We start from the raw sequence: 110,581 nt of genomic DNA on the forward strand, positions 1-110,581 counted from the left end.
CGCGCCCCGGTGCTGATCCACATGCGCGCACGGGGCGGGCAGGACTACGGCGCGCAGGACGCGCGGCTGTTTCTCGACGAAATCGTCCCGGCAGCGCCGAATGTAGACATTATCGTTGCGCATCTCGCCTATGCCGGCCCCGGCTACTCGCCCGAAGATAGTGCGATGGCCGAATTCGCCCAGCGCCTGGCAACGGCGCGGCCGGCCTGGCGCCGCGTCTGGTTCGATGTCGCAACCGATGTGGTGGGCGATACGACGCCCGAGGTGGCCGGCCAGATCGCGGACCGGCTGCGCGCGGTCGGGCTTGGCCGCATCCTTTACGGCTCCGACCTCACGGCGCCGGGCGGCTCGATCGGTGAAGGGTGGGCGATCTTCCGCCGCAGGATGCCGCTCACCGAAGCCGAATTCAGGCGCATAACGAGCAACGAACCTCGGTCGCTGCGCTAGGCTTTGCCATGCGCCCTCTTCCGGCCTTGCACCGGGAAACGTGCGGTCGTGGCCTTAGGACTGCAGGATCGGGCCCGAGGGCGGGCGCAGCGCCTGTGACGCTTCGGGCTTGCCGCGGTCGATCCGCACCTCTGCTCCGGCGAATTCGCCCGCCACCGCGCGTGCGCGCAGTTCCTGCCGGGGCACCTTGCCCATCGCATTGCGCGGAAGGGTGGGCAGCGAGACGACCGTGATCGACGGAAACATCGCCAGTTCTTCGGCAATCGCGCCCAGGTCGACTTCACCGTCGGCTACGACGGCAAGCCACAATCTCTCGAACCCGTTGTCCGACGCCGCAAACGCGCAGACGTCGCGGACTCCGGGGCAAGCGCGCACAAGCGCCTCGACATTCTGCGGCAATACCTTGCGCCCGGCGAGATTCATCAAGTCGTCGACCCGTCCGGCGATGGTAAGGAAGCCCATCGTATCGAGCGTGCCAAGATCGCCGGGGTAATACCAGCCACCCTCGGCCGATTTTTCCGGCGCCTGCCCGCGAACGAAATAGCCAGAGACGACCTCTTCTCCGCGAATGCGAACGATGCCCATCGTGCCGGGTGCAAGCGCGCGGCCGGATTCATCGACCGTCTCGACCGTGAACCACGGCAACACACGGCCGGAACTCTCGAGATTCTCGCCCGCCGCCTGGGTATCCAGGCGGGTGACTATGCCGGTCTCGGTGGTTCCGTACCCTTCGATAATCTCTGCATTCAGTCTCGCCCGCACGGCGTGACGTAGCGGTGCCGGAAGTTTCGCCCCACCGCAGAAAACGGTGAGAGGCGTGGTCCTGCGAAAATCGTCGGGAAGCCGGTCGACCAGGGCACGGCAATGCAAAGGGACGACCACGATCGAATCGCTGATGCCCTCCCCAAGGATCTGCTCGGGCGGCTCGTTCGAAGGAAACGCGATACTCCCTTCGGCCTGCCAGGCCTGCAGCGCGGCCAGGAGGCCTCCGATTGAATAGAACGGCATGTAGCAGGCCATCCTGGTGCGTGGCACGGTAAAGCCCGCCTCGATCGCGTGCGCCACCCGCAGATCGATCACCTCGCGCGTCAGAAGCACCGGCTTGGGTTGTCCCGTGGTGCCAGATGAAAGGACGATACATATCGGGTCCTCGCCGACCGGTAGGACGCGCTCGGCCAATGGGGCGGCAGCGCTCATCGCGCGAAGGGCGGCGTCATCCAGGGTGACCCATCCGGCGTCGCTGCTTCCGGCAGGGCCCGCTTCGGTCAGCACCCAGGTGCCTCCCAGTTCCGCCACCATGTCGCTGGTCAAGGTGGCCGCGGGCGGAACGGACAGACTGATCGCGCCGATCCGCTCCAGTGCGAAGAACAGAATCCAGTAAAGCCCGGCATCGGACACATGCAGCACTACGATGTTTTGCCGGGCGATACCCTTGGCGCGCATCCATGCCGCTGTCCGCTCGATCGCACTGACGAGGACTGAATGGGAGTAAGGCCTGCCGTTGACGGTCAGCGCAATGTCGCGACCTGCCGCGGCGCCCCTGTGAAGCAGGGTTTCAAACATGGGAACCTCGATCGAACACGACCTTACCGATAACTCGGGGAACCGTGATTGTCTCGTGTCCGGTGTCCGGCTTCATCCCTTGGCAAAAGGGTTCTTCGCGCTCTTCATCGTCAGCCGCACGGGCACGGCGCCGAAGTCGAGGTCCTGGCGGATCGAATTCAGCAGGTAGCGCTCGTAGCTTCCGGGCAGATCGTCGAGCCGCGTGCCGAAGACCACGAAGCTCGGCGGGCGGGTCTTGATCTGGGTGATGTAACGCAGCTTGATGCGGCGGCCGCCGGGGGCTGGGGGCGGATTGGCTTCCAGCGCGTGGTCGAACCAGCGGTTGAGCGCGGCGGTCGGCACGCGGCGGCTCCACGCCTCGCGCACCTGGAAGGCGGCCGAGAGCATCTGGTCCAGCCCCTTGCCGGTCATCGCGCTGACGGCGAGCAGCGGGACGCCCTTCAACTGCGCCAGCCCTTCGTCGAGCGCGGCGCGAATCCCGTTGAACAGGCCGCTGGCGTTTTCCGCCACGTCCCACTTGTTGATCGCCACGATCAGCGCGCGGCCTTCCTCCAATACGAGGTTGGCGATCTTGAGGTCCTGCACTTCCAGCCCGCGGGTGGCGTCGAGCAGCAGGACGACGACCTCGGCGAAGTCGATCGCGTGGCGCGCGTCGGCCACCGACATGCGCTCCAGCTTGTCCTGCACCTTGGCCTTCTTGCGCATGCCCGCGGTGTCGACGAGCTTGATCTTGCGCACCTCGCCCGATGTCGGATCGGTCCATTCCCAGTCGACGGCGATGGAATCGCGGGTGATCCCGGCCTCCGGCCCGGTCAGCAGGCGATCTTCGCCGAGCATGCGGTTGATCAGCGTGGACTTGCCTGCGTTGGGCCGCCCGACGATGGCGAGCGAGAGCGGGAAGATGTCCACGTCCTCGCCCTCGTTTTCGCCCGGTTCCTCCGGCCACGGCTGATCGTCGTGCCCTTCGGGCTCCAGGATCGGCAGCAGGGCTTCGAACAGATCAGCCACGCCCTCGCCGTGCTCGGCGCTCATGGCGACTGGCTCGCCGAAGCCGAGTTCGTAGCTTTCGAGGATGCCGCTATCGCCCGAACGCCCCTCGGCCTTGTTGGCGATCAGGATGACCGGCACGTCCTGCGCGCGCAGCCAGCGGGCAATCTCGCGGTCGAGCGGCGTCAGGTCGGCGCGCGAATCGATCACGAACAGGGCCACATCGGCGCCCTTGAGTGAGACTTCGGTCTGCGCGCGCATCCGGCCGGGCAGGCTTTCGGGCTCGTCGTCTTCCCAGCCTGCGGTATCGACCAGCTGGAAATCCATGCCCAGCAGGTGCGCGTCGCCGAAGCGCCGGTCGCGCGTCACGCCGGGCTGATCGTCGACCAGCGCCAGCTTCTTGCCGATCAGCCGGTTGAACAGCGTCGACTTGCCGACGTTGGGCCGGCCGATGATGACGACTTGCGGAAGGGTGCGCGCGGGCATGGCGGGCAAGTGGCGGTTCGCGGGACCGTTGGCAAGTTCCAACGGTTGCCGCCGCGTTAACCATACGGCGTGAGCCGGAATTAACCCTGCGACCATAGCCCTTGCCGCATGGACAGGATTTCACGCGTCTCGACTGCCATCGCACTGGCCGTGCTGCCGGTGGCGGCGGCGGCCAATCCGGTGCGGCAGACCGCGCAGGAACTGCCGGCCTACCTGGAATGCGTGCCCTATGCGCGCGCGGTTTCGGGCATCCAGATCTATGGTGATGCCTGGACATGGTGGGACCAGGCCGAAGGCCGCTATGCCCGTGGAACCATGCCCAAGGCGGGCGCGGTCATGGCCTTCGTTCCGCACGGCAACATGCGCCTGGGCCATGTCGCTGCCGTCAGCCGGGTGATCGACAGGCGCACGGTTTTGCTGCGCCATGCCAACTGGTCCCCGATCGACGGGCGCCGCGGCCAGGTGGAGGACGATGTCCGCGCGGTCGACGTGTCCCCGGCCAACGACTGGAGCGCGGTGCGGGTCTGGTACGCGCCGTTGGGCGATGTCGGCACGACGGCCTGGCCGGTCAGCGGTTTCATCTATCCCGCAGGGCAATGGCAGGCGCCGCGTCTCGTCCAGGCGGCCGCGCCAGCTCCACCGCCGCCCGTCAGGCCATCGGGGGATTTCCTCAGCGCTTTTGCGGATCTTGGCGCGAGATCGGTTCCGGCCGCACCTGACAGGCAGCTTGCCAGCGCCCGGATTCCCAGCGCCCAAACACCGGCTTCGCCCGCACCGCTTCGGCAACTCGCCAGCGCCTCCGCGCCGGTCGATCTCCTGTCGCAGGTCCGGCGTTAGGCCTTTGCCACGGGCGCGTCGTCGCCCAGGTCTTCGTACCATGCTTCGACGGGGCCGTTCAGCTTGAGCGTCAGCGGCTGGCCCTTGCGGTCCATCGTCTTGCCGGCCTGAACCCGCACCCAGCCTTCGGAGATGCAGTACTCTTCCACGTTGGTGCGTACCGCGCCCTTGAAGCGGATGCCGATTCCGCGCTGCAGTTTGTCGGCATCGAAATGCTCGCTGCGCGGGTTGATCGCCAGGCGATCGGGCGGGACGTCAGCCCCGCCGGCAGCGGCTGCGGGGGTGGTTTCCATCGGGGTGTTGTCTTCGCTCATCCGCCGCCCCTAGCCGCTGCCTCGGGAAAATCAATCCGGCGGCGGGATCTGGTTCGGGCTGGAGGGGTGCTGGGGCATTTCCTGCGGTACCTCGCCCGGCTGGTCGATGTCGCCCCCGCCGGGTATCTCCTCCTGCGGTGCGCGGCCTGGATTGTCCACGTCGCCCTGATCGGGCACGATCTCGTCAGGGGTCTGTCCCGGGTTGTCCTGGTCGCCACCCTGGCCCTGCTGCTGGGCGTGCTCCTGGATGACCGGCGGGATCTCGTGGCCGAGCGGGCCTTGCTGGTGGTTTTCCATGATTCGCATTCCTTTCGTGCAACAGAAGAACCCTCCAGCACGCCCGCCTGTTCCACGCCGTGGGTACGCTCTGCCGTGACGCTTGCCCTTTTTGGCGCGCGTCTGTAACGGCGCATCCCTGTGCGCAGGCCCCGGCCTGCACGGGATCGTCGGGCCGCGGGCGTGGCGGAACTGGTAGACGCGCTGGATTTAGGTTCCAGTATCGCAAGATGTGGGGGTTCGAGTCCCTTCGCCCGCACCAGTTCCTGGCGCCCGGGAACGGAAGATTTTTGGAAGGCTAGAAATGCAGATCGTCGAGACCACCAACGAAGGCCTCAAGCGCGGCTATACCGTTACCATTCCTGCCAAGGATATCGAAGCGCGCATCGACGCCGAGGTGAAGAAGGTTGCCCCGCAGGTGCGCATGCCCGGCTTCCGCCCGGGCAAGGTGCCGGCCAACCTCATCCGCAAGATGCACGGTGAAGCGCTGCATTCCGATGCATTCCAGGCCGCGATGCGCGAATCGCTCGACAACCTGATGCGCGAGAAGAAGCTTCGCCCCGCGTTGCAGCCCAAGGTCGACCTGGGCGACGGCTACGAACAGGGCAAGGATGCCGAGCTGACGGTCGAGCTGGAGGTCCTGCCCGACATCGCGACGCCGAACGTCGACGGCCTGAAGCTCGAGAAGCTGAACGTTCCGGTGACCGACGAACAGGTCGATCAGGCGCTCGAGCGCCTGGCCGGCAACCAGAAGAGCTGGAAGGACGCGCCCAAGGGCAAGAAGGCGGCCGAAGGCGACCAGCTCGTGATCGACTTCGTCGGCCGCGTCGACGGGACCGAGTTCGAAGGCGGCAAGGCCGAGGGCGCGCCGCTCGTGATCGGCTCGGGCCAGTTCATCCCCGGCTTCGAGGACCAGCTGACCGGCACGAAGGCGGGCGATGCCAAGACCATCACCGTGACCTTCCCCGAGGACTATCCGGCCACGCATCTCGCCGGCAAGGCGGCCGAATTCGACGTGACCGTGCAGAAGCTGCAGGTCGAGGATGCGACCAAGGTCGACGAGGATTTCGCAAAGTCGCTCGGGCTCGAGAGCCTCGACAAGCTCAAGGAGCTCCTGCGGGCGCAGCTCGAGCAGGAGACCGCCGGGCTCACCCGCACGCAGATGAAGCGCCAGCTGCTCGATAAGCTGGCCGCCGATCACGATTTCGACGTGCCGCCGGCGATGGTCGAGGCCGAGTTCGAGCAGATCTGGCAGCAGCTTCAGGCCGAAGCCGCCCGCGAGGACGACCCGGCTGCGGCGATGAAGGAAATCGAGGACGAGAAGGACGACTACCGCAACATCGCGGAGCGCCGCGTGCGTCTCGGCCTGCTCCTGTCGGAAATCGGCCAGGCCAACGGCGTCGAGGTGAGCCAGCAGGAAATGTCGATGCTGTTGCAGCAGGCGGCCCAGCAGTATCGCCCCGAGGACCGCGAGCGGTTCGTGGACTTCGTGCGCAACGACGCGATGGCCCAGGCCCAGCTCCGCGCCCCGCTCTATGAAGACAAGGTCGTCGACTTCCTGTTCGACAAGGCCGAAGTCTCGGAACGGGACGTGACCCGCGAGGAACTGGAAGCCGCAATCGAGGCCGAAGAGCCGGCGCAGGCCGCGAAGCCCGCGAAGAAGGCGGCCGGCAAGAAGGCTCCGGCCAAGAAGCCCGAGGCCAAGGATGCCCCGGAACAGACCGCTGCGAAGGCTCCGGCCAAGAAGGCTGCCGCCGCGAAGGCTGAGAAGCCTGGCGCCGACACGCCCGCCGCGGACAAGCCGGCAGCCAAGAAGCCCGCCGCCAAGAAGCCGGCAGCGAAGAAGTAAGACCTGTCGGCCGGCACGCGCCGGCCGAGGACGAGGGGCGGGTCCATCGCGCGATGGACCCGCCCTTTTTCGCATCTGGCGGCTAGAAGTTACCCTTCACGATGAAGTTCACCACCCGGCCGATTTCCCGCCGGCGGTCTTCCGAGAACAGCAGGGGCGAGCTGCCGCGCGGGCCGACATAGACGAACCGGTTGAGCACGACCGGCCGTTCGAGGAGGTTGTTGACCTTCGCCTGCACGGTCAGCCCGAAGACATTCTTGTGCTCGAGCAGGAATGTGAGCTGCTTGTCGATCGCGTAATCGTATCCGTATTCCGCGACACGGTAGTAAGGATTGAAGCCCTGGTCGCGAAACCCCGTGCCGACCGCCCAGTTGCTGCGCGGGATGTCGTAGCGGAAATCGAACTCGAAGCTGTGCGGCTGGGCGAACTGGACCGGCAGGTAACCCGCATCCACCGGATCGGGATAGCGGGAGTCGCGCATCGACATACGCACGTCGACCTTGCCGCCCGGCAGCCCGATCGGATCGAACTTGAGGGTGCCGTTCACTTCCCCGCCGAAGATGCGCGCCCAGTCGACGTTCCCGCGCGCTTCGCCGCCCGTCGCCGTCGGGACGATCGTGATGAAATCCTCGAACCGGCGGGCAAACCCGCGCGCCGTGATGCTGCCCCAGGCACCCAGGTTGCGGGTGACCTCGATCTCGCCGCCCCAGCTCTGATCGGGCCGCAGTTCGTTGTTGCTGGCGTTCTGGTTGTTCTCGCCGAGATTCACCGCGGCCAGGAAGTCCGAGAAATTGAGCTGGCCCACCCGCCGGTCCACCTTGGCCGATACCGACCAGCCGGGCCCCGGAGTCCAGCCCAGGGTCAACGTACCTTTCGGCCGCTGGAAGCTGCGGGCATTGGCGTCGTTGCCGGTTTGCCGGATCGCCGAATACTCGCCGCCCGCGACCAGCTGCATGGTCAGCCCATCGGCCAGTTGGCGGCTGAACGAGAGCAGCGATTCGTAGCGGTCCTCGCGCACGCCGCCCGTGCCGGACGGAAACGGTATCGGGACAAAATCGCCTGAAGGTGCCAGCACCGCCAGCATTCCGACCTGGTCGAGCTTGTTGAACGCGGCTTCGACCGACCATTGCCAATCGCCGCCCAGCATCGCCCACGAATATTCGCTGCGGCCGATCCGCTCGCCGCGCTTGCTGCCCTGTTCGAACTTTATCCCGGTCGGGTTCGAACCGTTCGCCGGATCGAGGATCGACTGGGTGCGCAGGTTAAGGGTCTGCGCGCTGGTGAGCCCGATCAGCTTCAGGCGGCCCGGCCCCAGGGCGAAATCAACGTCGCCGCTCACTTCGAAATCGTGCCCGCGATTGCGTTGCCGGAAGAAATCGGTGAGCGCAGCGGTGCCCGGCGGGCCTACGACCGTCTCATCCTCGAAACTGCGGAAGCGGCGATGCAGGTAGGAGGCGTTGAGGTTCATCACCGTCCCCCCGGCCGTGCGATAGCGGGCCGCGCCCGAAACGCGCTTGTCGTCTCCCGCCGCCTTGAACAGGCTGAATCGATCGTCGTACGTCCCGTTGCCGAACGTCACCCGGTTGATCCCGGCGTTGCCGTTCCTGACGGGGCGGCCTTCGAGGGCCAGCGTGAAGTTGAAGTTCCCGAACGTTCCGGTGAGCGAGACGATGCCTTCCAGCCAGCGCATGTCGGCGTATTCGGCCGCGAGCTGGGGACGCCACTCGAACTGCCCCTTCATGCCGTCGGTCGAACGGGCGACGACGTTGGCGACGCGGCCCGAGATGCCCGGAATGCCGAGCGTAGCCCCGTCGACCACTTCGATCCGCACGACGCTGCTGGCCGAAATCCGCGTCAGTTCGTCGGTGACCGACCCCGCCTTGGTGACGATGCGCTCGCCATTGAGCAGAACGTTGCCGCTGGCCTGACCTAGTCCGCGCGCATTGGCGTTGAGCGCGCCGGGCCCCTCGATCGCGAACCCGGGCACCTGCTGGAGCATGTCGAGCGCGGAGCGCGGATTGAACCCGGCGAAATCTTCGGGGGTGTAGATCTGCCGTGCGCCGATGGCCGCGTCGGCCGCTGCGGCGGCGCCGAGCTCCTCCTGCCCGCGGGGATCGGCCGGGTAGGTTTCGCCCGCGTTGGTTTGCGCCAGCGCTTCTCCGGTCGCGGTGACCTGACCGGTCGGATCGTCGGAAGTAACGGGCCCAGCCTGCGCGGAGGCGCCCACCGGCCAGCAAAGGGCGGCAAGCGCGCATGCCGTGTGCGGCATCGACCTCGCTGCGTCCCGAACCATTCCCCCCCGATCGTTGACAATGCCCGACCTGCGCCTCGCCTTACCCACCGGCGAGCACAGTGCCAAGGGAGCCTCGCGTATTAATCTGTCGCGGGCGGGGTCCAACGCGTCAACGATGGTGCCGGCAATGGGGCGCTTCGCACAATTTCGTAAGCCGCCCCGGCTTGGAGGATGGCGGCGTCCGCCCACTTGGCGCCCATGAAACTGAGCCCGACGGGCAGGGATTCGACCGCGCCCATCGGCACCGTCAGATGCGGATAACCGGCCACCGCCGCCAGGCTCCCGGCGCCGATCGAGCCGTTATAATGATCGCCGTTGATCAGATCGCTGGTCCAGGCCGGACCGACCGTGGGCGCCACGAGCAGGTCCAGCCGGTTGTCGGCGAGAAGCTTGTCGATCCCCTCCTTCCCGGCGAGGCGCAGGCTGTCTTCCCTGGCCTTGCGATAGGCGGCGGCATCGGTCGTCTTGTCTGCCTGCTCGAACAGCTCCTGCCCGAACCAGCGCAGCTCTTCCTTGTCGGTCCGGTTGAAGGCGATGGCATCGGCGAGGGAGCGGACCGGAATGTCGGCGGGCGATCCGGCAAGATATTCCCCCAGGGTCGCGCGAAGTTCGTAGAGCAGAACGGTGAACTCGGCCGAGCCCATGGCATCGGGCGCCTCGTAATCCAGCTCGACCAGTTCGGCGCCCGCTTTGCGGAGATCGGCCAGGGCCGTCTCGAACAGGCTTGCCACCCGGCCGTCGTTGCCGACCGACTTGCGCAGCACGCCCACCCGCTTTCCGGCCAGCGTCGCGGTGGCGAGGCCGGACGTGAAGTCGCTCTTGCGCCGATCGGCCTCGGCGGTGGCCGCGTCCGCCGGATCGCTGCCGGCGATGGCATTGAGCAACAGGGCAGCGTCGTAGACCGTGCGGGTCATCGGGCCGGCGGTGTCCTGGCTCGAACTGATGGGGACGACGTGCGTGCGGCTGACAAGGCCCACCGTTGGTTTGAAACCGACGATGCCGTTGACCGCGCTGGGGCAGGTGATCGATCCGTCGGTTTCCGTGCCGATGGCGCCCCAGGCCAGCCCCGCGGCGATGGCCGCCCCGCTGCCGGACGAGGAGCCGCAGGTGTTGCGGTCGATCGCGTAGGGGTTGCGGGTCAGGCCGCCCACCGCGCTCCACCCGCTGGTCGAATTGCCCGACCGGATATTGGCCCATTCGGACAGGTTGGTCTTGCCCAGCACGACCCCGCCCGCCGCGCGCAGCCGCGCAACCAGCGGCGCGTCGCGCCCGGTCATGTTGCCGGCCAGCGCCTTGCTTCCCGCCGTCGTCGGCCACTCGCGGGTCTCGACGTTGTCCTTGATCAGGACCGTGCGGCCGGCGAGCGGGGCACCGCTGCTTGCCGCCTCCTTCGCCGCCGCGGCCGCCTCGTCGGCGCCGAGCGAGACGATGACCGCATTGAGCGTCGGCCCCCGGTCGTCCAGCGCGGCGATGCGCTGCGCGAAAATCCGTGCGTCGTCCGCCGGCTCGGCGAGGGCGGGGCAGGCGAATGCGATGGCGGCCGTGGCCGCGAGCAGATGGATCCTCATGCTCGGCACACTGCCACCGCGGTGGCGGGTTTAGAAGCTTCCCTTCACCTGCAGGCGGAAAATCTGCGAAACCCCGATCCGCCGGTCTTCGACCGACACGATGGGGCTGCGGTCGCGCAGGCCGCTGTACACGGTCCGCCGGAAAAAGGCGTGGCCGTCGGTCAGATTGAAAACGTTGAGGTTCACAGTCAGGCCGAGGACATCCTTATGCTCGACGAACCCGAAGGTGTAGACCGGCCCCTCATAATCTTTCGAAGTCTCGCTCAGCCGGACGAACGGCTGCGAATGATTGACGTTCATGCCCACGCCGAAGGCCCAGTCGCTGGCGGGAACGTCCCAGCGCAGGGTCGTGTCGTTGCGGAAGTCGCGGATGCCGCTGAACGGTCTGCCCATCCCGGTAAGGGGATCGTCCAGGCGGCTCGCCTCGTAAGTTGAGGCCGAGGTGATCTTGGCGCCCTTCCAGCCGAGGGGATCGAGGTTGATCGTGGCGTTGGCGAACAGACCCAGGAGCCGTGCATTACCGGCGATGTTCCCGCGCGATTCGCCGCCCGGGACGGGAATGTAATCGATATAATCCTCGATCAGCCGGCCGTAGGCCCGCACATTGAGCGAACCCCAGGCGCCGAGGTTCTTCTTGGCATCGAGTTCGACCGACCAGGCTTGCTGCGGGACCAGCACGACATTGCCTGCAGTCTCGTTGTTCTGCGTGAGATTGACGCTCGCCAGGAAGTCCCCGAACGCAAGTTGACCGACCGTTCGCGCAAGCTTCAGCGAAAGATCGAAGCCGGTCTGGGGTGTCCATGCCAGGGTGAGCGAACCCTTGGGGCGCCAGAATTCGCGAGTGAGGCCGCCCGGCCCGGTCTGCGCAAGCCTGGAATATTCGCCGCCCAGGCCAGCTTGCAGCGTCAGGTTGCCGGCCAGCGAACGGTTGTGGGTGAGGATCGCTTCATACCGGTCCTCCGTCACGCCGCCCGTTGCGCCGGGGAAGGGTACGTCGACGAAGGCCCCGGAGGGATCGAGCGTTTCGAACGTGGAAACCGCGCGGTATCGATTGAAGGCTGCTTCGGCATCGAATTGCCAGCTGCCGTCCAGCATGTTCCAGGCATATTCCGCGCGCGCGATCCGCTCGCCGGTCCGGCGAACCTGGTCGAAGCGCGAGCCGGTCGATGGACTGCCGTCGGCGTAGATCAGCACCGATGTTGCCGGGCCTTCGCCCAGTTCGAATCGCTCCAAGCCGATCAGCTTGAGTCTGCCCGGGCCGAGCGCGAAGTCGGCGTCGGCGCCGAGCTCGTAATTGTATCCGTTGTCGATATTGGTGAAATCGCGGAACCGGTCGACACCGGTGGGCAGGTCGCGCTGTTCGTCGTGCACGAAGCGCGTCCAGGAGCGGCCGTAGATCGCCCGTGCGTTGACGATCGTGCCGCCCGCGCTGGTCCACTTGATCCGCCCCGTTAGCGACGGGAATTCGCCCTTGAAATATAGCAGCGTGTCGCGCGTCTCGAGAATATTGCCGTTTCCGTCGTACAGGTAGGTCCCGAGCCCGCCGGCGCCGCCCCGGCCCACTCCGTGATTGAAGGCTGCGGTCCATTCGACATTACCGCTCGAGCCGGTGAGCGATACTTCGCCGCCGCCGAAACTCGGTCGGGCATACTTCGGGCGAGCGACGGCGCGGTAATCGAAGCGTCCGCTGATATCGCCCGTGCGGGTAATGACGTTCGCAACCTGGCCTGCCAGCCCCGGAATACCGAGCGAAGCACCGTCGACGATCTCGATCCGCACCACGCGGTCGGCGTTGATGCGGGAAAGCTGGGCCGCGATCCCTTCCGACTTGCTGGCCGGGCGCTCGCTGTTCACCAGCACGTTCTGGTTCGCCTGGCCCAGGCCGCGTCCCTGGTCCTGCTGCTGGACAGCGAAGCCGGGGATCTGGTTGACCATGTCGAGCGCGTTGCGCGGTGCGAAGCGGGCGAAATCCGCGGGCAGGTAGACCTCTCCGGCCGAAGCGGTCTCCGTCGCCACCGGGGGCGGGGCATCGCCGCTCCCCTGCGCCCAGGCGGATGCCGGAAACAGCCCCAGCGCCAGGGCGGCAAGCGCGGGCCGGGAAACGACGACAGGTGTTTTCATTCGGCGTGCCTATCGCCGCCGGCCCGGTCCCGCAGGCGCGGTTCGACCGGCGGCCGTCTGGCGACGATATCCGGCCCGCGCGGCGGACGAACCGCCGATTGGCGCGGACGAACGCCGGGCGCGGCCGACGAACCGCGATCCCGCCGTCCCCAGCCGCTTCCCGCAAGCCCCTTGAACATCGCAGTGCAAGGCGCGACATAGGCGCCCTAGCACAGACGAGAGGACTTATGATCGACCTGTTCGGCAGCGGTAACGCACAAGGCAAGTTCAACCACGACCCCGTGACCGGAGCCCTGGTGCCCGTTGTCGTCGAAAGCACAAGCCGCGGCGAGCGCAGCTTCGACATCTTCAGCCGCCTGCTGCGCGAGCGCATCGTCTTCGTGACGGGCGAGGTCGAGGACAACATGGCCTCGCTGATCGTCGCCCAGCTGCTTTATCTCGAGAGCGAGAACAGCCGCGACATCTCGATGTACATCAACAGCCCGGGCGGCGTGGTGACGGCCGGCATGGCGATCCACGACACCATGCAGTACATCAAGCCGCGCGTGTCGACCGTGGTCGTCGGCCAGGCGGCCAGCATGGGCAGCTTCCTGCTCGCGGCGGGCGAGCCGGGCATGCGCATCGCGCTGCCCAACAGCCGGATCATGGTCCACCAGCCGAGCGGCGGCGCCCGCGGCATGGCGAGCGACATCGAGATCCAGGCCAAGGAAATCCTGCGCATTCGCCGGCGGATGAACGATCTTTACGTCAAGTACACCGGCCAGAGCCTGACCGATATCGAGAGGACGCTCGATCGCGACACCTTCCTCGAGGCCGAGGAAGCCAAGGCGTTCGGCATCGTCGACAAGGTTTTCGAGAGCCGTCCGGCGACGGACGAGGTCGGCGACACCAGCGGTTCGGCGGGCGGCGCCCCCGATTAACGGGCCCCGCCGGACTGTAGCATTTTGGCAACCTTGCCCCTTCACGCTGGCGCAAGGCGTGGGGATTAAGGATAGCGCGATTGATTATAGGGTTCCCCGGCCTACATTGCCGGGGACGAATCCCGCGTGATATGATGCGCGGGAACAGGATGACGGAATGACGAAACTCAGCGGGTCGGACAGCAAGAGCACGCTCTACTGCAGCTTCTGCGGCAAGAGTCAGCACGAGGTGAGGAAGCTCATCGCCGGGCCCACGGTATTCATCTGCGACGAATGCGTGGAACTCTGCAACGACATCATTCGTGAAGAAACCAAGGGCGGTCTCACCGGCAAGAAGGACGGCGAGATCGCGACGCCGCAGGAAATCTGCAACACGCTCGCCGATTACGTGATCGGTCAGGAGCGGGCGAAGCGCGTGCTCTCGGTCGCGGTACACAACCACTACAAGCGGCTCAAGCACAGCGGCAAGGCGGGCGACGTCGAGCTGGCGAAGTCGAACATCCTGCTCGTCGGCCCGACCGGCAGCGGCAAGACGCTGCTGGCCCAGACGCTGGCGCGGACTTTCGACGTTCCCTTCACGATGGCCGACGCGACGACGCTGACCGAAGCCGGCTACGTGGGCGAAGATGTCGAAAACATCATCCTCAAGCTGCTGCAGTCGTCCGACTACAACGTCGAAAAGGCGCAGCACGGCATCGTCTACATCGACGAGATCGACAAGATCACCCGCAAGGCGGAAAATCCCTCGATCACCCGCGACGTGTCGGGCGAAGGCGTGCAGCAGGCGCTGCTCAAGCTGATGGAAGGCACGACCGCCTCGGTTCCGCCGCAGGGCGGGCGCAAGCATCCGCAGCAGGAGTTCCTGCAGGTCGACACGACCAACATCCTGTTCATCTGCGGCGGTGCGTTCGCGGGGCTGGAGAAGGTCATCGCCGACCGCCTGCAGAAGCGCAGCATCGGTTTCGGCGCCAACGTCGCCGATCCCGACGCGCGCCGCGTGGGCGAGCTACTCGAGAAGTGCGAGCCGGAAGACCTGCTGAAGTTCGGCCTGATCCCCGAATTCGTCGGCCGCCTGCCGGTGATCGCCACGCTGCACGACCTTGACGTCGAAGCGCTGGTCGAAATCCTCAAGGAGCCGAAGAACGCCCTGGTCAAGCAGTACCAGAAGCTGTTCGAGCTCGAGGATGTCGAGCTGACCTTCACCGACGATGCACTGGTGGCGATCGCCAACAAGGCGATCAAGCGCAAGACCGGCGCGCGCGGATTGCGCTCGATCGTCGAAGCGATCCTGCTCGACACGATGTTCGACCTGCCGGGCATGGACGGGGTCACCGAAGTCGTCGTCGACAAGGACGTGGTCGACGGCCGCAAGGAACCGGTCCGCGTGATGACCAGCAAGAAGGGCAAGGAAGAGGCGGCCTAGCCGCCTTCGCCCGCCTTGCGACGATCCAGCAGGGTCTGCATCCGTGCCACGCGCTCGGGCGGCAGCAGTTCGAACGGGTTGTAGGTGGTCGCGAACGCGGGAATGCCTTCCGGCAAGGCGACCCACGGCATCCTGCTTTCGGTAAAGATCACTGCGTCGGGCGTGAAGGCTCCGTTGTCGTCCAGCGTGCCCACGCGCAGGCCATAGCCGAGATTGCCCAGGCGTGGATAACGGCTCCACACGGCCGTGCCGCACTCGGTGCAGCGACAGATGGTGTGCGGCCCGCCGCTGCCGGCCAAAACGACGCTTTCCCGCAGTTCGCCCTGCACAAGTTCGATCCGCTCGGCCTCGAAGAAGGCGTTGACAACGCTGGTGGAGCCGGTCTGCTGTTGGCACAGCCGGCAATGGCAATTGTTGGCGAAGATCGGCTCGCCGGTGACCCGGTAGCGAACCGAACCGCAGCCGCAGCCGCCTTCGCGCACCGTGTCGTCCATGCCCATCTCCTCAATGATGCGCCGCGTGGCCCAGGCCACATTCTTCGGTGCCGGTTTCGACCTGCAAGGTCACATGGCCGATGCGGTGGTGATGCTCCAGCGCGCCGGCCGCCTCGCGCAGCATCCCGTCGCCGGGATAGCCGCCGGGCATGACGAGGTGCGCGGTCAGCGCGGTTTCGGTCGTGCTCATCGGCCAGATATGCAGATCGTGGACGGCAACGACACCCGGCAGGCCTTCGAGATAGGCCCGCACTTGCGCATCGTCGATATGGTCAGGCACCGCCAGCAGACCCATCTTCACGCTGTCGCGCAGCAGTCCCCAGGTGCCGATGCCGATCACGATCACGATCACGAAGCTCGTCACCGGGTCGATCCACATCGCCCCGGTCAACAGGATCAGCGCCCCGGCGATGACCACGCCCAGGCTCACCAGCGCGTCGTAGGCCATGTGCAGGAAAGCGCCGCGGATGTTGATGTCGTGCTTGCGGCCGCGCGCGAAGAGCAGGGCAGTGGCGGTATTGACCACGATCCCCACGCCGGCGACGGCGACCATCGTCCACCCCTCGACTGACGGCGTGTTGAAGAAGCGGTTGACCGTTTCGAACAGGATCGCGCCGATGGCGATCAGCAGCAGGCCCGCATTGGCCATCGCAGCCAGGATCGAGCTTGCCTTGTAGCCGTAGGTAAAGCGCGAGGTCGCCGGGCGGGTGGCCGCCCAGCTGGCCCCCCAGGCGATCAGCAGGCTCAGCACGTCGGACAGGTTATGCCCGGCATCGGCCAGCAGCGCCATCGAGCCCGACCACAGGCCGAACCCGGCCTCGATCAGGACGAAAGCGGAATTGAGCAGGATCCCGATGGCGAAGGCCCGCCCGAAATCCGCGGGCGCGTGGCTGTGCCCGTGCCCGTGCCCGTGGCCATGCGAATGGTCGTGGCCTTGTGCCTCATGCGAATGGTCATGCCTCGCCCCCATCGCGTCACTCGTAAATGCAGGAGTCGAGCCCGTCACGCCTGACGGAGCCGATGCGAGCGGCGATTGTGTTGCCGTACCGGCGGGTAAAGCCGGTCGGGTTCACCACGGCGCGCTTCTTGGGCAGGGGCAGGGCGGCCGCCATGCGGGCCGCTTCGTCGCGCGACAGGCGGGCGGCGGAATGCTTGAAGTAGCGCTGGCTGCCGGCCTCCACGCCGTAGGTGCCGATGCCGGTCTCCGCGACGTTGAGGTAGACCTCCATGATGCGCCGCTTGCCCCAGCCCTTTTCGATCAGGAAGGTGAACCAGGCTTCCAGCCCCTTGCGGAAATAGCCGCCGCCCTGCCAAAGGAACACGTTCTTGGCGGTCTGCTGGCTGATGGTCGAGCCGCCGCGGATGCGGCCGCCTTCCGCGTTGCGCTCGATCGCTTTCTCGATCGCCTCGCGGTCGAAGCCGTCGTGGCTGCAGAATTTTCCGTCTTCGCCCGCGATGACCGCGGACACCATGTTGCGGTCGATCCGGCTGAGCGGCGTCCAGTCCTTGGAAAGGGAATTGTCGTCCATCAGCATCGTCGCCGTCACCGGGACCGGCACGAAGCGGAACACGAGGACGAGCAGGAGGCTGAGGCCGACGAACAGGGCAAGTGCCCAGATCAGGAAACGCATCGCACGGATCATGGGGACGGACTATAAGCCGCGCACGCCTGGCGCAACTATGCGGCGGATCCGCGCGGGCGTGTGAGCAGCACGAAGGCCCAGAACAGCACCAGCGCGCCGGCCGGAAACAGCAGTTCGCCCAGCAGCATCATGTCCGTCCCGTAGGCATCGTGGATATGCCCGTCGATCTGCGACATGGCCGCGATGGGGATGTTGGACAGCGACGCCATCAGGTTCCAGTTGGTCGCCGGCGATTTCTTGCCGATCGCCTCGAGCACGATGGCCGCATACCCGGTGTAGGCCATGCCGACCATCGCCTGGTAGGCCAGCACGCCGACCACGAAGACTTCGGGCGTGCGGGGAAGCGCGATCAGCGAGACCGACACCAGCCCGACCAGGATGCCGAACATCGAGTAGGCCTTCTTGAGGTCCATCCGGTCGCAGATGTAGCCGGCCACCAGCGCGCCGACGATCGACGCCACGCCGCCGAGGACGCCGTTCACCGTGGCGACGATGTTGGCGCCGGCATCCCACTCCCTGGCGATGGCCGACCACGGAACGCCGCCCGACCCGATCGGAAGGATCATGATGATCAGCGCAAGGTAGCCGAGGCGCGATCGGGCCACTTCCCATACGTTGACGATGACTTCCTTGAGGTGGGCGAGATAGTTGACGCCCTGCAGGCCGACCTTGACCAGTCGCGGCAGGAACAGCGTGGCGCCCCAGCACGCGAAGCACACCAGCGCCAGCACCAGCCCCGAAATCCACGGCTGGGCGAGGTTCTCCGCCAGCAGCAGCCCGACGCCGCCGCCGAGCCCGGCTCCTCCCAGATTCCCCGCCTGCGACCAGCCGCTGGCCCGCCCGCGAAGTTCGGGCGGCACTTGGTTGGCCATGAAGATCTCGGTCGCCATCGAGATGAAGGTCGAGGCGACCGAGGACCCGACAAGAATCGCGATGAGCAGCGGAACGCCCGCCTCGGTCTTGGGCAGCGCGCTCATCAGCAGGATCGAGAGGCCGACGATCGTCGTGCCGAGGCCGTACCAGACCTTGGGATTGCCGATCGTGTCGACAAAGGGCGCCCACAGCATCTTGACCGTCTGCGGCCAGACCGACAGCGCGATGACGGTGCCGATGATCGCGGTCGACAGGCCCGCCTCGCTGAGCAGGAAGGCGAGGGTGACCGAGACGTAGCCGCTCGAGATTCCGAACGGGGCGAACAGGGGCGCGAAGATCGCGGGCTTGGAGATCGTGCCGGAGGAGAGATGATCGGGATCGACGCCGGGCCCCGCTTCGGCGTGAACGGTCGTCATGCGCATCTCCAGGCGCTCAGGCGCCGGGCGCGAGGGTTAGCGGCAAAGAAAAGCCGGGCAAGCCCAAATTGGCTTGCCCGGCTTTGCTGTCTTATTATTGCCGTCAGGCCGGTTGCGGCGCCGGCAGGAGCTTTTCGATGGCGATGCGTTGCATCGCCTTCTGCAGCTTCTCGAACGCGCGAACCTCGATCTGGCGGATGCGCTCGCGGCTGACGTCGTAGACCTGCGACAGCTCTTCCAGCGTCTGCGGGTTCTCGGTCAGGCGGCGCTGGGTCAGGATGTGCTTCTCGCGCTCGTTGAGGCTGTCCATCGCCTCGACCAGCATGTCGTGGCGCACTTCGGCTTCCTCGGCGTCGGCGACCAGCTCGTCCTGCAGCGGGCCGTCATCGGCCAGCCAGTCCTGCCATTCGCCCGAGCCTTCCTCGCCGCCGCGCATCGGCGTGTTCAAAGATCCGTCGCCGCCCATGAGCATGCGCCGGTTCATATTGATCACTTCCTGCTCGGGCACGCCGAGGTCGCGGGCGATCGTCGCCACGTCGTCCGGATGGAGATCGGTGTCCTCGTAGGCGTCGAGGTTCTTCTTCATCCGGCGAAGGTTGAAGAACAGCTTCTTCTGCGCCGCCGTGGTGCCCATCTTCACGAGGCTCCACGACCGCAGGATGAACTCCTGGATCGAGGCCTTGATCCACCACATCGCGTAGGTCGCCAGGCGGAAGCCGCGATCGGCCTCGAACTTCTTGACGCCCTGCATCAGGCCCACGTTGCCTTCGGAAATGAGGTCGCTCACCGGCAGGCCGTAGCCGCGGTAACCCATGGCGATCTTGGCGACCAGCCGCAGGTGCGAGGTCACGAGCTGCGCCGCAGCTTCAGGATCCTCGTGCTCCTCGAACCGCTTGGCGAGCATGTATTCCTGCTCGGCCGTCAGCACGGGGAATTTCTTGATTTCGGCGAGATAGCGGTTGAGGCTCTGCTCTCCGCCCAGTGCCGGCACGCTGAGTGCTTTCGACTTGTTCACGTTACTTCCCATACCTTTCTATCGTCGGCCGGCGATGCACGAGCCCCTGCTGGGCACCCGCACTGTGCGGCCACGTTCCCTCGTTATAACACACAAACCCGCCCGCCAGCGTGCAGTTCATCGATTTGAATGACCGGTTCGTTCGATAAGTTCCGCCATGTCGGCGGGCAGATCGCTCGAAAACGACAGGCGGTGTCCCAAAACGGGGTGAACGAAGCCGAGAACGGCCGCGTGCAGCGCCTGGCGATGAAATGCGAGATCCCTGAGGATCGGCCGGAGAACGGCATTGGCACGTCCATATACAGGATCTCCCACTAGCGCATGACCGATTGACGCAAGGTGAACCCGCACCTGGTGCGTCCGCCCGGTCTCCAGCCGGCATTCGACCAGCGCGCAATTGTCCAACTTTTCCAGCACCTTGTAATGCGTCACTGCATGCTTCCCGCGGCTCGAGGCGTCGGGCAGCGGTGCCATCTTCTTGCGGTCGGTATCGGAACGGCCGATTCGCCCGCGAATCGTGCCCGCAGCGGGCTTTGGATGGCCATTGGTTACGGCCAGATAGGCCCGCTCGATCGAATGGTCGGCGAACTGCCTGGCCAGCCCTTCGTGCGCCTTGTCGCTCTTGGCGACGACGAGCAGGCCGGACGTGTCCTTGTCGATCCGGTGGACGATGCCGGGCCGCGCCACCCCGCCAATGCCCGAAAGCTGCCCAGCGCAGTGATGCAGCAGGGCGTTGACCAGGGTGCCGTCCGGGTTCCCGGCTGCCGGGTGCACGACCAGCCCGGCCGGCTTATCGACCACGATGAGGTGCTCGTCCTCGAACGTCACCGACAGCGGTATGTCCTGGGGTTGCGCGACCGGATCGCCCGCCGGGGGCACGGCAATTTCGAACGGCGTGCCCGCCGCGACCTTTACCGAGGGTTGCCTCGCCGGGTCTCCCGCCAGTCTGACGTTTCCTCCGCCGATCAGCGCCTGGACGCGCGCGCGGGAGAGGCCGGTCGCGTCGGCCAGCGCCTTGTCGAGCCGGCCCGCGGCTGCGACGCACCCCTGCAGGATATCCCCATCCCCCATTGCCCAAATATGGGATCGAGGCCGGCCCGCCACAAGGAGTGTGGCGTGCGGTGGGCGGTTGGGCCGCTCTTCCCTTGATGGCAATCGCTGGCTAGAGCGGCGCCATGTCCTCAAACACGGTCGATCTTGCCTCACTCCTCTGTTCTCGTCTCTGTCACGACCTGCTCAGTCCCGTCGGGGCGCTGAGCAACGGCATCGAACTGCTGCGCGACGAGCGCGACGCCGAGATGCGGGCTCGCTGCATGGAGCTGCTCGAACAGAGCGCCCGGATCAGTGCCGGCAAGCTCAAGTTCTTCCGCCTCGCCTATGGCGCGGCCGGCGGTTTCGGCGACGAAGTGCCCACCGAAGAGCCGCGCGAGCTGGTCCAGGGGCTGGTCGGCGACAACGGGCGCATCGTCCTGCAATGGGCGGTCGGCGAACCGCAGTTGCCCAAGCCCGCGGTCAAGGTGCTGCTCAACCTGGCGGCCATCGGCATCGACGCCCTGCCGCGCGGGGGCCAGCTCGATGTGGGGGCCGAACGGCGCGACGGGGCGACCGAAATCGCCGTGCGCGCAGCGGGCGGCAAGATCGCGTTCGATCCCACGATCGGCCAGGCTCTCGAAGGCACGCTGCCGCTCAACGACCTGTCGGGCCGCACCGCCCCGGCGCACATGATCCGGCTCATCGCCGAAGGCGCCGGCGGCGGATTGCAGTTCGCCCAGAGCCAGGGGTCGCTCGTCATGGGGGCAGTGCTTCCCGACGCCTGACGCGCCGGAGAAGCAGGGCGACATGGCCGACGAACTGGTCCACCGCGAAGCCCCCTCGCCGAACTGGAACGACCGCGGCGAGGACACGATCTCGATGGTCGTGCTGCACTATACCGACATGCTGTCCGCCGACGAGGCGATCGCCCGGATGTGCGATCCCGAGGCGGAGGTCAGCGCGCACTACCTCGTCTCGCGCGAAGGCGAAGTCGTCCGGCTGGTCGACGAAGACAAGCGCGCCTGGCACGCCGGGGTCAGCTTCTGGCGCGGCCACGCCAACGTCAACGGCAAGTCGATCGGCATCGAGCTCGACAATCCGGGGCACACCAACGGCTACGAGCCGTTTCCCGATGCGCAGATCGAGGCGCTGATCCCACTGCTCGCGCGGATCGTCCGTCGATATGACATCCCGCGTGCCAACGTGGTGGGGCATTCCGACATCGCCCCGCAGCGCAAGCTCGATCCGGGCGAGCTGTTCCCCTGGGATCGGCTGGCCGAGGGCCGCCTGTGCCTGCCGCGGCCGGAGAAGCTCGAACTGGGCGATCCGTTCGACAACGACGGAGCATTCTACCTCGCGCTCGAACGCTTCGGCTACGACGTGTCGGACGGGCATGCCGCGGTCAGCGCCTTCCAGCGCCGCTGGCGCCCTGAACGGATCGACGGCGAGATCGACGGCCAGGTTCGCGCGATCCTGTTCCAGTTGCTCCTAGATCGCGACCAGGGACGGACCAGATAGCGGCTCCCATTCGGCAAGTGGCGTGCTATGCACGGCGGGCCAGGGGGCCGGGCAGCCGCGTCACTTAAGTGTCGAGGAAAGTCCGGGCTCCACGAAGCAAGGGTGGCGGGTAACGCCCGCCGTGGGCGACCATAGGGAAAGTGCCACAGAGAGCAGACCGCCGATGGCCCGCGGCTCCTTCGGGGGTTCGGGGGCACAGGCAAGGGTGAAAGGGTGCGGTAACGGCGCACCGGGGGCCTGGTGACAGGACTCGCATGGCAAACCCCACCCGGAGCAAGGCCGAATAGGGGCGGCGTCCCCGGATTCGTTCCGGGGAGGGATGTTTCGTCCCAGTCGCCCGGGTTGGCTGCTTGAGCGGCGCGGCAACGCGTCGCCGAGATGAATGGCTGCCCCCGCGGCGCTGGTCTCTATGATACCGGCCGCGGGACAGAACCCGGCTTACAGGCCCCCTGGCACCTTAAGCGGCAAGCTCGTGCGCCGCATGGGCCGCTTCGCCCGGATCGTCGCACGCTTCCAGGTAGCGCCGCGTCGCGCCTTCGAGGACGAGGGCGGTAAGCCGCCCGCTGAGGTAGGCGCCGGTATCGATTCCGATGCGGTTGCCCTTGTCCACCGGCGCATCGGTGATCGTATGCCCGTGCACCACCGTGGCCCCATGCGGCCGCCCGTGCGACAGAAAGGGCTCGCGGATCCACCGCAGGTCCTTGGGCGATTGCTCCTCGAAAGGGGCCCCGGGCCGTATGCCCGCGTGGACAAAGACATAGTCGCCGATCACGATCAGGTCCTCCAGCGCCGCCAGGAAGGTGCGGTCCGCCATCGGAACCGCCGCGCTCATCAGCGCCTGCGCCTCGTCGATGTCGGCATAGCGGAAGGCCTCGGGATCGACGCCGTAGCTCAGGATGGTTTCCTGCCCGCCGAAGCGCAGGAAGTGGCGCAGCACGTCGGTATCCTCGAAGCTGTCGAGGAACATTTCCTCGTGGTTTCCGCCTAGGATTCGGACCGTGCGCCCGCGCTGCCAGTCGCGCGCCCTGGCAACCACCCCGGCGCTGTCGGGGCCCCGGTCCACCAGGTCGCCCAGCAGGATCACGGTCGTATTTGCTGGAGGAAGGGCCGCATCGTCGGCCTCGATGATCGCGATCATCTTCTCGAACAGATCGAGCCGGCCGTGAATGTCGCCGATCGCGTAGATCCGCTCCCCCGCGGGCACGGCGGCTGGCGGCGGCGCGCTCTCGCGGGCCAGCAGGCGTTGAAAGGCTTGCAGCATTCCTTTCAGGTGGCAATTGGTCTCCCGCAGCGCAAGACCGCGCCCGATGCGCGTTGCCGGCGCGGCGCAGGTGATGCGCGAAAGGCACACATCGCTATCGGTCATATCCATTTTTGCAACTGGCATCTTGTGCATTGCAGCAAACGCGTCCACCTTCGCATCGAACTCGCGTGAAGTCCGATCCCGCAAAACGAGGACGGCCATGCGGGATCGCAGGTAGGGACGAAGCACAGTTTCACTTCAGCATTTGAGGGAATTGCCCATGCTTACGTCCATCCGCAGCTTGTCTGCTGCCACCGCTCTGGCCGGTGCGGCTTTCGTTTCGACCTCCGCTGCCGCGCAAGACGCCGAATCGGACATTTCGGTGTCTGCCAACGTCGCACTGACCACCGACTACCGCTTCCGGGGCGTATCGCTCTCGGGCGGCGATCCGGCCATCCAGGGCGGCGTCGACGTTACCTTGCCCGCCGGTTTCTATGTCGGCACCTGGGCCTCCTCGATCGACGGCGGCGCGTACGGCACGATGGAACTGGACGTCTACGGCGGCTGGACGGGCGAAGTCGCCTCTGGCGTGACCTTCGACGTCGGCCTGCTCAAGTACATCTATCCCAACGGTGCCCCGGGGGTCGATCTCGACTACTGGGAACCCTATGCCTCGGTCGGCTTCGGCCTCGGACCGGCATCGTTGACGGTCGGCGCGGCCTACGCCTGGGAACAGGATTCGCTCGGCGGCGGCGACAACACCTACATCTATACGGACCTCGAATTCGGCGTGCCGACCACCCCGGTGACGCTCACGGCCCACGTCGGCTATACCGACGGCGCGCTCGCGCCGCCGCTCCTCTCGGGGCTTTCGGCGGACGACAGCGGCTTCGACTACTCGATCGGCGCCAGCGCCACCGTCCTCGGCAGCCTGTCGCTGGGCGTGTCGTACATCGGCGTGGACGGCCCGTCGGTCGACGGTCTGACCGACGATGCCATCGTGGCGACCCTGTCGGCCGAATTCTGACCGGGGTCATCGACGACTAAGCAAGGGGGCCCGTGCCGCTTCGGCGGCGCGGGCCCTTTTGCTTTTCAGGTCCGGGGCGTATTGCCGAACGCGAGCCTATTCCGCAGGGCAGGGATGCAGAGGCAGCCTCCGGACAGGCGAATTGAGCGCTTGATTGAAAGCCTCCCACCGCTTTAGGCACCCCTTCGACGCGATCCGGCGCCACGGGCTTTGCACTCCCGGCTTAAATCGGATCGAGAACGAAAGGTCCCGCGATGCAGTATCTCCACACGATGATCAGGGTTTCCAACCCCGATGCGACGGTCGACTTCCTCAAATTGCTCGGATTGGAAGAGGTGCGCCGGATGGAGAGCGAGAAAGGGCGTTTCACGCTCATCTTCATGGCCGCCCCCGGCCAGGCCGGCGTCGCCGAAGTCGAACTGACCTACAACTGGCCCCCCGAAGACGGCTCCGCGCCCGAGCAGTACGCCGGTGGGCGCAACTTCGGCCACTTGGCCTACCGGGTGGAGAACATCTACGACACCTGCCAGCGGCTCATGGATGCAGGGGTCACCATCAACCGCCCGCCGCGCGACGGCCACATGGCCTTCGTCAGGACGCCCGACGGTATCTCGGTCGAGCTGTTGCAGGACGGAAACCTGCCCCCGCAGGAGCCCTGGGCGAGCATGGAGAACACGGGCAGCTGGTAAGCTCGGCCCCGCCCGTCCGTACCGAACGGAACTCCGCTAGGACGGCTCCGGCTCCGGGCGCGCGATCCGCAGGATCATGTAGCCCAGTACCGCCGAGACCAGCGTGCCCGCCAGCACGCCCAACTTGACCTGCTCGTAGAGCTCGGGGTGGTCCTCGAAAGCCAGCGTGCCAATGAACAGGCTCATGGTGAAGCCGATGCCGCACAGGACCGCAGCGCCGTAGAGCTGCGGCAGGGTGACGCCGGGCATTCGCCGGGCAAGCCCGATCCACTCGGCGATCAGCACAGCGCCGAAGACGCCGATCTGCTTGCCCAGTACCAGGCCGGCCGCGACCGCCATCGGCAGGGGCGCGAACAGGGCCTCGAGACCGAGCCCCCGCAGATCGACCCCGGCGTTGGCGAAGCCGAACACGGGAATCACGAAGTAGGCGTTCCAGCCGACGAGCCGATGTTCGAGATCTGCAAGCATGGGCCGCCCGTCGCGCCGCCGCATCGGGACGGTCAGGGCCGCGACCACCCCGGCGATCGTCGCGTGAACGCCCGAATGCAGGACGCAGAACCACAGGACAAGCGCGGCGGCAACGAACAGCCGGTTCCGGTCGACCTTCAGCCAGTTCATCAGCACCAGCACCATCGCCACCGCCAAGGCACCGAAGAGCCAGGCGAGCTTGATGTTCGCGGTGTAGAAGAACGCGATGATCAGCACGGCGCCGATGTCGTCGACGATCGCGACGGTGAGAAGGAACAGGCGCAGCGGTGGCGGCATGCGCTTGCCCAGCAGCCCGACGATGCCCATCGCAAAGGCGATGTCGGTCGCTGACGGAACGGCCCAGCCGCGGGCGAGCAGACTGTCAGATCCGGTAATCAGCAGAAAAACGCCGGCCGGCACGGCCATGCCGAGGAATGCCGCCAGCACCGGCAGGCGCAGATTCTTCGGGTCGGACAACTCGCCTTCCATTAGCTCGCGCTTCACCTCCAGCCCGACGACGAAGAAGAACACCGCCATCAGCCCATCGTTGATCCACAAGTGGAGGTCGCGGAGCTTGGGGATCGGGGTCCAGGGGAGCGGAGCCAGAAACACTTCGCGATAGGTGTCCGCCATGAAGGTGTTGGCGGCGACCATGGCCAGCAACGCCACCAGGATCAGCAGGATGCCTTCGCGCGCGTCGCTGACGAACAGGGCGCGCAGGGGCCGGGTGGCCAGTTCGGCAATCAACTTCGTGGGCATCGGGCATCCCTCGCGAACTACCGGCCGCTATTCAAGCGAAACCGGAAACGTCCGTGCAGACGCGTTGGGCCTGTCGGTGCGGCCGTTCGCGACTATTTCCATGCGGGCTGCGGCAGAGGTGCGTATCAGTGACACGGCAGCCGGAAGCGAAGTGCGCCCGGCGGCGTACGCGGTTACCGAGCTGCCTCCATTAAGCCTGCCTGGCGGGTGGCAGGCCGAAGCTTATGCCCAGGCAGGCTACGTCGGCGGACGGTTCGCTACCGGATTCGTTGATGGGCAGGCGCGGCTCGATCGCAAGATACTGTCTCCGGGCATGGAAGGGGCCGAGCTGCGCGCCGGCTTGGCGGCGTGGGGCGGCGCACAAAAGGGCGCGGCCCGGCTCGATATCGGACCGACCGCATCGCTCGGCTTCCGGCTCGGCGACGCCCGGTCTCGCCTGGCGGTCGACTATCGCTTTCGCGTGGCGGGCGAGGCGGAGCCCAAAAGCGGGCCGGCCGTGACCTTATCGGCCGGATTTTAGCGGCCGTCACCTTTAACGCGGGCGCCGCCTGTATTAACGCGGCCGCATGGACGTCTACCTTCCCATCGCCAATCTCGCGGTCAATGGGCTGGTCATCGTCCTGCTCGGCGCGGCGACGGGCATCCTGTCGGGCATCTTCGGGGTGGGCGGAGGGTTCCTCACAACCCCGCTGCTGATCTTCTACGGGATTCCGCCCACCGTGGCCGCGGCATCGGCCGCCACGCAGGTCACCGGGGCGAGCGTGTCGGGCGTGCTGGCGCATGGCAGGCGCAATGGGGTCGACTACGAGATGGGTCTCGTCCTGGTCGTCGGCGGGACTTTCGGGGCGGTCGTCGGAGCCGGGCTGTTCAATCTGCTGACCGCGCTGGGCCAGATCGATACGGTGATCTCCATCCTCTACGTCGTGTTGCTGGGCACGATCGGGTCGCTGATGGGCCGGGAATCGATCCAGGCGCTGCGCCAGGCGAAAGCAGGGGGCGACCGCCCCCGAGCCGCAAAGCGGCGCCATCACCCGCTGGTGGCGAGCCTCCCGCTTCGCTGGCGGTTCTACCGCTCGGGCCTCTACATCTCGCCGATCGCCCCCCTGCTGCTGGGCATAGTGGTCGGCATCCTGACCATGCTGATGGGGGTTGGCGGCGGCTTCATCCTCGTACCCGCGATGCTCTACGTCCTGGGCATGAGCGCCGGTGTGGTGGTGGGCACGAGCCTGTTCAACATTCTGTTCGTCACGATGGCGAGCACCATGGTCCACGCCCTCACGACCAAGGCGGTCGACATCGTGCTGGCGGGCACGTTGCTGTTCGGCTCCGTGGTGGGTGCGCAAGTGGGGGCCAAGCTGGCGGTCACCATCAAGCCCGAGATCCTGCGCCTGATCCTGGCCACGATCGTCATCCTCGTGGCGCTGCGGATGGCCTGGGGCCTGACGATCCGGCCCGACGAGGTCTACACGGTCGTGCCGCTGTGAGCGGCGCCTCGCAAGGCACGCTGGGCCGTATCCTGCTTGCGCTCGGCCTGTTCTTCGCGCTGACCGGCCAGCGCGACCCGATCCTCGTGCCCGAAGTGAGCCAGCACGAAATCCAGGTCCGCCAGGGTTTTACCGGGACCGAGCTGCTGCTCTTCGGGGCGATCCTCGAGCCGGACGGGCGGCGCGCCGGGCGCGATTACGACATCGTCGTTGTGCTCAAGGGACCGACCCAGGCGATCGAGCTGCGCGAGAAGCAGCGCATCCTTGGCCTGTGGATCAACGCCGACGATACCGCCTTCCGGTCCGCCCCCTCGTTCTTCGCGGTGGCCAGCTCCCGGCCGATCGATGCGATCGTCGACGAACGCACGGCGGCGATCTACGAACTGGGGCTCGATTATCTGCAGCTCTCCCCCTCGGATTCGATCGATCCCGAGGAACAGCAGCGGTTCACCACGGGCCTGGTCGGGATGCGCAAGCGGGCGGGGCTCTACAAGGAAGACCCGCACGGTGTCGCAGTGAGCGAGCAGGTTCTCTATCAGGCGCGCCTTGCACTTCCCTCCAGCGTACAGACCGGTCGCTACACGGCGGAGACGTTTGCCATTACCCGCGGCCGGGTGGTCGCCTCGGAGATCGCCGAGGTGGAAGTCCGAAAGGTCGGGTTCGAGAAGCGCGTGGCCGACTTTTCGAATGACGATTCCTTCGTTTACGGCTTACTCGCGGTCTTGCTCTCGGTCGGCATGGGCTGGCTGGCGGGCCGCCTCTTCGCCCTCATCTGACGGCCCGGTTGACGCGATCTTAACCCCCTTTTGGCTAAGTCAGGACCCGGGAACGCCAGAAAACGGGTCTTTTTTCATGAACGATATGACGCGCCAGCAATTCAACGCTACCGCCCCGGCCGCCGCGCCCAGCGACTCCGCGCTGCAGCCGATCGGGGTGGTGCTGGAAATCTCCGGCGCGGGATCGATGATTGCGCTCGACCTGCAGCGTCTCACCGAATGCGCGAATGACGCCGACGCCTCGATCGCCATCGCCGGGCAGGTCGGCAGCCAGGTCAAGATCAGGACCAACGACGGCTGGCTGCTCGCCAGCGTGCGCAACCAGAAGCAGGATCGCCGTTCGGACGGGGTCCTGGCCAATATCGACTTCATGGGCGAAGGCGACGAGGAGCGCCTGACCGGCCGCATCCACAGCTTCCGCCGCGGCGTCACCCGGTACCCGATCCCCGGAGCGCTGGTCTATCCGGCGACCACGGCGGACCTCAAGCAGATCTACGCATCGGACGGGCGCAACACGATCCAAGTGGGCACCGTCTATCCCACGACCGACATTCGCGCCGGCATCTACGTAGACTCGATGCTGGGCAAGCACTTCGCCCTGCTCGGCTCGACCGGTACCGGCAAGTCGACCAGCGCGGCGCTAATCCTGCACCGCATCTGCGAAAGCGCGCCCAACGGGCACATCCTGATGATCGATCCGCACGGCGAATATTCCGCCGCGTTCAAGAACACCGGGACGATCTTCGACGTCAGCAACCTGCACATGCCGTACTGGCTGATGAACTTCGAGGAGCACTGCGAGGTCTTCCTCACCTCCACCGGCAACGACCGGCAGGAAGACAGCGACATCCTGGCCAAGTGCCTGCTCAAGGCGCGCGGCCGCAGCCGGCTGGCCGAGCAGATCGGCAAGATCACCGTCGACAGCCCGATCCCCTACCTGCTCAGCGACCTGACCACGGTCCTGCAGGACGAGATGGGCAAGCTCGACAAGGCGACGAGCAGCGCGCCGTTCATGCGGATCAAGACCAAGATCGACGAGTTGAAGGCCGATCCGCGCTACCAGTTCATGTTCTCGGGCATGCTGGTGGGCGACACGATGGCCGACTTCATCGCCAAGATCTTCCGCATGCCGGCCAACGGCAAGCCGATCGCGATCATCGACGTCTCGGGCGTCCCGTCCGACATCACCTCCACCGTGGTCGCCGTGCTCAGCCGCATGACCTTCGACTTCGCCATCTGGGGGCGCGAGGAGAAGACCCGGCCGATCCTGCTGGTGTGCGAGGAAGCGCACCGTTACGTGCCCAACGAGAAGAACGCCGACGGTTCGTCGGTCGGGCGGATCCTCAGCCGCATCGCCAAGGAAGGCCGCAAATACGGCATCAGCCTGGGACTGATCACCCAGCGCCCGTCGGATCTTGCCGAAGGTGTGCTGTCGCAGTGCGGCACCATCATCTCGATGCGACTCAACAACGACCGCGACCAGGCTTTCGTGAAGGCGGCCATGCCCGAAGGCGCGCGCGGGTTCCTCGATTCCATTCCCGCCCTGCGCAACCGCGAATGCATCATCGTGGGCGAAGGCGTCGCGATCCCGATCCGCGTGGCGTTCGACAATCTCGAAGAGGTCAAGCGGCCGGCTTCGGAAGACCCGAGCTTTACCGAACTGTGGCGCGGCTCCGGCGGTGAGGAAGAGGCGGTCTACCGCACCGTCCAGCGCTGGCGGTCGCAGGGCAAGTAGCCTTCGCCGGGACCGGCGCGCTCAAAGTTCCGGCATCATGCGCCCGGCGGGCTGGCCTTCGGCATGCGCCTGCTCCAGGGCCTGTTCCTCGCTCTCGGCCTGCGCCCGCGCGCGCCAGGGCAGGTACTTGTAGGCCCACCAGCTCAAGGCAAAGCCCGCCGCCGCGCCGACCGGGAACGACCACCAGATAGCGTCCGCCCCCAGCCAGTCGTAGGTCAGCCAGTAGAACCCGAGGCGCACCGGATAGAGCGCCACCGCCAGGACCACGAGCGGCGCCCAGACCGCGCCGCCCGCGCGCATCGTGGCCGAATAGACCATCGCCGGGGCGAACAGCACGAAGTTCCAGCTGGCCAGGAACTGGATGTGGCGCGCCATGTCCACCGCCGGGCTGTCGGCGCCGAGGAACAGGCCCAGCGCGGGCCGGTCGAACAGGATCAGCAGCACGGTCAGCACGCTCGTCATGCCCAGATTGACTGCGACGCCGACCTTGGTGACCTCGTCCAGCCGGTTCCATTTGCGCGCGCCGATGAACTGCGCCGCCATCGCGCTTACCGCGCCGCCCACCGCCATCGCCGGCATCTGGATGTAGGTGAACAGCTGCATCGCCGCGCCATAGGCGGCAGTGGTCATCAGCCCTTCGCGATTGACCAGGCCGACGACGATGATGCCCGCCGCGCTCATCACCAGCATTTGCGCGCCCATCGGCAGCCCCTTGGCGAGGATGAAGCCGAGTTCGTCGCGGTGCGGAACGAGATAGCCGAGCTCGGCGCCGCGCAGGCGCAGCGGCAGATCCTTGGCAAAGACGTAGACCAGCATGGCCGCGAACGAGATCATGCTGGCGGCGATTGTTGCGATCGCCGAACCGGCTATGCCCAGCGCCGGGAAGGGACCGAATCCGGCGATCAGCAGCGGGTTGAGCACGATGTCGATCGCCACCGTCACGCCCATGAAGATCAGCGGCGTGCGGGCATCGCCGGTGCCGCGCAGGCCCATGGTGAGGATGATCGAGACCATCATGAAGGGCATCGAGACGAACAGCAGCCGCAGATAAGTAAGCGCGAGATCGTAGGCACCGCCGGGCGTCTCGAGAGCGTCGAGCAGGGCCGGGGCACCCAGCCACCCGATCAGCGCGATGACCACCATCAGCAGCGCCGAAAAGCCCACCGCCGTGCCGAACGCGCGGCGCGCCCCGTCGATGTCGCGCGCGCCGAAGCGTTGCCCGATCCTGACCGTGCCGGCCATGCCGAACCCGAAGGCCAGGCTGGATACCAGGAACATGATGATGTTGGCGTTGGCGGTGGCGGCCAGTGCCTCCTCGCCGATCAGTTGCCCGACCCAGATCGAGTTAATCGTTCCGTTGAGCGACTGGAGGATGTTGCTCAGCAGCGTGGGCACGGTGAAGATCATCAGGGTACGGAGGACCGGACCTTGCGTCAGGTCGCCGCGCATCGGGATGGGCGGCCTTTTACCAGCGCCCTGCGGAGGCATTTCCTCGCTCATTGTCCGGAATGGTCCCCTGCGCAGACTGAGGGGGGATGGATGTGCAACCTTTTGGACAATGTCAATTGCGCGGGCCGGTGGACCCACGTTGCCGGCCGATCTACGGATCGCGCATGACGCTGACCCGCCAGGAAATCTCGCTGCTCGCGCATCGGCGCCACCCCATTGCCTGCCCGCTGTCGGACGCCAGCGTGGCATTGCTGATCGAGGCGCTTGGGCTGGACGGCGGCCGCTTGCTCGACGTCGGCTGCGGCGAGGGCGAGTGGCTGGCGCGGATCGGCGGGCGGGCGCGGGCAAGCGGGGTCGATCTGTCGGCCCCCGCGCTTGCGAGGGCGCGCGAGAAGCTGGGCCCGGGCGTCGACCTGATCGAGGCGGCGGCGGAGGACGTGCTGGCGCGCGGCGGCGGGTGGGATGCGGTCCTGTGCAACGGTTCGTGCCATGCGCTTGGCGGAGCGGAGCCGGCCATCGCGCGGCTGGGCGAGGCATTGGCGCCGGGCGGCGTGCTGCTGTTTTCCGACGGCGTGTGGCAGTCGCGGCCGACGGACGCGGCGCTCGCCGGGCTCGGGGCGGAGGAAGGCGATATCCCGCATATCGGCCGGGTCTTCGACGCGCTCCTCGCGGCCGGGCTGGCGGTGGAGCGGGTGCACCTGTCGAGCCAGGCCGAGTGGGACGAGTACGAAACCGCCTGGTGCGGCGCGCTGGAACAGCGTGCGGGCGAGATCGAAGGCGATGCGCCCGACGATGCGGCCCTGCTGCGCCAGACCGCGCGCGAGCACCGGTCGGGATATCGCGACGGTTATCGCGGGGTGCTTGGCTATCTCGCGGTCGTCGCCCGCCGCCCGGCCATGCATTAGGTTCCCCGCGTATCGCCGAACAGGCGGATGTGCTGCCGGTCGCTCAGCGTGAAACCGTGGTCGAGGCACAGCGGCCCGAGCCAGGCGATGCGCGCGTCGAGCGTGGCCGGGTCGGTCCCCTCGGGCATCAGCCAGATGCGTGACGGGGAAAGACCGTAGCGCTCCGCCAGGGCCAGGACCTCGGCCACGTCGGACGGCTGGGCGATGACGAACTTGAACACCGCGCGCGGGTCGGCCGCCCAGGCGGCAAGCCTTTCGGATGGAAGGGCGAGATTGGCCGGATTGCCCGAATGGGCCAGCTTGGGGCTGACAGTGTATTGCGCGATCAGCGGATCCAGGTCTGCGTGCGGTGCGACGGTGCCGTTGGTCTCGACCTCGACCCGGACGGAGGTGAGCAGGGCGAGCATCCGCGCCAGCGCCGCGCCTTGCAGCAGCGGCTCGCCCCCCGTCACGACCAGCCGGTCCTGGCCCAGGCCCGCGATCCGCTCGGCCACCTCGCTTTCGGGCAGCAGCACCTGGTTGTCCCTGCGGTCGAACGTCACGCCGCCGCGATGCGGCCTGTCGTCCCCGGCGAAATACCAGGTGTAGGGCGTGTCGCACCAGACGCAGGCGAGGTTGCAGCGCGACAGGCGCACGAAGGCGCAGGGGCGCCCCTGGCTCGGGCCTTCGCCCTGCAGCGAGGCGAAGATCTCCGGCCCGCCCGTGTCGTCGGTGGCGAGGGTCAGCGGCATGCGCAGGCCATAGACATGGACCGGATGTTACACGGTCCAGGGGGGATAAATTCCGCACCCGGAAGGCCACTCCAGGACGACAGCCTCGACACGGCCCTGACGGACCAATCCGACCGCTCCCGCAACGCGGGACGGGCACATTCAACGCGGGCGGGAGATCGGTCCATGCCTCACCCTTGGCACATCGCCGGGATGTAGGAAAATCCTCCGCTTTCGAGGAGGATCAACCCAGACGGGCCAGCGCCGCCTCCAGCCGAGACGCCTCGGCCTTGTGCAGCGCCAGATCGGCCTTGGCCTTGTCGACCGCCTCGGGCTTGGCACGCTCGACGAAGTTGGGGTTGGCGAGCCGCGCCTCGAGACTGCCCAGCTCCTTGCGCGATGCCTCGAGCGCCTTGGCTAGGCGCGCCTGTTCGGCGGCGATGTCGATCACGCCGCCCAGCGGGATGACGAAGGTGTCGCTTCCCGCGCCAACCTGCATCGCCGCGCCGGCGGGAGCCGCACCGGAATGAATGGTCGAGAGCCGCGCCAGCCGGTCGAGCGACGCGGCGTTGCCGGCGATCACCGCAGCCGCTGTGGCCGAAGGCTCGGCCAGCCAGGCTTCCAGCTTGGCGCCGGGCGCGATGCCGAGCTCGTTCTTGGCGGTGCGCAAGTTGCGCGTCAGGTCGACCAGCCAGTCGACTTCCGCCTTGGCGGCGGGATCGACCGCAGCCTGCGGTGCGGGCCATTGCGCCACGATGAGGTCGTAGGGTCGCTTTCCCTGCGCGTGCCACAGCTCTTCGGTCACGAAGGGCATGAAGGGGTGCAGCATGACCAGGATCTGGTCGAGCACCCAGCCGGCCACGGCCGTGGTTTCGTCGTCGACCGATCCCTTGATGAGTTCCAGGTACCAGTCGCAGAAGGTGTCCCACGCGAAGTGGTAGATCGCGTTGGCGGCCGCGTCGAAGCGCAGGTCGGCCATCGCCTGGTCCAGCTCGGCCAGAGTCTCGACGACTTCGCCCACGATCCACTTGTTGACCGCGTGGGTCGCAGCCGGGGCGGCGACCGAGGCCGAGGCGCCGATGCCGTTGGCCTGGCAGAACCGCGTCGCGTTCCACAGCTTGGTGGCGAAGTTGCGATACCCCTCGACCCGCGATTCATCCATCTTGATGTCGCGGCCCTGGCTTTCCATCGCCGCCATGAAGAAGCGCAGCGCATCAGCGCCGAAGCGGTCGATCAGGCCGAGCGGGTCGACGACGTTGCCCTTCGACTTGGACATCTTCTGCCCGTCGGGCGCGCGAACGAGGCCATGCAGGTAGAGCCGCTGCCACGGGTTCTGCCCGGTCATCGCCTGGCCCATCATCATCATCCGCGCATCCCAGAAGAACAGGATGTCGAAGCCGGAAATGAGCAGGTCGTTGGGATAGTGGCGACGGACCAGCTCGGTGTCGTTAGGCCAGCCGAGCGTGGCGAACGGCCACAGCGCAGATGAGAACCAGGTGTCGAGGACGTCCTCGTCCTGCGTCAACGAAGCGCCCGGCCCGGCCTGTTCCTGCGCCTGTTCTGCGGTTTCGGCGACGAAGATGTTGCCGTCCTGGTCGTACCACGCCGGGATCCGGTGCCCCCACCACAACTGGCGGCTGACGCACCAGGGCTGGATGTTCTCCATCCAGTTGAAGAAGGTCTTCTCCCAAGTCTTGGGCACGATCTCCACCGCGCCGCTGCGCACCGCCTCGATCGGGGCGCGGGCGAGTTGCTCGGCATCGACGTACCACTGGTCGGTCAGCCAGGGCTCGATCACCACGCCGCCGCGATCGCCGAACGGGGTCTGGATCACGCGGTCCTCGGTACCCTCGAGCAGGCCCTGCGCGGCGAGCATCTCGACCACGCGGTCGCGCGCCTCGAACCGGTCGAGGCCGACCAGGTGGTCAGGGATGAGCCCGTCGGCGACCTGCTGCACGCGCGCTTCGGCGTCGAGCATGTTGAGCATGGCGCCCGCCGCGATGCCCGCGCGCTTGCCGACCTCGAAGTCGTTGAAGTCGTGCCCCGGGGTGATCTTGACCGCGCCGCTGCCGAGCTCGGGATCGGCGTGCTCGTCGGCCACGATCGGGATTTCGCGCCCGGTTATGGGAAGCTTCACCTTGGCTCCGGCGGCGACCAGATGGGCGTAGCGCTCGTCGTCCGGATGGACCGCCACGGCCATGTCGGCCAGCATCGTTTCCGGGCGCGTCGTGGCGACCAGAATGTGCCCGTCACCCGAAGCTAAAGGATACTTGAGGTGCCAGAATTTGCCCTGCACTTCGCGCGTTTCGACCTCGAGGTCGCTGATCGCGGTCTTGAGCTTGGGGTCCCAGTTGACCAGCCGCTTGTCGCGGTAGATCAGCCCGCGCCGATGGAGGTCGACGAAGACCTTGACCACCGCCCGGGTGAAATGCGGGTCCATCGTGAACTGTTCGCGCGACCAGTCCATCGAACAGCCGAGCCGGCGTAGCTGGCGGGTGATCTGCCCGCCGCTTTCGGCCTTCCATTCCCAGACCTTGGCGACGAAATCCTCGCGGCTGTAGTTGGCGCGCTTGTCCTGCCGCTCCTCCATCTGCCGCTCGACCACCATCTGCGTGGCGATCCCGGCATGGTCGGTGCCGACCACCCACAGCGCGTCCTTGCCGCGCAGCCGCTCGTAGCGGATCACCACGTCCTGCAGCGTGTTGTCGAGCGCGTGGCCGATGTGCAGGCTGCCGGTCACGTTGGGCGGCGGGTTGACGATCGTGAAGGGCTGGGCACCCGGCCGGTCGGGGCGGAACTGGCCGCTCCCTTCCCAGTGGGCGTACCATTTCGCCTCGATGGCGGCGGGATCGAAGGTCTTGTCGAGCTGGGTCGTCATCAGGACCGGGCCTTTGCCAGCGAGGCCCACCCGGCGCAAGCGCAGTCGCCCGGCAACGCAAGTGCAGTTGCCCGGCGGCGAAATTGCCCGCATAGCGGCAGGATATGCGCACATGGGCGGATTTCAGCGTCGAGGACGGGGGTAGCGGCGGCCGGATGCGGCTCGAAGGGCCGTTGCTCGTCAGTTCGATCGGCCCGCTCGACAGGAAGCTGCGCGCCTTCGACGGTCAGGTTTCGGAGATCGACCTCGGCGGGACCGAGCGGATCGACACCGTCGGCGCTTGGACCGTGCTGCGCTTCGCGCGCGAACAGTCGGCCGAAATCGTCGGCGCGGGCGAGCGTGCCAAGCGCCTGCTGAAGGCGGTCGAGGAGGCGGAGAGCAGCGCCGACATCGAACCGCGGCGCCACCGCCTGTCGCTGCGCGTGCCCGAGCGGATGGGCGAGCTGGTGATCGAGTTCGGCCACGGGGTGCGCGACATGGTCGGATTCGGCGGGCAGGTGATCCTGTCGGCCCTGAGCATGATCCGGCACCCCTCGCGCTTCCGCACCAAGGCGTTCACCCGCCAGCTCGAGCAGGTCGGCGTCACCAGTCTGCCGATCATCGGGCTGATGAGCTTCCTCATCGGTATCGTCGTGGCCCAGCAGGGCGCCGCGCAGCTCAAGCAGTTCGGCGCCGAAATCTACACGATCAACCTGACCGGCCGCCTGACGCTGCGCGAACTGGGCGTGCTGATGACCGCGATCATGGTCGCCGGCCGCTCGGGCTCGGCTTTCGCCGCGCAGCTCGGCACGATGAAGCTGACCGAGGAGATCGACGCCATGCGCACGATCGGCGTCAGCCCGACCGAGGCGCTGGTCCTGCCGCGCGTGCTGGCGCTGGTGGTGATGATGCCGCTGCTCGGGTTCTTCTCGTCCGTGGTGGGAATCATCGGCGGGGCATTCATCTCGATGCTCACGCTCGACATCCCGTTCATGACCTTTCTCGAGCGCATTCGCGAGGTCGTGCCGATCTACGACGTCTGGGTCGGGATGGTGAAGGCGCCGGTGTTCGGCCTGATCGTGGCCATGACCGGCTGCTACCAGGGCATGCAGGTGAAGGGCAATTCCGAGGAAGTCGGCATGCGCACCACCAAGGCGGTGGTCCAGGCGATCTTCATGGTCATCGTGCTCGACGCGTTCTTCGCGGTGTTCTTCACCGAAGTGGGCTGGGCATGATCGAAGCCGAGGCCGCGGAAGGCCGCACCCACGTGGACCTCGACGTGCCGGTCAACGCGCTCGACGATGCGCCCGAGCATTTCGAGGGCGAGTTTCCGATCGTGATCACCGGGCTGAAGAACTGCTTCGGCGACCAGGTGATCCACGAAGGGCTCGACCTCAAGGTCAAACGCGGCGAAGTGCTGGGCGTGGTCGGCGGATCGGGCACCGGCAAGTCGGTCCTGATGCGCTCGATAATCGGCCTGCAGATTCCCGACGAGGGGACGATCGAGGTGTTCGGCAAGGACATCACCGAGGCCGATCCCGACGAGGAGATCGGCGTGCGCAACCGCTGGGGCGTGCTGTTCCAGGGCGGCGCGCTGTTCTCGACGTTGACCGTGGGCGAGAACGTCGAGGTGCCGCTCAAGCAGTTCTACCCTGAGCTCGATCCCGAGCTGATGCACGAGATCGCCCGCTACAAGGTGGTCCTGTCGGGCCTGCCCGAGGATGCGGCGAGCAAGTATCCGGCCGAGCTGTCGGGCGGGATGCGCAAGCGCGCCGGCCTGGCCCGCGCCCTGGCGCTCGACCCCGAGCTGCTGTTCCTCGACGAACCGACCGCGGGTCTCGACCCGATCGGCGCGGCGCGGTTCGACGAGCTGACCCGCGAGCTGGCCGACACCCTGGGCCTGACGGTGTTCCTCATCACCCACGACCTCGACACGCTCTATTCGATCTGCGACCGGGTGGCCGTGCTGGCCGACCGGAAGGTCATCGCCGTGGGCACGATCCCCGAGCTGATGGAACTGGACCACCCGTGGATCCAGGAATACTTCAACGGTCCGCGTGGCCGCGCCGCGCAATCGACCAAGGACGGCTCGCAAGCCTCAAGGGCGGACGAGCCCCATGCCAAGGGCATGGACAAGCACGGCAATTCGGGGGAATAGGCGGGCCAGATGGAAACACGGGCCAATTATGTCTGGGTCGGGGCGGTCACGCTGGTGCTGCTGGCGGCGCTCGCGGTGTTCATCGTGTGGATCGCCGGATTCGGCACGTCCGACCGCAAGCAATACGACATCTTCTTCCCGCAGGCGGTCGACGGCCTCGCGCCGGGCAGCGCGGTGAACTTCGCCGGCGTGCCGGTGGGCAAGGTCGACGACATGAACCTGTGGAAGGAAGATCCGCAGTTCGTCCAGGTCCGCATCAGCGTGCAGGAAGACGTGCCGATCCTGGAAGGCACGACCGCCGCGGTGCAGGGCAGCTTCACCGGCGTTTCGACCATCGGGCTCGACGGTGCGCGCGCCGGGCAGCCGCCGATCACCCGGCCCGGGCGTGACGGGGTGCCGGAAATCCAGCCCAGGGCGGGCGGCCTGGGGGCAATCCTGGCCGGCGCGCCGCAACTGCTCGACAACCTCAGCTCGCTGACCGCGCGGCTGACCGAATTCATGAGCCCCCGCAATCAGCGCTCGCTCGAAGGCATTCTGGCGAACACCGAGCGCCTGAGCGCGGGCCTGGCCGACGCCAGCCCGCGGATGGAAGCCGTGCTCGCCGATCTGGACGCCACGCTGGTCCAGGCGCAGGGCACGCTGGCCGCGATGGAAACGACGCTGGGTTCGGCGAACGATCTGATGGCACAGGACGGCAAGCCGCTGATCGCCGATCTCAGGCGCACGCTGGCGTCCGCGCGCGAAGCGTCCGATGCGCTGCGCGATTCGATGAACGACGTGCGCCCCGCCGCGCGGCAGATTTCGGAAAGCACGCTGCCCGCCGCCGAGGCTGCGCTGCGCGACCTGCGCAAGACCACCGCTGCCCTCCGGCAAGTGACCGAATCGATCGAGAACAACGGGGCCGGCGGATTGATTGGCGGCTCCAAATTGCCGGATTACAAGCCATGAGGCGCGCCATGACCCTTTCCATCCGCCCGGTTACGGTCGCCGTCCTGGCGGCGCTGACGCTGACGGGCTGCAGCCTCGGCAAGAAGCCGCCGCCGTTCTTCCTCAACGTCACGCCGGTGCGCGAGGCCGCTGCGGGCACGGGAGCGAGCGGCACGGCCGACACCGCGCTCGCCATCCTCGACCTGCAGGCGCCGCAGAAGATCAACGTCACCCGCGTTCCGGTGACCACCGGCGACAGCTCGCTGGCCTATCTCAAGGATGCCGAGTGGGTCGAGAAGCCCGCCCGGCTGTTCCAGCGCCTGCTGGCCGACACCGTGCGCGCCAAGGGCACCCGCCTGCTGGTCAGCGGGACCGACCTGGAATTCACCGCCGCGAGCAAGCTTTCGGGCACCCTCTCGGCGATGGATTACGACGCGGCGAGCGGCACGGCGGTGGTCCGCTTCGACGGCGTGCTGATCAGCGGCGACAGCCAGGTGACGACGCGGCGCTTCGAGGCCCGCGTGCCGGGCGTCGCGGCCGATCCTGCCGCCGTGGGCGCGGCCCTCAATACAGCGGCCAACCAGGTCGCCAGCGAGGTCGCCGACTGGGTCGGCTGACCTCCACGGCCTGGCCGGTCGAGCGACCGGCTCCAACATTTTTTCCGGGCCTGCTTGAAAGGCATTTCGCCGCCCCCTAGTTAGCGGGAGCGGACCGGGCCCCTCTGGCGCGACGCATCGGCCCTTATGGCGGTGCATTGCGTGATGTCGGACCGCATCGGATGTTGCCGATGTGGCCCGGGACCCTCCCCCCAAACCCCCGGCCCGTCGGCACATCCGATCGAACCCCACTGTTCGATTAGGGAGTGACGCAATGTCCGATCGCATGTTCCGCCTCATGGAACGCCACCAGAAGCTCGACCGCATGATCTCCGCCGCGCGCCAGCGCCGGGCGTCCGATCCGTTCGAGCTCCTGCGCCTCAAGAAGCTCAAGCTCGCCGTCAAGGACCGGATCGCCGGCCTCGTCGGCCGCCGCGGCCTGACCGGCTGACCCTTCGCGGAAGGTGCCGCGCGCGCCTTCCGCACCTTCTGCCCGGCAAGGGGACGACACCATGGAATTTCTGTTTGCGGACTGGCTGGGGACCCCGGCCTGGTTCTGGCTTGCGTTCGGCGGCCTCGTCATCGCGCTGACCGCCTTCGACCTCGGCGTCCTTCACAAGGAGGACCGGGAAATGGGCATCGGCGAATCGCTCAGGCTGAGCGCTTTCTACATCGCGGTGGCGCTCGCCTTCGGGGCGTGGATCTGGGTCGAGCGGGGCGCCGACCTCGGCATGAAGTACTACACCGGCTTCTTCATCGAAAAGGCGCTGTCGATCGACAACGTCTTCGTGATCAGCCTGATCTTCACCTATTTCGCGATCCCCGCGAAGTACCAGTACCGCGCCCTGCTGTGGGGCATCATGGCCGTGATCGTGTTGCGCGGCCTGATGATCGCCGGGGGCGCCGCGCTGGTCGAGCAGGCCTACTGGGTGCTCTACATCTTCGCCGCGTTCCTGATCTTCACCGGCGTGAAGATGTTTTTCGCCGGCGACCACCAGCCCGACGTGGCGGCCAATCCCGTGGTTCGCTGGATATCCAGCCACATGCGGGTCACGCCCGAACTGCACGGCCAGCACTTCTTCGTGAAGGTGCCGGACGCAGGGACCGGCAAGGTCGTCACCGCGGTGACCCCGCTGTTCCTCGCGCTGGTGGTGATCAACCTGGCAGACCTGGTCTTCGCGGTCGACAGCGTGCCCGCCATCTTCGCGATCACGACGGACACCTTCATCGTCTATACCAGCAACATCATGGCGATCCTCGGCCTGCGCGCGCTGTACTTCGCGCTCGCGGCGATGGTGCACCGGTTCTACTATCTCAAGTTCGCGCTGGCCGCCGTGCTGGTGTTCATCGGCTCCAAGATCTTCGTCGCCGATTTCGTGCTGGGCGGGGACAAGTTCCCGCCGGCCATGAGCCTGGGCGTGACCGCGGCGCTGATTACGCTGGGCGTCGGCTATTCGCTGTGGAAGACGCGCCATGGCGAGGATGCCGCGCCGCAACTGCCGCATCGGCCGGAAATGGGCGAGACCGGCTAGCGGGCCAGCGCCGCGAACCTGGCGGCCGTCCGGAAGGCGGCCAGCCGCAGGGCGCGGCGCTGCTCGGCGGCAAGGTCCCAGCCCCACAGCTCGGCCTGCCAGTCTTCCTCCGCATTGGCGGCGGCGAACAGGGCGTCGAGATCGGCCCCGGGGTCGAGCGCGGCGAGGCCGGTGATCAGGCTGGCGGCGAGGGTGGTGAGCATCTCCAGCGCGGCGAGGTCGAACGGGCTCATGCCCGCCAGATGCCCGGCCAGCACGACGCGCGTCTGTTCCGGCTGGGGGCGATGGAGCACGCCGCTGACCCGTTCGAACCTGATCGCGTGGCGCGCCTCGGCCGCCCTGATCACCGGCTCCCACAGCGTCTGCTGGCGGTGCCACAACGGTTCGTCGGGGTCGGCGCGGTAGAGCAGCGTATCGGTGTCGCCATAGGGCAGCAGGCGCTCCGCAGTGCCGGCCGGATCGGCGGCGACCTGGTCGATCGCGTAGTCGGCCAGGTCGCGCAGCACGAAGCCGCCCGGATCGATCTCCTCGCCCTGCGCCGCCCACTCTTCCGCCAGCGCCTCGGCCAGGGTGGCCGTGGGTACAACTTGCGCAGCGCCGGCCTGCGTGCGGATCGGCCGGCCGTCGAGCATGACCTGCCAGCCCCCGTGCACTGCCTGGGCGGTGGCTTCCTTCCAGAAACGCTTCATTCGGTCGGCGTGCGCCACTTGCGGGCGAGGATGCGCGGGACGAGGAAGACGTCGATCAGCCCGACCCCGATGAACACGTAGCCGGCGAAGCGCGGCATGGCGACGGCGCCTTCGATGACCAGCATCCCCAGCAGGATCATGCCGGCGCCGAGCACGCGCTGCATGGTGATGATCATCCAGCGGCTGCGTGCCGTATCGTCGGAGATGCGCTGGTCGGGCGGGCGGTGTTCCGGCGGGCGGCTAGCCATCGATCAACTCCTTGATTTCGCCGGGCGACCGCGCGACGGCGGCGGCGCCGGCGGCGATCAGTTCGTGCGGCGCGTGATAGCCCCAGGCCACGCCCAGCGCGCGCACCCCGGCGGCGCGGGCCATGGCGATGTCGTAGGTCGTGTCGCCGATCATCACGGTGGTTTCCGGCGCCGCGCCGGTTTCCGCCATCGCGGCTTCGAGCATCGCGGGATGGGGTTTCGACGGGTGGCGGTCGGCGGTCTGCAGCGTGGCGAACCGCCCGCTCAGTCCGTGCACCGCAAGCAGACCGGCCAGCCCGCGATCGGACTTGCCGGTCGCCACGCCCAGGGTCCAGCCCTGCGCATCGAGCGCGTCGATGAGGTCGCCGACACCGTCGAACAGCGGCTCGTGCAGCGTGCCGGCCACGCGCGACTGGAAGAACGCGTCCTTGTAAGCGGCTACGATGCGGCCGTGAGTTTCTTCGCTCTCGTCGGGCACCAGGCGGCGCACGGCGTTGGGCAGGCTCAGCCCGACGATCCGCAGAACCTCGTGGCGCGGCGGGCAGGCGAGGGCGCAGTCGGCAAAGGCGCGCTCCATCGCGCCGGTGATGGCCGCCTGCCCGTCGGCCAGCGTTCCGTCGCAGTCGAACACCGCGAGGCGGACGGTCATCCGCCCAGCGTCCGCATCAGGGTGGCAAGCGCGGGGGACCCTTGCGCTTCGAGCGCATCGGCCACGGCGAGTCGTTCCCCGGCCGGCTTGTTCTGGCTGAGCTTGAGCGTGGGGCGCCAGGCGCGCGCTTCCAGTTCGAACCCGGTGATCGCACCGATCAGCTTGGACCACAGGGCCGGATCGACCTGGTCGGAGCGGTAGGGTTCGCCGCCGGCGATGCGCCCTTCGCCGCGCTCGGCGATTGCCTCGAGCAGCGCTTCCAGTTCCTCGCGGTCCATCCGCCGAACCGGGCCTTCGCACTCCAGCGCTACGTAGTTCCACGTAGGGACCTGGCCCGGCGCGCTGTACCAGCGCGGGCTGACGTAGGCGTCCGGCCCGTTGAACACCGCCAATGCGGTGGAGCCGGCGATGTGCCGGGTCAGCGCGTTGCCGTTGGCGAAGTGGAACCGCAGCTTGCCGTCCCCGGGCGAGATGATCGGCACGTGGGCCACGCGCGGCCCGTCGGGCGTCTGCGCGAAGATCATTCCGAAGCCGATCTCCGCGATCAACGATTCGAGCAGCGCGCGGTCCTCGCTGCGGAAGGCGGGGTTGGGATGCATCAGTGCTTCTTCGGTCCCGGTTTTTTCGGCCCCGCCTTGCCTGGGCCGGGTTTCTTCGGCGCGACACCGCCGGTCCGGCGGGAAGTGCGCTCGCCGCGCCGCGCCTTGCGGTACAGCTTGGCATGGGCCTTGGCCGCCTGCTTCTTCTGCGCCGGGGTGCGGGGCGGCGGATCGTCGCGCACCGGGGCGGCGTCGCTCGCGCCCTCGTCGAAGCCGAGCTGTTCCAGGCTGGCCGCGAAATGCTCGGGCAGATCGGCGGTCGTGTCGAGCTTGCCGCCGGACGGATCGTCGATGATCAGGCGCCGGGCGTGCAGGTGCATCTTGCGGCTGATCGATCCGGTCAGGAACGCTGCCTGCCCGCCGTACTTGCCGTCGCCGACGATGGGATGGCCGATCGCCGCGCAGTGGACCCGCAGCTGGTGCGTGCGCCCGGTCAGGGGCTCGAGCTCGAGCCAGGCGGCGCGGTTGCCCGCGCGGTCGACCACGCGATACTTGGTCTTGGCCGGCTGGCCGCCCTCCATGTCGACGTGCATCTTTTCGCCGCCGGTCCCCGGCTGCTTGGCGATGGGCGCCTCGATCACCCCTTCCGACACCTCGGGCACGCCCACGACCAGCGCCCAGTAGACCTTCTTCGCGCTGCGGCCGGAAAACCGGCGGGAGAAGAACGCCGCGCTGCCCGGCGTACGGGCGATGAGGAGGACGCCGCTGGTATCCTTGTCGAGCCGGTGCACCAGGCGCGGGCGCGGTTCGTCGGCATTGGCGTAGGCATCGAGCAGCCCGTCGACGTGCTGCGTCGTCTTGGTGCCGCCCTGCGTGGCGAGGCCCGGCGGCTTGTTGAGCACCAGCGCGCCGGCGGTCCTGGCGATGACCATCGCCTCGGCCTCGGCGGTCTGTTCGTCGGTCAGCGGCTTGACCGTGCGGGCTTTGGGCCTGGTCGCCTCTCCGCCCGGCGGCACGCGCACCACCTGGCCGGTGGCGAGCCGGTCCTCGGGTTTCACGCGCTTGCCGTCGACCCGCACCTGGCCGGTGCGCGCCCACTTGCTGACCATCCCGAAGCCGACTTGCGGCAGGTGCCGCTTGAACCAGCGGTCGAGCCGCACGCCGTCATCGTCGGGCGCTACGGTGAACTGGCGGACGGTGTCCCGTTCGCCCTTGGCGGGTTCGTCGCTCATGCCGCGAGCCGCATCACGATGAGGCCGAGATAGAGCGCGGTCAGCCCGGCGAGCACCGAGACGAGGGCATAAAACATCGCCTGCGCCGCCTGCCCGCGCTCGATCAGCAGCATGAGCTCCAGGCTGAAGGCGCTGAAGGTGGTGAATCCGCCCAGCAGCCCGACGCCGACGAACAGGCGTGCCTGTTCCGCGCCCAGCGCGCCCGAGGCGCCGTGGCGAGCGAGCCAGCCGGCCAGCAGGCCCATGGCGAAGCTGCCGAGCACGTTGACGGCCAGCGTTGCCCAGGGAAAGGCGGAAACCGCCGCGGGGCCGAGCAGGAGCGTGACGAGCCGCCCGGCCTGGTACCGCGCCACGGCGCCCGCCGCGCCGCCCAGCGCGACGAATCCGGTTGCGGCAAGGGGGGAGGGGGACGCCATGGCCTGCGCCTTAGGGTCCCGGCCCAAGGCTGGCAACGGCGTTGCCGACGGCTCGGCGGCGCCGCGAACGGAGCGGGACGGCGAAAGGAGAGCCCAAAAACCTTGCGTTCGCCCGGCGATTCCCTTATCGGGCGCCACGTTCGTGCCGGTCCGGAACGGAATCGGCGCGTATTTCATTGGTATCATGCATGGTGCATCCCGCGCCGATCTACCGCGGGCTCTCCCTCATTTGGTTTCGAAAGGTGGCTTAGGTTTATGCAGATCGTCGTCCGCGATAACAATGTCGAACAGGCTCTCCGCGCGCTCAAGAAGAAGCTGCAGCGCGAGGGGGTGTATCGCGAGATGAAGCTGCGCCGCCACTACGAGAAGCCGAGCGAGAAGCGCGCACGTGAAAAGGCCGCCGCCGTGCGCCGCGCCCGCAAGATGGAGCGCAAGCGGATGGAGCGCGACGGCAGCAAGTAAGCGCCGCTTGTCAGCACGAAACCGATAAGCCAAAGGGGCGCGGGGGGTTTGCTTCCGCGCCCCTTTCGCATCCGGGCCCCATATCTCTTCGAGGACAACCGACCGATGGCCGAAGTCACCCGCGTTCCCCTGCAGCCGATCGCCAAGGGATCGCTCGCCAAGCTGTGGCTCGGCCTCCTGCTGGTGCTCGCGCTTGCGGCCGGGCTGGCCTACTGGGCGATGCCCGCCGGCGTCGAGGTCGACACGCTGACCGAGGGCGAAGGGCCGACCCCGAGCGAGAGCGACGTCGTCTTCGTCAAGTACACCGGCAAGCTGCCCGACGGCACGATGTTCGACCAGTCGCAGGAACTGCCGGTGCCGGTGAAGGGCATCCTGCCCGAAGGCATGCCGATGCAGCTCAGCGGGGTCATCCCCGGCTTCAAGGAAGCGCTGCTGCGGATGCAGAAGGGCGGCAAGTATTCGATCCGCATCCCGGCCGACAAGGCCTACGGCGCCAACCCGCCTCCGGGCTCGCCGATCCCGCCCAACAGCGACCTGATCTTCGAGGTCGAGATGGTCGACTTCATGGCCGAGGCCGATGCCCAGCGCCGGGTGCAGATGATCCAGCAGATGATGGCCAACGGCCAGGGCGGCCCGCCTGCCGAGGGCGGCCAGTCTCCCGAGGGCGGCCAGCCCGCGCCGGGCGCGCCGGGTGCTCCTCCGGCCCAGGGCCCTGCCGGGCAATAATCCCGCCCGCGCGGCGATTGCTCACATTTCGCTCATGCCTCGCGCCGCGATTCGCGGCATGAGGGGTCCGTTGCAAACGGAAGGATGAGCATGGACGGCGACGCGGAACGACCCGAATGGCCCCTGCGGCCGTGGTTCCTGGCGGCCGGCATGGGCGCGGCCGGCTTCCTGGTCTGGGCTTTCGGCGAGGGTGGCGACACCAGCGGCTGGCGCATGGCCGCCACCGCCTTCTTCTTCTTCGGCTCCATCGCGGCCGCCTTCACGATCGAACGCGATCGCTGGAAGCAGCCGCTCGCCTTCGCGCTGGTGGCCGGCCTCGTCATGGCCGGGCTGGCCTGGCGCGCGGTGCTGGCGGGCGAACGCTACGCCGATCCGCAATACGGGTTTGCCGCCGGGGTGATCGCCACCGCGCTGGCCCTGCCGCTGTTCCAGGCGGGCTTCCTGCGCGATCGCTTCCGCACGCCTTACGAACGGGTGCACCGCCACGTGTGGAACGACGCCATCGGTGCGGGGGGCAGCCTGGCCTTTGTCGGTGCATCGTGGCTCGTGCTCATCGTGCTGGGCGCGCTGTTCAACCTGCTGAAGATGCGCTTCCTCTACGAACTGATGGAACAAGGCTGGTTCGGCTGGACCTGGTCGGCCACCGCCTTCGGAGCCGCCCTCGGCATGATCCGCGAGCAGGAGCGCATCCTGGCGAGCCTGCGCGGTCTGGTGACGACGATCCTGTCGGTGCTGGCGGTGCCGCTGGCGCTCGGGCTGGCGGTGTTCCTGGGCGCGATGGTGGTCTCCGGCCCCGACATGCTGTGGCAGGCGACCCGCAACGCCACGCCCATCCTGCTGGCCTGCGCCGCGGGCTCGTGGGTCCTGGCCAATGCCATCCTGCGCGATTCCGACCACGAGATGACCGGCAACCGCGTGCTGCGCTGGGCGGCCTGCGCGCTGGTCCTGGCGATCCTGCCGCTGACGGTGTTCGCCGCCGTCTCGCTCGGCACGCGGGTGGCGCAGCACGGGCTCAGCCCCGAACGCCTGTGGGGCCTTATCGCGATCGCGGTCGCCTGTGCCTATGGCCTCGCCTGGCTGGTCGCGCTGGTGCGCGGGTGGAAGGGCGGTGCCTGGCGCGAGCGGCTGCGGCGGGCGAACCTCCACCTGGCGGCGGCGATCTGCGTGGTCGCCTTCGTGTTGGCGCTGCCGATCTTCGACTTCGGCGCGATCAGCGCGCGCAACCAGGTCGCCCGGCTGCAGAGCGGCTCGGTCTCTGCCGAGGATTTCGACTACGCCGCCCTGCGCTGGGATTTCGGCGATGCCGGCCGCCGGGCGCTGGCCCGGCTGGAGCGGAGCGGCAACGCCAAGGTCGCCGAACTGGCGGCGCTCGCCCGCAAGCAGACCGCCCGCCAGTACGGCTACCAGGGCGAGCGGACCTTCCGCACCGAATCCGAGATCGACGTCCGCGTCCAGCCCGACGAACCGGCCCTGCGCAAGCTGGTGATCGACCATCTGCGGGGCAATTCCTATCTGTGCGACGAGTTCTGCATCGCGCTCGACCTGGGGCCGGGCAAGGACGCCGGGCAGCGCGAGGTCGCCTTCGTCCAGAACGGGCGCTACCAGCGGGTCAGCCTGCCTTCGGGGGTGCTGGAACCGCGGACCGAAGTGGCGCCCGCCGCCTCGGCCACGTTCGGCAGGGATTCCACGGTCGAGGTGCGCACGCTGCCCCGGCGCTACATCGTCGTCGACGGGCGCCCGGTCGGGGAAACGCTCGACGGTCCCGAGGCGATCGATGCCGTGGGGGCCGAAACGGACCGGTAACCGCCGACTAGCTTGAAGCGCGCCCCGCCCCCGGCTAGGGCGCCCGCATGTCAGTCGACCGTGCAACCGTGGCGAAGATCGCCAGCCTGGCGCGCATCCGGATGGGCGAGGAAGAGCTCGACCGGATGGTGCCCGAATTCAACGGCATCCTCGCCTGGGTGGAACAGCTCGGCGAGGTCGATACCGCCGGCGTCGAGCCGATGACCGCCGTCGTCGACCAGAAGCTGCGCCTGCGCGACGATGTGGTCGACGCCGATCCGCTGACCGGCGGCGGCATCCGCGACAAGGTCCTGGCCAATGCGCCCGCGGCCGAGCACGGCTTTTTCGGCGTGCCGAAGGTGATCGAGTAGATGAGCGACCTTACCCAGCTTGGCGTCAGGGCCATCCGCGACGGCGTTGCCGGCGGCGAATTCACCGCGCGCGAAGCGGCCGAGGCGTTCAACGCCAACGTCGCGGCGGCGCAGCAGGCGCTCAACGCCTTCATCGTTGCCACGCCCGAAAAGGCGCTGGAGGCGGCCGAGCGGGTCGATGCGGACCGCGCCGCGGGCAAGCCGCTGGGCGCGATGGCGGGCGTGCCGATCGGCATGAAGGACCTGTTCGCCACGCGCGGCGTGCAGACCACCGCGGCGAGCCACATCCTCGAAGGCTTCGTGCCTGAGTACGAAAGCACCGTCAGCCAGAAGCTGTGGGACGCGGGCGCCGGGATGCTCGGCAAGCTCAACATGGACCAGTTCGCGATGGGCTCGTCGAACGAGACGAGCTATTTCGGCAACGTCGTCTCGCCCTGGCGCAAGCAGGGCTCGAACGCCTCGCTCGCGCCCGGCGGCTCCTCGGGCGGCAGCTCTTCGGCGGTGGCCGCGCGGCTGTGCCCGGCGGCGACCGGCACCGACACCGGCGGCTCGATCCGCCAGCCCGCCGCGTTCACCGGCATCTCGGGCATCAAACCGACCTACGGGCGCTGCTCGCGCTGGGGCATCGTCGCCTTCGCCAGCTCGCTCGACCAGGCCGGGCCGATGGCGCGCGACGTGACCGATTGCGCGATCATGCTGGGCGCGATGGCCGGGTTCGATCCCAAGGATTCGACCAGCCTCGACATGCCGGTGCCCGACTGGGCCGGATCGCTCAACGCCGACCTGCGCGGCAAGAAGGTGGGCATCCCGCGCGAATACCGGATGGACGGGACCGACGCCGAGATCCTCAAGAGCTGGGACGACGGGATCGCCTGGTTGAAGGACGCGGGGGCCGAGGTCGTCGACGTCAGCCTCCCGCACACCAAATACGCGCTGCCCGCCTACTACATCGTTGCCCCGGCCGAAGCCTCGAGCAACCTCGCCCGCTATGACGGCGTGCGTTACGGCCTGCGCGACCTGCCCGACGGCGCGAACCTGCAGGAGATGTATGCCGCAACCCGCGCCGACGGTTTCGGCGACGAGGTCAAGCGCCGCATCCTGATCGGGACCTACGTGCTCAGCGCCGGGTTCTACGACGCCTATTACACCCAGGCGATGAAGGTGCGCACGCTGATCCGCCGCGACTTCGACCAGGCCTTCGCGCAGTGCGACGTGCTCCTCGCGCCGACGACGCCGACTGCCAGCTTCGCGCTGGGCGACAAGGTCGACGATCCGCTGGCGATGTACCTGAACGACGTGTTCTCGGTCCCCGCCAGCATGGCCGGCCTGCCGGCGATGAGCGTGCCCGCCGGGCTCAACAAGGACGGACTGCCGCTCGGCCTGCAGATCATCGGCCGCACCTTCGACGAACAGGGCGTGCTCGACGCAGGGCTCGCAATCGAACAGCGCGCCGGCTTCACCGCGCAGCCCGAGCGCTGGTGGTGACACTGTTCGAGGGTCTCGCGCTGCTGATCGCCGCACTCGGTGTCGGCGTCCCGGCGTGGATCTATGCCCTCGGAATGCGCGAGGCGATGAACAAGTCGGGCCGCGCGGTCGAATCCAACCGCTTCTTCGCCTACGCGCGGCTGCTGGGGTATCTCCACAACGAGATGAAGAGCGGCAAGGTCGATTGCGGACCCGTGTGGATCGCCGCCGTGCGCGAGCTGACCGAGTATCCGGAGTACGCCGATCTGTCCGTGCTCTTTCTGGAAGAGATCAGCGTCACCGGCGAAGGCAAGTTCGACCGGATCACCGGCAACGCTCTGAAGGAAACCGAAAGCCGACTTCTGAGTCTCAACCATGCATGACCGCGCGCCGGGCATACCTCGCATACTTGGAAGCTGAAATGCCCGGCACGGTAATCCTCAAGTTCCATCCCGGATACCAGCCTTCGCGCGTCAATGCCGCGATGACCCGGGCGGTCGAGGAGCTCGACGGGGTCGAGGCGATCGACATGTATGCGCTCTATCCGCACGAGGACGGCCTCAAGGCGGCGGAGGATTTCGAGGTCGAGCGGCTGTTCAAGGCCGACCGGCTCTGCGTGCAGTTCCCGGTCCACTGGTTCGCCACCACGCCGCGGGCGATGGGCTGGCAGGACCTGGTGCTCAACCGCCTGTGCTTCACGCATCCCGAGGAGGGCGAGATCGTCAAGGGCCTGCCCTTCATGATCGCGGCCACCGCCGGCCAGAGCGAGGAGAGCTATGGCCGGGGCCATGCCAACCTCTACACCCTGCACGAACTGATGCGCCCGTGGGAGGTCACCGCCAAGCAGATGGGCTTCGCGTGGCACGAACCGTTCTTCGCCTATGGCGCGGACGACTACGACGACGCGGACGTCGCCGCAGTGGCGCAGGACTTCGCGGCGCAGATCGCGGCCTGGGACGCCGGCAGATGACAATCGGGCCGCCAGCCCGCTGGGTCGTGTCGCCGGCTCGCTAGGCCGGCTGACGCACGTTTGCAGTGGAGCGCGCGAGAGCGACAGACCTGTCGAGCGCGCCGGACGGGGGATATTACGCCGCGCTCGATGCCCTGCGCGGGCTGGCCGCGCTAGGGGTCGCGCTGTACCACTTCAACCTCGTCGTCCCGCTCTCCCCGTACCTGGCGGGCGGATACCTCTACGTCGATTTCTTCTTCGTCCTCTCGGGGTTCGTGATCTCGGCCGCCTATGCCGACAGGCTCGGACAGGGGTTCTCCAACATCCGCTTCGTGATCCTGCGGATCGGGCGGGTCTATCCCCTGCATCTTGCCGTGCTGGCGCTCGAGGTGCTGCGCGAGGCGCTGCAAGTGGCGCTCCACGCGCGAGGCCTGGTCAACCACACCGGGTTCCTCGCGCCCCGCACGCCCGAGGACATCCTGCCCGTGGCAATGCTGCTGCAGGTCTTCCAGGCACAGACCCCGCAGGGCTGGAGCGTGCAGAGCTGGAGCATCTCGGCGGAACTGATCGCCTACACGATCTTCGGCTTTTCCTGGTTCGTCACCCGGCGCCTGGCCGCCTTGCTGCTGGCGCTGCTGGCAGCGGTCTCATTCTGGGGCCTGCATGCCGGGCTATCCGGTTACTGGGCAGTGGTGAACCCCGACCTCCTGCGGGGCCTGGCCGGCTTCGGCCTGGGTTGCACCGTCTGGTGTATCTGGTCGCGTGGTCTCAGGGACCGCGTGAGGCGAATGTGCCGCCCTGTGGCCACGGTGCTCGAGGTATTGCTGTGCTGCATCGCGATCGGATTGCCGATCGTTCAGCAGGCGGGCCCCAACTTCCTGCTGGTCGATTTCGCCTTCGCGCTCGCCGTCCTGGTGTTTGCCGCGGAAAGGGGCTGGGTCTCGGCCCAGTTGCGGCGCGGCTGGTTCGTCTGGCTGGGGACGGTCTCGTTCTCGCTGTACATGGTGCACAGCCTCGTCATCGCCAGCACCTTCACGCTGGCGACCAACCTGCTCTATATCACGACGGTTTCGGCGGGCGGCTTCGACACCATCCCCAATCCCTCCGTGCTGTTCGTGACCGGCTTTTGCGCGTTGAACTTCCTGCTCTTCGGGATCGTGTCGCAGATCGCCTGGCGCGTGGTGGAGATGCCTGCGCGCCAATGGGCCAGGACCCAGGCCGAGAGGTTCGGCAGCTCCGGCCCCGAGAGCCGGGCGCCGACATTCTAACCCGTCGGCGCGCGCCCGTGTTCCGGACGCTTTTCTCGCCCGCCAAATGCCATTAGGGGCCTTGGCATGAGCAGCACTTATCGCATCCAGGGCGCCACGGGTGAATGGGAGGTCGTGATCGGCCTCGAAGTTCACGCGCAGGTCACTTCGAACGCCAAGCTATTCTCCGGCGCGGCCACCGCCTTCGGGGCGGAGCCCAACGCGCAGGTCAGCCTGGTCGATGCGGCCATGCCGGGCATGCTGCCGGTGCCGAACCGCGAGTGCATCCGCCAGGCGGTGCGCACCGGGATGGCGATCGAGGCGCAGATCAACAAGTGGTCGCGCTTCGACCGCAAGAACTACTTCTACGCCGACCTGCCGCAGGGCTACCAGATCAGCCAGCTCTATCACCCGCTGGTGGGCGAGGGGGAGCTGGTCATCGAGGCGGACGAGAAGGCCGGGATCCCCGAAGACAAGGTGATCGGGATCGAACGCATCCACGTCGAGCAGGACGCGGGCAAGCTGATGCACGACCAGCATCCGACGATGAGCTATGTCGACCTCAACCGCAGCGGCGTGGCGCTGATGGAGATCGTCAGCCGCCCCGACATGCGCAGCCCGGCCGAAGCCGGGGCCTATCTCGCCAAGCTGCGCCAGATCGTCCGCTACGTCGGCAGCTGCGACGGCAACATGGACCAGGGATCGATGCGGGCCGACGTAAATGTCAGTGTGCGCCGTCCCGGCGATGAATTCGGCACCCGAACGGAGACGAAAAACGTCAACTCGGTGCGGTTCGTCATGGCCGTGGTGGAGAGCGAGGCCCGCCGCCAGGTCGAGTTGATCGAGGATGGCGGCGTCGTGGTGCAGGAGACCCGGCTCTACGATCCCGACCGTAACACGACGCGCTCGATGCGCAGCAAGGAAGACGCGCACGACTATCGCTACTTCCCCGATCCGGACCTGCTGCCGCTGGAACTGGACGACGAATTTCTCGCGGACTGCCGCGCCAGCCTGCCCGAACTGCCCGATGCCAAGCGCATGCGTTACGTCGACGTGCTGGGCCTGTCGGAATACAACGCGCGCGAACTGACCGCCGAGGTCGAGACGTACGCCCGGTTCGAACAGCTCCTCGGCGAGACCGCGGGCAAGCTCGGGAAAGGCGAAAGGGACGTTGCCACCCAGGTAGCCAACTGGTCGCTATCGGTCGCGCCCGGCGTGATGAACACGCTCGGCGGCGAGGCCGATCCGGCACATGCCACGGCAGCGGCGCAGGCGGCGATCCTGGCGATGCAGAGCGCAGGCGAGATTTCGGGCGGGCAGGCGAAGGAAATCTTCGAAATCGTCCTCAAGTCCGGCCGCGATCCGGCCGAGATCGCCGAGACCGAAGGCCTCAAGCAGCAGTCCGACAGCGGCGCTATCGAGGCGGCGGTCGACAAGGTGCTGGCCGACAACGCCGACAAGGTCGCCGAATACCAGGGCGGCAAGGTCGCGCTGTTTGGCTTCTTCGTGGGTCAGACGATGAAGGCGATGCAGGGCAAGGCCAACCCCGGCGTGGTGAACGAGCTGCTGAAGAAAAAGCTCGGCTGAGCGGCCCCCGGGGGACCGCGATGCCGCTCACCATCGTCCTCGTCGAGCCCGAGATACCCGGCAACACCGGCGCGGTGGGGCGGACCTGCGTGGCGCTGGGCGCCGAGCTGGTGCTGATCCACCCGCTGGGCTTCCGCATCACCGATGCGCGGGTCAAGCGTTCGGGCCTCGACTACTGGCCGCACGTCAGGCTGGCCGAATTCGCCAGCTGGGACGCTTTCGTGGACGCGCGTTCGCCGCGGGCCGAACAGCTGTTCCTGTTCGAGGAGCACGGCAGCGCCTCGTTCTACGATCCGGACTATCCCGACGACGCCATTCTGGTGTTCGGCCGGGAGACGAGCGGGATCCCCGAAGCGATCTGGCGGCGCTATCCGGGGCGGCAGTTCCGCCTGCCGATGCGCAGCGACGTGATCCGCTCGCTCAACCTGGCCAACACCGTGGCCGCAGCCGCCTATCAGGCCATGCGCGGGAAGCTGGGCTGAAGCGGAGGCCGGCTCAGCCGAGCAGCACTGCGCCCGCCAGAGCCCCCGCCGCGACGATCGCCGGGGTTACCCACTTGCCCTGCAGCCGCCAGGCGGCCAGCGCCGCCAGGGCGAGGATCGGCAGCATCATCAGCGGTTGGGGCGCCCGGTTCCACGCCGAGACCGCCAGTTGCACCAGCGTCGCGCCGATGATGCCCACGGCCGCCGCGGCTATGCCGTCGAGCGTGCGGTGCAGGCCGGCATGGTCGAGCAGGCTCTCCATCCGTTCGAACAGTATGAGCGAAAAGGCGAACGCGGGCAGGAACATCCCGGCGGTGATCGCCAGCGCGCCGGCAAAGCCACCCGCCTGGTATCCGGCAAAGGTCGCGAAGATGACCAGCGGCGCGGGCATGACGTTGGCCAGGGCCACGCCGTCGAGGAAGGCACCGTCGCCCAGCCAGCCGCGCCCGACCGTGTCGGCACGCACGTAGGGGATGGCGGTATAGGCGCCGCCGAACGTCAGCAGGCCGCCCTTCAACCCGGCGACGAACAGCGCGCCGATCGTCGCCACGGCGGCGCTGGCGGGCGCCAGCCCCACCGCCCCGGTCGCCGGCAGCAACAGCGCGCCCGCCAGCACGATCACCCCCGCCAGGGCAAGCGCAGCCGCCGGCTTGTGCGCCTGCGTCGCGGCATATCCGCCGGCCACCAGCGGCACCCAGAACGGCACGCCCAGCAGCGTCGCGCCCAGCGCCAGCGCGGCGATGCCCCAGAGCACCGGCCCGGCGAGGATATGCTTGCCGATTTTCTGCACCGACCGGGCGACGACCGCCAGGACCGCCGCCTGCACGCCCAGCAGGACCGGGACCAGCGCGGGGCGTCCGGCGATCCATTCGCCATAGGCCCAAGCGCAGGCGAGCATGAGGATGAAGCCGGGCAGCATGAATCCGAGCCCGGCGAGCAGCCCGCCGATCCGGCCGCGTGCGAGCATGCCCATGTGGACGCACAGTTCGTGCGCTTCCGGCCCGGGCAGGACCTGCATGACCGCGAGCAGCCGGTTGAAGCGTGCCGGCGGGATCCAGCGCTCCTCGTCGACCAGCGACTGGCGGATCATCGCGATCTGCGCGACCGGGCCGCCGAAGGCCAGCATGCCAAAGCGCAGGAACTTGCCGAACAGGGCCGGCAGGGAAATGTCAGGCGGGGTTTCGACGGGATCGGACATGCAAGGCTCCTCGCCGCAGGGCGCGGCTGGTGGAGCGGAGCTTGGACGCCGGGCGGCGCCTCATGCGGGCGTCCGCGTCGGCCCGCGCCCGTGCCATAGCAACGCCCGAAACGCTTGAAAAGACGGCTGTCAGAACTCGCTGGCCGCCCGGTACTCGACCGGCAGGCCGAGCGTGGCGAGCTGCCCCTCGATCGCCTTGCGGTCGCCCACCACGATGATGACCATGTCGGCGGGCGAGAGATAGCGCGCCGCCATGGCGTCGATCTGCGCGGCATCGATCGAGCGGTAGATACCGGGCAGGCTGCGCTGGTAGTCGTCCGCCCGGCCGAGCCTCCGGTTCGCGAGCAGCGCGCCGAGCACCTGTCCGTTGGTCTGGTAGCTGTTGGGCAGGCCGCGCACGTTGCCGTCGGTCACGCGCAGCAATTCGCCGCTCTCGACGCCCCGGGCGCCGGTGGAGAAATCGCGCAAGTTGCCCTGGATCGCCCGGATCGAATCCGCCGTGCGGTCGGCCTGGACCGGGGCGTAGACGTAGAGCGTGCGGGGCCCCACGTCGGCCGTCATCCGGCTGGCGAGGCCATAGGTCCACCCCTTCTCCTCGCGCAGGTCGCTCATCAGGCGTGAGAGGAAGCCGCCGCCGGCCACCTCGTTCGCCAGGGTGAGGGCTTCCAGCCCGGATTGGCGCCCGGTCAGCGGCATGGCGCGGGCCATGAGGATGACCGATTGCGGCGCGTTCGGCCGGTCGATCACGACCAGCCGGTTCGTGGCCGGCGGGATCGCGGCCGCAAGGTTCTTGGCGGGTCTGGCAGCCGTGGGCGCGCGCCAGTCGCCGAACGCTGCCTCCAGAGCGGGCAGCAGCGCGGCGAGCGATACGTCGCCCACCGCGGTGATTGCCACATTGTCGGGCCGCAGCCAGCGGTCATGCTCAGTCCTGATATCGGCCGGCGTCAGCGGTTCGATCGCGGAGGCAAGGCCGCTGCTCCCGACCGAGCCGTAGGGATGGCCCGGGCCGAACACCAGCGGACCCACGGCCCGCGACGCGATGGACCCGGGGTCCGATTGCTCCTGCGCGATCTCCGCCAGCCGCTGGTCCTTGACCCGCGCGACGACGTCGGCCGCGAAGGCCGGGTTGCGCACCATGTCCGCCAGCAGGTCCAGCGAGGGGGCGAGGTTGGCGGTCAGCGCGGTGAGCGAGACCGTGCTCTCGTCCACCCCGGTGCTCGCAACGATGGAGGCGCCGAGCCGCTCCTGCTCGATCGCGATAGCCTCGGCATCGCGGCTCGTCGTGCCTTCCTCGAGCAGGTCCATCATCAGCGATTGCGTGCCCGCGCGGGCCGCGCCGTCCGCCGCCTCGCCGGCGTCGAAGGTGAGCGCCAGGCTGAGCTTGGGGATCGCGCTGCGCCGCGCGAGGCGCACGGGGATGCCGTTCGACAGGGTGGCCGTCTCGACGGCGGGAAAGGCCAGTTCGCCGACCGGCGCGACCGGCGGCGCTTCCCGGCGTGGCCCCTGCTCGACCGCGGCAACGGGCGCCTTGGGATCGGGCGGGGGCGCGGCGACAGAACCTTCGTCGCCCCAGCCGCCCATCGCCTCGCCGCTCTCGGTCCGTTCGCCGGGCTTGACCACCAGGGTATGCGCTGGCCGGGTCAGCCAGCGCTGCAGCGCGGCGCGCACGTCGGCCGGGGTCAGCGCGGCATAGGCCTGCAGGTCCTTGCGATACCGGCCGGCGTCGCCCGAATAGAGCAGGCCCTCGGCCAGCGTGGCGCCCTTGCCGCCCATGTCGCCCACGACCTCCAGGCTGCCGATCTCGGCCGAGACGACCCGCGTCGCCGCCCGGCGCAACTCGTCGGCGGTCGGGCCTTCGGTCACCAGGCGGTCGATCACCGCGCCGAAATCGCGCTCCGCCTGCGCCAGGTCGACGCCGGGCTTCACGTCCATCACCGCCTGCAGCCAGGCGACGTCTTCCATCGTCATGGCCGACGCAGTGACGCTGACGGCACTCTGGTTGCCGCGCACCAGCGCGTTGTCGAGCCGCGAGCTGCCGAGCCCGCCCAGCACGTACATGCCCATCGACAGCGCCGGGGCGTCGGGGTCGTTGAGGCCGGGGCCGCTCCACGTGCGGTAGATCCGGGTCACGGGGACCTGGTCGGTCATCTCTTCGCGCACCGGCGCGGACAGCGCGACCGGCCCGGCGGGTCGGTTGCTCAACTGCGGCCCGCGCGCGATGTGGCCGAACCATTTCTCGACCAGCGGGCGCGCGGTGGCGACGTCGATATCGCCCGTCAGCGCCAGGATGGCGTTGTTGGGGCCGTAGTTGTCGCGATACCAGTCGCGCACGTTGCCCAGCGTCGCGGCATCGAGGTCGGCGGTCGAGCCGATCGGGTTGTGGCGATAGGGGTGGCCCACGGGGAAAAGCGCTTCGCTGAACTTGTATTCGGCCAGGCCATAGGGCTGGTTGTCGCCGTCGCGCTTCTCGTTCTTGACCACGCTGCGCTGCTTGTCGAGCTTGTCCTGGCTCAGCGCGCCGAGCAGGTGGCCCATGCGGTCGCTTTCGGCGAACAGCGCCAGCTCCAGTGCGCCGGTGGGCACGGTCTCGACGTAGTTGGTCCGGTCGAACGAGGTCGACCCGTTGGTCGGCGTCGACCCGGCACCCTCGAGCGGGATGTCGAAGTTGGGCAGGTTCTCGCTGCCGCCGAAGAACAGATGCTCGTAAAGATGCGCGAAGCCCGTCTTGCCGCGCGGCTCGTGCTTGGACCCGACCCGGTAGTAGGTCGTAACGCCCACGACCGGCGCCTTGCGGTCGGTGTGGACGATGACCCGCAGGCCGTTGGCCAGGGTGAAGGTCTCGTACGGGATGTCGACCTGCGCCACGAGCTGCGACAGCGGGGCGACCGCGGCCTGAGCGGCGGGCGCTGCAGGAGCGGAAGCGACCTGCGCCGGATTGGCCGCGCAGGCAGCCAGGGCGAGAGACAGGCAGGTGGCGGCAAGGAAGCGGCGCATCGGAATCCGTGGGAAAGAGGCAGGACAGGCGCCCGGCCTAGCATGCCCGCCCGCGCTTGGGGACAGATTCGACAAACTCCCATCGGTGTTTGATGAGCGTCATGGAATCTTTCGCACGACTGGCCAAATGCTGGCGGGCAGGGCTTGTGTTGCCCAACGGCAACACCATCTAGACGTGGCAAGAGTTTTGAGGGGCAATCCATGAATCTCGACAAGTTCACCGACCGGGCCAAGGGCTTCCTGCAATCCGCGCAGACTGTGGCGATCCGCATGAACCACCAGCGGATCACGCCCGAGCACCTGCTCAAGGCCCTGCTCGAGGACAAGGAAGGCATGGCCTCAGGCCTCATCCAGCGTGCGGGCGGCAATGCCCAGATCGCGGTCGACGAGGTGGACAAGGCGCTGGCCCGGATCGCCGCCGTCTCCGGCTCGGGCGCGCAGCAGACGCCCGGGCTGGACAACGATAGCGTGCGCCTGCTGGACCAGGCCGAGCAGGTGGCCGACAAGGCGGGCGACAGCTACGTCACCGTGGAGCGGTTGCTGCTCGCCCTCGCGCTGCTGAAGACCAATCCGGCGGGCCAGGCTCTCAAGGCCGCGAACGTCACGCCTGAAGCGCTCAACACCGCCATCGAGGCGCTGCGTAACGGCCGCCAGGCGCATTCCTCGGGCGCAGAGAACGCCTACGACGCGATGAAGAAGTACGCCCGCGATCTCACCCAGGCCGCGCGCGACGGCAAGCTCGACCCGGTGATCGGCCGCGACGAGGAGATCCGCCGTGTCGTGCAGATTCTCGCGCGGCGGACCAAGAACAACCCCGTCGTCATTGGCGAGCCGGGCACCGGCAAGACCGCGATCGCCGAAGGGCTCGCACTGCGCATTGCCAACGGCGACGTGCCCGACAGCCTGAAGGACCGCCGCCTGATGGCGCTCGACATGGGCAGCCTGATCGCCGGCGCCAAGTATCGCGGCGAGTTCGAAGAACGGCTCAAGTCCGTCCTCGACGAGGTCAAGGGCGCCGGGGGCGAGATCATCCTGTTCATCGACGAGATGCACACCCTGATCGGCGCGGGCGCCAGTGAAGGCAGCATGGATGCCTCCAACCTGCTCAAGCCCGCTCTGGCGCGGGGCGAGCTGCACTGCATCGGCGCGACCACGCTCGACGAATACCAGAAGTACGTCGAGAAGGACGCCGCGCTGCAGCGCCGCTTCCAGCCGGTCTTCGTCAACGAGCCGAGCGTGGAAGACACGATCTCGATCCTGCGCGGGATCAAGGAACGCTACGAACTGCACCACGGCGTGCGCATCGCGGACAACGCCATCGTGGCGGCGGCGACGCTCAGCAACCGCTATATCTCCGACCGCTTCCTGCCCGACAAGGCGATCGACCTGATGGACGAGGCGGCGAGCCGCATCCGCATGGAGGTGGAGAGCAAGCCCGAGGAGATCGAGGCGCTCGACCGGAGGATCATCCAGCTCAAGATCGAGGAGCAGGCGCTCGGCAAGGAGAAGGACCAGGCGTCCAAGGATCGCCTCGCCGTCCTGCGCGAAGAGCTGGCCAATCTCGAGCAGCAGTCGGGCGAACTGACCACCCGCTGGCAGAACGAGCGCGACAAGATCGCCGGCGAGGCGAAGATCAAGGAAGCGCTCGACGCCGCGCGGATCGAGCTCGAACAGGCGCAGCGCTCGGGCGATCTCGCGAAGGCGGGCGAGCTGCAATACGGGCGCATCCCGGAACTGGAGAAGCAGCTCGAGGCGGCATCCGGCGCGTCCGAGAACGCCCTGCTGCGCGAGGAAGTGACCGAGGACGACATCGCCAGCGTCGTCAGCAAGTGGACCGGCATCCCGGTCGACCGGATGATGGAGGGCGAGCGCGAGAAGCTGCTGCAGATGGAGCAGATCATCGGCAAGCGGGTGATCGGCCAGGAAGCAGCGGTCCTCGCCGTGTCCAAGGCCGTGCGCCGCGCGCGGGCCGGGCTGCAGGACCCGAACCGGCCGCTGGGCAGCTTCCTGTTCCTCGGCCCCACCGGCGTGGGCAAGACCGAATTGACCAAGGCGCTCGCCGGATTCCTGTTCGACGACGACGCGGCCATGGTCCGCATCGACATGTCGGAGTTCATGGAAAAGCACGCCGTCGCCCGCCTGATCGGCGCGCCGCCGGGCTACGTCGGTTATGAAGAAGGCGGCGTTTTAACCGAAACGGTTCGCAGACGGCCCTATCAGGTCGTGCTGTTCGACGAGGTCGAGAAGGCCCATCCCGACGTCTTCAACGTCCTGCTGCAGGTGCTCGACGACGGGCGCCTAACCGACGGGCAGGGCCGGGTGGTCGACTTCTCCAATACGCTGATCATCCTGACCAGCAACTTGGGCAGCCAGTACCTCACCCAGATCGAGGACGGGCAGGACGTCGAAAGCGTCGAGCCGCAGGTGATGGAAGTCGTGCGCGCGCATTTCCGGCCCGAATTCCTCAACCGGCTCGACGAGATCATCCTGTTCCACCGCCTCAGCGCGGACGACATGGGGCCGATAGTCGATATCCAGGTGTCCCGCGTGCAGAAGCTGCTCAAGGACCGCAAGATCGCGCTCGACCTCACCGACGCCGCGCGCCGTTGGCTCGCCCGCGTGGGTTACGACCCGGTCTACGGCGCGCGCCCGCTCAAACGCGCGGTCCAGCGCTACGTGCAGGACCCGCTGGCCGAGAAAATCTTGGCGGGCGAGGTGCCCGACGGCAGCACCGTCAAGGTCGAGGAGGGCGACGGCGCGCTGGACATCGCGGTGAGCTGACACGCGTCAGAACACCCTCTCCTGGCCATGACGATGCCGCTGTAGGTCGCCCATTGCGCTGTCTCGACGGCGAAGGCGGGGAACGCTCCAGATCGCGACGCTCATCGGCCGCCTGAACCTTGAGCCCCAGCAGACCTTCGTCGGCGGCTGGGTTCGCAAGAAATGACTTTCCTACAGCTACCCGAATGTGTCTTGCTTGCTCGTCCCCGGCACCCCCGGTCAGTGCCGGGGGCCGGGCGGACGAGGGTGCGATTTGAGTGTATACTTCGTGTCACCTTTCGGAAAATCGCGCCGGGGATGACGGGGCGGCGGGGACGGGCTAAGCGCGCTGCGACAGTCAGGAGATCAGTGCGATGAAGATCGATTCCTCCACCCCCGCCGTCGTTACCGGCGGCGCTTCCGGCCTCGGCGAGGCGTGCGCGCGGGCGCTGGCGGCGAAGGGGGCGAAGGTGGCGATCTTCGATCTCAACGAAGAGCGCGGGGAGGCGATCGCGGCGGAGCTGGGCGGCGTGTTCTGCAAGGTCGACGTGTCCGACGAGGCCTCGGTCGATGCCGGCTTCGCCAAGGCGCGCGCGGCGCACGGGCAGGAACGGGTGCTGGTCTGCTGCGCGGGCATCGGCACGATCGGCAAGACCACCCGGCGCGACCGCGAGACGGGGGCGATCAGCCACTTGGGCGTGGACACCTTCGTCAAGACGATCATGGTCAACCTGGTGGGCACCTTCCAGTGCGTCGCCAAGTCGGGCGCCGGGATGATGGCCGCCGACCCGCTCGACGAGCACGGCGAGCGCGGGGCGATGGTCGTGACCAGTTCGGTCGCAGCGGACGACGGGCAGATCGGCCAGGTCGCCTATGCCGCCAGCAAGGCCGCGGTGAAGGGGATGACCCTGCCCATCGCGCGCGATTTCATGTCCGAGGGCATTCGCATCAACGCGATCCAGCCGGGCATCTTCGCCACGCCGCTGCTCGCGGGCCTGCCCGAGAAGGCGCAGCAATCGCTCGCCGCGGCGGTGCCGTTTCCCAAGCGGCTGGGCGACCCGGCGGAGTTCGCCGCGCTCGTCACCCTGATGGTCGAGACCGGGTATTTCAACGGCGAGTCCGTGCGGCTCGACGGCGCGATCCGCATGGCGCCGAAATAGCGGTGCGATCGGTATGACCGGCTGGCACATCGGCGTCATCGGCGGCTCGGGGCTGTACGATCCCGGCCTCCTCGAGGACATGCAGGTCGTTCCGGTGGGCAGCGCCTTCGGCACACCCAGTTCGCCCGTCACCATGGGCCGGATCGGCGAGGTCCGCTTCAGCTTCATCGCCCGCCATGGCGAGGGGCATCGCCTCCCGCCGTCGGCCGTGAACTACCGCGCCAACGTCGATGCGTTGAAGCGCTGCGGCGTGACCGACCTGCTCGCCTTGAGCGCCATCGGCTCGCTGCGCGAGGAACTTGCTCCGGGCAGCTTCGTGGCGCCAGACCAGTTCATCGACCGCACGATGGGGCGCGAGCGGAGCTTCTTTGGCGAGGGCATCGTCGCCCACGTCTCGCTGGCCGATCCGGTCTGCCGGCGGCTGCAGGGGCTTGCCGCCAGCGCCGCGGAGCAGGCCGGCGCCACGGTTAATCGCGGCGGCGCCTATGTCGCCATCGAGGGCCCGCAGTTCTCCACCCGGGCGGAAAGCGCGATGTACCGCGCCTGGGGCGGGGACGTGATCGGCATGACCGCGATGCCAGAGGCGCGCCTCGCTCGCGAGGCCGAGCTGCCCTATGCCCTGCTCGGCATGGTCACCGACTACGATGCCTGGCGCGAGGCCGAGGCGGGGGTCGAGGTGGCGGACGTGCTGGACGTGATGCGCGCCAACGCCGCGCTCGCCAAGCGTGCTCTGGCGACGCTGGCCGCCGCCCTGCCGGCCCATCGCGCCCCGGTGGCGATCGATACCGCGCTCGACCAGGCGATCGTCACCCCGCGCGACAAATGGGGCGCGCCCACCCTTGCGCGGCTCGATGCGATCCTGCGCCGCAGGGCCGCGCAATAAGCGCCAAGTTTTGCCGGGTTAAGCGTTACTGAGGTTGCAAAATCCGCCCGGCGCGCCAGAAACTGGTTTTCTATGAAACAAACTGCGCGCCTGACGGACTTCCTGCCCTATCGGTTGTCGACCACCTCGAACGCGGTCAGCGGCCGCATTGCCGAGGAATATCGCGTGCGGTTCGGGCTGAGCATTCCCGAGTGGCGGGTAATGGCGGTGCTGGGCGATACCGGGGCGATGACCCAGCGCGATCTCACGCGCATGACCTTGATGGACAAGGTGGCGGTGAACCGCGCGTGCAAGGTTCTGGAGGAACGCGGCCTGGCCGCGCGCCAGCCCAACACCAGCGACGGCCGCTCGCACCTGCTGGAACTGACGGCCGAGGGCCGCGCCATGCATGGCGACATCATGCCCCTGGCGCTGGAGATGGAGCGGCGGCTCTTCGCCAGCTTCTCCGACGAGGAGGTCGAGATCTTCCGCACGCTGCTCGGCCGTGTCCGCGCCGAGGTCGAGGATTTCGAGGGTCAGGACTTCGACGACGGCAACTTCGGCGTCGACTAGGTCTCGCTCCACAGCAAAACCCCCGCCGGTGCGAGCCGGCGTGGGTCTTGCAATTCGAAGGTTCGAAACGATAGCTTCTAGTTCTTGCCCGGCCCGCCGCCCGAGAAGGCGTCGGAGATGGAGCAGGCCGCCGGGCCGAGAATGACGATAAACAGCACCGGCAGGATGAACAGGATCAGCGGCACGGTCATGATCGCCGGCAGGCGGGCGGCCTTTTCCTCCGCGCGCATCATGCGCTCGTTGCGGAATTCGGCCGACAGCACGCGCAGCGCCGAGGCGAGCGGAGTACCGTAGCGTTCGGTCTGGATCATCGTTGTGACCACGCCGCGCACCGAGTCCAGATCGACGCGGTAGGCCAGGTTCTCGAACGCCATGCGCCGCTCGGTCAGGAAGGACAGCTCGATCGCGGTCAGCGCGAACTCGTCGCCCAGTTCCGGATAGGCGCGACCCAGTTCCTTCGCCACGCGGTTGAAGGCGGCGTCCACCGTGAGACCGGCTTCGGCGCAGATGACCAGCAGGTCGAGCGCGTCGGGCAGACCCTTGCGGATGAGGTCGGTGCGCTTGCCGGCCTTGTTCTTGAGGAACAGTTCCGGGCCCTTGTAGCCGGCCAGTACCATCGCGGCGAAGGCCATGAAGCGCTTCATGCTCCCCCAGTCGGGAAAGGTGTCGGTCCAGTAGAGCACGACGACGCCGAGGAAGCCGAGCACGACCGGCAGGATCATGCGCAGAAAGATGACGACGACCGCGTATTCCTTGTTGCGGTACCCGGCCTGGGCCATCTTCTGCTGGATGATCTTGATCTGGCTTTCCTGAAGGACCTTCATTCCCTCCAGGGTGTCCTTCATCTTGTCGGTCGTTTCCGTCCGCTTGACGAGGCTCTGGCGCTTGCGCGATTTTGCGGTGATCAGGCCCGACTTCATCTCCTCGCGCCGGGCGTTCAGCGCCTTGACGCGCTTGGCCATCGGGTCGCGCACGGTGATCGCCGTGTAGATCGCGAAGACCACTGCCAGCGCGGCGATGCCGGCCAGGATCGAGCCGACGGTAATCACGTCGACGCCGAGGAGCGTGGGGCCCTTGTCTGCGGTTATCATGATGTGTCGCGTCCCCGGATCAGATTTCGAAGCTGACCATCTTGGCCATGATGAAGGCGCCGATGCTCATCCACACCATGCCGCCAAGGCCCGTCGCGATCAGGCGGTCGTCGCTGAAGAAGCCGGCGACGTACTTGGGGTTGATCCAGCTGATCAGGCCGAAGACGATGAACGGCAGCGAGCCGACGATGTAGGCCGAGGCTTTGGATTCCGAGCTCATCGCGCGGATCTTGAGCTTCATCTGCGAGCGCTTGCGCAGAACGTCGGCGAGGTTCGACAGGGTTTCGGCCAGGTTGCCGCCCGTTTCGCGCTGGATGGCCAGCGTGATGACGAAGAACTGGAATTCGGCCGTGCCCAGGCGGTCGGCCGTTTCCTGGAGGGATTCCTCCATCGTCCGGCCGATCTTGATGCGTTCGACCACGCCCTTGAACTCCGAACCGACGGGCCCGGGAATTTCCTGGGCGACCACCGCCAGCGTCTCGGTCACGGGAAGGCCGGAACGAAGACCGCGGACCAGCAGCTCGATGCCGTCGGGAAACTTGGCGTTGAAGGCGTTGAGGCGCTTCTTGATGAAGTGCGAGACCGCCATGTGCGGCAGGCCCGCGCCGACCAGCACGCCGATGCCCAGGGCCATCAGCGGTGCGCTAGTCTTAAGGTAGACCAGCAGCGTCACCAGCAGGCCGATGCCCGCCGACACGTAGAGATACTGCTGCAGCGTCCACGGCTTGCCGGTCCGCTCGAGCCGCAGAGAAAGTGCCTGCGCGCGCGAGTTCGCCCCGGCAACCTGGTGCATCTTCGGCTTGCGCGCCGCGATCGCCTTCTTGAGCTGCGATTCCACCTTGGAATCGGTGCTCTCGGAGTGACGATACCGCACCCCTTCGAGGCGGCGCTGCGCTTCCTTGGCCGGCGACTTTCCGCCGATCAGGACCGAGCCGAGAATCAGCAGGCCCATGATCCCGGCAGCAACCAGTCCGATCTGTAGAATGCTCATGACCTGCTATTGTCCTTGCCGTGGGGCCTGAATATCGACGCTGGCGGTCCGCCTTACTCGGCGGGTTCCGCCTTCTGCGATTTGGCCTTTTCCTTCTTGCCGAGCAGCGACTTGAAATCGAACTTGCCCAGCAGCGATGCGTTGCCTGCGGCCGCGCCCTCGTCGCGGATCGATTCCTCGCCGGCGCCCAGGATGGCCTTGCCGATGTCCTTGATCGCCGCGCCCGCCTTGGAAGTGCGGTTGGCGTCGACGAAGGTCTGGCCCAGCTTGGCCGCGTTGATCGCCGCCTTCTGGTCGAGCGGGATCGTGAAGTTGATCTTCCGTTCGATCGAGGCTTCGAAGTCGGCCTTGCTGATCTCGGCAGCGCCGGGCGCGACCTTGTTGGCGATCACGATGGGCTGAACGTTGGGTGCATTGGTCTTGAGCCAGGAGAGCACCCGGATCGTGTCGCGCGCCGAGGCGAGCGTCATCTCGGTGACCAGCGCCATGACGTTCACTTCCTGCAGCAGATGCGGGAAATTGATCAGCATGTTGCGCGGCAGGTCGACGACCGTGGTCTCGAAAGCCTGGCGGAACTCTTCCTGCAGCTGAACGAAGGCGCTGCCGTCGGTCATCAGCGGCGAGTTGATCGGCGCCTCGGCCGAAAGGATGGCCAGATTGTCGTTGGCGCGGATCATCGCGCGTTCGATGAACAGGCCGTCGATGCGGCTCGGGTTCTCGATGGCATCGGTCAGGCCGCGGCCCGGCTCGAGATCAAGGCTGAGCGCGCCGGTGCCGAAGTGCACGTCGAGATCGAGCAGCGCCGTCGGGCGCTTGTGATCCGTGCTGAACAGCCACGCGAGCGAAGTCGCCAGCGTGGAGGCGCCGACCCCGCCGCGCGTGCCGACCACGGCCGCGGAGACGTGCGACCTGGTGGCTTCACCGTCCGCGTGGCGCGGAGAGGCGAAGACGGCCTGGGCCTGCGTGAGCGAGTCCCTGATCTGCCCGGCCGACAGCGGCTTGAGCAGATAGTCGTGAATGCCGCTGGCGAGCAGGTCGCGGTAGAGGCGCACGTCGTTGACCTGGCCGACGGCGATCACCACCGTGCCGGGCTCGCACACTTCGGCAAGCGCGTTGATGTCGTTCAGCGGGTCGCCGCTTTCCGACAGGTCGACCATCAGGATCGCCGGGCTCGCCGCGATCGAGAGGGACTGGACGGCGTTGCGCAGTCCGCCCTTGGCGCACTTCTCGGGCGCCCAACCCATCTCGATGACGACGGGGCGCAGCACGTCGAGCGCGGTCTCGTCGCAGATGAAGGCGGCGAAGGGATCGCGATTGCCGGCAAGGCCGGGTTTCCAAGGCGCGTTCATCTTAGTTAGCTCCCTTTCGAGCCGACCGCGGGCAGTCCTTCGGACGCACTGGGCTTGGCTTCCTGATAAGTCTGGATGGCCTTGTTCGAGCGCATGACCACGGTCTCGCCCGAACCGGTGGCACCGCGCAGCAGGTGCTCGGGATCGGCGACCATCGCGGCCAGGTTGCCGTTGATGGCGCACCCGAAGCCGGCGTTGGTGGCGTTGTCGCCGTAATCGTTGAACTTTTCGGACCAATTCGGGCAGTTCGGCACGAAGGCCTTGCTGCGCGTTACGACCACGCGGACCGTGCCCGGATTGACGTAACCGGCGGTGACCGGCGCGCCGTCGCTGAGCAGCAGGCCGTAGCGGCCGGCGAGCGCGCCGACCTGGTCGCGCACTGCAGCGCTGGCGGTGGCATCGTCGAGCGCGATGCGGTCGCCGTAGCCCACGCCGAGCGAATCGAACCAGTCGACCAGGCGGCGCTGATCGGGCACCGGGACGCCGGCCGCGTTGGCGTTGATGTCGAGCGCGTAGTTGACCCGCTCGACCACCGGCTGGTTGACGCTGTCGAGCGAGGCGTTCTTCGGCGCCATCGTGGCGCTGCAGGCGCCGGTCGCGAGACCCAGCGAGATCAGGATCGCGGCCCCGGCCGCCTTGTTGCGTGCAATGTGCATCGTGGTCACCTTTCTCACTGGATGCTGAAGCCGGGCTTGGTCGCCTCGGCCCGCTGTTCGACGCGGCGGTCCTTGTCCTCCGGCCGGCGCGGCAGGATTGCCGCGTCGTCGTTGACGCTGACCTCGGGGTTGGGGGCCGGTTCGCCGGCGGCGCGGGGGCCGGGGCGGGTGGCGCCCGAAACGCCCTTGTTCTCCATGTTGAACAGGAACTGCTCGCCGGCATTCGGCGCGCGGAACCCGTCGGTCGGAAGCTTGATCTCGCTGTCGTCGACCGGGTTAACCAAGTACGGCGTGACCACGATCACCAGTTCGGTCTGACCCTTCTGGAAGTTGGTCGAGCGGAACAGGTTGCCCAGGATCGGCAGGTCGCCGACGCCCGGCGCCTTGTCGATCACGTTCTGCGCGTTGTTGCTCAGCAGGCCGGCGATCATGAAGCTTTGGCCCGAGCCCAGCTCGACCGTCGTCTCCGCGCGGCGCACGGTCAGGGCGGGGACCTGAAAGCCGTTGAGCGTGATGGCGCCCTGGCTCGACAGTTCCGACACTTCCGGGCGGACGCGCATCGAGATGCGGCCGTTGGCGAGCACCGTGGGCGCATAGCTCAGGCTGACGCCGTACTTCTTGTATTCGATCGTGGTCGTTCCGAGACCCTGGCTGAGCGGGATCGGGAACTCGCCGCCGGCGAGGAATTCGGCCGTTTCGCCCGACAGCGCGGTCAGGTTGGGCTGCGACAGGGTGGTGACCAGCCCGTCACGCTCCGCCAGATCCAGCGCCGCGCCGATGTCGAGGCCGAGGAACTTGCCGAAGGCGCCAAGAGTGGTGCCCGGCGAAATAGATGAAACGACGCTGGACCCGTCCGGTCCTTCGGTGCGGCCGACGCCGAGACCGGCCGGGCTGCCCGGGGTGAACTGGGAGATCCCCGCGGTGCGGCCCTGGCCGATGCCGAACTTGAAGCCGCTCGACTGATCGACGCTTGTCAGATTGACGCCCAGCGAGCGGACCAGCGATCGGCTGACCTCGGCGAAGCGAACCCGCAGGTTGACCTGCAGCGGCGTCGCCATCTTGAGGCGCGAGATCACGTTGGCTTCCTTGCCGACGAAGGCCTGCACCAGGCGCTCCGCCTCGGCGGCATCTTCCGGCGCGGCCACGGTACCGGTCAGCAGCACGGTGTTGTTGCCCATCGTGGCAACGTTCACCTTGGCTTCGGGCATCGCGAGGGTCAGCATCTGGTCGATGCTGTCGATGTTCGACCCGACACGCACGTTGGTCGACCAGATGATGTCGCCCGCCGCGTTGCTGGCGTAGACCGTGGTCTCGCCTCCGGCCTTGCCGAACACGTAGAGCTGGCGCTGCGACTTGATCTGGACGTCCGCGACCTGGTCGTTGGCGACGAACACGTCGGCCATGTTGCCCGGCACGGTGACCAGCTGGCCGCGCCCGATCGACAGCACGAGCTGCGAGGAGGGCTGGACGATCGACTGGGCGGTGGCCGGGGCGCCGGTCAGGCCGGGCAGCGGCGTCAGCGCACAGGCGGCGATCAGCGTGGACTTGAAAAGGCGGCTGTTCATTGTCTTGCCCCTCGGTTCGGCGGCTCGGCGCGCGAAATGGTTTGCGGCGGTGCTCATCGGATTACCTCAGCGTGCTCAGGCCGACGGGCACCGTGCCCGCGGCATTGCCGATATTGACGGCCTGGGTGTCGCGCAGCTTGCCGGCACCCTTGTCGACGGATTCGACCGTGGTGGTCTGGCCGCGGGTCACCCGCACCGACGGTCCGCGGGGCAGCTGCACGGTGGCGCTGGCACCCGGCTGGACGACCACGCTGGTTCCGGCCGGCGCCGCGGCGGGCGCGGACTGCGAAGGCATGGACCGGCGCTGGAAGCGCGACACGTCGCCGCCGGTGGAGAAAGTCGTCGCGCCTTCCTGCGGGCTCTTCAGCGCGGTCTTGAGCAGCGCCTCCTCCTCGGACTTCGAAGCGCCGGTCGGCACGTCGATGTCGCCCGCGGCGATCGCCCGCTCGAGCTCGGACTGGTTGTCGGCGATCGAGCGCAACGACATGGAGATCGTGCCGATCGACTGCGCGACGGTGATCTTCTCGGCGATCTTCGGCGTCACTTCGAGCGTGATGGTGCGGAAGGCGCGGACGATGGTCTTGCCGTCTTCGCTGGTCGTGCTCTCGGTCGACTGGTCGGTCGCCAGGACGCGCAGGTTGCGCAGGATCGTCTCGGCCGCATTCAGGGCCTGGCCCTCGGTGCCGGTAACGGTCTGCGTCAGCATCAGGTCGACCCGGTCGCCCGGGAAGATGAAGCCGCCCACGCCGGTCTTTTCCGACACGGGGACGGTGATGGCCCGCATGCCGGGCCCGAGCGCCGCCGCCAGGAAGCCGCGGTCGCCCGGCGCGACCAGCGCACCCTGGGTAACCGGCTCGCCGGCGGTGATCGGGAAGCGCACGACGGTGCCGAGCAGCTTGTTCATGTCGGCCTCGCCGTCGATGAAGTAAGCGTCCTGGACCATTTCCTGCGGCCACAGCTGGAAGCCGATGGCGTCCGCGGTGATGATCGTGCCGACCGGCATCGCGCGCTTGGCCACGAGGACCTTGGGTCCCTGCGGCTGGGCCGGTGCGGCCTGTGCTTCGGGCGCAGCAGCGCCGGCGAACATGCTCCGGGCTGCCATGGCCGTACCGATCGCGACGATCAGTGCCCCCAGCAGCAGTACCAGCTTCTTCCTGTCCATGGTGCGTCTAGCCCCTCAAATGGAAATGGCGTTAAGATTGACGGCACATAGGCCGGCATTGGTTAAAATCGGGTTCACCCCAATCCTCCCGCCGCGGCGGGCGCGGCAGTCAGATACTGTGACGACAGGGCCCACAGGCCCGCGCAGGCGATGGCGACGCCGTAGGGCACCGCCAGGCGTTCCTTGCGGCCGCGCATCATGTGCCAGGCGGCGAGGACCACGGTCAGGACCCCGCCGAGCAGGGCCATGACGACCAGCAGCTTGAGAAACCAGGAGGGCTCGATCCACAGTGCGAGCGCGGTCAGCAGCTTGACGTCGCCGCCGCCCATCGCACGCATGGCGAACAGGCCGGCGAGTACGACGAAGGCAGCGAGCGCGACGCCCAGTTGCCAGCCGATCTCGCCCAGCGACAGGCCGCTCGCCCACCAGAACAGCGGAGCGCCCGCGGCGATGGCGGCGTTCAGCCAGTTCCCGATCTGGCGGGAGCGCAGATCGGTGAACGCGGCAACCAGCAGCCCGATTGCCAAGGCCGCAAGCAGTCCATATTTGAACGGATCGTCCAACACCGAAGCCCCCGATAAATCCCGAGCATCAGTGCTAGCGATCAGGGCTTACCAAATAGTAACCACGGGCAGGAGGCTGGAATTAGCCACGCTGACAAGGCGAAAACGGCGGGATTCGACCGCCGCGCCATTCCTGCCGATGCGCGCGAGAGCATGTGGCGCGCGCCCGATGGCCATGCGATCCGCCGGATCGACTGGCCCGCGCCGGCGGGCGCGCCGCGCGGCAGCATCCTGTTCCTGCCGGGGCGGGGCGATGCCTACGAGAAATATCTCGAGACGCTGGAGCATTGGCGCGGCCGGGGCTGGCAGGTGACCGCGGCCGACTGGCGCGGGCAGGCGGGGTCCGGGCGGCTCGGCGCCGATGACGTGACCGGCCATATCGACGACTTTGCGATCTGGATCGCCGACCTCGCCGCCTTCTGGCGCGACTGGGCCGCCGAACGCATTGGCCCGCGGGTCCTTGCCGGGCACTCGATGGGTGGGCACCTTGTCCTGCGGGCGGTCGCGGAAGGGGCGGTGCGGCCCGACGCGCTGGTGCTCTCCGCACCGATGCTGGGCGTCCATCCTGCCTTCGTGCCCCTTGGCCTGCAAAACTTCGCCGCCGGCATCATGAGCCGCATCGGCGACCCCCGGCGCACCGCCTGGAAGTGGAGCGAGAAGCCGGGCGAGTTTCCTGCGGGGCGGCAGGAACTGCTGACAGCCGACGATGCCCGCTATGCCGACGAGGCCTGGTGGCGCTCCGCCCGGCCCGAGCTCGCCATGGGGCCCGGGAGCTGGGGCTGGACCCGCGCGGCGCTGGCATCGTGCAGGCTGCTCCAGCGGCCGGGTCTGCTCGAGCGGATCGATGTTCCCACGATCGTTCTCTCCACCGCGGGCGACAGGCTGGTCGATCACCGGGCCGTCGCCCGCGCGGCGGCGCGCATCCCAGGGGCCGAATTCGTCGCGTTCGAAGCCGACGCGCGCCACGAACTGCTGCGCGAGGCGGATCCGGTGCGCGACCGTGCGCTGGCCGCAATCGATGGGTTCCTCGACCGGGTGGTCGCTGCGTGACCGAGAGATACGACATCGCAGTCGTCGGCGCCGGTATGGCAGGGGCGAGCATCGCTGCCGAGCTGGCGCCCAATGCGCGCGTGGTGATGCTGGAGGCAGAAGACCGGCCGGGCTACCACTCCACCGGGCGCTCCGCGGCGTTCTGGGAGGCATGTTACGGCGGGCCCGACATCGTGCCCCTTTCGCTGGCATCCGAACCGTACCTGCGGGAACATGGTTTCCTGTCTCCGCGCGGCGCGCTCTACGTCGCCCGCACAGGGCAGGAACCGGCGATCGAGACTTTCGTCGAGCGATTCGCCCAGAGCGCCGTCACCATCGATCGTGTGGGACGCGCAGCACTCGAACGGCTGATCCCCGGCATCCGCGCCGGCTGGGACCACGCGCTGGCCGAACCAGACTGCGCGGATATCGACGTCGCGGGGCTGCATCAGCACTATCTCGCCAAGGGGCGCGGGGCGGAGGTAGCGCTCCGTTGCCGGTCGCGAGTCGAGAAACTTGAGCGCGAGGGCGAGGGATGGCTGATCGGCCTGTCCGACGGGGCGGAAGTCCGTGCCCGGATTGTCGTCAATGCCGCCGGAGCCTGGGCCGATACCCTCGCCCGGACTGCCGGGGCCCGGCCGCTCGGTATCCAACCCCTGCGGCGCACGGTGGCCCAATTGCGAACAGCACCTGCTCCGCCGTCCAACCTGCCGCTGGTCCTCGACATCGAGGGCGCATTCTACTTCAAGCCCGAGAGCGGCAAGCTATGGCTTAGCCCGCACGACGAGACGCCGAGCCAGGCCTGCGATGCCGCGCCCGAGGAACTGGACGTCGCGCTGGCGATCGATCGGTTCGAGCAGGTCGTCGATTGGAAGATCGAGGCGGTCGAGCACAAGTGGGCCGGCTTGCGCAGCTTCACGCCCGACAGGTTGCCCGTCTACGGCTTCGATCCGCAGGTGCCCGGCTTCTTCTGGTTTGCCGGCCAGGGGGGATTCGGCATCCAGACCGCGCCCGCAGCCGCCCGACTCGGAGCACAGCTCCTGCTGGGGCGGGCGCGCGACGGGATGACGGCCGGGCTCCATGCGGCTCTCTATGCGCCCGGCAGGGCGGGGCTGGCCTAGCGCGCCGAATTCGCTAGTCTGGCGGCGGGGTCGCGGCGCGGGAGACAACCATGGCGCATGTGTTCGAAATCTATCGGGACAAGGCCGGCGAGTACCGGGTCCGCTTCAAGTACAATTCCGAGACGATGTTCTCGACTGAAGGCTATGCGAGCAAGGCCAGCGCGCGGAATGCGATCGACTCCATCGTCAAGAACGGTCCCGGCGCCCCGATCGAGGACAACAGCTAGGCGCGCCTGACGGCGAGCGCTTCTGCCTGGTCGGACGCGATGCGGTCGACCCGCTCGTTCTCCGGGTGGCCGGCATGGCCCTTGACCCAGATCCACTTGACCGCGTGGGGAGCGGCGGCGGCGATCATCTCGTGCCACAGGTCCTCGTTGCGGACGGGTTTCTTGCTGGCGTTGATCCAGCCCTTGCGCTGCCAGCCTTCGATCCACTTGGTTATGCCGTCGATGACATAGCGGCTGTCGGTGTGGAGCAGCACTTCGCAGGGCTCGATCAACGCCTCGAGCGCGCGGATCACCGCGGTCATTTCCATGCGGTTGTTGGTGGTGTCGCGCTCTCCGCCCGATAGTTCCTTTTCGTGACGACCCATGCGCAGCAACGCACCCCAGCCGCCCGGCCCGGGGTTGCCCTTGCACGCACCGTCGGTGAAGATTTCGACCCGTTTCATGGTCCCGCCTTGCCTCAGGCCGGGGCGGAGGAAAAGGCCGCGGGCCCAGCCTGCGCGTAAAATTGCAGGCGCCGGGCGAAGTCCAACGGGTCCTTGCGGGTGACCAGCGCATCGGCCGGGGTATGCAGCCAGTCGTAGGCACGGCTTGCCAGGAAGCGCATCGCCGCGCCGCGCGCCAGAACCGGAAGCGCCTCGCGTTCGGCGGCGGACAACGGCCTTGGCTCCTCGTATCCGGCCAGCAGCGCTGCCGAAACCTCGGGGCGGAACGCGCCGTCGGCTTCGAAGCACCAGGCTGCGTGAGTCACAGCCAGATCGTAGGCGGTGGTGTCGGTGCAAGCGAAATAGAAGTCGATCAGCCCGCTCACCCGGCTGCCGAGCATCAGGACGTTGTCCGGGAACAGGTCCGCGTGGATGACCGATCTGGGGAGATCGGCGGGCCAGTTTGTGGCCAGAAACGCCAGTTCCGCGTCGACCAGCGCCGGCAGCTCGGCAGAAATCGACGCCAGGTCCGCGGGGGGGCAGTCGGAGAGCATCGCCTGCCACGCATCGAAGCCCATCGCGTTGGGGCGCTGGCCGGCGAAGTCCTGCGCGGCAGCGTGGACCCCGGCCAGTGCCGCACCGACGGCGCGGGCCTGCTGCGCGGTTGGCCGCTCGATCGAGACGCCCGGCAGGAACTCGATCAGGGCGACCGCCTTGCCGTCCAGTTCGCGCCAGGCTGCCCCGGCGCGGTCGTGGATGGTACGCGGGACCGGGCATCCCTTGGCGGAAAGGTGGTCCAGCAGTCCCAGGAAGAACGGCAGGTCTTTGGTGTCGATGCGCCGCTCGTACATCGTCAGGATGTAGCGGCCCGTCGTGGTCTCGATCAGCCAGTTCGAGTTGGACACGCCCTCCGCGATGCCCTTGGCGGAAACGAGGCTGCCGACGTCGAATTCGGCAACGAGGCCGCTGAATTCGTCGGCTGAAAGATGCGTGTAAACCGCCATCGGCGGCTCAGTCGACGAGCTGGCGGGGCAGCTTGAAGACGATTTTTTCCTCGGTCGTCACCACCGGGCACTCCTCGATTTCGCGCCACTCGGCCAGGCGCTCGATCACTTCGCGCACCAGGGTTTCCGGAGCCGAGGCACCTGCGGTCAGGCCCAGCGTGCCGACTCCTTCGAGCCATGCCGGATCGATCTCGCTCGCCCGCTGGATCAGCCGGGCATCGGTGCCGCAGCGCTCCGCCACTTCGACCAGGCGCAGCGAGTTTGACGAATTGGGCGCGCCGATCACCAGTACCAGATCGCTGCCCGGGGCGATCATCTTCACTGCGGCCTGGCGGTTGGAGGTGGCGTAGCAGATGTCCTCCGCCTTGGGCCCGACGATATCGGGGAACCGCTGGCGCAGGGCCTCGACCACCTTTGCGGTGTCGTCCACCGACAGTGTCGTCTGCGTGAGGAAGGCCAGCGCCCGGTCGGGGGCGAAGTTCAGCGCGGCCACATCCTCGACCGTCTCGACCAGGGTCATTCCGCCTTCGGGCACCTGCCCGAACGTGCCGATGACCTCAGGGTGACCCTTGTGGCCGATGAAGATGATGTGGCGTCCCGCCTCGATCTGACGCTCGGCCTGGCGGTGCACCTTGCTGACCAGCGGGCAGGTGGCATCGAGATAGTCGAGCCCGCGATCCCGCGCCTCGGCCGGAACCGACTTGGGCACGCCGTGCGCGCTGAACACCACCGGCGCGCCATCGGGCACCTGATCGAGTTCCTCGACGAAAACCGCGCCCTTGGCCCTCAGCCCGTCGACGACGAAGCGGTTGTGGACGATCTCGTGCCGGACATAGACCGGCGCGCCGTACCGCTCGATCGCCCGGTCGACGATCTCGATGGCCCGGTCGACCCCGGCACAGAACCCGCGCGGGGCGGCGATCAGCACGGTCAGCGGAAGCTTGACCGCGGTCTTGTCGGAAGTTTGAAATGGCGCGTTCATCCGGGCGGCTCTAGCCGTTGTGCCGCGGCGGCGAAAGGGCTAGGGCCGCGCCCTTGAGGCCACGGCCCCCGATTGACGAGGACTTTCCATGAATTTGCGTATCGCCGCCATCATCGGGTTGAGCACCATCGCGCTCGCAGGCTGCAAGTCGCAAGGCGAACTCGTGCTCGAACAGGGTGTCGGCGTCACGGCCCTGCGGACGGCCTGCCCGTCGGTCGGGGTTCCGGACTTCACCGGCGACGTCACGCTGTTCTCCTCGCCCACGTCGCGCACCGTCGATGCGCTGGACGTGACGGCCGCGATCACCAACGTCCGTTCGACCTGCAACGATTCGGGCGAGAAGGTTTATGCGCAAGCCGACTTCGACGTCATCGGCCAGCGTCGCAATACCCAGGGCGCGCGGCAGGTGCAGCTGCCCTATTTCTCCACCGTCGTTCGCGGTGGCAGCGCGGTCGTCGCCAAGCGCGTGGGTACGGTGACGCTCGATTTCGCCGACGGCCAGGCCCGGGCGGTGTCGCGCGCGTCCGCCGGTGCTTATGTCGACCGGGCGGAAGCGACCCTGTCGGACGAGATCAAGCAACGCATCACGCGCAAGCGCCGCCCGGGCGAGATCGAGGCGGCCGTCGATCCGCTGGCCGAACCAGCCGTGCGGGCCGCGATCTCGCGCGCTACATTCGAACTGCTGGTCGGTTTCAACCTGACGCAGGACCAGTTGGCGTACAACGCGACCCGCTAGGGCCGCCGCGCTAATCCTTTCCCGCGCGGCGCATCTGCGCTAACGGCGCGGCCCATGTCCGAAGCCCAGACTCTCTATGCCGCGTTCGCGGCCAGCATCGCCAGTGCCCTCGACGATTTGGAGGCTGACGGCGCCTTGCCGCCGGGGCTGCCGCGCGGTGCGGTCAATGTCGAACCGCCGCGGGATCCGTCGCACGGAGACCTGGCGACGAACGCTGCCATGGTGCTGGCCAAGCCGGCCGGCACCAACCCCCGCGCCCTCGCCGAGGGCCTGGTAGCCAAGTTGCTGGCCGATCCGGCCGTCGCCAGTGCCGAAGTCGCTGGCCCGGGCTTCATCAACCTGAGGCTGGATGCCGACGCCTGGCGGGCGGAACTCGACGCGATCGCCGCGATGGGCAACGACTATGGGCGGTCGACACTCGGTTCCGGCCGGACGGTCAATATCGAATACGTCTCGGCCAATCCGACCGGGCCGATGCACATGGGGCATTGCCGCGGGGCAGTGGTCGGCGATGCGCTCGCCAGCTTGCTCGAATTCGCCGGGCACGATGTCGTGCGCGAATACTACATCAATGATGCCGGGGCGCAGGTGCAGACGCTCGCCCGCTCGGTCCACCTGCGCTATCGCGAGGCGCTGGGCGAGGACATCGGCGACATTCCCGAAGGCTTTTACCCCGGCGATTACCTCGTTCCGATCGGGCAGGCGCTGGCTGGCGAATTCGGCGACCGGTATGTCGGCGCGGCCGAAAGCGAGTGGCTCGACCTGTTCCGCACCCGCGCGGTCGCCGCCATGATGGACATGATCCGCCAGGACCTCGCGCTCCTCGGCATCCACCACGACGTCTTCGCCTCGGAAGCGGAACTGCAGGCGGCGAAGAAGCCCGAGGCGGCCGAAGCCTGGATGCGCCAGCACGATCTGGTGTTCGACGGCCTGCTCGAAGCGCCCAAGGGCAAGACGCCTGAGGACTGGGAGCCGGTCGAGCTGCCGCTGTTCCGTGCCAGCAAATTCGGCGACGATCAGGACCGCCCGATCCGCAAGAGCGACGGAAAATGGACCTATTTCGGCGCCGACCTTGCCTATCACATGCAGAAGGCGTCGGGTGCCGACGAACTGATCGACATCTGGGGCGCCGATCACGCGGGCACGGTCAAGCGGATCAAGGCCGCTGTGGCCGCGCTGGCCGAAGGGGAAGGCAAGACAATCCCGTTCGATGTGAAGCTGGTGCAGATGGTCCAGCTCCTGCGCGGCGGCGAGCCGGTGAAGATGTCGAAGCGGGCGGGCACTTTCGTCACGCTGGCGGACGTCGTGAACGAGGTGGGCAAGGATGTGGTCCGCTTCACCATGCTGACCCGCAAGCCCGAAGCGCAGATGGACTTCGACTTCGCCAAGGTGGTCGAGGCGTCGAAGGACAATCCCGTCTTCTACGTCCAGTATGCGCATGCGCGGATCCATTCGACGCTGCGCAAGGCGGCGGCGGAAGGCCTGGGCCCTTCGCGGGACAATCTTGCGCTTCTCGGCGAGGACGAACTGGCACTGGTGAAGCTGGCGGCCCAGTTCCCGCGCATCATCGAGGCTGCGGCGCAGGCGCGCGAGCCGCACCGCATCGCCTTTTATCTCTACGATCTTGCCGCAGCGTTCCATGCGTTCTGGAACATGGGGAATGACGACCCGCACAAGCGCATCATCCTGGCACAGGAGCCCGCCCTGACCGGCGCAAGGCTTTTCCTCGCCAGCCAAATCGGGCAGGTTATTCGTAACGGTCTCGGTATATTGGGGGTCGAGGCAGTCGAGGAGCTCTGAGGTCATGGCCATCGCGGGGGACAAGGACGAGTTCGGCGAGAAGTTTCCTGCCGAGGAACTGGCCTTCGCCGACGAGGACGAGCGGCTGCCCTGGCTCGAATCCGACGACGACTACGAAGAAGGCGGGGTGGACACCGGCCGCCTGGTCACATTCATCGTGGGATCTCTCGTCCTGCTGGCGGCGATCATCGGTGGCGGGTATTTCCTGCTGCGCGACCGGCCCGATCCGGCGATGGTCGCGGATGGCAGCGTGATCGAAGCGCCCGAAGCGCCCTACAAGGAAAAGCCTGCCGATCCCGGCGGCTCTCTTGCAGCTGGCACGGGCGACACGAGTTTCGCTGTGGCTGAAGGCCGCACGCCCCCCTCGCGGCTCGCCACGGGCGGCAATGCCCCCGCGCCGAGCATCGACCGCGAACCGGCCGAGGCACCTACGGGTGGCGGCGGCGTAGGAGTCCAGGTCGGCGCCTATTCGAGCAAGGAGCGGGCCGAGGAAGGCTGGCAGGCACTATCCGCCCGCCATCCCGCGCTTTCGGGCGTGAGTCACCGGGTCACGCCCGGCATGGCCGACGGGGCCACGGTGTTCCGGCTCCAGGCCGTTGCTGGTAGCGCGGCCGGTGCACAGGAACTGTGCGCCAACCTCAAGGCCGCCGGGGCGGACTGCCAGGTCAAGAACTGATCCGCCCGGCAGGGTTACTGTCCACACCGCCCTGTCGCGCGGAACTTGCCCGGGCGCGCCAATCCGCTGCATACCCTGCCGCATGACGCCCGCCATCTTCGGCCTTTCCGGTACCACCCTGACCGACGACGAGCGCGCCTTCTTCCTGGAGGCCGATCCCGCCGGCTACATCCTGATGGGGCGCAATATCGAAACCCGCGCGCAGGTCCGCGCGCTGACCGATCAACTGCGGGCCATCCACGGCCGGGACGCCCTGCTCATTTCGATCGACCAGGAAGGCGGGCGCGTGCAGCGCATGAAGACGCCCGAATGGCTGGCCTTTCCGCCCGGTTCGGTGTTCGACGCGCTGTACGAACGCGCGCCGGCCAGCGCCATTGAGGCGGCCCGCGCGAATGCCGAAGCGCTCGGCCACGATCTGGCGGAAGTGGGGATTACCTGCACTCACGCGCCGGTGCTCGACGTGCGCCAGCCCGGCACCCACGACGCGATCGGCGACCGCGCCTACGGCTACGAGCCTTTGCGAGTCGCGGCGATCGGCCGCGCCGTGCTCGACGGGCTCGGGCGGGCCGGGGTTGCCGGGACGATCAAGCACATGCCCGGGCACGGGCGCAGCACGGTCGATAGCCACAAGGACCTGCCGCGTATCACCGCGACCGACGGCGAGCTGGAGAGTGACCTCGCCCCCTTCATCGCCTTGCGCGATGCGCCCATCGGCATGACGGGCCATCTCGTGTTCGACGCGTGGGATCCGGACCGCCCCGCCACGCAGTCGCCGCTGGTGATCGAACGGATCATCCGCCAGCGCATCGGCTTCGACGGGCTTCTGCTGACCGACGACCTCGACATGGAGGCGCTGAGCGGTTCGGTGCCCGAGCGCGCGCGGGTTTCGCTGGCCGCCGGCTGCGACATTGCGCTCAACTGCTGGGCCAAGATGGACGACATGGTCGGCATTGCCGATTGCCTCCCGGCGATGTCCGACGCGACGAGGGCGCGCCTCGACCGGGCGCACGAGGGTATGGGCCGGGAGCAACGCTCCGGCGCGCAGGCGGACCTGATCGCCAAACGCGACGCACTGCTCGAAGCTGCCGGCGTCAGGGCATGATCGAAGACGGCCTCCTGTTCGAACCCGCTTCGGCGAGCGAGGACTGGGATGGCCCGGGTGCCGCCCCGGCGGACGACACCGCGCTCTATCTGGAGCTCGACGGGTGGGAAGGACCGCTCGACCTGCTGCTCGACCTTGCCCGCAGGCAGAAGGTCGACCTGCGCGAGATTTCGATCCTCGCTCTCGTGGACCAGTACATTGCCTATATCGACCGGGCCGGCGCGATGAAGCTGGAGATCGCTGCCGACTACCTGGTGATGGCCGCCTGGCTGGCCTTCCTCAAGTCGGCCATGCTGTTGCCCAAGGAGGAGCAGGAGGACCCGAGCCCGGAAGAGCTGGCGCTGCGCCTGCAGCTCCGCCTCCAGCGGCTGGGCGCCATGCGCGAGGCTGCGGCACGGCTGATGGCTCGCGACCGCATCGGGCGTGACGTGTTCCTGCGCGGCGCGCCCGAAGGATTGCGGATCGACCGGAAGAATGCCTGGCAATGCGACTGGTTCGGGCTCGTGTCCGCCTATGCCCAGGTCAAGGCACGCAACGAAGTGGTCGTCCACATGGTCCGGGAGCGGCCGGTGATGACGCTGGATTCGGCTCTCGATCGCGTTTCGGCCATGCTGGGCGTAACGCTGGACTGGATGGAATTGCGATCGTTCCTGCCCCGCCATTCCGATCCCCGCTTGGCCCGTTCCGCGTTGGCGTCGAGCTTCGTCGCAGCGCTCGAACTGGCGCGGCTCGGAAGGGCCGAGATGCGGCAGGAAAAAACCTTCGGGCCGCTGCACCTGCGCCGGCTTGCCGGATGAGCGACCCCGACGATCTCGTCCGCGGCCTCGAGGCTACGCTGTTCGCCGCCGAAGAGCCGATGACGGCCGAGCAATTGTCCGCCCACCTCGGCGGCGCGCCGGTGGAAGAGCCGCTTCAGCGCCTGCAGGCGCAATACGGCAATCGCGGCATCCACCTCGTTGAGCGGGGCGGGCGCTGGCAGTTCCAGACCGCGCCCGACCTCGCGCATCTCCTGCGGCGCGAGAAGGAACACGTCCGCCGCCTGAGCCGCGCCGCGACGGAGGTCCTGGCGATCGTCGCCTATCACGAACCCGTGAGCCGCGCCGAGATCGAGGCGATCCGCGGCGTGCAGACCAGCGCGGGCACGCTCGATGTCCTGATGGAAGCGGGCTGGGTGCGTGTCGCGGGGCGCCGCGAGGTGCCGGGCCGCCCCGTGATCTATGCGACGACACCGGAATTTCTCGGCCACTTCGGGCTGGCCAGCCGCAAGGACCTGCCCGGTATCGAAGAACTCAAGGCCGCCGGCCTGCTGGACCCGGTCGACGAGGCTTACGAAGCGATGGTTACACATCCCGAGCCGGAGGAAGAAAACGACGAGCCCGCGCTGCTGGAAAACGGCGAGGAAAGCGCCTAGACTCGCGGGCAAGCCGGCATCAGGCCGGCATTTGGAGAATTCGCGTGAAACCCGGCATCTGGCAGATCGTCGTCATCGCGCTCATCATTCTGGTGCTCTTCGGCCGCGGCCGGATCTCCGAGATGATGGGCGATTTCGGCAAGGGCATTAAGTCGTTCAAGAAGGGCATCGCGGAGGTCGACGACGTCAAGGCTTCCAGCCGGATCGATGTGGCGGCCGAAGACCGCGCCCCCGTGCACACGGCCGACAAGTCCGCCGGCTGATCTTTTAGGCAGCGCTGAAGCATGTTCGGTATCGATGCCCAGGAATTGCTCGTCATCGTCATCGTGGCGGTGCTGGTGATCGGTCCCAAGGACATGCCGCGCGCGATGCGCATGGCGGGCAAGTGGATTGCCAAGGTGCGCCGTGTTTCCGGTCATTTCCGCGCAGGGGTCGAGACCATGATCCGCGAGGCGGAAATGGACGAGATGGAAAAGAAATGGGCCGAACAGAACGCGCGGATCATGCGCGAGCACCCGGCCGACGCACCGCCGGAGATGGAGCCCACCGGGGCCTATCCGGCACGATCGGTCTCCGCCGAGGATCGCGCGGCGACCGCACCACCGAAGAAAACCGACGAGCCGCAACTCCCGCTTAGCGATCCGGAATGACCAAGCTCTTCAACATCCGCGACATCGACGACACGCAGGCGCCGTTGCTCGATCACTTGATCGAACTGCGCCAGCGGCTGATGCGGGCGTTCATCGCGCTCGCCATCGCATTCGGTGTCTGCCTCTATTTCGCCGACGACGTCTTCTCGATCCTTGTCCGGCCGCTTGCCGACGCGTTTCCCGAAGGGCAGGGCAAGCTGATTTACACGAAGCTCTACGAAGCGTTCTTCGTGGAAGTGAAGGTCGCGATGTTTGCGGCGTTCTTCATCAGCTTCCCGGTGATCGCCAACCAGCTCTGGGCGTTCGTGGCGCCGGGTCTGTACCGCAAGGAAAAGCGCGCCTTCCTGCCGTTCCTGATCGCCACGCCGGTGCTGTTCACCGCGGGCGCAAGCCTGGCCTATTTCGTGGTTATGCCCACGGCCTTCAAATGGTTCCTCGGGTTTCAGGGCACGGCGGCCGGGCTGCAGCAGGAAGCGTTGCCGGCAATGGGCGATTACCTGGACCTGGTAATGCGCTTCATCCTGGCCTTCGGGATCAGCTTCCTGCTTCCGGTGCTGCTGCTGCTGCTCAACCGGGCGGGCCTGGTAAGTCGCGCGCAGCTTGCCGATGCCCGGCGCTACGTGATCGTGGCGGTGTTCATCATCGCGGCTGTGATAACGCCGCCCGACGTAATCTCTCAGTTGATGCTCGCCGCGCCGCTGCTGCTGCTGTTCGAAGGGTCGCTGGTGATCATGCGCTTCACCGAAGGCAAGGCGGAGCGCGAGAAGTCGGACACCGACGACAAAAAGGACGTCGCAGTCCCCGAGTAAGGGAACCGCGACGTCGCTTTTAATCGATAGAGTTGTCGGACCGGCCTACGGGCTGGTCGGGGAATCCTCGTCCGCCACGATCAGCAGCGTGAAGCCGATCGCAAGAGCGAAGATGAGCACGAACCAGCCGGCGTCGGTCATGTTCTCGGCCTGAGTGACCGAACTGGCCTGGCGTTCCTGCGCTGCGACCGGCGCGGCGATGAGCGAAGTCGCTGCCGCTGCCGCGAAAATCTTGCTGGTCGTTTTCATGGATTCTCCTTTTCCTCCCGCCCGCAACGTCTGGAATCGACCCTGGTTCCGCGATTTGTGCGGGAGCAAGCAAATTTCCGGTGGCTCGTCTTACCGCGTGATGCGGCGCGCTCCTTCGTCCGGAATATCGCCCGAATTCCCCGAGACCCGCACCCCTCCGATCCACGTCTGCAGGACCCGGATCGCGCGCATCTCGTCGGGGTTGGCCATCAGGGGATCGCGGTCGAGAACCAGGAAGTCCGCCCGCTGGCCGGGCTTGAGTTCGCCGAACCGCCCGTCGGCGAATCCTGCGTAAGCCGCGCCGGAGGTGTAGGCGGCGAGCGCCTGCTCACGGCTTATGGTCTCCTCTGGACGCCAGCCGCCGAACGGTTCGCCGTCCGCACCGGTCCGGCTGATCGCCGCCGCCATGCCGGCAAACGGATCGGGCGCCTCGACCGGCGCGTCCGACCCGAAGGCGAGCAGCGCCCCGGCCGCCAGGATGGAGCGCCATGCGTAGGCGCCGGTCAGGCGCGCGGGCCCAAGGCGAGCTTCGGCCATGAGCCGGTCGCTCGGCTGGTGGACCGGCTGCATCGACGCGATCGTGCCGTGCTGGGCAAAGCGGGGAATGTCCGCCGGGTCTACCACTTGCGCATGCTCGATGCGCCAGCGGCGGTCCCCGCCGTAGGTTTCGCTCAATTCCTCGATCGCGTTGAGGACCTCCGCATTCGCGGCATCGCCGATCGCGTGCACGGCCACCTGGAAGCGGTCGATGGCCGCGCGGCTCATGTAATTGCGCAGTTCCGTACCGTCGACCAGCCGCAGTCCGGAGTTCCGCGGGTCGTCCGCATAAGGGGCCTTGAGCCACGCGCCGCGCGAACCGAGCGCGCCGTCGAGGTAGAGCTTGATGCCCTCCATCCGCAGGCGATCGTCGTAGAGCCAGGTTGTCGGTTTCGGCCCGCCGATGAGCTCCATCGTGGCGATGTCTCCCGCGTACGACATTATTCGGATGCGCAGCCGGCCTTCGTCTCCCGCGCGGCGAAAGGTCATCCAGTCCTCCGCGCTCGTGCCCATGTCGGCAACGGCGGTGACCCCGCTGGCGATCAGCCGTTCCTGTGCCTTGACGAATGCAACGTCGCTGTCTTCCGGCCGCAGCTTGGGGACGTGCTTTTCCACCAGCGCAGTCGCGGCATCGACCAGCACGCCCGCCGGCGCTCGGCTGCCGGGCAGGCGTTCGATCCGGCCGCCCGCTGGATCGGCGGTCTTGTCCGTCACGCCCGCCGCGGCAAGCGCCAGGCTGTTCGCCCAGCCCGCGTGCCCGTCCACCCGTTCGAGCCAGACGGGCCGGTCGCCCGCGACGGCGTCCAACTCTGCGGCGGTCGGAAAGCGGCCCAGGCCCCAAGTCTCCTGGTTCCAGCCGCGCCCGGTGATCCACGGACGATCCGGGTACTCGCGGGCATAGGCGGCGATCTTGGCCTGCGCCTCGGCCAAGGACTTCGTATCCGACAGGTCCAGCGTGATGAGCGAGAGGCCCAGATCCATTACGTGGACGTGCGAATCGATCAGGCCGGGGATGACCGTGCGCCCGCGCCCATCCTCGCGAAAATCGACCCGCGGCACCTTGTCGCGCCGGTCGAGGACTTGCGAAATCCGGCCCTGGTTATCGATGACCATGGCGGAAAAGCGCGTGACCTTGCCGTCGCGGGCGATCGAAATGCCGTTGATGTTGTCGACCAGGGTGTCGGCCAGCGCGGGGGAAGCGCTCATCAACGCCAGCGCGGCACATGCCAGGCGGATCATGCCCTTGCCTCCGCCAGGTGGCGGATGAGGGCGCTGGTATCCTGGCGTCCGCCGCCCAGCTGCTGGACCTCGCCATACCAGCCGTCGACCGAGCGCGCGGTCGGCAGGTCGAGGCCCATGGCAGTGCCTTCCGCAAGCGCGATCGCAAGGTCCTTGCGCATCCAGTCGACGGCGAAGCCGAAGTCGAATTCGCCGGCCGCCATCGTTTTCCAGCGGTTTTCCATCTGCCAGGACTGCGCTGCGCCGCCAGAGATCGCTTCCAGCACCCGGTCCATTTCGAGCCCCGCCGCCTGCGCGAACCTCACGCCTTCCGCCAGGCCGGCCAGGACGCCCGCGATGCACAGCTGGTTGACCGCTTTGCAGGCCTGGCCAGCGCCGGGGCCGCCGATATGGACCGCCCGCGCGGCATAAGCCTGCATGATCGGGCGGGCAGCCGCCATCGCCGCCTCGCTCCCGCCGCACATGATCGCCAGCCGGCCGCTCTCCGCGCCCGCCTGCCCGCCGGATACCGGTGCGTCGAGCGCCAGGATGCCGCGCGCGTCGGCCGCTTCCGCGATCGTGCGGGCGATGCCGGGCGAAACGGTCGTATGGTCGATGAACAGCGATCCGGGCGCCATCGCCGCTAGCGCGCCTGCCTCGCCCATCGTCACCGCAGCCAGATCGTCGTCGTTGCCCACGCAGGCGATCACGACATCCTGCTCGGCCGCCGCTTCCTGCGGCGTCGGCGCGCCTGCGACCGCCAGTTTGTCGGCGCTGTGCCGTTCCAGCCAGGCCTCGGCACGCGCGGGCGTGCGGTTGTAAACGGTGACCGTGTGACCGGCGCGGGCCAGGTGCCCGGCCATCGGCCCGCCCATGACGCCCAGGCCCAAAAAGGCGATGCGTTTGAATTCGCTCATGCGCGCCTCCTGCCGCCTTGCCGGGGCCAAAGCAATCGTTGTGCGCTTGGCGTTTCCCTTGGCGGCAAATTACCCTACGGGCCGGAGCCGATGAGCGAAGCCGATCCCGCACTCGACCTCCTGACGCTGGCCGATATCGAAGCGGCTGCGGGGCGTATCGGCGGTGCGGTGGTCCGCACGCCCACGATGTACTCGAAGACGCTTTCGGCGATCACCGGCGCCGAGATCTGGCTCAAGTTCGAGAACCTGCAGTTCACGGCGGCCTACAAGGAGCGCGGCGCGCTCAACGCCCTGCTGCTGATGGACGAGGAACGCCGCAGCCGCGGGGTGATCGCCGCATCGGCCGGCAACCATTCGCAGGGGCTGAGCTATCACGGCACCCGTCTGGGCGTGCCGGTGCATATCGTCATGCCCAAGACCACGCCGGTGGTGAAGATCATGCAGACCGAGCAGGTCGGCGGCAAGGTCGTGCTGGAAGGGGAAACCTTCGACGAGGCCAATGCTCATGCCCGGTCGATGGAAAAGCAGCTCGGCCTGACCTTCGTCCATCCGTTCGACGATCCAAACGTGGCGGCGGGGCAGGGCACCGTGGCGCTGGAAATGCTGGCCGACGCTCCCGAGATCGAGACGCTGGTCGTGCCGATCGGCGGCGGTGGGCTGATTTCGGGCATGGCGACCGTGGCCAAGGCGACCGATCCCGGCATCGAGGTCATCGGCGTACAGGCCCAGCTGTTCCCTTCGATGTACGACCGCATCAAGCATGCCAGCCTGCCGTGCGGGGGCGATACGCTGGCGGAAGGCATCGCGGTCAAGGAACCGGGCGAATTCACCTCGCAGATTATCTCTGCGCTCGTCGACGACATCCTGCTGGTTAGCGAACCCGATTTGGAAAAGGCCGTCGCGCTGCTGCTGCAGATCGAAAAGACCGTGGTCGAAGGGGCCGGCGCCGCCGGGCTCGCGGCCGTGCTGGCCAACAAGGAGCGGTTCGCCGGCAAGAAGGTCGGTCTCGTGCTGTGCGGCGGCAATATCGACACGCGCCTGTTGGCCAACGTCCTGCTGCGAGACCTCGCCCGCCAGGGTCGCCTGGCAAGGCTGCGGATTACCCTGCAGGACCGCCCGGGCGCGCTTTATCGCGTGATGGAGGAATTCAATTCCCACCACGTCAACATCCTCGAGATCTATCACCAGCGGATCTTCACCGACCTGCCCGCCAAGGGCCTGGTGACCGACATCGAGTGCGAGGCGCGCGACCGCGCTCAGCTCGACAAACTCGTCGCGGCGCTGCGGGCCAAGGGCTACGCGGTTAGCCAAGTGGAGCTCAACTGACCGAAAACGGAGCAGTTCGCCCAAACCGCGCGCCCGATGTGCAAATTAACCCTGCACGCGAACGATTTTATGGTTAAGAGTCTTTGGTGCAGCGAGTCAGCCGGTCCATATCGGCAGGCATCGCAACTCGCACCATGGCTTCGAGAGGACCGCCCAGCACCGTGACGGCTCCGGTACGTTTTCCCCGCTTCTTCGTTACCAGCCCCGCGCCCTGTCCCTATCTGTCTGGGCGGACGGAGCGGAAGGTCTTCACCGAGCTCAAAGGGCCGCACGCCGAGGAGCTGAACGACGCGCTGGGCCGGATCGGTTTCCGCCGCAGCCAGACCGTGGCCTACCGCCCCAGCTGCCTCGATTGCCGCGCCTGCGTCTCGGTGCGCGTCGTCACGCGCGAGTTCGCCGCATCGAGCGCGCAGAAGCGCAACATGAAGCGTAACGGCGACCTCGAGGTGACCGAATGCCGCCCCTGGGCGACGGCCGAGCAGTTCGCCCTGCTGCAGAAATACCTCGGCACGCGCCACCCCGGCGGGGGCATGGCCGCCATGGACGAGATCGATTACGCGGACATGGTGGAACACACGAGTGTTTCCAGCTATGTCGTTGAATACAGGGAGCCCTCCGTCAACGGTTTGCCAGGTCGCCTCGTGGGCGCCTGTCTGACCGACCGGCAGGGTGACGGGTTGTCGATGATCTACAGCTTCTACGACCCAGAGCACGAGGTTCGGACGGGTCTTGGGAATTATATCATTCTCGATCACATACGCCGTGCAGGCTGCGACGGGCTGCCCTACGTCTATCTCGGCTACTGGGTCGAAGGATCGCAGCGGATGCAATACAAGGTCCGCTACCGCCCGCTCGAACGGCTCGGCCCGGCCGGATGGCGCCGGTTCGACGATGCCGAGCAGGCCGCCCTCATCGCCACGGCGACAGGAGGGGGCAAGGCCGCTCCTCCCGTGGACGGCGGGACCAAGGATGGTACTCCCGGCGGCCAGCAGCAGTACAAGGTCGCCTGACGCGGCAAGCCTTCGGTGGGGCGCGGCACTTACCGCGCTGCTGCTCCTGTCCGCCAATCCCGCCCTGGCGCAGGACCGCACGACGGTGCCCGCGCTCGAGGACCTGATCCCCGACGAAGCGCTCGACAATCCGGAAGGCTGGGCGGGGGGAGAGGCGTCACCCGAAACCGCGGAAGCGGAAGATGCCGCACCGGCGGTCGAGGCGGAACTCGCGGAAATGCCGCTGGTCGACGTGCCTTGGCCGGGCGAACTGGAAATTCCGGAACTGGCGCCGCTGGAACCCGAAAGCGACATCCAGTTTGCCGAGGACCTGCTCGACGTCCCTGTCCTGGTCGCTGGGGACGAGGAGCGCGTGTCGGACGAGGTGGTCCTGGCGTTCCCGACCGAACAGTCGCTGTTTCCCGAACGGCCGGATTTTCTCGAGAAGTTCAGGCAGCTTTCGACGATCGAGGAATACGACAGCGGCAACAGCGCGGCGCGCCTCGCCGCACAGGCGCGCGCGGACGAGGTGCTGCTGCTGCGGCTGCTGCGGCTCTATGGTTACTGGGATGCCCGCGTCGTGCGGTCGGTCGGCGGCGCACCGGCCGGCGAGGAGGCGCGGGCCGAGACGCTAGAGGTGCGCTTCGACATCATCCCCGGCTCGAAATATGCGGTCGGCGCGATCGACCTGGGCGACCTGGCCGCCGCGGGCGAGGATTACCGCCAGCTGCGCGAAGCCTTCGCCGTCGAGACCGGCGATCCCCTCAACCAGTTCACCATCGTGGCCGAGCAGGCCAACCTCGACAGCGCGCTGGGCGAAAGCGGCTATCCCTTCGCGGCGATCGACGATCCCGAACTGCTCGTCGACCATGACCGGCGCGAGGGCGACCTGACCCTGAAGGTCAAGCCGAACGGCAAGTACGTGTTCGGCCAGGTCACGAGCAACATGCCGGACTTCATGTCGGGCGAGCACCTTGCCGACATCGCCCGCTTCGAGCCGGGCGACCTCTACCAGCGCAGTCTCGAACTCGACCTGCGCCGCGCGATCCAGGCGACCGGCATCGTCGCCACGGCCGGCATCAAGCCCGTCGCCGTCAAGGAGCCCGCGGGCGGCGAACCGGGCGTCGTCGACATGGCAGTCGAAATGACCCCGGCCGAACTGCGGACCCTGGCGGGGTCGATCGGTTACGGTTCCGGCGAAGGCTTCAAGATCGAGGGCAGCTGGGAGCACCGCAACCTTTTCCCGCCCGAAGGCGCGCTGAAGGTCCGGGCGATCGCGGGCACACAGGAACAGCTCGCGGGCGTCACGTTCCGCCGCAACAACTTTCACGGGCGCGACCAGGTCCTGACGATCGACGCCTTCGTCAGCACGCTCGACTACAAGGCCTACGATGCGCGCACCGCCTCGCTCGTCGCGACGTTCGAGCGCGTGAGCACGCTGCTGTTCCAGAAGCCGTTCTCGTGGTCCGCGGGCATCGAACTTGTCGCGACGAGGCAGCGCGAAGCCGATGCCAACGGCGTGTTCGGCCCGTTCCAGACCTATTTCATCGGCGCCCTGCCGCTCTATGCGCAATGGGACACGAGCGACGACCTGCTCAATCCGACGCGCGGCTTCCGGCTCGGTACGCGCCTTTCGCCGGAAACCGCGCGGACCAACGATCAGCAGGCGTTCTATCTGCGCGGCCAGCTCGACGGGTCCTACTATTTCCCGGTCAACGAGAAGATCGTGGTCGCCGGGCGTGCACGTTTTGCCAGCATCCCGGGCGCCAGGATCGACCAGATCGCGCCCAGCCGCCGGCTCTACGCCGGTGGGGGCGGGTCGGTCCGCGGCTACAGCTACCAGGCGATCGGGCCGAAGAATTCGCTCGGCGATCCCACAGGCGGGCGGTCGCTGACCGAGCTCTCGCTCGAGGCGCGCATCCAGACCGGCATCCTCGACGGGGCACTGCAGGTCGTGCCGTTTGTCGATGCCGGCTCCGTGGGCGAGGATTCGGTCCCCGGGTTCGATGAGATCAAGATCGGCGCCGGCGTCGGCGTGCGCTACCTCACCGGCTTCGGACCCATCCGGGTCGACCTCGGCGTGCCGCTCAACCGCGGACCGGGCGATGCGCGCTTTGGGGTCTACGTCGGCCTGGGGCAGGCCTTCTGATGGCCGAGGAAGAGACCGTAGCAGTCGAGGACGCGCCCGTCCGGCCGCGACGTGCGGGAAGCCGCAAGGTCGCCCGGTGGCTCGGCGGCCTCGCGCTGGCCTTGCTGGCGATCATCGCCGCGACGGTGATCTTCCTCCATTCGAGCCCGGGCCGGCAGTTCATCGTCGACCGGATTGCGAAGGTCGCGCCGGCCTCCGGCCTGTCGGTCAAGGTCGGGCGCATTTCCGGCTCGGTGCTATGGGCTGCGACCCTCTACGATGTCGAGTTTCGCGACGCGCAAGGCACGTTGTTCCTCAAGGTGCCCGAGGTGGAGCTCAACTGGCGGCCCTACAAGTTCCCGACGAGCGGGCTCGACGTGCGCAATCTCGTCCTTCACGACGGCACGCTCTACAGCACACCCGACCTGAAGCCGGGCGATCCCGATGCACCGATCCTGCCCGATTTCGATATCCGGGTGGACCGCTTCGTGGTCGACAACCTGACCATCGCCAAGGGCCTGCTGGGCGACCGGCGGACGGTCGATTTCCGCGCCAAGGCCGACATCCGGCAGGGCAAGGTGTTCCTCGATGCCGACGGCGCGCTGGGCGGGGGTGACGCGTTCGACCTGCTGGTCGACGCCGAGCCAGACGGAAACAAGTTCGACCTTGATCTCGACTACCGCGCGCCGAGGGGTGGGCTGCTGGCGACGCTAGCCGGGGCCGAAGAGGATCTTCGCGCGCGGCTGGCGGGCAACGGAACCTGGACCCGCTGGGACGGCACCTTCCTGGCGCTTCAGGGCGGCGAGCGGGTGGGCGATTTCACCGTCGCCAATCGCGGCGGGGTCTATACCGTCGCGGGCCGCGCGCGGGCGGGCGAATATCTGACCGGACTTCCGGCACGCGCGCTGGGCGACAACCCCGTGATCGTCGCCGTCGGCAAATTGCAGGACAGTGTTGCAGCCGGTGCTCTCGCGCTGCGCGGGTCCGGCGTCCGGGCGAGCGTGCGCGGTGCGGTCGACCTGGCGGACAACGCGTTCGACGGCGTGCGGATCTCCGCGTCGCTGCGCGATCCCGAGCTGCTGGGCGAAGGCTTCCGGCTCGAGGGCACGAACTTCACGGCCCGGCTCGATGGACCTTTCCGCGATCTGACCGTCCCGCACGAGTTGACGGTCGAGCGGGCCAATCTGTCAGGCACCATGCTGTCGCAGATCCAACAGCGGGGCACGTTGCGATTCAACGGCACGCGCACCGTGATCCCGCTCGATGCTCGAGTCGCTCGGGTCGAAAGCGGCAATGCCATGCTCGATCCCCGCCTGGTGAACGGCGTCTTGCGCGGGCAACTGGTCCTGCAGGGCAACCGGCTGCAGGGTGACGATGTGCGGCTGGCGTTCCCGGGCCTCGCCGGAACACTGGCGCTGCGCGGCGACCTGTCCACCAACGCCTACGAGGTTTCGGGCCCGGTCCGGATGAGCGGGTTGACGCTCGACAACCTGGGCACGCTCGACGGCGGGGCGCGCATTGCGCTGCGCGTCGGTGGCGGCAGACCTTGGGCGCTCGATGCGACCTTCGAGGGCCGCATGCCCCGCGTAACCAATGAAACGCTCGCCAACCTCGCGGGAACGGGCATTCGTTTCACCGGCGGCGTGAACCTGGGCGGAGGGCGCCCCATCGTGCTGCGCAACACCCGGCTCAGCGCGAGCAAGCTTTCGCTGACGCTCGACGGTCGGATCGAAGGAGGCAGGACGACGATCGCCGGGACCGGGCGCCACGTCGACTACGGACCCTTCACGGTGGAGGCGGCGCTGGCGGGAGAAGGGCCGCGCGCGGTTCTCGTCTTTGCCAACCCGTTGCCCGCCGCCGGCCTCAAGGACGTGCGCGTCGCTCTTGCCCCCACGGCCAACGGCTTCCGCATCGACACCTCGGGCCAGTCGCTGCTCGGCCCGTTCGAGGGGTTGCTCAACCTGACCTCCCCGGCCGGCGGGCAGACCCGCATCGCGATCGAGACCCTCAAGGTCTGGCGCACGAACGTCACCGGCACGCTGGCCCTGGGCGCAGGCGCCGCGAGCGGCAACCTGCAACTGGCGGGCGGCGGGCTCGACGGCACGATCCTGCTCGCCCCCCGCGGCGGCGGGCAGGGCTTCGATCTCGACCTGACGGCGCGCGACGCGAGCTTTGCCGGCGCCACCCCGCTGACGATCGCGCGGGCCGACATCGATGCCAGCGGCTCCTTCGCGTCGGGCCGCAGCACGATCCAGGGCGCGGTGCAGGCGCAGGGCATCAGCTACGGTTCGCTCTTCGTCGGCCGCTTGGCGGGCAGGGCACAGGTGACCAACGGGACGGGCAGCTTCAACGCCTCGCTTAGCGGGCGGCGGGGAAGCCAGTTCGTGCTGCAGGTTGCCGGCGACGTGTCGCCACAACGGATCGCGGCGGCCGCCAAGGGCAGCTACGGCAACCGCCCGATCGCCATGCCGCGCCGCGCAGTTCTTCTGAAGCAGCCCGACGGCGCATGGCAGTTGCAGCCCACGCAGCTCAATTTCGGCAGCGGCGTTGCGATTGCCCAAGGCCGGTTCGGTGGCGGCGAGGCCACCACCGGCAAGATCAGCCTGTCGAAGATGCCGCTGTCGCTGATCGATGCGGTCGGCGGCGATCTCGGAATCGGCGGCACGATTTCGGGTATCATCGAGGGGCGGTCGGGCGCCGGTGGCGTGCCCGTGGGCGAGGCGCGGGTCATGGTCGACGGCCTCTCGCGCTCTGGCCTCCTGCTCACCTCGCGGCCGATCGATCTGGCGCTCGTGGCGCGGCTCGACCCGACGCTGCTGCAGGTGCGCGCGGTTATGCAGGACGACGGCGGGATCAAGGGCCGGCTACAGGGCCGCATCGCCAACCTGGCATCGAGCGGTGGCCTGTTCCGCCGTCTGCAGGACGGCGACCTGCGCGCGCAGTTGCGCTATTCCGGGCCGGCCGACGCGCTCTGGCGCCTGGCCGCCCTCGACACGCTCGATCTCACGGGCACACTCAACGTGGCGGCCGACGCCACCGGCACCCTGCGCAACCCGCAGGTGCGCGGCACGCTGGCGGGCGACGCCCTGCGCGTGCAGAGCGTGCTGACCGGCACCGACATCCGCCAGGTCAGGGCGCGCGGGCGCTTCTCCGGCTCGCGCCTGCAGCTCACGAGCTTCGCCGGGACTGCGCCCAACGGCGGCAAGGTCAGCGGCAGCGGCACGATCGACCTCAGCGATCTCGGACCGGGCCAGGGGCCCGCGCTCGACATCCGGATGGCGGCGGACAATGCGCAGATCATGGACCTGGCGACGATGGGCGCCAGCGTGACCGGGCCGATGCGGCTCGTGTCGAACGGCGTGGGCGGGACCATCGCCGGCCGGCTCAGGGTCAACCGCGCACGCTGGCGGCTGGGCGCGGCCGCCGATGCGACCGAACTGCCCAACATCCGCACCCGCGAGATCAACGTGCCGGCCGACATTGCCCCGGTCCGCGCGGCGAGTGCGCCCTGGCGTTACCTGATCGATGCCGAAGCGCGCGACCGCGTGCAGGTCGACGGGATGGGGCTGGAAAGCGAATGGAGCGCGGATGTCGTCCTGCGCGGCACCACGGCCGATCCGCGCATCGGCGGCGTGGCGCGCATCGTGCCGCGGCGCGGATCGTACAGCTTTGCCGGTACGCGGTTCGAGATCACCCGCGGGATCATCGATTTCGACGAGAACGCACCGCCCGATCCGCGTATCGACCTTGTGGCCGAAACCCGCGCCAACAACCTGTCGGTTCGCGTCGGGGTGACCGGCAACGCCACCCGGCCGGAGATCAGCTTCACCTCGACCCCGTCGCTGCCCGAGGAAGAGGTCCTCGCCCGGCTGCTGTTCGGCGGTTCGATCAGCAACCTGTCGGCAACCGATGCGCTGCAACTGGGCGCGGCGCTGGCCAGCCTGCGCGGCGGCAGCGGGATGGATCCGATCAACAAGCTGCGCCAGGCGGTCGGGCTAGACCGGCTTCGCATCGTCCCGGCAGACCCGGCGCTCGACCGCGGCACGGCGCTGGCGCTGGGCAAGCGCTTCGGCCGCCGCTTCTACGGCGAGATCATTACCGACGGTCGCGGATATAATGCGACCGAGGTCGAGTTCCGTATCACCAGCTGGCTTTCGCTGCTGGCGACGATCTCGAGCCTCGGCCGTGAAAGCGTGTCCCTCAGGTACTCGAGGGATTACTAGGCAGGGAAGCCAGGTGGCGAGAGGCCGGAGCCGCTACGCCACCAGCTTCTTCAGCAGGCCGTCCATCGGGATGGCCACGCCGTTACTGGACCGCACGGCATCGCCCGCCACAGTGGCGCGCGATCCGTCCTCGCTGGTCACAACGATCGCGTCGCCATCCTTGCTGAAGGTCAGCTTGTGGCCGCCCATCGTCTTGGCCTCGACCGCGCCGCCCTTGGACTCGATCGCGGTCTCGATGTCGGCCGGCTCGAGGTAGCCGACAACGATGTGGTCGCGCAGGACGGCGGCCATCGCCGCGCGCTGCTCCGGTTCCAGCAGCGTCTTGCCGGCATCGCCGAGCTTCTCGAACGCGGCGTCGTTGGGCACGAGGATCGTGTAGGATCCCGCACCGTCGAACACCTGCGCCAGGCCCACGTCGCCCAGCGCCGTGGCGACGGTGTTCATTCCGTCGGCGTTACCCAGCGCCTGGGCGAGCGTCTCGGTTGAAGGTTCGGCCGTGGCGGCCGTTCCTTCGGCGTCGTCACCGGCCTGCGAACAGGCGCCGAGCATGGCAAGCGAGGAAGCGGCAAGCGCCGCCAGTACGGTCTTTCTCATCATTCTCTCCCTAGCCGGCCAGCAGTTCGATCGCCGCCGCAACGAGCTGCGTCGTCGGGTCGACCTGGTAAATGTACCCGTCGCTGTAGCGATAGTTGGCGGTGGGGCTGTCGTAGTACTGCGAGCGATAGGGATAGGGAACGTTGTAGACGTCGTAGCCCATCGGCATCGGCGACCCGACCTGGATCTGGTCGCCGGTCAGCAGCGCCGCGATCGACGTGATCGCCGCGGTCTGCGGGTCCACGCGGTACAGGGCGTTGTCGGCATAGCGATAGCCGCCCTGCGGGCCGAGATCGTAGTAGTTCACGTAGTACTGCGGCACCGGGCGGGGCGCGTAGTACGTGGGCCACGGATTACCGACCGACAGCGCGCCGCCGAGCAGCGGGACATAGCCGAGGATGTTGCCGCCGTTGTACCGCAGCAGATAGCCGTCGTTGTAGAGGTAGTTGCCGCCACCGAGGCCGAGCGAGGCGAGGCCCCACCAGTCGGGGCGGTAGGTCCCGAAGCGATAATCGTCGTAGCGATCCTTCGCGAGACCCGGAGGCATGCAGCCGTTGTTCTTCTTGGCGAGGCCCGGGGGGCACCCGTCGATCACATAGCGCTGGTTGTAGTCGCCCCACCATTCGCGGCTGTCGCGCGTCTCGTAGATGCGGCGGCCGTCCTGGCTCGTGCGATAGGCGCGCTCGGGCCCTTCGGCCCGCACCACGCGCACGTCGCTGTTATTGCCGTTGCCGCGATTGCCGCGATCCCAGTCGGCACCGCGATTGTCGGGCTTCTGCGCTTTCATCGCCGGGCCGCGGTCGTCGGCCTTGGCCGCCTTGACTGCCGGCCCGCGATTGTCGGCCTTGGCCTCCTTCATCGACGGTCCGCGCGCTTCCTTCATCGAAGGACCGCCGCGGTCCTGCTGGGTCATCTGCGGGCCGCGATCGGGCTTGCCGCCACCACCGCCGCCGCCGGGCCCGTTGCCCTTCATCGACTGGCCCTGCTCGGGCTTGCCGCCGCCGCCGTTACCCTTGCCGTTTCCGTTGCCGTTGCCCTGAGACAGGGCCGGCGAAGTCGCCAGTGCGATGGCTGCGACGCCCATCAACAAATGTTTCATCGAAATTCTCCTTGCCCCGCAGAACAGGCCAATGGGGGCAGAAGTTCCCGTTCATTCCGGGGCAAGGCGCGGGGCGTCGGACAGCCCGTAGAGAGCCGCTTCCGCCGCGCGGCGCCGGACGAGCCCGCGAAGCACGCGGCCGCCGGCCAGATTCCACCTCGCGAACTCGCGCGCCGCGCCTGCGAAGTCGCCCGCAATGTGCCGCTGTGTCAGTGTGGCGCGGCGGATCGCCCCGGTGTTGTAATGGAAGCTGACGAGCGCATCGAACTGCGCTTGCGATGTCGGCGCCTGTCCGATCGCCTCGGCCACGTCGGCGGCGTGGCGCGCGATGTCGCTCAGCAGCCGGGCATCGCACTGCGCCTGGCTCCAGACCGTCCCCTGGCCGATGCCCGCGCCGGTCGCACCCCAGCCGATGGTCCACGGGGCGCCGCTGCCCGTGCCGGTTCGCGCCAGGATGCTCGCGGGATCGGGGTAGGCTTCGACCATGCCGTCGGGCCGCAGACGAGCACACCCTTCAAACCGCTTGATGAGCGCGACCCCGCGTTCGCCGACGGACCAGCCCTGCGAAGGGGGCGCGGTATCGGCTTGCGCCGCGTCGATGGCCGCATCGAGCGTCGCCACCTCGGCTTGGCGGAAACCCCGGCCGATCATTCGCCGGACCGCGTCGAAGATCGTCTTGCGCTGCATGCGGCCGCCTCTCGAATCGGAATTGGGAGGCGCACTGATTAGGCATGGGCGGGGGCTGTAGGAAAATGGTTTTTCGCGGCGCGCGGGCATCGGAGGCCGGCAAGCTTTCCTGTCAAGAGCTCTTGACTGTCAAGAGCTCTTGACTGTAAAGAGCTCTTGTCAGCGCAGGAGCGATTCGTTGGAAAACCACCTGAAAACCTTCCGCGAGGGGCGGGGCTGGAGCCAGGGAGAACTGGCGCGCCGGCTCGGCGTGTCGCGGCAGACGATCAACGCGGTGGAAACCGACAAGTACGATCCCTCCCTCCCGCTGGCGATGCGAATGGCGAGGCTTTTCAACGCGGCCATCCCCGATCTCTTCGTGGATCGCTGGGAACCGGAGGAGGAGTGATGGAGATGACGCAGGTGCGCACGAGCAGGCAGAAGGCGACGAAGGCGGCCATGGCCGCCGCGCTGGGCGGGCTTTGCGGCTTCGTGGGGATGTTCGCGATCATGCGATTGACCGACGGCGCGGGGGTGGACGATCTCGACGGATCCACCGTTGTCGCGCTGGGCGTGGCGCTGATCTACGTCCTGATGGGCGTGTTCTGCGGGCTGGGCGCGATGCTCCCCGGGCTGGGCTCCAAGGTGCTCAACGTGGAGGACGAGGAGGAACTGCGCGAACAGCGCGCCCTGCTCGGCTACTCGTCCGCGGGCATCCTGGCGCTGGGCGTGGCCCTGGCCCTGGCGGCGCTCGCCGGACCGGTCGGGATGGTGCCCGACGGGATCGCCCTGGCGGGTGTCGTCGTGTCGATCGCCGCCGCCGTTTGGCTGACGTTCGTTCAGATGCGCGGCGCCGACGAACTGCTCCGCGCCGTTTCGCGCGAGACGGCCGCCGCGGCGTTCTACCTTATCGCGCTGGTCGGGGGCGGCTGGTCGCTGCTGGCGCATTTCGCCTGGGCCGCGGCCCCGGCATCGCTCGACTGGCTGTCGATGCTCTGGGGCCTGATGCTCCTTGCCGCATTCGTCGCCACCGGGCGCCGGGGAATGCTGGCGCCGCGCTGACCGGGTATCGGCTAAAGGAAAGGGCGCCCGGATCGCTCCGGACGCCCTTTCATCTTCTGCGTAGATTCGTCCTCAGGACGAGTAGTACATGTCGAATTCGACCGGGCTGGGGGTCGTTTCGAACCGCAGCACTTCGGGCCACTTGAGCTCGATGTAGGCTTCGATCTGGTCGACCGTGAACACGTCGCCCTCGAGCAGGAACTCGTGGTCGGCGGCCAGACAATCCAGCGCTTCGCGCAGCGAACCGCAGACCGTGGGCACCTCGGCCAGTTCGGCCGGCGGCAGGTCGTACAGGTTCTTGTCCATCGCCTCGCCCGGGTGGATCTTGTTCCGGATCCCGTCGAGCCCCGCCATCAGCAGAGCCGAATAGCACAGGTAGGGGTTGGCCATCGCGTCGGGGAAGCGGAATTCCACGCGCTTGGACTTCTCGCCCGTGCCGTAGGGGATGCGGCACGAGGCCGAACGGTTGCGCGCCGAATAGGCCAGCAGCACCGGCGCCTCGTAGCCCGGGACCAGCCGCTTGTAGCTGTTGGTCGTAGGGTTGGTGAAGGCGTTGAGCGCCTTGGCGTGCTTGATCACGCCGCCGATGAAGAACAGGCAGGTTTCCGACAGCCCGGCATAGCCGTTGCCGGCGAAGGTGGGCTTGCCCTCGGTCCAGATCGAGATGTGGGTGTGCATGCCGGAACCGTTGTCGGTCTTGATCGGCTTGGGCATGAAGGTCGCCGTCTTGCCATAGGCCTGGGCAACCATCATCACGACGTACTTGTAGATCTGCATCCGGTCGGCGGTGGTGGTCAGCGTGCCGAAGGTCAGGCCCAGTTCGTGCTGCGCGGCGGCCACCTCGTGGTGGTGCTTGTCGCACGGCAGGCCCATTTCCAGCATGGTCGAGACCATCTCGGCGCGGATGTCGACGCAGCTGTCAACCGGGGCGACCGGGAAGTAACCACCCTTGGCGCGCGGACGGTGGGCCAGGTTGCCGCCGTCGAGCTCGGCGCCGGTGTTGGTCGGCAGCTCGATGTCGTCGATCTGGAAGCCCGAGCCGGCGTAGCCGTCCTCGAAACGCACGTCGTCGAACATGAAGAACTCGGCTTCCGGCCCGACGTAGACGGTGTCGCCGAAGCCGGCCGCCTTGACGTAGGCCTCGGCGCGCTTGGCGGTCGAACGCGGATCGCGCGCATACCATTCGCCGGTCGAGGGTTCGACGATGTCGCAGAAAATGATCATCATCGGCGTCGCGCTGAACGGATCGACGTAGACCGCCTCGAGGTCGGGCTTGAGGATCATGTCGGACTCGTTGATCGCCTTCCAGCCCTCGATCGACGAACCGTCGAACATCAGGCCTTCCTCGAGCTCATCCTCGCCCAGAATGCCGGCCACCATGGTCAGGTGCTGCCACTTGCCCTTGGGATCGGTGAAGCGAAGATCGACCCATTCGATCTCCTCGTCCTTGATCCGGTTAACGATGTCCTTTGCACTGGCCATGATCGTCCTTCCTTGGGGATGCCTGTTCGTGTTGGTCGGGCGGCCGCGGCGCGTGCCGGGCCGATTGGATTAGATGGCGGAATCGTCCTTCTCGCCGGTGCGGATGCGCAGCGCGGTGTCGATGGTGGAGACGAAGATCTTGCCGTCGCCGATGCGGCCGGTCTGGGCCGCAGCGGCGATCGCCTCGACGACGCGTTCGGCCTGGTTGTCCGCAACGACGACTTCCAGCTTCACCTTGGGCAGGAAGTCGACGACGTACTCGGCGCCGCGATAGAGTTCGGTGTGGCCCTTCTGCCGGCCGAAGCCCTTCGCCTCGGTCACGGTGATGCCGGACACGCCCACTTCGTGCAGCGCTTCCTTCACCTCGTCGAGCTTGAAGGGCTTTATGATGGCTTCGATCTTTTTCACATGACCCCTGCGAGTAAAGCCGGCCCGCGCCCCCGTACGGGCGGGTCCGGGCGATCCGACGAATTCCCGGCAACCATTCTACAAGAATCGTGCCAAGGCGCGATGCGGCTGGGGTAGACGTTGGCGTGCGCCTGCGAAAGGGCGGAATCGCAAGATTGGCCCTCGAATTGCTATGCCGAGCGAAACTTTCGTGCGCGTGATCGTGCCCTAGCAAAGGGCATCGCTGCTCAAAATTGAGGCACTAGAGCCGCAGGCCCGCGGTCTCGTCCAGCCCGGCCATGAGATTGAGGCTCTGCACCGCCGCGCCGCTCGCGCCCTTGCCAAGGTTGTCGAGCACGGCAACCAGCCGAGCCTGCGACCCGTCGGACGAGGGGAAGACGTGCAGGTCCATCGCGTCGGACGGGGCGCGCGACCTGCGCAGCAGCAGCTCGCCGCCCTCGGGCTCCGCACCCATGCGCACAATCCGGCTGCCGGCATAGAAGTCGGTCAGGCATTCACGCAGCGCGGCGGGCGCGGCGGCACCGTCCATCGCGGACAGCGGCAGCGGAATTTCGACGACCATGCCGCGATGCGCCGGGATCACAGCCGGAGTAAACAGCGGGGGCAGTGCCAGCCCGCAGCGATCCTGCATCTCGGGCACATGCTTGTGGCCCAGCGCCAGCGCATAGCCGCGCCAGGCGATGTCGTCGTCTTCCTCGAACCGGGCGATCAGGCTCTTGCCGCCGCCCGAATAGCCGGACACCGCGTTGCAGGTGTAGGGCCAGTCGGCAGGCAGCAGCCCGGCGCGGACCAGCGGGGCGAGCAGGGCAATGAAGCCGGTCGAATAGCAGCCCGGGTTCGATACCCGCGCGGCGCCGGCGACGGCTTCGCGCCCGACAAGTTCGGGAAAGCCGTAGACCCAGCCCGGCGCAACGCGGTGCGCGGTCGAGGCGTCGACCACGCGGGTCGCGCTGCCAGGCTCGATCAGCGCTACTGCTTCGCGTGCGGCATCGTCGGGCAGGCACAGGACGGCAAAGTCGCTGGTGTTGAGCGCCTCGGCCCGCGCGGCGGGATCCTTGCGCCGATCGCCTTCCAGCACGACCAGCTCGAACTCGCTGCGCCCGGCAAGCCGGTCGGCGATCTCGAGGCCGGTCGTCCCGGCGCCGCCGTCGATGAAGACCCTGGCGCTCATCTCATCCGATCGCCGGTTCGAGCCGGTCGAGTCGGACGTAGCCTACCGGACCTTCCAGCGAGAGACAGCCCCAGGCCCAGACACCCGCCACGTCGAGCACTTCGAAGCTGTCGCCTTCCAGCAGGGTGCACAGCTCGGCCGCGCCTTCGCCGGTCCCGGCCAGCAGCGGCGCGCCGCCCGGCATCACGCTGCGCGGCTGGGGCACGGCGTAGTGCGGCACGAAATGCTTACCCGCGAGCGCGATGTGCGCCAGGTCGCCGCGCAGCGGCACGCGCTGCGGATCGGGCCGCGCTGCGGGCCCCGCGAGGGCATAGGGCCCGTGCGCGTGCGGTTGCTGGCTCATGACGAGCGCCGCTTAGACTGCGGTGCGGGCACGGGCAAGCGGGCGGACCGATCGTTCCGCAAAGTCGGCCCTCAGGCGTAGCGGGCCTGCACCATGTGCCATGCTGCACGTAGCCCCAGCGCGGCGCCGCCCTTGGGCCGGCCGGGCTTGGCCGCCGGGCGCCAGGCGAAGGTGTCGAAATGCGCCCAGTCGGTGCCCTTGGTCACGAACTTGTCGAGGAACAGGGCCGCCACGCTGGCACCGGCAAAGGCGTTGGCGTGGGCGTTGATCACGTCGGCGATGTCGGACTTGAGCCATTCGGCATAGGCTTCGTGCAGCGGCAGGCGCCACACCGGATCGTCGACCTCGCGACCGGCCGCGATCAGCGCATCGGCGGTCTCGTCTTCGCGCGCGAACATCGCCGGCAGGTCCGGCCCCAGGGCGACGCGCGCCGCGCCGGTCAGGGTGGCGAAGTCGATGATCAGGTCGGGGTCGCTCTCGCAGGCCAGCGCCAGGGCATCGCCCAGCACGAGACGCCCCTCGGCATCGGTGTTGCCGATCTCGACCGAAAGCCCCTTGCGGCTTTTCAGCACGTCGCCGGGGCGGAATGCATTGCCGGCGATCGCGTTCTCGACCGCCGGGACCAGGCACTGCAATCGCACCTTGAGCCCCGCGCCCATGATCAGGCCCGCCAGCGCCAGCGCGTGCGCCGCGCCGCCCATGTCCTTCTTCATCAACAGCATGCCGCTGCCCGGCTTGATGTCCAGCCCGCCCGAATCGAAGCACACGCCCTTGCCGACGATGGTCAGGCGCGGGTGCTTGTCGTTGCCCCAGTCCAATTCGATCATGCGCGGCGCGTGGTTGCGCGCGGCGGCGCGGCCCACGGCGTGGACCATGGGGAATTCCTGCTCCAGCGCGTCGCCGCGGGTCACCTTGATCGTCGCGCCGTGTTCCTTGGCCAGCTTCTCGGCAATATTCTCGAGCGCGGCGGGGCCCATGTCCTCGGCCGGCGTGTTGACCAGGTCGGCCACCATGTTCGCGGCCCGCGCCTCGGCAATGGCCGCGGCGGCCTTCTTCGCCTGGCCGGTCAGCAGGATGCGCGGGCCTTCGCCCTTGTCGTCCTTGTACTTGGTGAAGCGATGCTGCGCGGTCTGCCATCCGAAGAGGGCGGCCCCGGGCTCGCCGTTCGCCAGGCGGTAGATGCCAGCAGGCAGCACGTCGGCAAGCTTGGCCAGGCACCAGCTCGACAGCTCGGCCGGGTCGGCCACGCCGCCCACCGGGAACCACCCGTCGCCATCGGGGACGATCGCGGTTTCATAGCCGCCACCGGTGAACTTCTGCGCCGCCAGCGCCGCGCGCTGCGGGGCCGAGAGGGTCTTGGCCCAGTCCTCGAACCCGTCCTTGTCGACCAGATGGATGGGAATTGCATCCTGCCCGCGATCCGGCTGGATTAGGTCGGTGTTCTTGCTCATAGGAGGCTCACTTAATGATTGCCCGGAGAATGCCAATGCCGCGCGTCATGTTCCTCGCTGCCTCCGCCGCGTTGGCCCTGGCCGGCTGCAGGCAGGGGCAGGAGGCCGACGAATCGACACAGCCGACGGCGAGCGCTTCCGCCGGCGGAGCTAGCGCCAGCGCCACGGCGTCCTCGCCGGGCCAGGGAAAGTCGGTCAAGACGGAGACCGACAGCTATACCTTCGAGTATTCCTATCCCGCGCAGGCCGCCGCGATCCCCGCGCTCGCCGCCTGGCTCGACGCCGATGCCGCGAAGGCGCGCGACGAGCTGGAAGGCGAGGCGCTGTCGGCGAAAAAGGAATCCGAGACCGAGGATTTTCCCTTCCACCAGCACAGCTTCCAGGAAACCTGGAAGGTCGTGGCCGACCTGCCCGGCTGGCTCAGCCTGTCGGGCGATTTCGCCACCTACAGTGGAGGCGCGCACGGCATGTACGGCCTGGAAGGGTATGTCTGGGACAAGGCCCGGGCGCGCGGCTTCAAGTCGGAAGAGCTGTTCGAGTCGCCCGACTACCTCGGCAGCACGATCGGCGATCCGCTGTGCGCGGCGCTCAACAAGGAGCGCGCCGCAAAGGGCATGGAACCCGAAACAGGGCCCGATGCCGTCTTCCCGGCGTGCCCTTCGCTCAAGGAGGCGACGATCCTCGTCGGTTCGTCCAACGGCAAGACTTTCGACCGGATCACCGTGTGGTACGGCCCCTACGTCGCAGGCTCCTACGCCGAAGGGGCCTACGAACTCGATTTTCCGATGACCGCGCAGATGCTGGAAGCAGTCAAGCCGGCCTATCGCGGCGCGTTCAGCATGAAGCGCTAGCCGCAGGCCGCCCGGCGCCCGGTTTTACTGCCGGGCGGGGCGGCAGTCGCGGGGGCGCAAGGGCAGGGAAGGGCACAGCCCACTCGCATTTTCGGGCCGGTGTCGCTACATGCGCGCCATGACCGAATACCAGCACATCACCGGCACCGAGACCGCCATCCGCGACGGCACGATCAAGCTTCATGGGCCGGAGGGCTTCGCGGGAATGCGCGCCGCCGGGCGCCTTGCGGCCGAAATCCTCGACGCGCTGGCCGATCTCGTCGTGCCCGGCGTTTCGACCGAGGAACTCGACGATTTCGTGCGCGAGCGGACGCTGGCGGGCGGCGCGGTGCCGGCGACGATGGGCTATCGCGGCTATGCACATTCGTGCTGCATCTCGATCAACCACGTCGTATGCCACGGCATCCCCAGCGACAAGCGGCTGAAGGACGGCGACATCGTCAACATCGACGTGACCCCGCTGCTCGACGGCTGGCACGGCGACACCAGCCGCATGTACCTGGTGGGCGATGTACCGCTGAAAGCGAAGAAGCTGGTCGACATGACCTACGAATGTCTGATGCTCGGCATCGAGCAGGCGAAACCCGGCGCCCGGCTGGGCGACATCGGCGCGGCGATCCAGGCCCATGCCGAAGCCCAGCGTTACGGCGTGGTGCGCGAGTTCTGCGGCCATGGCCTGGGCCGCCTGTTCCACGACGCGCCCGAAGTGGTCCACGCAGCCAAGGCCGGCACCGGCCCCGAACTGCGCCCCGGGATGTTCATGACGATCGAACCGATGATCAACCTCGGCAAGCCGTGGGTGAAGCTGCTGAGCGACGGCTGGACCGCGGTGACCCGTGACAAGAGCCTGTCAGCGCAGTTCGAACACTCGATCGGCATCACCGAGGACGGGTGTGAGATATTCACCCAGAGCCCGACGGGGCGGGACAAGCCGCCTTACTTATAGGTTTTCCAACCGAATTCATTGCAGAGCTGGCGATCCAGTTTCTCGAATGCGGCAAAAATCGATCCTTCGTCTGGAAGCGCAATTTCCGCTGGGCGCGAATATCGGAAGAATGAAGTCGGTAGGGCTCAGATAGGTGCCCGACAATTTCTGCGAGGTTTTCGACGTCAGATTGAAATCCCACGGTTTCCGCGTGCTGGAGGGCCTTCACCAAATCGTGACCAATCGCAGTTCGAAGGTGGTTTGGGTCAGGGTCGCCTCCAAATTTCACATAGGCGGCTTTCAGGAACAGTTCGAAACCTAAACCTACAAGGTAGTGGAGTGAGAGAGAAAACGTCCCGTTGAAGGCAAATTTTTCAACATCCACGATATCGTGTTCATGGGCATAATTGACGGAGCTTTCGTGAAGAAGCTTCGCTGCCAAAGCGTGGCATCGACCGCTTTCAAAAAGGTCTTCCGGGTCTACTTGATCCATCTAACCCTCCCGCGCGGCCCGGATCGCAGCTCCGGCCGCGAACGGCGTCACCGCGCAGAGCAGCAGGCTGATTGCCGCGGTGAACGCGAGGCCTGCGGTTCCTCCGGTCGAGAGCGCGCCGGCGCCGAAGATCAGCAGCGGCACCGCCAGCGGGACGAGCAACAGGCCGGCCAGCGCGGCTCCTGCGCGCAGGCTGAGGGTCAGGGCGGCGATCATCAGGCCGATGGCAGCGAGGCCGGGCGTGCCGGCGAGCAGGCCCCATTCGAGGGTGGCTAGCGTCTCTCCCGAGAGCCCGAGCAGCGCGGCCGCCGGCAGAGTTGCGAGCATCAGCGGCGGGCCGAAGCTGAGCCAGTGGGCGAGGAGCCGGATGGCGACGACCACTTCCTCCGATATGCCGCGCAAGTGAAACTGGTCGAAGAAACCCTGCTCGAAATCGGGTGCCAGCAGGCGGTCGAGCGGCAGGATCGCCGCGAGCAGAGCCGCGACCCACACCACGCCGCCACCGGCGCGCGCCAGCAGCACCGGGTCGGGCCCCACGGCGAAGGGAAACAGCATCGCCACGGCCAGGAAGAACAGCACGGGCAGCACCGCGCCGCCACGCCGCCCACCGCCGAAGGCCAGCGCCAGGTCGCGGCGCAGGAGGGTGGCGAGGATCATTGCGGGTGGTCCCGCAAGTCGAGTATTTGGGGCGCTTCCAGTATCACTGGCTGGTGCGATGCGATCACGACAACTCCGCCATCGCTGCGATGCCGGGAGATCAGTTGTTCGACAAGTTGGATGCCATCAGCGTCCAAGCCGTTCAAAGGCTCATCCAAGAGCCAGTGATCCGCTTGCTGCGCGAGCAATCGCGCGAGAGATGCCCGCTTTCTTTGCCCGGTCGATAAGTAACGCACAGGAACATCGGCAAGTGCCGAAAGACCCACACTGCCGAGATCGGCGGGCCTTTCGTCCAGAGATTTCCAGAACTGAAGAGCGCGACCCAGCGGGAGATGTTCGTCGAGGGCAAGATGGCCGTCGAGAAAAGCGACGTTGCCCTGCCACTCGACCCGTCCCCGTCTCGGAAGCGCCTCGTTCTCGAAATAGGTCAGCGAAGGCGGCAGAAGTCCCGCGAGTATGCGTAGCAGGCTCGTTTTGCCGATGCCGTTAGGCCCGACCAAATGAATCGCCGCTCCCTTCTCGGCCCACAGGTCGAGCGAACCGAACAGCAGCCGATCGCCACGGCGGCAGAACAGTTCCCAGGCAGTCAGGCCGCTCGCTTGCATGGAGCGGGGCGATAAGCGAAAGGCCTTGCGCTAACAAGGAGACCGGGCATGGCTATCGCCGAACTGACCGCAGCCGACCGCGATGCCGCACTGGCCGATCTGCCGGGCTGGGCGCTGTCCCGCGAGGGCAAGGCGATCGAGCGGACCTTCACCTTCGCCGACTTCAGCGAGGCCTTCGGCTTCATGGCGCGCGTCGCGCTGCTGGCCGAAAGGCAGGACCATCATCCCGAGTGGTTCAACGTCTGGGACCGGGTGGAGATAACCCTGACCACGCACGATGCCGGCGGCCTCTCGATGCGCGACGTTAAGATGGCCGGGGCGATCGACGCGTTGCTCTAGCGCCCGCTGACCTTGTCGTGCGCTTCGGCCAGCAGGCGGGTTCGCTTGTTGAGGTAGCCGGGCATCCAGCGGGTGATGAATTGCAGCTTGCGCGCCGTCTTGCCCACCAGATGGTGAGTGCGGTCGCTGGAAACCGCGTCCCAGGCCGCCTGCGCCACGACCTCGACCGGCGTGAACTCCAGCCCCGCCTCGACCACGGCGTCGCGGATCTTGACGTTGCGGCTGCGGTTGGGCGTGTTCTGCAGCAGCGGCGTGTCGATGAAGCTGGGCATCAGGCTGCGCACCCGGATGCCCTGCGCCGACCACTCGGCATCGAGGGATTCGGTCAGGCTGCGCACGGCCGCCTTGGTCGCGCCGTAGAGGCTCTGGTTCGCCATGCCGTGCAGCGCCGCGGCGCTCGCCGTGTTGATCAGGCACGATCCCGGGGCGCTCTCCTTGAGATAGGGGTAGCTGGCCTGCGCGCCGTAGACGACGCCGAGGAAGTTGACGCGGGCGATCCGGTCGATCTCCTCCAGCGTGCACTCCATCAACGGGCCGCCCAGGGAAATGCCGGCATTGTTGGCCACCACGTCGATCCGCCCGCCGCTCGCGCGCGCGGTCACCCGCAAGGCATCGTCCCACGCCTGCCGGTCGGACACGTCGAAGACGTGCTGGTACGAATAGCCGCCCGGCAGCAGCGCCTCGGTTTCCTTCATCCCCTCGTCATTGGTGTCGCCCAGGCCGACGAACCAGCCCTCCGCGCCGAACTTTACCGCGATGGCGCGGCCGATGCCCGAACCGCCACCGGTGATGAAGATCGTCTTCCTGACAGCCATCGCGCAATCCTCCCGCGAAGGGGAATGGCCTCAAGCCGTGAGCGCTTCAAGCCCTTTCACATGGTCTTCGCCGGTGCGGATTTCGGCGGTCGACAGGGCCAGCGTGGCCCCGACGGGTTCGGCCCTCCCGCCCAGGATTTCGGCGAGGAAGTTCTCCGCGATGGCCATGAAGGCGATGGAGTTTTCCGGACGGGCGAAGCCGTGGCCCTCGTCGGGGAAAACGACATAGGTCACCGGGATGCCGTGCTTCTCCATCGCGGCGACGATCTGGTCGCTTTCGCTCTGCTTGACGCGCGGATCGTTGGCGCCCTGGCCGATCAGCAGCGGGCGGCAGATCCTGTCGGCACTGTGCAGCGGGCTGGCGGCCATCAGCAGTTCCTTGCCTTCGGGCGTCGACGGGTTGCCCATCCGCTCGTGGAACTGGCGCACCACCGGTTCCCAGTAGGGCGGGATCGTCTCGAGCAGCGTCTCGAGGTTCGAGGGGCCGACGATGTCGACGCCGCAGGCGAAGACCTCTGGCGTAAAGGCCAACCCGGCGAGCGTGGCATAACCGCCGTAGCTGCCGCCCATGATGGCGACCTTGTCTCTCAGCGCGATGCCCTCGGCCACTGCCCAGTCGACCGCGTCGAGCAGGTCGTCATGCATCTTCCTGCCCCACTCGAGGTTGGCGGCATTGATGAAGTCCTTGCCGAACCCAGTCGAGCCCCGGAAATTCACGCTGAGCACCGCATAACCGCGATTGGCGAAAAGCTGGTGATGGCGATTGAGGCCATAGCCGTCGCGTGCCCAGGGGCCGCCGTGAACCAGCAGGACCAGCGGAACCGGGCTTTCCGCCCCTGCGGGCAGGGTCAGATAGCTGACCAGCGTCAGTCCGTCGCGCGAAGGGATTTCGATCGGCTGCATCGGCTGGAGCGGCGCGCCGACAAGTTCGGGCCGGCTGACGTGAAGTTCCTCGAGCGTCTGGGCCGTGCGATCGAACAGCAGCGCGCGCGTCGGGCCGGACTTGGGCTCATGGCCCACGATCCAGAGGGTATCGTCGTCAGTGCGCGACATGACACCGAACTCGCCGTCGAGACGGCTGCGCAGCCAGTCGAGCGAGGTCTTCATGCCCTGCTCGAGGGCGGTCCATTCGGTCTTGAAGTAATTAACGGCGAAGGCTTCCACCTCGCCCGTCAGCGGGTGGCGCAGCGTGCCGCCGATGTCGGCTTTTTCGTTCTCGGCGATCAGCGTGCGCTTGCCGGTTTCGATGTCCTCGGCGAACAGCGCGCCGGTGTTACGGCCGCGGCTGTCGATCCAGTACAGCGTCTTGCCGTCGGCGGTGAAACCGGCGGGCGAGGTCGACAGCGAATCCTCCAGACCCCAGGTTTCGCGCGGGGTTTCGCTCGCCACACCGTCGACCACGTCGAACACGTCGTTGCCGCCGGCCGCGTTCTGCCGCATCGCCATGCGCAAGGTCAGGCTTTCGTCGGCAAGGAAGCCGGCGAAATTGCCGGTGTTCTCGAACACCTGTTCGAGCTCTCCGGTCTTCAGGTCCAACAGGTGGACGTCGTGCAGCCGCTCGTCGCGGTTGTTCAGCCCGACCAGCACCTTGTCGCGGATGAGGTTCGACAGGCCCAGCAGCCGGGCACGGGTCTTCTCGAAGGGGGTCAGGCAGCGTTCGGCGCCGCTATCGAGGTCGACCTGGTAGAGCAGGAAGTTCTCGTCGCCCGCCTTGTCCTGCACATAGAGCAGGCTGCGCGAATCCGGCGCGAAGGAAAACCCGGGGATCGGCCGATCCTTCGCCGAGGTCATGCGGCGCGCCGCCGATCGGTCCGCGACCGGGGCGACGTGAACGTTGAGCACGCCCTCGAACGGCTGCAGCCAGCCGAGCCACTTACCGTCCGGACTGATCTGGGTGGCGATCCGGCTGGGATTGCCGAACAGCGCATCGCGGGAAATGAGGGGGACGGCGGCAACGGCCTGTGCTGCAGTGGTCAAGAAAATTCTCCAGAGGTTCCGGCAGTGTATTGTAAGAACAATACACCAGGTTTCAAGCCGCTAGAGCGCGGCGTTGTTGTAGCAGTGCCACGTCAGGATCGCGACGGCACCGCGGTGCGGGCGCCATGGCTCGGCAAGCGTGCGGACCGTCTTTTCGCTCGGCCTTTCGGGAAGCCCGAGGATCTTGCCGAGCCCCGCCTGCACCGCCAGGTCGCCCGCGGGCCAGATGTCGGGTCGTCCCTCCGCGAACAGTAGGTAGATTTCGGCCGACCAGCGACCGATGCCCTTGATCTGCGTCAGCAGGGCGATCGCTTCCTCGTCGTCGGCGGGGAGGGCGTCGAAGTCCAGCGCGCCGGCCGCGACCAGTTCGCACAGTGAGCGGGCGTAGCCCTGCTTCTGGCGCGACAGCCCGCAGGCGCGCAGCGTGTCGAAGTCGCGCGACAGCAGCTCGCCGTGATGCACGTCTTCCCCGAGCTCTGCCTCCAGCTTGCGCCACATGCTGGAGGCGGCCGCCACGCTGACCTGCTGGCCCACGATGGTGCGCAGGAGCGTGCGATAACCGCGCTCGCGGATGCGCGGCTCGGGATAGCCGGCGATGGAAAGCGCGCGCGCGAATGCCGGTTCGAGGGCCGCCACGGCGTCGAGGTCTTCGCGCAACTGTTCCGCCGTCAGCCCCATGTTCGCTCCGCTTGCCAAGTCATGCCCGATTGCCTAGCAGCCCGGCCCGGTAACGCCAAAGGAAGCCCATCGTTATGCCCAAGCTGACCGTCGTCACGCGCTCCGGAGAAGAACGCACCGTCGATGCCATCGATGGGCTGACGGTGATGGAAGCGATCCGCGACAACGGCTTCGACGAATTGCTGGCGCTGTGCGGTGGCTGCTGTTCGTGCGCCACCTGCCACGTCCACGTCGATCCGGCGTTCGCCGATC

General features: G+C 67.6%; 109 protein-coding genes, 1 tRNA gene and 1 other RNA gene (2 of these 111 only partly in view). 58 read left to right on the forward strand and 53 right to left on the reverse strand.

All coding sequences use genetic code 11. The features are described from left to right. A protein-coding gene (locus ACWPMZ_RS14290) for an amidohydrolase family protein (RefSeq protein WP_455704730.1) crosses the window boundary here: on the forward strand, positions 1-447 show its 3' portion. The gene continues 492 nt to the left of window position 1, outside the view; only the last 447 of its 939 coding nucleotides appear in the window; its start codon lies off the left edge, out of view; the stop codon is at positions 445-447. Positions 448-501: 54 nt separating this feature from the next. On the opposite strand, the gene ACWPMZ_RS14295 is transcribed toward ACWPMZ_RS14290, so the two are convergent. Further along, on the reverse strand, positions 502-2,010 hold the full coding sequence (locus tag ACWPMZ_RS14295) for a class I adenylate-forming enzyme family protein (RefSeq protein ID WP_455704731.1): 1,509 nt from the start codon (positions 2,008-2,010) through the stop codon (positions 502-504). A gap of 72 nt (positions 2,011-2,082) precedes the next feature. After that, a complete protein-coding gene (gene der / locus ACWPMZ_RS14300; RefSeq protein WP_455705161.1) occupies positions 2,083-3,483 on the reverse strand; it encodes a ribosome biogenesis GTPase Der in 1,401 nt (466 codons plus the stop codon). Positions 3,484-3,591: 108 nt separating this feature from the next. Between der and ACWPMZ_RS14305 the strand changes: the two genes are divergently transcribed. Then, the gene (locus ACWPMZ_RS14305) at positions 3,592-4,320 is read left to right on the forward strand and encodes a CHAP domain-containing protein (RefSeq protein ID WP_455704732.1); all 729 of its coding nucleotides are present in this window, start codon (positions 3,592-3,594) and stop codon (positions 4,318-4,320) included. On the opposite strand, the gene ACWPMZ_RS14310 is transcribed toward ACWPMZ_RS14305, so the two are convergent. Together ACWPMZ_RS14310 and ACWPMZ_RS14315 are read right to left on the reverse strand one after the other, a co-directional pair. Continuing rightward, positions 4,317-4,634, reverse strand: a complete 318-nt coding sequence (locus tag ACWPMZ_RS14310) for a DUF3297 family protein (protein ID WP_455704733.1) — start codon at positions 4,632-4,634, stop codon at positions 4,317-4,319. The genes ACWPMZ_RS14305 and ACWPMZ_RS14310 overlap by 4 nt on opposite strands. Positions 4,635-4,664: 30 nt before the next feature. Next, the gene (locus tag ACWPMZ_RS14315) at positions 4,665-4,931 is read right to left on the reverse strand and encodes a hypothetical protein (protein WP_455704734.1); all 267 of its coding nucleotides are present in this window, start codon (positions 4,929-4,931) and stop codon (positions 4,665-4,667) included. A 156-nt stretch (positions 4,932-5,087) separates the two neighbouring features. Here ACWPMZ_RS14315 and ACWPMZ_RS14320 point away from each other — a divergent pair. Further along, a tRNA-Leu gene (locus ACWPMZ_RS14320) sits at positions 5,088-5,172 on the forward strand. Between the two features lie 42 nt (positions 5,173-5,214). Continuing rightward, positions 5,215-6,759 (forward strand): trigger factor, encoded by a 1,545-nt coding sequence (gene tig / locus ACWPMZ_RS14325; RefSeq protein ID WP_455704735.1) that lies wholly within the window; start codon positions 5,215-5,217, stop codon positions 6,757-6,759. An 82-nt stretch (positions 6,760-6,841) separates the two neighbouring features. Here tig and ACWPMZ_RS14330 read toward each other — a convergent pair whose 3' ends face one another. From ACWPMZ_RS14330 to ACWPMZ_RS14340, 3 genes are all read right to left on the reverse strand, one after another. Then, complete coding sequence (locus tag ACWPMZ_RS14330; protein WP_455704736.1) at positions 6,842-9,028, reverse strand: TonB-dependent receptor plug domain-containing protein; 2,187 nt, start codon at positions 9,026-9,028, stop codon at positions 6,842-6,844. Between the two features lie 104 nt (positions 9,029-9,132). Continuing rightward, positions 9,133-10,620, reverse strand: coding sequence for an amidase (locus tag ACWPMZ_RS14335; RefSeq protein ID WP_455704737.1), 1,488 nt, complete (start codon positions 10,618-10,620; stop codon positions 9,133-9,135). A gap of 30 nt (positions 10,621-10,650) precedes the next feature. Further along, positions 10,651-12,741 (reverse strand): TonB-dependent receptor domain-containing protein, encoded by a 2,091-nt coding sequence (locus ACWPMZ_RS14340; RefSeq protein ID WP_455704738.1) that lies wholly within the window; start codon positions 12,739-12,741, stop codon positions 10,651-10,653. 227 nt (positions 12,742-12,968) lie between these two features. Here ACWPMZ_RS14340 and ACWPMZ_RS14345 point away from each other — a divergent pair, with 227 nt between their 5' ends. Both ACWPMZ_RS14345 and clpX read left to right on the forward strand, forming a co-directional pair. Beyond that, positions 12,969-13,661 carry an ATP-dependent Clp protease proteolytic subunit gene (locus ACWPMZ_RS14345; protein WP_455704739.1) on the forward strand — a complete coding sequence of 231 codons (693 nt, stop codon included), beginning with the start codon at positions 12,969-12,971 and terminating at the stop codon, positions 13,659-13,661. A 157-nt stretch (positions 13,662-13,818) separates the two neighbouring features. Then, positions 13,819-15,084, forward strand: a complete 1,266-nt coding sequence (gene clpX, locus ACWPMZ_RS14350; protein WP_455704740.1) for an ATP-dependent Clp protease ATP-binding subunit ClpX — start codon at positions 13,819-13,821, stop codon at positions 15,082-15,084. On the opposite strand, the gene ACWPMZ_RS14355 is transcribed toward clpX, so the two are convergent. The 6 genes from ACWPMZ_RS14355 to ACWPMZ_RS14380 all read right to left on the reverse strand — a co-directional run bounded on the left by ACWPMZ_RS14355 (position 15,081) and on the right by ACWPMZ_RS14380 (position 20,596). Continuing rightward, positions 15,081-15,578, reverse strand: a complete 498-nt coding sequence (locus tag ACWPMZ_RS14355; protein ID WP_455704741.1) for a GFA family protein — start codon at positions 15,576-15,578, stop codon at positions 15,081-15,083. The genes clpX and ACWPMZ_RS14355 overlap by 4 nt on opposite strands. Before the next feature lie 10 nt (positions 15,579-15,588). Beyond that, the gene (locus ACWPMZ_RS14360) at positions 15,589-16,548 is read right to left on the reverse strand and encodes a cation diffusion facilitator family transporter (RefSeq protein ID WP_455704742.1); all 960 of its coding nucleotides are present in this window, start codon (positions 16,546-16,548) and stop codon (positions 15,589-15,591) included. Positions 16,549-16,552: 4 nt separating this feature from the next. Further along, complete coding sequence (gene mtgA / locus ACWPMZ_RS14365) at positions 16,553-17,221, reverse strand: monofunctional biosynthetic peptidoglycan transglycosylase (RefSeq protein WP_455704743.1); 669 nt, start codon at positions 17,219-17,221, stop codon at positions 16,553-16,555. 35 nt (positions 17,222-17,256) lie between these two features. After that, positions 17,257-18,510: an MFS transporter gene (locus tag ACWPMZ_RS14370; RefSeq protein ID WP_455704744.1), complete on the reverse strand. Its 1,254-nt coding sequence runs from the start codon at positions 18,508-18,510 to the stop codon at positions 17,257-17,259. Between the two features lie 103 nt (positions 18,511-18,613). After that, positions 18,614-19,525, reverse strand: coding sequence for an RNA polymerase sigma factor RpoH (gene rpoH / locus ACWPMZ_RS14375; RefSeq protein WP_455704745.1), 912 nt, complete (start codon positions 19,523-19,525; stop codon positions 18,614-18,616). A gap of 117 nt (positions 19,526-19,642) precedes the next feature. Next, positions 19,643-20,596, reverse strand: a complete 954-nt coding sequence (locus tag ACWPMZ_RS14380) for an RluA family pseudouridine synthase (protein WP_455704746.1) — start codon at positions 20,594-20,596, stop codon at positions 19,643-19,645. Positions 20,597-20,700: 104 nt separating this feature from the next. Here ACWPMZ_RS14380 and ACWPMZ_RS14385 point away from each other — a divergent pair, with 104 nt between their 5' ends. The 3 genes from ACWPMZ_RS14385 to rnpB all read left to right on the forward strand — a co-directional run bounded on the left by ACWPMZ_RS14385 (position 20,701) and on the right by rnpB (position 22,532). Next, positions 20,701-21,342 (forward strand): histidine phosphotransferase family protein, encoded by a 642-nt coding sequence (locus tag ACWPMZ_RS14385; protein WP_455704747.1) that lies wholly within the window; start codon positions 20,701-20,703, stop codon positions 21,340-21,342. A gap of 22 nt (positions 21,343-21,364) precedes the next feature. After that, positions 21,365-22,075 carry an N-acetylmuramoyl-L-alanine amidase gene (locus ACWPMZ_RS14390; RefSeq protein WP_455704748.1) on the forward strand — a complete coding sequence of 237 codons (711 nt, stop codon included), beginning with the start codon at positions 21,365-21,367 and terminating at the stop codon, positions 22,073-22,075. A gap of 39 nt (positions 22,076-22,114) precedes the next feature. After that, positions 22,115-22,532, forward strand: an RNA gene (rnpB, locus tag ACWPMZ_RS14395) — RNase P RNA component class A. On the opposite strand, the gene ACWPMZ_RS14400 is transcribed toward rnpB, so the two are convergent. Then, positions 22,533-23,441: a metallophosphoesterase family protein gene (locus ACWPMZ_RS14400; protein ID WP_455704749.1), complete on the reverse strand. Its 909-nt coding sequence runs from the start codon at positions 23,439-23,441 to the stop codon at positions 22,533-22,535. It lies immediately after the preceding RNA gene. 157 nt (positions 23,442-23,598) lie between these two features. On the opposite strand from ACWPMZ_RS14400, the gene ACWPMZ_RS14405 reads away from it, so the two are divergent. After that, positions 23,599-24,345: a TorF family putative porin gene (locus ACWPMZ_RS14405; RefSeq protein WP_455704750.1), complete on the forward strand. Its 747-nt coding sequence runs from the start codon at positions 23,599-23,601 to the stop codon at positions 24,343-24,345. Between the two features lie 254 nt (positions 24,346-24,599). After that, positions 24,600-25,034: a VOC family protein gene (locus ACWPMZ_RS14410; RefSeq protein WP_455704751.1), complete on the forward strand. Its 435-nt coding sequence runs from the start codon at positions 24,600-24,602 to the stop codon at positions 25,032-25,034. 36 nt (positions 25,035-25,070) lie between these two features. Here ACWPMZ_RS14410 and nhaA read toward each other — a convergent pair whose 3' ends face one another. Further along, entirely contained in the window at positions 25,071-26,261 is a 1,191-nt protein-coding gene (gene nhaA / locus ACWPMZ_RS14415) for a Na+/H+ antiporter NhaA (RefSeq protein ID WP_455704752.1), read from the reverse strand. Between nhaA and ACWPMZ_RS14420 the strand changes: the two genes are divergently transcribed. The 4 genes from ACWPMZ_RS14420 (at position 26,254) to ACWPMZ_RS14435 (ending at position 30,256) form a co-directional block, all read left to right on the forward strand. After that, entirely contained in the window at positions 26,254-26,781 is a 528-nt protein-coding gene (locus tag ACWPMZ_RS14420) for a hypothetical protein (protein WP_455704753.1), read from the forward strand. The two genes, nhaA and ACWPMZ_RS14420, sit on opposite strands and share 8 nt — an antisense overlap. 46 nt (positions 26,782-26,827) lie before the next feature. Continuing rightward, entirely contained in the window at positions 26,828-27,745 is a 918-nt protein-coding gene (locus ACWPMZ_RS14425) for a sulfite exporter TauE/SafE family protein (protein WP_455704754.1), read from the forward strand. Beyond that, positions 27,742-28,521: a TIGR02186 family protein gene (locus ACWPMZ_RS14430; protein ID WP_455704755.1), complete on the forward strand. Its 780-nt coding sequence runs from the start codon at positions 27,742-27,744 to the stop codon at positions 28,519-28,521. Before ACWPMZ_RS14425 ends, ACWPMZ_RS14430 begins: the two co-directional genes overlap by 4 nt. A gap of 76 nt (positions 28,522-28,597) precedes the next feature. After that, the gene (locus ACWPMZ_RS14435; RefSeq protein WP_455704756.1) at positions 28,598-30,256 is read left to right on the forward strand and encodes an ATP-binding protein; all 1,659 of its coding nucleotides are present in this window, start codon (positions 28,598-28,600) and stop codon (positions 30,254-30,256) included. A gap of 21 nt (positions 30,257-30,277) precedes the next feature. Here the strand turns inward: ACWPMZ_RS14435 and ACWPMZ_RS14440 are convergent, their stop codons facing one another. Further along, positions 30,278-31,705: an MATE family efflux transporter gene (locus tag ACWPMZ_RS14440; protein WP_455704757.1), complete on the reverse strand. Its 1,428-nt coding sequence runs from the start codon at positions 31,703-31,705 to the stop codon at positions 30,278-30,280. 164 nt (positions 31,706-31,869) lie between these two features. Between ACWPMZ_RS14440 and ACWPMZ_RS14445 the strand changes: the two genes are divergently transcribed. Further along, the gene (locus ACWPMZ_RS14445; protein WP_455704758.1) at positions 31,870-32,610 is read left to right on the forward strand and encodes a class I SAM-dependent methyltransferase; all 741 of its coding nucleotides are present in this window, start codon (positions 31,870-31,872) and stop codon (positions 32,608-32,610) included. On the opposite strand, the gene ACWPMZ_RS14450 is transcribed toward ACWPMZ_RS14445, so the two are convergent. Together ACWPMZ_RS14450 and ACWPMZ_RS14455 are read right to left on the reverse strand one after the other, a co-directional pair. Further along, entirely contained in the window at positions 32,607-33,341 is a 735-nt protein-coding gene (locus tag ACWPMZ_RS14450) for a 7-carboxy-7-deazaguanine synthase QueE (protein ID WP_455704759.1), read from the reverse strand. The genes ACWPMZ_RS14445 and ACWPMZ_RS14450 overlap by 4 nt on opposite strands. A 223-nt stretch (positions 33,342-33,564) precedes the next feature. Continuing rightward, positions 33,565-36,198 (reverse strand): valine--tRNA ligase, encoded by a 2,634-nt coding sequence (locus ACWPMZ_RS14455; protein ID WP_455704760.1) that lies wholly within the window; start codon positions 36,196-36,198, stop codon positions 33,565-33,567. Between the two features lie 104 nt (positions 36,199-36,302). Here ACWPMZ_RS14455 and ACWPMZ_RS14460 point away from each other — a divergent pair, with 104 nt between their 5' ends. The 6 genes from ACWPMZ_RS14460 (at position 36,303) to ACWPMZ_RS14485 (ending at position 41,390) form a co-directional block, all read left to right on the forward strand. After that, on the forward strand, positions 36,303-37,412 hold the full coding sequence (locus ACWPMZ_RS14460; protein ID WP_455704761.1) for an MlaE family lipid ABC transporter permease subunit: 1,110 nt from the start codon (positions 36,303-36,305) through the stop codon (positions 37,410-37,412). Next, on the forward strand, positions 37,409-38,335 hold the full coding sequence (locus ACWPMZ_RS14465) for an ABC transporter ATP-binding protein (protein ID WP_455704762.1): 927 nt from the start codon (positions 37,409-37,411) through the stop codon (positions 38,333-38,335). The genes ACWPMZ_RS14460 and ACWPMZ_RS14465 overlap by 4 nt, the downstream gene beginning before the upstream one ends. Before the next feature lie 9 nt (positions 38,336-38,344). Next, positions 38,345-39,283 (forward strand): MlaD family protein, encoded by a 939-nt coding sequence (locus ACWPMZ_RS14470; protein WP_455704763.1) that lies wholly within the window; start codon positions 38,345-38,347, stop codon positions 39,281-39,283. Positions 39,284-39,291: 8 nt separating this feature from the next. Beyond that, positions 39,292-39,879, forward strand: a complete 588-nt coding sequence (locus ACWPMZ_RS14475; protein ID WP_455704764.1) for an ABC-type transport auxiliary lipoprotein family protein — start codon at positions 39,292-39,294, stop codon at positions 39,877-39,879. Positions 39,880-40,132: 253 nt separating this feature from the next. Further along, a complete protein-coding gene (locus ACWPMZ_RS14480; RefSeq protein WP_455704765.1) occupies positions 40,133-40,309 on the forward strand; it encodes a DUF465 domain-containing protein in 177 nt (58 codons plus the stop codon). A 61-nt stretch (positions 40,310-40,370) separates the two neighbouring features. After that, a complete protein-coding gene (locus ACWPMZ_RS14485; RefSeq protein ID WP_455704766.1) occupies positions 40,371-41,390 on the forward strand; it encodes a TerC family protein in 1,020 nt (339 codons plus the stop codon). Here the strand turns inward: ACWPMZ_RS14485 and ACWPMZ_RS14490 are convergent. The 6 genes from ACWPMZ_RS14490 to crcB are packed head-to-tail and all read right to left on the reverse strand — an operon-like array spanning position 41,387 to position 45,163. After that, the gene (locus tag ACWPMZ_RS14490) at positions 41,387-42,079 is read right to left on the reverse strand and encodes an ATP12 family protein (RefSeq protein ID WP_455704767.1); all 693 of its coding nucleotides are present in this window, start codon (positions 42,077-42,079) and stop codon (positions 41,387-41,389) included. The two genes, ACWPMZ_RS14485 and ACWPMZ_RS14490, sit on opposite strands and share 4 nt — an antisense overlap. Beyond that, the gene (locus ACWPMZ_RS14495) at positions 42,076-42,327 is read right to left on the reverse strand and encodes a hypothetical protein (protein ID WP_455704768.1); all 252 of its coding nucleotides are present in this window, start codon (positions 42,325-42,327) and stop codon (positions 42,076-42,078) included. The genes ACWPMZ_RS14490 and ACWPMZ_RS14495 overlap by 4 nt, the downstream gene beginning before the upstream one ends. Continuing rightward, the gene (locus ACWPMZ_RS14500) at positions 42,320-42,976 is read right to left on the reverse strand and encodes an HAD-IA family hydrolase (RefSeq protein ID WP_455704769.1); all 657 of its coding nucleotides are present in this window, start codon (positions 42,974-42,976) and stop codon (positions 42,320-42,322) included. Before ACWPMZ_RS14500 ends, ACWPMZ_RS14495 begins: the two co-directional genes overlap by 8 nt. Beyond that, positions 42,973-43,575 carry an FMN-binding negative transcriptional regulator gene (locus ACWPMZ_RS14505; RefSeq protein WP_455704770.1) on the reverse strand — a complete coding sequence of 201 codons (603 nt, stop codon included), beginning with the start codon at positions 43,573-43,575 and terminating at the stop codon, positions 42,973-42,975. The genes ACWPMZ_RS14500 and ACWPMZ_RS14505 overlap by 4 nt, the downstream gene beginning before the upstream one ends. Further along, on the reverse strand, positions 43,575-44,747 hold the full coding sequence (locus ACWPMZ_RS14510; protein ID WP_455704771.1) for an RluA family pseudouridine synthase: 1,173 nt from the start codon (positions 44,745-44,747) through the stop codon (positions 43,575-43,577). Before ACWPMZ_RS14510 ends, ACWPMZ_RS14505 begins: the two co-directional genes overlap by 1 nt. Further along, a complete protein-coding gene (gene crcB, locus ACWPMZ_RS14515; RefSeq protein WP_455704772.1) occupies positions 44,744-45,163 on the reverse strand; it encodes a fluoride efflux transporter CrcB in 420 nt (139 codons plus the stop codon). Before crcB ends, ACWPMZ_RS14510 begins: the two co-directional genes overlap by 4 nt. A gap of 255 nt (positions 45,164-45,418) precedes the next feature. On the opposite strand from crcB, the gene rpsU reads away from it, so the two are divergent. The 10 genes from rpsU (at position 45,419) to ACWPMZ_RS14565 (ending at position 54,233) form a co-directional block, all read left to right on the forward strand. Continuing rightward, positions 45,419-45,625, forward strand: coding sequence for a 30S ribosomal protein S21 (gene rpsU / locus ACWPMZ_RS14520; protein WP_160772655.1), 207 nt, complete (start codon positions 45,419-45,421; stop codon positions 45,623-45,625). 105 nt (positions 45,626-45,730) lie between these two features. Next, positions 45,731-46,351: an FKBP-type peptidyl-prolyl cis-trans isomerase gene (locus ACWPMZ_RS14525; protein WP_455704773.1), complete on the forward strand. Its 621-nt coding sequence runs from the start codon at positions 45,731-45,733 to the stop codon at positions 46,349-46,351. 90 nt (positions 46,352-46,441) lie between these two features. Continuing rightward, a complete protein-coding gene (locus ACWPMZ_RS14530) occupies positions 46,442-48,154 on the forward strand; it encodes a DUF4153 domain-containing protein (RefSeq protein WP_455704774.1) in 1,713 nt (570 codons plus the stop codon). A gap of 47 nt (positions 48,155-48,201) precedes the next feature. Beyond that, positions 48,202-48,504 carry an Asp-tRNA(Asn)/Glu-tRNA(Gln) amidotransferase subunit GatC gene (gatC, locus tag ACWPMZ_RS14535; protein ID WP_455704775.1) on the forward strand — a complete coding sequence of 101 codons (303 nt, stop codon included), beginning with the start codon at positions 48,202-48,204 and terminating at the stop codon, positions 48,502-48,504. Beyond that, a complete protein-coding gene (gatA, locus tag ACWPMZ_RS14540; RefSeq protein WP_455704776.1) occupies positions 48,505-49,989 on the forward strand; it encodes an Asp-tRNA(Asn)/Glu-tRNA(Gln) amidotransferase subunit GatA in 1,485 nt (494 codons plus the stop codon). After that, positions 49,986-50,351 carry a hypothetical protein gene (locus tag ACWPMZ_RS14545; protein WP_455704777.1) on the forward strand — a complete coding sequence of 122 codons (366 nt, stop codon included), beginning with the start codon at positions 49,986-49,988 and terminating at the stop codon, positions 50,349-50,351. Before gatA ends, ACWPMZ_RS14545 begins: the two co-directional genes overlap by 4 nt. Before the next feature lie 38 nt (positions 50,352-50,389). After that, a complete protein-coding gene (locus tag ACWPMZ_RS14550) occupies positions 50,390-50,938 on the forward strand; it encodes an NAD(P)H-dependent oxidoreductase (RefSeq protein ID WP_455704778.1) in 549 nt (182 codons plus the stop codon). A gap of 65 nt (positions 50,939-51,003) precedes the next feature. After that, entirely contained in the window at positions 51,004-52,185 is a 1,182-nt protein-coding gene (locus ACWPMZ_RS14555; protein ID WP_455704779.1) for an acyltransferase family protein, read from the forward strand. Between the two features lie 66 nt (positions 52,186-52,251). After that, positions 52,252-53,751 (forward strand): Asp-tRNA(Asn)/Glu-tRNA(Gln) amidotransferase subunit GatB, encoded by a 1,500-nt coding sequence (gene gatB / locus ACWPMZ_RS14560; protein ID WP_455704780.1) that lies wholly within the window; start codon positions 52,252-52,254, stop codon positions 53,749-53,751. 20 nt (positions 53,752-53,771) lie between these two features. After that, positions 53,772-54,233, forward strand: a complete 462-nt coding sequence (locus ACWPMZ_RS14565; RefSeq protein ID WP_455704781.1) for a tRNA (cytidine(34)-2'-O)-methyltransferase — start codon at positions 53,772-53,774, stop codon at positions 54,231-54,233. Positions 54,234-54,246: 13 nt separating this feature from the next. Here ACWPMZ_RS14565 and chrA read toward each other — a convergent pair whose 3' ends face one another. Next, a complete protein-coding gene (gene chrA, locus ACWPMZ_RS14570; protein ID WP_455704782.1) occupies positions 54,247-55,431 on the reverse strand; it encodes a chromate efflux transporter in 1,185 nt (394 codons plus the stop codon). Positions 55,432-55,560: 129 nt separating this feature from the next. Then, positions 55,561-58,425, reverse strand: coding sequence for a M16 family metallopeptidase (locus ACWPMZ_RS14575; RefSeq protein WP_455704783.1), 2,865 nt, complete (start codon positions 58,423-58,425; stop codon positions 55,561-55,563). Positions 58,426-58,626: 201 nt separating this feature from the next. Here ACWPMZ_RS14575 and clpB point away from each other — a divergent pair, with 201 nt between their 5' ends. The 4 genes from clpB to ACWPMZ_RS14595 all read left to right on the forward strand — a co-directional run bounded on the left by clpB (position 58,627) and on the right by ACWPMZ_RS14595 (position 63,780). After that, complete coding sequence (gene clpB / locus ACWPMZ_RS14580) at positions 58,627-61,206, forward strand: ATP-dependent chaperone ClpB (protein ID WP_455704784.1); 2,580 nt, start codon at positions 58,627-58,629, stop codon at positions 61,204-61,206. Between the two features lie 353 nt (positions 61,207-61,559). Beyond that, positions 61,560-62,345, forward strand: coding sequence for an SDR family NAD(P)-dependent oxidoreductase (locus ACWPMZ_RS14585; protein WP_455704785.1), 786 nt, complete (start codon positions 61,560-61,562; stop codon positions 62,343-62,345). A 13-nt stretch (positions 62,346-62,358) separates the two neighbouring features. After that, on the forward strand, positions 62,359-63,228 hold the full coding sequence (gene mtnP, locus ACWPMZ_RS14590; protein ID WP_455704786.1) for an S-methyl-5'-thioadenosine phosphorylase: 870 nt from the start codon (positions 62,359-62,361) through the stop codon (positions 63,226-63,228). Positions 63,229-63,300: 72 nt separating this feature from the next. After that, complete coding sequence (locus ACWPMZ_RS14595) at positions 63,301-63,780, forward strand: MarR family winged helix-turn-helix transcriptional regulator (RefSeq protein ID WP_455704787.1); 480 nt, start codon at positions 63,301-63,303, stop codon at positions 63,778-63,780. A 77-nt stretch (positions 63,781-63,857) separates the two neighbouring features. On the opposite strand, the gene ACWPMZ_RS14600 is transcribed toward ACWPMZ_RS14595, so the two are convergent. The 7 genes from ACWPMZ_RS14600 to ACWPMZ_RS14630 form a co-directional block, all read right to left on the reverse strand. Continuing rightward, a complete protein-coding gene (locus ACWPMZ_RS14600; RefSeq protein WP_455704788.1) occupies positions 63,858-64,871 on the reverse strand; it encodes a type II secretion system F family protein in 1,014 nt (337 codons plus the stop codon). Positions 64,872-64,890: 19 nt separating this feature from the next. Beyond that, positions 64,891-65,862: a type II secretion system F family protein gene (locus ACWPMZ_RS14605; RefSeq protein ID WP_455704789.1), complete on the reverse strand. Its 972-nt coding sequence runs from the start codon at positions 65,860-65,862 to the stop codon at positions 64,891-64,893. Positions 65,863-65,915: 53 nt separating this feature from the next. Beyond that, complete coding sequence (locus tag ACWPMZ_RS14610) at positions 65,916-67,211, reverse strand: pilus assembly protein CpaE (RefSeq protein WP_455704790.1); 1,296 nt, start codon at positions 67,209-67,211, stop codon at positions 65,916-65,918. Between the two features lie 5 nt (positions 67,212-67,216). Further along, positions 67,217-67,867: a CpaD family pilus assembly protein gene (locus ACWPMZ_RS14615; protein ID WP_455704791.1), complete on the reverse strand. Its 651-nt coding sequence runs from the start codon at positions 67,865-67,867 to the stop codon at positions 67,217-67,219. Between the two features lie 14 nt (positions 67,868-67,881). Further along, the gene (locus tag ACWPMZ_RS14620) at positions 67,882-69,432 is read right to left on the reverse strand and encodes a type II and III secretion system protein family protein (protein WP_455704792.1); all 1,551 of its coding nucleotides are present in this window, start codon (positions 69,430-69,432) and stop codon (positions 67,882-67,884) included. 61 nt (positions 69,433-69,493) lie between these two features. Beyond that, positions 69,494-70,594, reverse strand: a complete 1,101-nt coding sequence (gene cpaB / locus ACWPMZ_RS14625; protein ID WP_455704793.1) for a Flp pilus assembly protein CpaB — start codon at positions 70,592-70,594, stop codon at positions 69,494-69,496. Positions 70,595-70,668: 74 nt separating this feature from the next. Next, positions 70,669-71,157: an A24 family peptidase gene (locus tag ACWPMZ_RS14630; RefSeq protein WP_455704794.1), complete on the reverse strand. Its 489-nt coding sequence runs from the start codon at positions 71,155-71,157 to the stop codon at positions 70,669-70,671. A gap of 153 nt (positions 71,158-71,310) precedes the next feature. Here ACWPMZ_RS14630 and ACWPMZ_RS14635 point away from each other — a divergent pair, with 153 nt between their 5' ends. The 3 genes from ACWPMZ_RS14635 to ACWPMZ_RS14645 are packed head-to-tail and all read left to right on the forward strand — an operon-like array spanning position 71,311 to position 73,534. Next, on the forward strand, positions 71,311-72,207 hold the full coding sequence (locus ACWPMZ_RS14635) for an alpha/beta fold hydrolase (protein ID WP_455704795.1): 897 nt from the start codon (positions 71,311-71,313) through the stop codon (positions 72,205-72,207). After that, complete coding sequence (locus tag ACWPMZ_RS14640; protein WP_455704796.1) at positions 72,204-73,307, forward strand: NAD(P)/FAD-dependent oxidoreductase; 1,104 nt, start codon at positions 72,204-72,206, stop codon at positions 73,305-73,307. Before ACWPMZ_RS14635 ends, ACWPMZ_RS14640 begins: the two co-directional genes overlap by 4 nt. Before the next feature lie 50 nt (positions 73,308-73,357). Next, positions 73,358-73,534 carry a YegP family protein gene (locus ACWPMZ_RS14645; RefSeq protein WP_455704797.1) on the forward strand — a complete coding sequence of 59 codons (177 nt, stop codon included), beginning with the start codon at positions 73,358-73,360 and terminating at the stop codon, positions 73,532-73,534. On the opposite strand, the gene rnhA is transcribed toward ACWPMZ_RS14645, so the two are convergent. Genes rnhA through ispH form a run of 3 tightly spaced genes read right to left on the reverse strand, consistent with a single transcriptional unit; the run spans position 73,531 to position 75,942 of the window. Then, positions 73,531-73,977, reverse strand: coding sequence for a ribonuclease HI (gene rnhA, locus ACWPMZ_RS14650; RefSeq protein WP_455704798.1), 447 nt, complete (start codon positions 73,975-73,977; stop codon positions 73,531-73,533). The two genes, ACWPMZ_RS14645 and rnhA, sit on opposite strands and share 4 nt — an antisense overlap. A 14-nt stretch (positions 73,978-73,991) precedes the next feature. Continuing rightward, positions 73,992-74,960, reverse strand: a complete 969-nt coding sequence (gene thrB, locus ACWPMZ_RS14655) for a homoserine kinase (RefSeq protein WP_455704799.1) — start codon at positions 74,958-74,960, stop codon at positions 73,992-73,994. Positions 74,961-74,967: 7 nt separating this feature from the next. Further along, the gene (gene ispH, locus ACWPMZ_RS14660) at positions 74,968-75,942 is read right to left on the reverse strand and encodes a 4-hydroxy-3-methylbut-2-enyl diphosphate reductase (RefSeq protein WP_455704800.1); all 975 of its coding nucleotides are present in this window, start codon (positions 75,940-75,942) and stop codon (positions 74,968-74,970) included. 88 nt (positions 75,943-76,030) lie between these two features. Here ispH and ACWPMZ_RS14665 point away from each other — a divergent pair, with 88 nt between their 5' ends. The 9 genes from ACWPMZ_RS14665 to tatC all read left to right on the forward strand — a co-directional run bounded on the left by ACWPMZ_RS14665 (position 76,031) and on the right by tatC (position 83,126). Further along, positions 76,031-76,678: a hypothetical protein gene (locus ACWPMZ_RS14665; protein ID WP_455704801.1), complete on the forward strand. Its 648-nt coding sequence runs from the start codon at positions 76,031-76,033 to the stop codon at positions 76,676-76,678. A 54-nt stretch (positions 76,679-76,732) separates the two neighbouring features. Beyond that, the gene (gene argS, locus ACWPMZ_RS14670; RefSeq protein WP_455704802.1) at positions 76,733-78,478 is read left to right on the forward strand and encodes an arginine--tRNA ligase; all 1,746 of its coding nucleotides are present in this window, start codon (positions 76,733-76,735) and stop codon (positions 78,476-78,478) included. A 4-nt stretch (positions 78,479-78,482) separates the two neighbouring features. Beyond that, positions 78,483-79,154 (forward strand): SPOR domain-containing protein, encoded by a 672-nt coding sequence (locus ACWPMZ_RS14675; RefSeq protein ID WP_455704803.1) that lies wholly within the window; start codon positions 78,483-78,485, stop codon positions 79,152-79,154. A gap of 82 nt (positions 79,155-79,236) precedes the next feature. Next, entirely contained in the window at positions 79,237-80,256 is a 1,020-nt protein-coding gene (nagZ, locus tag ACWPMZ_RS14680) for a beta-N-acetylhexosaminidase (protein ID WP_455704804.1), read from the forward strand. After that, positions 80,253-81,053, forward strand: coding sequence for a segregation and condensation protein A (locus tag ACWPMZ_RS14685; protein ID WP_455704805.1), 801 nt, complete (start codon positions 80,253-80,255; stop codon positions 81,051-81,053). The genes nagZ and ACWPMZ_RS14685 overlap by 4 nt, the downstream gene beginning before the upstream one ends. Continuing rightward, the gene (gene scpB / locus ACWPMZ_RS14690) at positions 81,050-81,667 is read left to right on the forward strand and encodes an SMC-Scp complex subunit ScpB (protein WP_455704806.1); all 618 of its coding nucleotides are present in this window, start codon (positions 81,050-81,052) and stop codon (positions 81,665-81,667) included. Before ACWPMZ_RS14685 ends, scpB begins: the two co-directional genes overlap by 4 nt. 44 nt (positions 81,668-81,711) lie before the next feature. Then, a complete protein-coding gene (gene tatA, locus ACWPMZ_RS14695) occupies positions 81,712-81,930 on the forward strand; it encodes a twin-arginine translocase TatA/TatE family subunit (protein WP_455704807.1) in 219 nt (72 codons plus the stop codon). A 21-nt stretch (positions 81,931-81,951) separates the two neighbouring features. Beyond that, a complete protein-coding gene (gene tatB / locus ACWPMZ_RS14700) occupies positions 81,952-82,317 on the forward strand; it encodes a Sec-independent protein translocase protein TatB (protein ID WP_455704808.1) in 366 nt (121 codons plus the stop codon). Further along, a complete protein-coding gene (gene tatC, locus ACWPMZ_RS14705; RefSeq protein WP_455704809.1) occupies positions 82,314-83,126 on the forward strand; it encodes a twin-arginine translocase subunit TatC in 813 nt (270 codons plus the stop codon). The genes tatB and tatC overlap by 4 nt, the downstream gene beginning before the upstream one ends. 45 nt (positions 83,127-83,171) lie before the next feature. On the opposite strand, the gene ACWPMZ_RS14710 is transcribed toward tatC, so the two are convergent. The 3 genes from ACWPMZ_RS14710 to ACWPMZ_RS14720 all read right to left on the reverse strand — a co-directional run bounded on the left by ACWPMZ_RS14710 (position 83,172) and on the right by ACWPMZ_RS14720 (position 86,047). Next, positions 83,172-83,375 (reverse strand): hypothetical protein, encoded by a 204-nt coding sequence (locus ACWPMZ_RS14710; RefSeq protein WP_455704810.1) that lies wholly within the window; start codon positions 83,373-83,375, stop codon positions 83,172-83,174. Positions 83,376-83,465: 90 nt separating this feature from the next. Continuing rightward, positions 83,466-85,151, reverse strand: a complete 1,686-nt coding sequence (locus tag ACWPMZ_RS14715; RefSeq protein WP_455704811.1) for an amidohydrolase — start codon at positions 85,149-85,151, stop codon at positions 83,466-83,468. After that, positions 85,148-86,047 carry an NAD(P)-dependent oxidoreductase gene (locus ACWPMZ_RS14720; RefSeq protein ID WP_455704812.1) on the reverse strand — a complete coding sequence of 300 codons (900 nt, stop codon included), beginning with the start codon at positions 86,045-86,047 and terminating at the stop codon, positions 85,148-85,150. Before ACWPMZ_RS14720 ends, ACWPMZ_RS14715 begins: the two co-directional genes overlap by 4 nt. Positions 86,048-86,137: 90 nt before the next feature. Here ACWPMZ_RS14720 and ACWPMZ_RS14725 point away from each other — a divergent pair, with 90 nt between their 5' ends. The 4 genes from ACWPMZ_RS14725 (at position 86,138) to ACWPMZ_RS14740 (ending at position 94,713) form a co-directional block, all read left to right on the forward strand. Continuing rightward, positions 86,138-87,373: a threonine ammonia-lyase gene (locus ACWPMZ_RS14725; protein WP_455704813.1), complete on the forward strand. Its 1,236-nt coding sequence runs from the start codon at positions 86,138-86,140 to the stop codon at positions 87,371-87,373. Between the two features lie 161 nt (positions 87,374-87,534). Then, positions 87,535-88,383, forward strand: a complete 849-nt coding sequence (locus tag ACWPMZ_RS14730) for an arginyltransferase (RefSeq protein ID WP_455705162.1) — start codon at positions 87,535-87,537, stop codon at positions 88,381-88,383. Next, complete coding sequence (locus ACWPMZ_RS14735) at positions 88,343-90,511, forward strand: autotransporter assembly complex protein TamA (protein WP_455704814.1); 2,169 nt, start codon at positions 88,343-88,345, stop codon at positions 90,509-90,511. The genes ACWPMZ_RS14730 and ACWPMZ_RS14735 overlap by 41 nt, the downstream gene beginning before the upstream one ends. Beyond that, the gene (locus ACWPMZ_RS14740) at positions 90,511-94,713 is read left to right on the forward strand and encodes a translocation/assembly module TamB domain-containing protein (RefSeq protein WP_455704815.1); all 4,203 of its coding nucleotides are present in this window, start codon (positions 90,511-90,513) and stop codon (positions 94,711-94,713) included. The genes ACWPMZ_RS14735 and ACWPMZ_RS14740 overlap by 1 nt, the downstream gene beginning before the upstream one ends. Before the next feature lie 33 nt (positions 94,714-94,746). Here ACWPMZ_RS14740 and ACWPMZ_RS14745 read toward each other — a convergent pair whose 3' ends face one another. Genes ACWPMZ_RS14745 through ACWPMZ_RS14755 form a run of 3 tightly spaced genes read right to left on the reverse strand, consistent with a single transcriptional unit; the run spans position 94,747 to position 97,093 of the window. Further along, a complete protein-coding gene (locus tag ACWPMZ_RS14745) occupies positions 94,747-95,307 on the reverse strand; it encodes a fasciclin domain-containing protein (RefSeq protein ID WP_455704816.1) in 561 nt (186 codons plus the stop codon). Positions 95,308-95,317: 10 nt separating this feature from the next. After that, positions 95,318-96,406, reverse strand: coding sequence for a hypothetical protein (locus tag ACWPMZ_RS14750; RefSeq protein WP_455704817.1), 1,089 nt, complete (start codon positions 96,404-96,406; stop codon positions 95,318-95,320). 51 nt (positions 96,407-96,457) lie between these two features. Then, positions 96,458-97,093, reverse strand: coding sequence for a lysozyme (locus ACWPMZ_RS14755; protein ID WP_455704818.1), 636 nt, complete (start codon positions 97,091-97,093; stop codon positions 96,458-96,460). Positions 97,094-97,271: 178 nt separating this feature from the next. Between ACWPMZ_RS14755 and ACWPMZ_RS14760 the strand changes: the two genes are divergently transcribed. Together ACWPMZ_RS14760 and ACWPMZ_RS14765 are read left to right on the forward strand one after the other, a co-directional pair. Further along, positions 97,272-97,481, forward strand: coding sequence for a helix-turn-helix transcriptional regulator (locus ACWPMZ_RS14760; RefSeq protein WP_455704819.1), 210 nt, complete (start codon positions 97,272-97,274; stop codon positions 97,479-97,481). Beyond that, positions 97,481-98,134, forward strand: coding sequence for a hypothetical protein (locus tag ACWPMZ_RS14765; RefSeq protein ID WP_455704820.1), 654 nt, complete (start codon positions 97,481-97,483; stop codon positions 98,132-98,134). Before ACWPMZ_RS14760 ends, ACWPMZ_RS14765 begins: the two co-directional genes overlap by 1 nt. Positions 98,135-98,206: 72 nt before the next feature. On the opposite strand, the gene glnA is transcribed toward ACWPMZ_RS14765, so the two are convergent. The 5 genes from glnA to ACWPMZ_RS14790 form a co-directional block, all read right to left on the reverse strand. Then, positions 98,207-99,616, reverse strand: coding sequence for a type I glutamate--ammonia ligase (gene glnA, locus ACWPMZ_RS14770; RefSeq protein ID WP_455704821.1), 1,410 nt, complete (start codon positions 99,614-99,616; stop codon positions 98,207-98,209). Between the two features lie 69 nt (positions 99,617-99,685). Then, a complete protein-coding gene (locus ACWPMZ_RS14775; RefSeq protein ID WP_455704822.1) occupies positions 99,686-100,024 on the reverse strand; it encodes a P-II family nitrogen regulator in 339 nt (112 codons plus the stop codon). Between the two features lie 241 nt (positions 100,025-100,265). Further along, on the reverse strand, positions 100,266-101,195 hold the full coding sequence (gene argC, locus ACWPMZ_RS14780) for an N-acetyl-gamma-glutamyl-phosphate reductase (protein ID WP_455704823.1): 930 nt from the start codon (positions 101,193-101,195) through the stop codon (positions 100,266-100,268). A 1-nt stretch (position 101,196) separates the two neighbouring features. Next, positions 101,197-101,538: an SH3 domain-containing protein gene (locus ACWPMZ_RS14785; RefSeq protein WP_455704824.1), complete on the reverse strand. Its 342-nt coding sequence runs from the start codon at positions 101,536-101,538 to the stop codon at positions 101,197-101,199. Between the two features lie 71 nt (positions 101,539-101,609). Continuing rightward, positions 101,610-102,989 (reverse strand): leucyl aminopeptidase family protein, encoded by a 1,380-nt coding sequence (locus ACWPMZ_RS14790; RefSeq protein WP_455704825.1) that lies wholly within the window; start codon positions 102,987-102,989, stop codon positions 101,610-101,612. 35 nt (positions 102,990-103,024) lie between these two features. Between ACWPMZ_RS14790 and ACWPMZ_RS14795 the strand changes: the two genes are divergently transcribed. Next, positions 103,025-103,840, forward strand: coding sequence for a DUF4163 domain-containing protein (locus ACWPMZ_RS14795; protein WP_455704826.1), 816 nt, complete (start codon positions 103,025-103,027; stop codon positions 103,838-103,840). A 118-nt stretch (positions 103,841-103,958) separates the two neighbouring features. Continuing rightward, complete coding sequence (map, locus tag ACWPMZ_RS14800) at positions 103,959-104,786, forward strand: type I methionyl aminopeptidase (protein ID WP_455705163.1); 828 nt, start codon at positions 103,959-103,961, stop codon at positions 104,784-104,786. On the opposite strand, the gene ACWPMZ_RS14805 is transcribed toward map, so the two are convergent. The 3 genes from ACWPMZ_RS14805 to ccmA are packed head-to-tail and all read right to left on the reverse strand — an operon-like array spanning position 104,743 to position 106,520. Continuing rightward, complete coding sequence (locus tag ACWPMZ_RS14805) at positions 104,743-105,258, reverse strand: hypothetical protein (protein WP_455704827.1); 516 nt, start codon at positions 105,256-105,258, stop codon at positions 104,743-104,745. The genes map and ACWPMZ_RS14805 overlap by 44 nt on opposite strands. After that, positions 105,259-105,915, reverse strand: coding sequence for a heme exporter protein CcmB (locus tag ACWPMZ_RS14810; protein ID WP_455704828.1), 657 nt, complete (start codon positions 105,913-105,915; stop codon positions 105,259-105,261). Then, positions 105,912-106,520, reverse strand: coding sequence for a heme ABC exporter ATP-binding protein CcmA (gene ccmA, locus ACWPMZ_RS14815; protein ID WP_455704829.1), 609 nt, complete (start codon positions 106,518-106,520; stop codon positions 105,912-105,914). The genes ACWPMZ_RS14810 and ccmA overlap by 4 nt, the downstream gene beginning before the upstream one ends. A gap of 48 nt (positions 106,521-106,568) precedes the next feature. Here ccmA and ACWPMZ_RS14820 point away from each other — a divergent pair, with 48 nt between their 5' ends. Next, entirely contained in the window at positions 106,569-106,859 is a 291-nt protein-coding gene (locus tag ACWPMZ_RS14820; RefSeq protein ID WP_455704830.1) for a 4a-hydroxytetrahydrobiopterin dehydratase, read from the forward strand. On the opposite strand, the gene ACWPMZ_RS14825 is transcribed toward ACWPMZ_RS14820, so the two are convergent. The 3 genes from ACWPMZ_RS14825 to ACWPMZ_RS14835 are packed head-to-tail and all read right to left on the reverse strand — an operon-like array spanning position 106,856 to position 110,329. Next, on the reverse strand, positions 106,856-107,674 hold the full coding sequence (locus ACWPMZ_RS14825) for an SDR family oxidoreductase (protein ID WP_455704831.1): 819 nt from the start codon (positions 107,672-107,674) through the stop codon (positions 106,856-106,858). The genes ACWPMZ_RS14820 and ACWPMZ_RS14825 overlap by 4 nt on opposite strands. A gap of 30 nt (positions 107,675-107,704) precedes the next feature. After that, positions 107,705-109,651: an alpha/beta fold hydrolase gene (locus tag ACWPMZ_RS14830; protein WP_455704832.1), complete on the reverse strand. Its 1,947-nt coding sequence runs from the start codon at positions 109,649-109,651 to the stop codon at positions 107,705-107,707. Positions 109,652-109,711: 60 nt separating this feature from the next. Next, positions 109,712-110,329, reverse strand: coding sequence for a DNA-3-methyladenine glycosylase family protein (locus ACWPMZ_RS14835; protein ID WP_455704833.1), 618 nt, complete (start codon positions 110,327-110,329; stop codon positions 109,712-109,714). A 74-nt stretch (positions 110,330-110,403) separates the two neighbouring features. On the opposite strand from ACWPMZ_RS14835, the gene ACWPMZ_RS14840 reads away from it, so the two are divergent. Then, positions 110,404-110,581, forward strand: the 5' portion of a protein-coding gene (locus ACWPMZ_RS14840; RefSeq protein WP_455704834.1) for a 2Fe-2S iron-sulfur cluster-binding protein. 140 nt of this gene lie beyond the right edge of the window; only the first 178 of its 318 coding nucleotides appear in the window; it begins with the start codon at positions 110,404-110,406; its stop codon lies off the right edge, out of view.

The organism is Tsuneonella sp. HG222 (genome assembly GCF_053819185.1).

Coding starts and splice junctions, on each gene's coding strand:
- clpB (WP_455704784.1), top strand. CDS start 58,627: ATGAATCTCGACAAGTTCACCGACCGGGCCAAGGGCTTCCTGCAATCC.
- thrB (WP_455704799.1), bottom strand. CDS start 74,960: ATGGCGGTTTACACGCATCTTTCAGCCGACGAATTCAGCGGCCTCGTT.
- ACWPMZ_RS14765 (WP_455704820.1), top strand. CDS start 97,481: ATGGAGATGACGCAGGTGCGCACGAGCAGGCAGAAGGCGACGAAGGCG.
- ACWPMZ_RS14805 (WP_455704827.1), bottom strand. CDS start 105,258: ATGGATCAAGTAGACCCGGAAGACCTTTTTGAAAGCGGTCGATGCCAC.
- ACWPMZ_RS14610 (WP_455704790.1), bottom strand. CDS start 67,211: ATGAACGCGCCTTGGAAACCCGGCCTTGCCGGCAATCGCGATCCCTTC.
- ACWPMZ_RS14465 (WP_455704762.1), top strand. CDS start 37,409: ATGATCGAAGCCGAGGCCGCGGAAGGCCGCACCCACGTGGACCTCGAC.
- ACWPMZ_RS14480 (WP_455704765.1), top strand. CDS start 40,133: ATGTCCGATCGCATGTTCCGCCTCATGGAACGCCACCAGAAGCTCGAC.
- ACWPMZ_RS14345 (WP_455704739.1), top strand. CDS start 12,969: ATGATCGACCTGTTCGGCAGCGGTAACGCACAAGGCAAGTTCAACCAC.
- ACWPMZ_RS14315 (WP_455704734.1), bottom strand. CDS start 4,931: ATGGAAAACCACCAGCAAGGCCCGCTCGGCCACGAGATCCCGCCGGTC.
- ACWPMZ_RS14490 (WP_455704767.1), bottom strand. CDS start 42,079: ATGAAGCGTTTCTGGAAGGAAGCCACCGCCCAGGCAGTGCACGGGGGC.
- ACWPMZ_RS14735 (WP_455704814.1), top strand. CDS start 88,343: ATGGTACTCCCGGCGGCCAGCAGCAGTACAAGGTCGCCTGACGCGGCA.
- der (WP_455705161.1), bottom strand. CDS start 3,483: ATGCCCGCGCGCACCCTTCCGCAAGTCGTCATCATCGGCCGGCCCAAC.
- ACWPMZ_RS14585 (WP_455704785.1), top strand. CDS start 61,560: ATGAAGATCGATTCCTCCACCCCCGCCGTCGTTACCGGCGGCGCTTCC.
- ACWPMZ_RS14435 (WP_455704756.1), top strand. CDS start 28,598: ATGAACGATATGACGCGCCAGCAATTCAACGCTACCGCCCCGGCCGCC.
- gatA (WP_455704776.1), top strand. CDS start 48,505: ATGAGCGACCTTACCCAGCTTGGCGTCAGGGCCATCCGCGACGGCGTT.
- cpaB (WP_455704793.1), bottom strand. CDS start 70,594: ATGGACAGGAAGAAGCTGGTACTGCTGCTGGGGGCACTGATCGTCGCG.
- ACWPMZ_RS14565 (WP_455704781.1), top strand. CDS start 53,772: ATGCCGCTCACCATCGTCCTCGTCGAGCCCGAGATACCCGGCAACACC.
- ACWPMZ_RS14740 (WP_455704815.1), top strand. CDS start 90,511: ATGGCCGAGGAAGAGACCGTAGCAGTCGAGGACGCGCCCGTCCGGCCG.
- crcB (WP_455704772.1), bottom strand. CDS start 45,163: ATGGCGTCCCCCTCCCCCCTTGCCGCAACCGGATTCGTCGCGCTGGGC.
- nhaA (WP_455704752.1), bottom strand. CDS start 26,261: ATGCCCACGAAGTTGATTGCCGAACTGGCCACCCGGCCCCTGCGCGCC.
- ACWPMZ_RS14500 (WP_455704769.1), bottom strand. CDS start 42,976: ATGACCGTCCGCCTCGCGGTGTTCGACTGCGACGGAACGCTGGCCGAC.
- gatB (WP_455704780.1), top strand. CDS start 52,252: ATGAGCAGCACTTATCGCATCCAGGGCGCCACGGGTGAATGGGAGGTC.
- ACWPMZ_RS14310 (WP_455704733.1), bottom strand. CDS start 4,634: ATGAGCGAAGACAACACCCCGATGGAAACCACCCCCGCAGCCGCTGCC.
- ACWPMZ_RS14710 (WP_455704810.1), bottom strand. CDS start 83,375: ATGAAAACGACCAGCAAGATTTTCGCGGCAGCGGCAGCGACTTCGCTC.
- mtnP (WP_455704786.1), top strand. CDS start 62,359: ATGACCGGCTGGCACATCGGCGTCATCGGCGGCTCGGGGCTGTACGAT.
- ACWPMZ_RS14595 (WP_455704787.1), top strand. CDS start 63,301: ATGAAACAAACTGCGCGCCTGACGGACTTCCTGCCCTATCGGTTGTCG.
- clpX (WP_455704740.1), top strand. CDS start 13,819: ATGACGAAACTCAGCGGGTCGGACAGCAAGAGCACGCTCTACTGCAGC.
- ACWPMZ_RS14370 (WP_455704744.1), bottom strand. CDS start 18,510: ATGACGACCGTTCACGCCGAAGCGGGGCCCGGCGTCGATCCCGATCAT.
- ACWPMZ_RS14335 (WP_455704737.1), bottom strand. CDS start 10,620: ATGAGGATCCATCTGCTCGCGGCCACGGCCGCCATCGCATTCGCCTGC.
- ACWPMZ_RS14530 (WP_455704774.1), top strand. CDS start 46,442: ATGGACGGCGACGCGGAACGACCCGAATGGCCCCTGCGGCCGTGGTTC.
- ACWPMZ_RS14835 (WP_455704833.1), bottom strand. CDS start 110,329: ATGGGGCTGACGGCGGAACAGTTGCGCGAAGACCTCGACGCCGTGGCG.
- ACWPMZ_RS14575 (WP_455704783.1), bottom strand. CDS start 58,425: ATGCGCCGCTTCCTTGCCGCCACCTGCCTGTCTCTCGCCCTGGCTGCC.
- ACWPMZ_RS14750 (WP_455704817.1), bottom strand. CDS start 96,406: ATGAAACATTTGTTGATGGGCGTCGCAGCCATCGCACTGGCGACTTCG.
- ACWPMZ_RS14455 (WP_455704760.1), bottom strand. CDS start 36,198: ATGACGACCCAGCTCGACAAGACCTTCGATCCCGCCGCCATCGAGGCG.
- ACWPMZ_RS14360 (WP_455704742.1), bottom strand. CDS start 16,548: ATGGGGGCGAGGCATGACCATTCGCATGAGGCACAAGGCCACGACCAT.
- argS (WP_455704802.1), top strand. CDS start 76,733: ATGTCCGAAGCCCAGACTCTCTATGCCGCGTTCGCGGCCAGCATCGCC.
- gatC (WP_455704775.1), top strand. CDS start 48,202: ATGTCAGTCGACCGTGCAACCGTGGCGAAGATCGCCAGCCTGGCGCGC.
- ACWPMZ_RS14755 (WP_455704818.1), bottom strand. CDS start 97,093: ATGCAGCGCAAGACGATCTTCGACGCGGTCCGGCGAATGATCGGCCGG.
- mtgA (WP_455704743.1), bottom strand. CDS start 17,221: ATGATCCGTGCGATGCGTTTCCTGATCTGGGCACTTGCCCTGTTCGTC.
- ACWPMZ_RS14495 (WP_455704768.1), bottom strand. CDS start 42,327: ATGGCTAGCCGCCCGCCGGAACACCGCCCGCCCGACCAGCGCATCTCC.
- glnA (WP_455704821.1), bottom strand. CDS start 99,616: ATGGCCAGTGCAAAGGACATCGTTAACCGGATCAAGGACGAGGAGATC.
- nagZ (WP_455704804.1), top strand. CDS start 79,237: ATGACGCCCGCCATCTTCGGCCTTTCCGGTACCACCCTGACCGACGAC.
- map (WP_455705163.1), top strand. CDS start 103,959: ATGACCGAATACCAGCACATCACCGGCACCGAGACCGCCATCCGCGAC.
- ACWPMZ_RS14600 (WP_455704788.1), bottom strand. CDS start 64,871: ATGATAACCGCAGACAAGGGCCCCACGCTCCTCGGCGTCGACGTGATT.
- ACWPMZ_RS14685 (WP_455704805.1), top strand. CDS start 80,253: ATGATCGAAGACGGCCTCCTGTTCGAACCCGCTTCGGCGAGCGAGGAC.
- ACWPMZ_RS14405 (WP_455704750.1), top strand. CDS start 23,599: ATGCTTACGTCCATCCGCAGCTTGTCTGCTGCCACCGCTCTGGCCGGT.
- ACWPMZ_RS14795 (WP_455704826.1), top strand. CDS start 103,025: ATGCCGCGCGTCATGTTCCTCGCTGCCTCCGCCGCGTTGGCCCTGGCC.
- ACWPMZ_RS14390 (WP_455704748.1), top strand. CDS start 21,365: ATGGCCGACGAACTGGTCCACCGCGAAGCCCCCTCGCCGAACTGGAAC.
- ACWPMZ_RS14820 (WP_455704830.1), top strand. CDS start 106,569: ATGGCTATCGCCGAACTGACCGCAGCCGACCGCGATGCCGCACTGGCC.
- ACWPMZ_RS14330 (WP_455704736.1), bottom strand. CDS start 9,028: ATGCCGCACACGGCATGCGCGCTTGCCGCCCTTTGCTGGCCGGTGGGC.
- ACWPMZ_RS14715 (WP_455704811.1), bottom strand. CDS start 85,151: ATGATCCGCCTGGCATGTGCCGCGCTGGCGTTGATGAGCGCTTCCCCC.
- scpB (WP_455704806.1), top strand. CDS start 81,050: ATGAGCGACCCCGACGATCTCGTCCGCGGCCTCGAGGCTACGCTGTTC.
- ACWPMZ_RS14620 (WP_455704792.1), bottom strand. CDS start 69,432: ATGAACAGCCGCCTTTTCAAGTCCACGCTGATCGCCGCCTGTGCGCTG.
- ACWPMZ_RS14550 (WP_455704778.1), top strand. CDS start 50,390: ATGCCCGGCACGGTAATCCTCAAGTTCCATCCCGGATACCAGCCTTCG.
- ACWPMZ_RS14510 (WP_455704771.1), bottom strand. CDS start 44,747: ATGAGCGACGAACCCGCCAAGGGCGAACGGGACACCGTCCGCCAGTTC.
- argC (WP_455704823.1), bottom strand. CDS start 101,195: ATGAGCGCCAGGGTCTTCATCGACGGCGGCGCCGGGACGACCGGCCTC.
- chrA (WP_455704782.1), bottom strand. CDS start 55,431: ATGTCCGATCCCGTCGAAACCCCGCCTGACATTTCCCTGCCGGCCCTG.
- ACWPMZ_RS14355 (WP_455704741.1), bottom strand. CDS start 15,578: ATGGACGACACGGTGCGCGAAGGCGGCTGCGGCTGCGGTTCGGTTCGC.
- tig (WP_455704735.1), top strand. CDS start 5,215: ATGCAGATCGTCGAGACCACCAACGAAGGCCTCAAGCGCGGCTATACC.
- ACWPMZ_RS14665 (WP_455704801.1), top strand. CDS start 76,031: ATGAATTTGCGTATCGCCGCCATCATCGGGTTGAGCACCATCGCGCTC.
- ACWPMZ_RS14675 (WP_455704803.1), top strand. CDS start 78,483: ATGGCCATCGCGGGGGACAAGGACGAGTTCGGCGAGAAGTTTCCTGCC.
- ACWPMZ_RS14745 (WP_455704816.1), bottom strand. CDS start 95,307: ATGAGAAAGACCGTACTGGCGGCGCTTGCCGCTTCCTCGCTTGCCATG.
- ACWPMZ_RS14825 (WP_455704831.1), bottom strand. CDS start 107,674: ATGGCTGTCAGGAAGACGATCTTCATCACCGGTGGCGGTTCGGGCATC.
- ACWPMZ_RS14785 (WP_455704824.1), bottom strand. CDS start 101,538: ATGAGCCAGCAACCGCACGCGCACGGGCCCTATGCCCTCGCGGGGCCC.
- ACWPMZ_RS14460 (WP_455704761.1), top strand. CDS start 36,303: ATGCGCACATGGGCGGATTTCAGCGTCGAGGACGGGGGTAGCGGCGGC.
- ACWPMZ_RS14440 (WP_455704757.1), bottom strand. CDS start 31,705: ATGCGCGGCGACCTGACGCAAGGTCCGGTCCTCCGTACCCTGATGATC.
- tatB (WP_455704808.1), top strand. CDS start 81,952: ATGTTCGGTATCGATGCCCAGGAATTGCTCGTCATCGTCATCGTGGCG.
- ACWPMZ_RS14505 (WP_455704770.1), bottom strand. CDS start 43,575: ATGCATCCCAACCCCGCCTTCCGCAGCGAGGACCGCGCGCTGCTCGAA.
- ACWPMZ_RS14720 (WP_455704812.1), bottom strand. CDS start 86,047: ATGAGCGAATTCAAACGCATCGCCTTTTTGGGCCTGGGCGTCATGGGC.
- ACWPMZ_RS14605 (WP_455704789.1), bottom strand. CDS start 65,862: ATGAGCATTCTACAGATCGGACTGGTTGCTGCCGGGATCATGGGCCTG.
- rnhA (WP_455704798.1), bottom strand. CDS start 73,977: ATGAAACGGGTCGAAATCTTCACCGACGGTGCGTGCAAGGGCAACCCC.
- ACWPMZ_RS14425 (WP_455704754.1), top strand. CDS start 26,828: ATGGACGTCTACCTTCCCATCGCCAATCTCGCGGTCAATGGGCTGGTC.
- ACWPMZ_RS14470 (WP_455704763.1), top strand. CDS start 38,345: ATGGAAACACGGGCCAATTATGTCTGGGTCGGGGCGGTCACGCTGGTG.
- ACWPMZ_RS14380 (WP_455704746.1), bottom strand. CDS start 20,596: ATGGGGGATGGGGATATCCTGCAGGGGTGCGTCGCAGCCGCGGGCCGG.
- ACWPMZ_RS14635 (WP_455704795.1), top strand. CDS start 71,311: ATGTGGCGCGCGCCCGATGGCCATGCGATCCGCCGGATCGACTGGCCC.
- ACWPMZ_RS14450 (WP_455704759.1), bottom strand. CDS start 33,341: ATGCCGCTGACCCTCGCCACCGACGACACGGGCGGGCCGGAGATCTTC.
- ACWPMZ_RS14475 (WP_455704764.1), top strand. CDS start 39,292: ATGACCCTTTCCATCCGCCCGGTTACGGTCGCCGTCCTGGCGGCGCTG.
- ACWPMZ_RS14305 (WP_455704732.1), top strand. CDS start 3,592: ATGGACAGGATTTCACGCGTCTCGACTGCCATCGCACTGGCCGTGCTG.
- ACWPMZ_RS14645 (WP_455704797.1), top strand. CDS start 73,358: ATGGCGCATGTGTTCGAAATCTATCGGGACAAGGCCGGCGAGTACCGG.
- ACWPMZ_RS14445 (WP_455704758.1), top strand. CDS start 31,870: ATGACGCTGACCCGCCAGGAAATCTCGCTGCTCGCGCATCGGCGCCAC.
- ACWPMZ_RS14525 (WP_455704773.1), top strand. CDS start 45,731: ATGGCCGAAGTCACCCGCGTTCCCCTGCAGCCGATCGCCAAGGGATCG.
- ACWPMZ_RS14725 (WP_455704813.1), top strand. CDS start 86,138: ATGAGCGAAGCCGATCCCGCACTCGACCTCCTGACGCTGGCCGATATC.
- ACWPMZ_RS14295 (WP_455704731.1), bottom strand. CDS start 2,010: ATGTTTGAAACCCTGCTTCACAGGGGCGCCGCGGCAGGTCGCGACATT.
- ACWPMZ_RS14615 (WP_455704791.1), bottom strand. CDS start 67,867: ATGCACATTGCACGCAACAAGGCGGCCGGGGCCGCGATCCTGATCTCG.
- ACWPMZ_RS14385 (WP_455704747.1), top strand. CDS start 20,701: ATGTCCTCAAACACGGTCGATCTTGCCTCACTCCTCTGTTCTCGTCTC.
- ACWPMZ_RS14810 (WP_455704828.1), bottom strand. CDS start 105,915: ATGATCCTCGCCACCCTCCTGCGCCGCGACCTGGCGCTGGCCTTCGGC.
- ACWPMZ_RS14400 (WP_455704749.1), bottom strand. CDS start 23,441: ATGACCGATAGCGATGTGTGCCTTTCGCGCATCACCTGCGCCGCGCCG.
- ACWPMZ_RS14790 (WP_455704825.1), bottom strand. CDS start 102,989: ATGAGCAAGAACACCGACCTAATCCAGCCGGATCGCGGGCAGGATGCA.
- ispH (WP_455704800.1), bottom strand. CDS start 75,942: ATGAACGCGCCATTTCAAACTTCCGACAAGACCGCGGTCAAGCTTCCG.
- ACWPMZ_RS14340 (WP_455704738.1), bottom strand. CDS start 12,741: ATGAAAACACCTGTCGTCGTTTCCCGGCCCGCGCTTGCCGCCCTGGCG.
- ACWPMZ_RS14485 (WP_455704766.1), top strand. CDS start 40,371: ATGGAATTTCTGTTTGCGGACTGGCTGGGGACCCCGGCCTGGTTCTGG.
- ccmA (WP_455704829.1), bottom strand. CDS start 106,520: ATGCAAGCGAGCGGCCTGACTGCCTGGGAACTGTTCTGCCGCCGTGGC.
- rpsU (WP_160772655.1), top strand. CDS start 45,419: ATGCAGATCGTCGTCCGCGATAACAATGTCGAACAGGCTCTCCGCGCG.
- tatC (WP_455704809.1), top strand. CDS start 82,314: ATGACCAAGCTCTTCAACATCCGCGACATCGACGACACGCAGGCGCCG.
- ACWPMZ_RS14410 (WP_455704751.1), top strand. CDS start 24,600: ATGCAGTATCTCCACACGATGATCAGGGTTTCCAACCCCGATGCGACG.